This is a genomic window from Phaeobacter italicus (assembly GCF_019801785.1).
GTDB classification, from domain to species: domain Bacteria; phylum Pseudomonadota; class Alphaproteobacteria; order Rhodobacterales; family Rhodobacteraceae; genus Phaeobacter; species Phaeobacter italicus.
On the sequence record NZ_JAHVIJ010000002.1, the window covers coordinates 57,672 to 169,320 of the forward strand.

Below are 111,649 nucleotides of genomic sequence, written 5' to 3' on the forward strand. Positions count from 1 at the left end.
GGGGGCGATGCCGGGCATCTCCAGCGCGGTGCGCAGTTGATCGTTGTGGCGCAGACAGTGGTCAAGCAGATCCGACGTGACCGTCAGAACCCAGCCATTTGTGTCGCTTTCAAATTGAAACCCATGAACAACGCCTCGCGGCAGATTGAGAAGGCAAGGCGGGGCGAGGGAGTGGTTTGTTCCGTCAATATTTGCGGTTCCACCACCTTCTGTCAGGATCAGGATCTGGTGTAGCCGATCATGGCGATGTGGGGTTAGTGACCAGTCATGCAAGGCTGATCTGGCTTCAATAGTCTCTATATGAAGCAGATCCGATAGTTCTCCGGTTTCTCCAAACAGACTGAATGTGTCGATATGTGCGGCTGCTGACATGTGCGAAATATACAAGAAATGGGCGGTTGGGTCTATTCGCAAACCGTCGGCTACAGGGCAGGGTAGGAGGGCGAACAGGAGATACCCATGCAGACAGAAAGCACCCAGGTAGCCATCATCGGCGGCGGGCCGTCGGGCCTGTTGTTGTCTCAGCTTCTCCACAAAGCCGGGATCGACACGATCGTGCTGGAGCGCCAGACCCGCGATTACGTGCTGGGTCGCATCCGGGCCGGGGTGCTGGAGACGGGGTTTGTCGAACTGCTGCGCAAATCCGGTGCGGGCGCGCGGATGGACCGCGAGGGAGAGATCCATCATGGGTTCCACATCGCCCATCAGGGGCGTCTGGACCGGATTGATCTTGCCCGCCACGCACAGGGCCAGACGGTGATGGTCTATGGTCAGACCGAAGTCACCCGCGACCTGTATGAGGCGCGTGATGCGATGGGCGGGCGCGTCCTGCATGAGGTGCAGGATGTGGTTCTGCACGATCTCAAGGGGGCGCAGCCTCATGTGACGTTCATTCACGACGGCGCCGAACGACGGATCGATGCCAGCTTCATCGTTGGGGCAGACGGTTTCCACGGTGTCAGCCGTAAATCGATCCCCGCTGATGTCTTGCGGGAATATGAAAAGGTCTATCCTTTTGGCTGGCTCGGCATTCTGTCAGAGACCGCACCGGCCGCGCCTGAATTGATCTATGCCCGCCATGATCGCGGGTTTGCGCTTTGCTCCATGCGCAATTCCCGCCTCAGCCGGTATTACATCCAGGTCCCACTGAGCGACAAAGCGGAGGATTGGAGCGATGATGCGTTCTGGCAGGAGCTGAAACGCCGTCTGCCGGAGTCTGTCGCAGAGCAGATGGAAACCGGCCCCTCCATCGAAAAATCCATCGCGCCCTTGCGTAGTTTCGTGGCAGAGCCGATGCGCTATGGCGCATTGTTTCTGGCTGGCGACGCCGCTCATATCGTTCCGCCAACCGGTGCGAAGGGGCTGAATCTCGCGGCGTCGGATATTCACTACCTTTACGAAGGGTTTGCGGACTATTTCCTGCGCGGAGAGGCTAGCGGGCTCGACTCCTATTCTGCCAAAGCGCTCGCCCGGGTGTGGAAGGCAGAGCGCTTCAGCTGGTGGATGACCAGCCTGCTGCACCGCTTTCCGGATATGTCCCCGGCAGATCTGCGGTTGCAACAGGCCGATCTGGATTATCTATTTTCCTCTGAGGCGGCGCAGACCTCGCTTGCGGAAAACTACGTCGGATTGCCGTACTGACGCTTCAGGCTGCCATGCCCCAGGCGACGGTCAGACGCCGATTGGGTCTGCTGCTCTGTTCTGCCAGATCAATCAACGCACTGCCAAAGTCGGCAAAGGAAATTTCTGACTGGCCCTCGCTGTCGATGACAAGTGTATCCAGCCCCCAAGTGTAGCGCCCTTTGCGCGGACCATCGTGCAGCATTGCTGGCGGGCGCAGGCAGGTCCAGGCAACATCGGGGCGTGTGTCCAGCAGCGCGTCCTGTGCGGCGCAGGCTTCGGCAATGGGGCGGACGCTGTCGGGCAGGAAATCAGGCGCGCTCAGGACGGTGTGGCCACTTCCATCTGCCAGCTTGAGCAGCGCAGCCCCTCCGGTCACAAGGATCGGAATATCTGCGGCTGATGCGGCCCCCAGTGCGGTGCGGGTCATGGGGACCAGCAGGGGTTCCTGCCCCTCGATTGGGCGCAATGCGCTGATGATCACATCGTGATTGCGCGCCAGATCTGCAAGATCTTCCTGCATTTCCAGCACATCCAGCGCCACCTGTGTGATCTGGTTGGGTGCGCCAGCGACCAACGCATCAGGGCGGCGGGCTACAGCCGTGATCACGTGGCCTCGTTGAACAGCCTGGTCAAGGGTGGCACGACCCACATCACCAGTTGCGCCGAGCAGCAAAATCTTCATTGGAAACCTCTTGTCTTGATGTCAAGATAATACGTGGCGAGTAATTGTCTTTATGTCGAGATAAATTGACCTGCACGACTGCACAGTGCAATGCGCGTCTGTACACAGGGTTGCGCCAATCCAGACTGGTCGCCAACTGATGTTGGCGCTACCTTGCGCCGACGCGACACACATACGGAAAGGGGCCAGCATGGCAGCCATCCTGTCGATCAAAGATCTGCAAAAAACTTATGAAGGCGGGTTTCAGGCCCTCAAAGGCGTGAACCTGGATATCGAAGAGGGCGAGATTCTCGCTCTGCTGGGCCCCAATGGTGCCGGCAAAACCACATTGATCTCAACCATCTGCGGTATCACAACGCCCAGCTCCGGCTCGGTGACCGTGGGTGGACATGACATTCTCGAAGATTTCCGCGCCGCGCGCAGCCTGATTGGTCTGGTGCCGCAGGAGATCAATCTGGAACCCTTTGAAACCGTTTGGAACTCTGTCAGGTTTTCCCGTGGGCTCTTTGGCAAGCCTCGCAATGACGCGCTCATCGAAGAGATCCTGCGCAAGCTGTCCCTCTGGGACAAACGCAAGAGCCAGATCAAGGAACTGTCTGGTGGCATGAAGCGCCGGGTTCTTATCGCCAAGGCCCTGAGCCACGACCCGCGCATCCTGTTTCTCGACGAGCCGACCGCAGGGGTCGATGTCGAGCTGCGCAAGGACATGTGGGATGTGGTGGCTGAGTTGAAGCGCGATGGCGTGACGATCATTCTCACGACCCACTACATCGAAGAGGCGGAGGCGATCGCGGATCGAGTTGGCGTCATTACCAGCGGCGAAATCCTTCTTGTGCAGGAAAAAGAACAGCTGATGCGCCAGCTTGGGCAAAAACAGCTGGAAGTGCAGTTGGTGGAAACCCTGAGCGAGGTGCCAGACCCCTTGCGCACCTATGGTGTCAGCCTGCGTGAAGACGGGCGCGCCCTCATCTACACTTATGACACCAACGCCGAACGTACAGGGATCACCGCCTTGCTGAACGAAGTCGCCGCAGCTGGGCTGACACTTGCGGATGTGCAGACGCGCCAATCCAGTCTTGAAGATATCTTTGTTGGACTGGTTTCAGGAGACAACACATGAACTGGACAGCAATAGCCGCAATCTACCGATTTGAAATGGCGCGCTTTTTCCGCACCCTGATGCAAAGCTTCCTGTCGCCTGTCTTGTCCACCTCACTTTATTTCGTGGTGTTCGGCGCGGCCATTGGCAGCCGCATCGATCAGGTGGAAGGCGTCGCCTACGGAGCCTTTATTGTGCCGGGGCTCATCATGCTGAGCGTGATGACCCAAGCGATATCAAACGCGTCTTTCGGGATCTATTTCCCAAAGTTCATCGGCACGATCTATGAACTTCTCTCGGCACCGGTGAACTTTCTCGAAATCGTGTTGGGCTATGTCGGCGCCGCCGCAACCAAGGCGCTGTTCATTGGCGTGGTGATCCTGATTACAGCATCGTTGTTTGTCGATCTGACCATCGCCCACCCATTCGCGATGATGCTGTTCCTGGTGCTGACCTGCGTGAGCTTTGCCCTGCTGGGGTTTATCATCGGGGTCTGGGCGAAGAACTTTGAACAGCTGCAGCTGGTGCCGCTTTTGATTGTCACGCCGCTGGTTTTCCTGGGGGGCTCTTTCTACTCGATCTCGATGTTGCCGACGATCTGGCAGAAAATCACCCTGTTCAATCCCGTGGTCTACCTGATCTCAGGTTTCCGCTGGTCCTTCTTTGGCACTTCGGATGTTCCGGTCGGCTTTAGCCTGTTGGCTATCGGGGGCTTTACCCTGCTGTGTCTGGGGGCAATCTGGTGGATCTTCAAAACCGGATGGCGCATCCGCGCCTGACCACGCTAGGCACCAAAAATCAGACGATCTTGCAGGTTTGCGCGCAATGCGCCCGTCAGCGTTGCAAATTTGCCGGATCATAGTGGCTTTTTTGCTGATGGCCCCGGTTCGTTCCGGGGCCATCCCTTGTTTCAGGGCAGTCGGCATTCTACATCGGCGCCATGAAGCTAACTCTGCCCTTTTTGAAAAAACCGCCGCTTGTCGCTGTCGTGCGCCTTCAGGGTGCCATTGGCATGGCCGGACGCGGCGCGTTGAATGATGTGACGCTGGCCCCGGTTTTGGAGCGCGCGTTCCGCAAGGGCAAACCTGCGGCGGTCGCATTTGAGATCAATTCTCCCGGTGGGTCGCCGGTGCAGAGCGCGCTGATCGGCGCACGTATTCGCCGCCTCTCACAAGAGCTGAAAGTACCAACTCTCGCTTTTGTCGAGGATGTGGCGGCATCGGGCGGCTACTGGTTGGCGGCATCGGCAGACGAAATCTATGCGGATGACAGCTCTGTTGTGGGCTCTATCGGGGTAATCTCCGCAGGCTTTGGGGCACATGTCCTGCTGGCCCGTCAAGGCGTGGAGCGACGCGTCTACACCGCGGGTAAGAGCAAATCCATGCTGGACCCGTTCCGCCCGGAAAACCCCGAGGATGTGGCCCGCCTCAAGGAGCTGCTGGGCGACATCCACGAGAACTTCATCACCCACGTCAAAGATCGTCGCGGCGACAAGCTGGTTCATGATCAGGATCTCTTTACCGGCGAGATCTGGCTCGGGCGTCGTGCCGTCTCCCTCGGTTTGATCGACGGGATCGATCACCTGCGACCAAAACTGCAGGCACGGTTCGGCGACAAGGTCCGCTTGCGCCGCTACGGGGTCAAGAAGCCGCTTCTGGGGCGGCTTGGCATGCAGGTGGCACAGGATGCCCTGTCCAGCATGGAGGAACGCGCCGAGTTTGCGCGGTTTGGCCTCTGACGTGATTTTTAAGATTGTTTCCCTGTTCCTTGTTGTGATGGCCGTGTTGGCCATGTTCGGCAAGTTGCGCTTGCCCGGCCAGAAACGACTGGCCTCCCGGCGGTGCAACAGCTGCGGCCGCTTCAAGATCGGAAAAGGCCCCTGTGCCTGCAAAAAGAATGGAGGGCCTCGGCAATGATGCCATGGCTTTTTTCTGCCCTCGGATTGGTGATCCTGCTCTTGGCAGGGGACGCGTTGGTGCGTGGCGCGGTGAACCTCAGCCTGCGGTTGGGTGTACCTGCGCTGATCGTCAGTCTGACCATCGTTGCCTTTGGCACCTCAGCGCCTGAACTGCTGATCGCGATCAGTGCGGTCGGGGACAACGCCGACGGCATCGCGCTTGGCAATGTTGTTGGCTCTAACACGGCGAATATTCTGCTGGTGCTGGGCATTCCCGCGCTGATGCGGGCCCTGCACACAAGCGAATGCGACACGCGCAAGAACTATGTCTTCATGCTGATGGCTTCGGTTCTGTTCATCGCGCTTGCTTTCCTAGGCGAGTTTACTGTGACGTCCGGCCTGATCCTGCTTGCCGCGCTGGCCTTTGTGCTGGGCGTTGCCTTTCGCGAGGCCCGCGCGCATCGCAAGAATGGCAAGGACAGCGACCTTGATGACATCGAAGAGGCCGATCCGGACATGCCGTATTGGCGGATCGGGATATATCTGCTCCTCGGTCTGATTGGCCTGCCACTTGGTGCGGATCTTCTGGTCGACAACGCCTCGATCATTGCCCGCATGTACGGCGTCACCGACACGGTGATCGGCCTGACGCTTGTCGCTATCGGAACCTCTCTGCCGGAACTCGCCACCACCGTTATGGCAGCGCTGCGCCGACAGGCCGATGTCGCGCTTGGCAATGTCATCGGGTCCAACATGTTCAACCTGCTTGCGATCATTGGCATCGCGACTTTTGTGGGTCCGATCACCGTGGATCCGGCATTCCTGCGCGTGGATCTGTGGGTGATGCTTGGGGCGTCTCTCGTGCTGGTGCCGTTTGTCTTTTTCAAAAAGGACATTACCCGCACCTGGGGGATCATTTTGTCGGCCATTTATGTGGTCTACCTGGTGCAGCTGTTCTAGCTTTTAGGTCCGGGGCCAACCCCGGACTGAAAAAGAGGAGAGCAGGATGCGGGCATTGGTTACAGGCGCAGGCAAACGCCTTGGGCGTGCCATGGCGCTGGAACTGGCACGGCGGGGCTATGACGTGGCCGTGCATTACGCCAGTTCGCAGGAGCCGGCAGAACAAACTGCCGCAGATGTTCGGGATCTGGGCTGCAATGCGCAAACTCTTCGCGCGGATCTGCTGAAAGAGGCAGAGACCAACACCCTGCTGCCCGCAGCAGCCGAGGCACTGGGCGGCCCGATCACCTGCCTCATCAACAACGCGTCCATCTTTGAATTCGACGATATCCAAACCGCCAGCCGCGATAGCTGGGACCGGCACATGGAAAGCAACCTTCGCGCGCCGTTCATCCTGACCCAGCAGCTTGCTGCTCAGGATCTCCCTTTGCAATACAGTGCGGATGGACGTCCGCTGGCCTCCGCTCTCGTTGTGAACATGATTGATCAGCGGGTGCGCAAACTCACGCCCGAGTTCATGACCTACACACTCGCCAAGTCAGCGCTTTGGACCCTGACGCAAACCAGCGCTCAGGCGCTCGCGCCCCGGATAAGGGTAAATGCAATTGGCCCCGGCCCAACCCTGCGTGGCCCCCGCCAGAGCGAGGAACAGTTCGCCAAGCAATGCGCCAGCACGCTCTTGCAACGTGGTGCCGACCCGGATGAGATCACCACAGCCTTGGCTTATCTGCTGGATGCCAAAGCTGTGACTGGACAGATGATCTGCGTCGATAGCGGTCAGCATCTGAGCTGGCAAACCCCCGATGTGGTTGGGTTGGAGTGACCAGAATACAGGGCGGTTCAAAAGTGGTAGCGCCGAAGTTGTGCACGTCGGATTAAGCAGTCGCAAAACCGTTACAGAAACTTATTTGAAATCATAAACTTGTCCGATGTCCACAAAAGTTTCCTTTTAAAACAGCTGGTTATACTTCTGCCTATTTTTTGTGCAAACGATGGAAACCGGCCAAAAATAAGGAAAAATGGCGGATAGCCATAAGATATTACCAGACTTATCCACAGCTTTGGTGGATTTGTTCACGGTTGATCCTGCCGCCCGAACATTGCAGACCGACAAGGGGAATCATACATCTGCGGCCATGACAGAACAGCACTCTGACACAGCACCCGAACCCGAGCGCAAAGCACCGCGAACCGGCTATGGCGTGATCCAGGATTATCTCAAGACTCTGGACAACTCGCCTGGCGTGTATCGCATGCTGGATAGCGAGAGCCGGGTTCTTTATGTGGGCAAAGCCCGCAACCTGCGGGCGCGGGTGTCAAACTATTCCCGGCCTGGCCATTCTCCGCGGATCGAGAAAATGATCTCGCTGACCGCCTCCATGATGTTCCTGACCACGCGGACAGAAACAGAGGCGCTGCTGCTGGAACAGAACCTGATCAAGCAGCTCAAGCCCAAGTACAACGTGCTGCTGCGCGACGATAAGAGCTTTCCCAATATTCTGGTGGCCAAGGATCACGCCTTTCCCCAGATCAAGAAACATCGCGGAACGCGACGGGAAAAAGGCAGCTATTTTGGCCCCTTCGCCAGCGCCGGGGCGGTGAACCGAACGCTCAATCAGCTGCAAAAGGCGTTTCTTTTGCGCAACTGCAGCAATGCGATGTTTGAAAGTCGCACCCGGCCGTGCCTGCAGTATCAGATCAAACGCTGCACCGCGCCTTGTACCGGCGAAATCTCGGCAGAGGACTACGCAGCCTCTGTCCGCGATGCAGAACGCTTTCTTTCCGGGCGCTCAACCAAGATCCAGGAAGAGCTGGCCGAGCAGATGGCCGAGGCCTCCGAAGCCATGGAATTCGAGCGCGCCGCCGCGCTGCGCGATAGGATCAAGGCCCTGACCCAAGTGCAGACCTCGCAGGGCATCAACCCTCGCGGCGTGGCAGAGGCTGATGTGATCGGCCTGCATATAGACAGCGGCCAGGCCTGCGTTCAGGTCTTCTTCATTCGGGCCAATCAAAACTGGGGCAACCAGGATTTCTACCCGCGCCTCAGCGGTGATGTCGCCGCGGCCGAGGTGATGGAGGCCTTTCTGGGCCAGTTCTACGACAACAAGGAACCACCACGGCAATTGATCCTGTCGGATGAGATCGAAAACTGTGACCTGATGGAGCAGGCCCTCAGTGAAAAGGCCGGCCGCAAAGTCGAGATCCTTGTGCCTCAGCGCGGTGAAAAAACCGAACTGGTGGCAGGTGCCGTGCGCAATGCACGGGAATCGCTGGCTCGCCGGATGGCGGAAAGCGCGACGCAGGCCAAACTGCTGCGCGGCGTTGCGGATGCCTTTGGACTGGAGGGGCCGCCTCAGCGGATCGAAGTCTACGACAACTCGCACATTCAGGGCAGCCATGCGGTTGGGGCGATGATCGTCTCTGGCCCCGAAGGTTTCATGAAAAACGCCTACCGCAAATTCAACATCAAGGGGGATGAGCTGACGCCGGGCGATGACTTTGGCATGATGAAAGAGGTGCTGAACCGTCGTTTCTCCCGCTTGCTCAAGGAAGACCCCGACAAGGAAAAAGGCCTCTGGCCGGACCTGCTGCTGATCGACGGTGGGGCTGGGCAGGTCTCTGCTGTGGCAGAGATCATGGCAGAGCACGGCGTTGACGACATTCCCATGGTTGGCGTTGCCAAGGGGGTGGATCGCGATCACGGCAAGGAAGAATTCCATCGCCTCGGAGAGCGGCCTTTCGCGCTGCAACGCAATGATCCGGTGCTCTATTTCGTGCAGCGCCTGCGCGACGAGGCCCACAGATTCGCGATCGGCACGCATCGGGCGAAACGGGCCAAGGCCATGGGCGCGAACCCGCTGGATGAGGTGCCGGGAGTAGGGGCCGCGCGCAAACGGGCGCTTCTTGCGCATTTCGGCAGCGCTAAGGCCGTGAGCCGCGCCAACCTTGCGGATCTCACCGCGGTAGAGGGGGTCTCGGCTGCGTTGGCCCAGCGTATTTACGATTTCTTCCACACGCAGGGCTGAGCAGATGGGCAGGCACTGCCACATGGCATGGGCTCCTTGGGCGGCGCCTGTATCAGTCCGGTGCAAGACCCTGACTTTCTGGTCAAAAGATCGCTTTGCGTCAGGATGTCCATCTCGCGCAGATTTTGATTTGTTGCGCTTTCCACCTGCATCGCAGCGGGCTAGTGTGCAGCCATGAAATGGACTGTCCCGAATATCCTGACCCTGATGCGGCTGCTTGCGGCCCCCGGTCTTGCGATCATGTTCCTGTATTTCTCGCGGCCTTATGCGGATTGGTTTGCCCTGATCCTGTTCGTGAGCGCTGCGATTACGGATTGGTTTGACGGCTACCTGGCACGTGCCTGGAAGCAGGAAACCAAATTGGGGGCGATGTTGGATCCGATTGCGGACAAGGCGATGGTTGTCATTGCTCTGATGATCCTTGTCGGGTTTTCGGCTGAACACTGGACGCCCTGGCTGGTGCTGCCTGCCACGATCATCCTGTTCCGCGAGGTCTTTGTGTCCGGCCTGCGAGAATATCTGGGCGACACAGCGGGGACGCTCAAGGTCACCAACCTCGCCAAATGGAAGACAACCGCCCAGATGGTCGCGATTGCGACCCTGTTTTCACAGGGCATATTCGAGCACTATCTGGTGATGTCGTCCTTTGGGATGGATGATCTGTTGATCGACCAAATTCTGCGTGGGCAGGTCAGTGATGAACTTGGATTGCGCTGGAAGCTGGAAGGCATGGTCTGGACCGGACGTGTCGGACTTGTCCTGCTGACAATCGCCGCCGCGCTCACCCTCATCACCGGCGCAGACTATCTGCGCAAGGCTATGCCGCATCTGAAGGAGACCCGTTGATGGATATTCTCTATTTCGCTTGGGTGCGTGAACGCATTGGTCTCCCCAAAGAACGGGTGGAAACCTCTGCCGCCACTGTACGGGAACTGGTGGCGGAACTGAGCGCGCGTGAAGACCGCTATGCCGTGGCCTTTTCTGATCTGTCCGCACTACGGGTGGCGCTCGATCAGGATCTCTCTGATTTTGACGCTCCGCTTGATGGCGTCCGCGAAGTGGCTTTCTTCCCGCCGATGACCGGGGGCTGATCCATGCGCATTGCCGTTCAGGATGGTCTTTTCGACATCGGAGAGGAAAGCAACCGCTTTGCGGCGGGGCTCTCGGACAGTGGCGCCAATGCCGGTGCCATCGTGACCTTCACTGGCGTGGTGCGAGGATCGGACAACGGCGATATGGTCGCGATGGAGATCGAGCATTATCCGGGTATGACGGAACGTGCGATCCGCAAGATTGCGGATGAGGCGATGGCTCGTTGGTCGCTTGCGGATGTGCTGGTCATTCACCGTCATGGCCGTCTCGTGCCCGGCGAACAGATCATGATGGTCGCCACAGCATCGCGCCACCGGCTGCACGCCTTTGAGGCGGCTGAATTCCTGATGGACTACCTGAAGTCCCGCGCGCCTTTCTGGAAAAAAGAGCTGTTGCAGGATGGGGCAGGGAACTGGGTCGAGGCAAAGGACAGCGACGAAGAGGCGCTGGACCGCTGGGCCTAGGCCCAGCTGCGCGCGTCGTTTCCATCTCGTCAGATCAGATCGCCGTCAGCTGTGCAGCTGGGCGCGCAGTTCTTCCGCTTCGCGTCGCGCATCACGCAAACCGTCCATCGCAGCGCGCAGCTCTGCTTCGGTCTGTGCCAGTTGGTTGGACAACTCCGATTCCCGCTGTTGCAGATAGGTGATCGCCTGATCGCGGGTTTCCTCTGCTTCATGCAGTTCCTGGCTCATCCGGTCCAGATCGGCGACATCGCTTTGCTTCACCCGGGTGAAACGATGGACCAGCCAGTTGGCAAACCAACCCATCGCAAAAGCAACAAACAGGATGATGGCAGTGGTGATGATGAACTCGGTTCTGTTCATTGGGCCAAGTCTCTCCTATTCGCTGTCGTCAGCCGATTCCGGCGCTGAGGCCGCGGCATCAAGGGTGGTTTCGCTGGTCGGGTCCGTCGCCGCCGGGCGGATCAGGCGGAATTCGATACGACGGTTGGCTTCGCGACCTTCTTCAGTGTCGTTTGTGGCAATTGGGGTGCTTTCGCCATAGCCCTTGGCGGAAAAGCTGGACGTGACGATGCGTCGATCCCGCAACTCGTTCAGAACCGACTGCGCGCGCGCCTGGCTGAGATTCTGGTTCATCTCTTCGCGCCCCTGGCTGTCGGTGTGTCCCTGGATTTCCAGTCGCACGCCGTCACAGCGCGCCAAGATGTCGGCGATCTGGTCAAGGGTATCACGGCTGCCGGCGGCCACCGTGGCGGAACCGGGCTCAAAGGTGATCTTGGAAACCGTCTGTACCGCTGCCAGTTCAGCCTCGCACAGCTCTGGCGACATCGGTTTGTCGGCAGGTTCAGGAGGCTCTTCATAGGTGACGTTCAGATCATAGCTTTCGGCTTCGCCCAGTTTTTCGGACAACAGCTTGGCGATTTCCGTGGGGGCATCTTCGCGGTGGCTCATGCCGGTCAGCTGCAGACTGTCTGGCATGACTGACACGGCGCCCCGCTCAAGAAAGGACAGCGCCTCTAGGCCGGCCAATACCCGCACCGGCCAGTCCACAGGCAAGTCATCGACAACCCGCGTGGCGCTGTAGACGTTGCCGCTGCCAAACCGCGCCTTTGCATAGCTTGTGGAAATCTCGCGCAGGGCCTCGTCAGAAATCCGTCCGCGCAGCTGAACCTGCCCTTCCGGGCTGAGGGTGGCAACAAACTCAGAGGGGCCTTGGGCCGTATCCGTTTCCGGCTCGGGCAGAACTGCATGCACGGCAAAAACCTGTGGCAGCGCGCTTTCCAGCTCGCCCACCACGGTATCAAACAACGCAGGCGCCGTACCCTCGGCGGCGACCAGCGTCATGTCTGCATTGGCAATCGTCACCGATCCGCCACCCAGTTCCGCCAGTGCGCCGATGCCCAGCTCTGCTGCACGTGCCCAATTGGGAGAGGGCACACCCATGCCGATCACACAGTCGAAACTGCCGTCATATCCCGCCTTTTTCGCGGCCCGCAGAATACGGTCGCGGCTCAGTTCGCTCTCGGCAGAGCAGGCGTCAAACTGTCCGCCGTTCTCGTCAATGCTATAGCGCAGGGTGAAGGGCGTGATGACCGGACGCGGGGCCGCAATATCCAGCGAGAGCCGCAGACCGGCAGGTGCCATGCGGTTGAGGCGTTTTTCGATCTGCTCCTTTGCCTCGGCGCTGTCGGAAATCGCGGTGACCGAAACCTCCTGCGCTTCAACCGAGATCTTGGAACGCGGCAGCAGGCTCAGCGCATCCAGAGCGAATTCAACTGCATCCATCCAACCGGTAGGGGCCGTGTAGTTTGCCGTTTCCAAAAGATCCGCGACCTGATCGGCACCGGCAATGGTGTTCAGCCGTTCGATCACGTCGTCACGGTTGGTTGCCCGCGGGATCAGGCCGATGATCGACACGCCGCTGTCATTGCGCAGGATCTCAACCGAAAAACGGGGCGGTGCGATGCCTTTGGAGGGGGTGACCTCCATGTCGTCAATGATGCGGGCCGCATCCACCACACCACCGACAAGCGAGATCACCCCAAAGCGGGTGGCTTCGTCCGGGGCGGTGCCGTTCAAAATAACCCGCAGGCCATCGGCGGTGACTTCGGCCCAGGTGTACCCGCCCTTGTCCAGCTCGCGCCTTACGGCTGTTTCACTGCCTGCTTCGATCCCCGTGACGGCAAACCCGGCCACAACCAGGCTCAGAGCCGCAGCTCCGGTGAAGGTCAGGCCAGATATAAGAAGCGAGGATAGACGCATGTGTCAGCGGGTCTCCGTTTGGCGGCCGCAGAAACGGCTTTCAGAAGTCTTACAGGGGCAATGTGGCAGGTTCAATCACGCGAACAAGGCTGCAGCAAAGAAGATGAGCGGAATCAAGCCGGTATCGCGGTTGAGCCGGAACAGTTGCAAAAGCCTGTCACCATTTTCGGCATCAAAGGCACGCAGCTGCCACGTCATGTGCCATCCCATCGCCCACGGACCAACCAGCGCAAGGACCAAGGCAAGCACAGAGCCGTTGGGCTGCACGGCCATGATGACCGCCAGCGCCATCAGGCTTACGGTTGCGACAATAAAGCGGCGCAGCCACATTGGCGTATCGGTGCCAAACAGGCGCGCCGTGGATTTGACGCCAATCAGCGCATCATCTTCGGTGTCCTGATGGGCATAGATCGTGTCATAAAACAGCGTCCAGGCAATGCCTGCCAAATACAGAACCACGGCAGGCCAGTTCAGCGTTCCGGTATGGGCAACCCACGCCAGCATGGCGCCCCAGTTGAATGCCAGCCCCAGAAACACTTGGGGCCACCAGGTAAAGCGTTTGGCAAATGGGTAGATCGCAACCGGGAACAGGGCAAGAATACCCATCGCGACCGTCGCCTGATTAAAGCTCAGCAAGATGGCGAAAGAAATCAGCGCCTGTAGCCCCATCCAGATCACGGCACCTTTGACCGTGACCTGACCGGATGGGATCGGGCGCGAGCGCGTGCGCTCCACCTGACCGTCGAAATTGCGGTCGGTGATGTCATTCCACGTGCAGCCAGCGCCGCGCATCAGCCAGGATCCAGCCGCGCAGGCGACAAAGATCCAGAGATCTTCCCAACGCGGGCTTTGGTCCCACAGGATCGCCAGTGCCAAACCCCACCAGCAGGGGATCAGCAAAAGCCATGTGCCGATTGGCCGGTCTGCCCTGCTCAGCCGCAGGTAGGGGCGGCTCCAGGCGGGTGCGCGTCGGTCGACCCAATTGTCTTTGACAGCATCTGCGACCTGTCCATCTGGTGTTGGCGTCCCGCCTTGCATATGTATGCCTCATGAGTGCAAAGATCAGACTGTATGTAGAGCACCCACTGGGGGCAGGGCAATCGGTTCCTCTGGACCGCGATCAGGCGCATTATCTCTTTGGGGTCATGCGGCAGGCGGTTGGGGGACAGGTGTCTCTGTTCAATGGGCGCGATGGAGAGTGGCGGGCCGAGATCGCCGAAGCGGGCAAGCGCAACGGGCTGCTCGTCTGTCAGGAGCAATCGCGGCCTTTGATGCTGCCGCCGGATCTGTGGCTTCTGTTTGCTCCGATCAAAAAGGCGCGCACCGATTTCATCGTGGAAAAAGCCGCTGAAATGGGGGCCGCACGGATCCTGCCGGTCCAGACCGATTTCACCAACTCTGACCGCATCCGCCAGGACAGGTTGCAAGCCCACGCCGTAGAGGCCGCAGAACAATGTGGCGGCACCTATGTGCCGGAGGTGGCAGAGCTGCAGAAACTGTCACGCGTGCTGGACCAATGGCCGCAGGAGCGACAGCTGATGTTCTGTGACGAGGCAGAGGTCGGCACTGCCCTGACCCTTGCTGCCGCAGATCACGCCAAGGCCCCGTGGGCCATCGTCATCGGACCAGAGGGCGGTTTTTCCGAGGCAGAGCGCAAACGCCTTCATGGTCTGCCCCAATCCCATGTGGTGAGCCTGGGGCCGCGGATCTTGCGGGCGGATACAGCAGCGGTTGCAGCGCTGACGATCTGGCAGCAAGCCTATGGTGACTGGGGATGACATGGCGTCTGGCGCAGCCGGACGAGCAGCGCGCGATTGAGGCGTTTCTCTCCCGCCATGTGGCCAGCTCCATGTTCCTGCTCACCAACCTTCGCGATCACGGCCTTTCTGGAACCGCGCCCAAGGCCATGAAGGTCTGGCTGCGTGGTGCGCCGAACAATGGTGTCGCTGGGCTGACCAATGATGGTACGCTGCTTATTCAGGCGCCAATGGCCACGGACGCGGACTGGCGGTCAATGCAGGCCCTTGTCGAGGCACAGCTGGCAGGCCGGCCGCAGACAGGGGTTCTTGGCGCGACCGAACAGCTACGCCGCTATCTTGCCGCCACCGGGCTCGCAGCCCGCGCAACGCGACTGAACCGCGATGAACCCGGATTGGCGCTGGACCTTGGGGATCTTGACCTGACGTGCCTTACCCGACCGGCGCTGGCGGGTGCGGTCCTTATGCCAATTTCGGCAGCACCGCGACCCATGCTGGTGCAATGGCGCGCGGCGTATCATCAGGAAGTTCTGGGCACCCCCGCAGCAGAGGCGGTGGCGATGGCGTCTGCGGATATCGACAGCTATCTTCTGCGCGACAGTCATCGCATTTTGTCGGTCGGGCCGAAATGGGCTGCGATGACGGGATTTAACGCACAACTTCCCGGGGTGGTTCAGATCGGTGGTGTCTACACGCCCCCGGACATGCGCGGTCGCGGCTACGCGCGGGCAGCCCTTGCTCTCCACCTGCAGGACGCCGCCCGCAAAGGCACCGAAAAAGCGGTGCTATTTGCAGCAGGCGACGCCGCTGTCAGGGCCTATCAGGCAATTGGCTTTCGCCAGATTGAGGGCTACTCTCTGGTCTTGTTTGACCCGTCCAACGCCACAACGGCAAAGGAGCCATCAACATGAGCTTCATCCGTCCCGAGGCCCGCGCCGCCCTATGGCGTTGGCGTGAATTGCTTCTTGCGGGCTCCACGGGCCTCCTGGGCCTGACCTGGGCGCTGGGGTCGTACGGGGTTCTGGCGCTGACGGGTTGGGCCCTGATCGTGATCGCTTTCATCATCGCAGTGATTGGCGCGCAGCGGCTGCGTTTTCGTTTGGGGGCGGGGGGGCCTGGCGTTGTTCAGGTGGATGAAGGTCAGGTTGCTTATTTCGGTCCTCTGACGGGCGGCGGCATTGCCCTGTCCGAGCTGGAGCGTTTGACATTGGATCACACCGCCAAACCCGCACATTGGCTGCTGGAGCAACCGGGACATGGCACCTTGGCCATCCCGGTCAACGCAACCAACAGCGATGCGCTCTTTGATGCTTTTGCGTCGCTGCCTGGTTTGCGAGTAGAGCGAATGCTGGCAGAATTGCACGGCAAAGGCACTCACCAGGTCGTGATCTGGGAGCGCGCTTCAACCAGACCTGCCCAGCACAGGTTGCATTGACACCGCGCGAAATTGCGACCACGACTGGCACCTCAATACGGATAACCTCACGGAGAGCCCCAGATGTCTATCCCTCAATCCGGCGGCGGGCCGATCGAACGGCACGAGCAATTGGCGGAATATCTCGCATCGGGATGCAAACCGCGCGATCAATGGCGCATCGGCACCGAACATGAGAAATTCGGCTACTGCAAGGACACGCTGAAGCCGCTCCCGTTTGAGGGAACCCGCTCTATCGTGGCCGTTCTCGAAGGTCTGCGGGATCGTCACGGCTGGTCCGAGATTCGCGAAGCGGGCAAGCTGATCGGTCTGGAAAAAGACGGTGCAAATGTCTCGCTTGAGCCGGGTGGCGCGCTGGAGTTGTCGGGTGCCCCGCTAGAGACGATTCACGAAACCTGCGACGAGGTGAACACCCACCTGCGCGAGGTAAAGGATATCGCGGATGAAATCGGCGTCGGCTTTATCGGCCTTGGCGCCGCGCCGATCTGGTCGCACGACGAAATGCCGTTGATGCCCAAGGGGCGCTATAAGCTGATGGATGCCTATATGGGCAAAGTCGGCACCATGGGACGCACCATGATGCGCCGTACCTGTACCGTTCAGGTGAATCTTGATTTTGGTTCTGAGGCGGACATGGTGCAGAAAATGCGCGTGGCCATCGCACTGCAGCCTGTCGCCACGGCGCTTTTTGCCAACTCCCCCTTCCTTGAAGGCAAACCGAACAATCACAAATCCTGGCGCTCGCGCGTCTGGCGCGATCTGGATGCAGACCGCACCGGCATGGTGCCTTTCGTGTTCGAAGAGGGCTTCGGCTTTGAACGCTGGGTGCAATATGCCCTCGATGTGCCGATGTATTTTGTCTACCGCGATGGCGAATACATTGATGCACTTGGCATGTCCTTCCGCGATTTCCTCAAGGGAGAGCTGCCCGCCCTTCCCGGTGAAACCCCGACACTCAGTGACTGGGCCGACCACCTGACCACGGCCTTCCCCGAGGCGCGGATCAAGAAATACATGGAAATGCGCGGTGCTGATGGCGGCCCCTGGCGTCGTCTTTGTGCTCTGCCTGCATTCTGGGTGGGCATGATGTATGATCAGTCCAGCCTCGATGCGGCCTGGGATCTGGTCAAGGGCTGGGACGCCGAGACCCGCGAGGCGCTGCGGGTTGCTGCCTCAGAGCAGGGCTTGCAGGCGCAGGTCGGTGCCATCAACATGCACGACCTCGCCCGCGAAGTGGTTGCCATCTCCGAGGCCGGTCTGAAGGCCCGTGGCCGCGCCGGCGCAGGGGGCTTGGTGCCGGATGAGACCCATTTCCTCAACGCGCTGAAAGACAGCATTGAAACTGGAAAGGTGCCCGCAGACGAGCTGCTTGATCGCTATAACGGCGATTGGAATGGCGATCTGAGCCGGATTTATGCGGACTACAGCTACTGATCTGTCGACCGCAAGAAAACGTACAAAGGGCGCCCTCATGGGCGCCTTTTTCTTTGCTGTGATTGGTGCAGAACCCCTGCTTTTCCCCGCAACCGGAGTCTTGCCTGCCAGAAGTGGGAGCCATAGAGGAGCGGTCTGTCTATGGTTTGAAAGATATTGATATGGGAAATTTCTTCATCTCAGCGTTTGAGAAACTGGTCGGCGTTGTTGTCGTTCTCTTACTGATCGCGGTGCTTGGCGGCGCCGTTCTGGCAGCGATGCAGCCTGGCGGTGGCGGTATGCTCGCAGCGCTTGGCGTTCTGGTGATCGGGACACTCTATGTGATCTTGATTGCAGGCTCGCTCTATCTGGCGCTTGGGATCTACAACAACACCAAACGCACCGCTGAGGCGATCGAGCGACTGGCGTCCAAATAATCGGGCTTGCAACAACGCCAGCCCGGTTGGGAAAAGAAAACGGCGGCAGGGTATCCTGCCGCCGTAAGACATGCGTGAGTGGGGCCATTCAGCCTTGGCTTACTGCTCCAGCAGTTCTGCGGGAGATTTGTCTTCGATGTTGTCCCAGTTCACGTCTGCTTTCTCGATGAAACCGGGGATGTCCTGCGCCCAGCGTTCCTGGATGTCCTTGGACAGGTTCAGGTACAGAACGTCGTCGACGATTTTCCACTGGTTCGGGTCGCCGTCGAATTTGAAGCCCATCGCCGCACCAAAGGCACAGTAGCCGCCGTATGCCGGGATGTAGGCTTCGGGGTTGGCTTCGAACAGGGCCTTGTTTTCTTCGGTTGCGAACCAGTAGGTCGCATCGTCAAAAGACGAGGTCACCTTGTAGGAGCCTTTGGTGGGCTCACCTGCGTTGAAGTAGGCAACCGGGTCATAGCCCTGCATTGCGAGGCCGGTCGAGGAGGCGTTGATATCCACGCCAGCAGCCAGTGCGGAGGTTGCCAGTGCGACGGAGAGAGCGATACCACCCAGGAAAGATTTTGCTTTGGTCATCGGTTTGAGCCTTTCGATGTGTCGGGCGATCAGGGCGCCCTATGTTGGAATGGGTAAGTTTGTGCGTACTGAAATTCTGGTCTTCGAAATGCGGCCTGTTTGGCCATGAATTGCAGTTGGGGATTTTCCTGCTCACATTCAAAACAACTGATTTTGAATGCGCACAGATGCACAGAACCCTTGCGCCCCTGCGGAGGCACATCTGCGTGAACAAAAAAGCCCCTTCCGGTTGGAAAGGGGCTTTATCTATATAATTCAGATGGTTGTTTGGGGTTGGCGGGCTACTTCTGCCCGATCTTCGGCTCTGTGCCGTTGCGCAAACGTGCGATGTTTTCCTTGTGGCGCCACAAAATAATAATTGCCAGAAACGCGGCGAGAACGGTTGCCATCGGCGCACCAAGCAGCAGACACCACACAGGCGCCGCAACGGCAGACACCAGCGCCCCCATTGAAGAGATCTTGCTCAGATAGGCTGCGGCCAGCCATGTCAGGCAGCAGGCGATGCCGACAGGCCAGGCAAGCGCCAGCATCAGCCCAAGAAACGTAGCGACGCCCTTGCCGCCCTTGAAGCCGAGCCAAACCGGGAAACAATGCCCAGCAAATGCGGCAAGCCCGGCCAGCTGTGCCGCGTCTTCGCTCGCCAAGGCACGGGCCAGCAGAACGGCAACGGCCCCCTTGCCCCCGTCCAGCAGCAGGGTCAGCGCCGCCGCCTTCTTGGAGCCGGTGCGCAACACATTGGTGGTGCCGATGTTGCCGGAGCCGATCTGGCGCAGGTTGCCAAGGCCCATGATCCGGGTCAGCACCATGCCGAAGGGGATAGAGCCCAGGCCATATCCGACAACGGCCCACAACATCAGTGTCGCAAAAGTGGAATCGATAGGTGGCATCAGTTTCTCCGGTAGACGGGTTCACCCGCCACGTAGGTTTCCAGCACCCTACCTTGCATCCGCTGCCCGTCAAACGGGGTGTTCTGTGACTTCGACTTCAGCGCGAAGCGATCCATGACAAACGGGCTGTCGGGATCAAACAGCACCAGATCCGCAGGCGCCCCCTCGGCCAGACGACCGCAGGCGAGGCCCAGACGTTTGGCAGGGTTCAGTGACATGGCGCGGAACAGCGTTGGCAGGTCTAGCTGGTCGTTGTGATAAAGCCTCAGCGCAGCGGGCAACAGCGTTTCCATCGCCACGGCCCCGGCGGCCGCCTCCTCGAAGGGCAGGCGTTTGCTCTCTTCATCCTGCGGGGTATGCATGGAGGAGATCACGTCGATCAGCCCCTCACGCACCGCTTCGATCACGGCCAGCCTGTCCTCTTCGGACCGCAGGGGGGGCTTTACCTTAAAGAAGGTGCGGTAGTCCGCGACGTCCAGCTCATTCAATGTCAGATGGTGGATCGACGTGCCCGCGGTGATGTCCAGTCCATTTGCCTTGGCCCGTTCCAGCGCAGGCAGGGCGCGGGCTGTGGTGATCTGATCCGCGTGATATTTCGCACCGGTCATTTCCAGCAGGGCAATGTCGCGGTCCAGTCCCATCCGCTCTGCCATCGGAGTGACCGACGGCAGGCCGCGCAGGGCCGCGAATTTGCCGGCGGTTGCGGCTGCGCCCTTGCTCAGGCCCGGCTCTTGCGGGTGGGCGATAACCAGCGCGCCGCAGCTGCGGGCATAGGTCAGAGCGCGAGAGAACACTTTGGTATCGGCCACCACATGATCGCAATCGGTAAAGGCCACGGCACCTGCATCCATCAGGAACCCGATTTCTGTCATCTCCCGACCTTCGCGCCCCTTGGTGAGCGCGGCCATTGCCAGCACGTTGACAGGCGCATCGGCCTGCGCGCGACGGGTGACGAACTCAAGCGTTTCGGGGCTGTCAATGGCAGGGGTGGTGTCCGGGCGCGTGATCATTGTTGTCACGCCGCCAGCCGCCGCGGCGAGACCGGCTGATTTATAGCTTTCCTTGTGACGCTCGCCGGGTTCGCAAACCTTGACGCCGATGTCGACGATACCGGGCGCAAGGCATTTGCCCCCGCAATCAACAAGGGTCACATCTTCTGCCCCAATGTTTCGCGTGCGAAACAATTGGTCAGGGTTTGTGTCGTTCTTTTCCACCGCCGCAATGCGCCCGTTCTGCACCAGAACCGCGCCGATGCTGTCGGTTCCGGCTTCTGGGTCGATCAGGCGGGCGTTGGTAAAAAGCAGGGTCATGCGCGGGATCTCTCGGGCAGGGTGGACATGGCGTTTTGCAGGGTTGCAATGGTGGCGGCGGGATCAGGCTGGTACTTGATCAGGTATTTGTGCCCTGCGTGAGTGACGATCTGCACGGTGCTGGCAAGGCGGTTCAATTCAGCCACATCGGCAAGCGGGATGGCTTGCTGATCCGGACCTTTGATTGTTGTGCCATCCAGCGCCCAGACGCGGGACATTTCGTCAGAGACGAGATAACCGCCGCGCAGGCCGATGGCCGCCAGACCACCGATGGCACCGGTCCAGACATGTGGGTTGCCCATGAACCATAGAATGCCCATCGCGCCCACCATGGCAATCACGGCCAGCCAGGCATGGCTGCGCCAATAGGCCATCCGGTCGGGGGTGAATACGGTTTCCGACATCAGCGCACCATCAGCAGAACAACAAGAACAATCAGCGCCATCACCACAGAGAACAAGGCCGCACCAATTCGTCGTGCCCGCGACCGGGCCTCCCGCGGGGAGGGGCGGGGCGCGGAGAACGGCTTGGCGCTTTCCGGGGTTTCTGCGGGGCTGGCCGGGCGCGCGGCCCAATCTGCCCCGGCTTCGCGATAATCGCCGATATGGTGGATCTGTTCGGCCGGGGTGAGATGGGTTTCCTCTCCGCGCAGCGCCCGCGAACGGATCAGCAGCACATAGCCGTCGATGGCTTCAAGTTTGGCGCGATCGGGCCGCAGCGCGTCTTCGGGGATGCCGCAGCCGACACGCAGGTAGCCTTCCAGCCCCAGCTCTTCGAGATCGCTGACAGGAAAGACCTCTACGTGATCGAGGTCGATGTCATCAATGCCCAGAACCTGGGCCAACGCGCCGGGCTCTCGCAGGAACCGGGCCTGTTCAGCGCGCATGTCGAGGTCAAAAAGATGGATGACCCGCTGTTCGCCAGCCGGGATCAAGAGAGATTTTGCGTGCTCACCTGTCATGGCTCAGGCCGCGCCGTGTTGGTCAGCCTGGCGGCTTGCCCGGAGATTGCGGGCCAGCAGGTCCATCGCGGCCATGCGTACGGCGACCCCCATCTCTACCTGTTCCTGGATGACAGAGCGGTTGATGTCATCGGCGATGGTGCCGTCGATTTCCACACCTCGGTTCATCGGGCCGGGGTGCATGACGATGGCGTCGGGTTTGGCCAGCGCCAGCTTATCGGCGTCCAGACCATAGCGGTGGTAGTACTCGCGCTCAGAGGGGATGAAACCACCGTCCATCCTTTCTTTCTGAAGGCGCAGCATCATGACCACGTCCACATCCTTCAGACCTTCGCGCATGTCGTCATAGATCTCGGCACCAAATTCGGCGAACTGGCTGGGCACCAGCGTCGGTGGACCGATCAGCCGGATGCGGTTTTCCATTTTGCCAAGCAGGATCAGATTTGATCGAGCCACACGGGAATGGGCAACGTCGCCGCAGATGGCAATGTTCAGCCGGTGCAGTCGCCCCTTGGCCCGCCGGATGGTCAACGCATCCAGCAGCGCCTGGGTCGGGTGCTCGTGCCGCCCGTCGCCTGCATTCAATACCGCGCAGTTCACCTTTTGCGCCAAAAGGTCGACGGCGCCGGAATGGGGGTGACGCACGACGAGAAGATCGGGGTGCATCGCATTGAGGGTCATCGCCGTGTCGATCAGGGTTTCCCCCTTTTTGATCGAGGACGCCTGCATTGCCATGTTCATCACGTCAGCACCCAACCGTTTGCCTGCGAGCTCAAACGAGGCCTGCGTGCGGGTCGAGTTTTCGAAGAACATGTTGATCTGAGTGAGACCATGCAAAGCCTCGGCGTGTTTTTCCGCGCGGCGGTTCAGATCAACATAGCTGTCCGCAAGGTCGAGAATGGCTGTGATTTCATGTGGCCTGAGTGGCTCAATGCCCAAGAGATGCCGTTGGTTGAAGGACATCGGATCAATCGACGTGGGGGCATTGGGCATGGGCTGGCTCCGCGCTGTTTGGCGTCCTTATAGGCAGGGCTTTGATCTGCGGCAAGCGGCGTGGCGTGGCGCATTGCTGCGGCATGCACGGCAGGTATTTTGATCTGTCGCCGGGCGGGGTAGCTTGGGGCATGGAATCGGCATTGGATTATCACAGCGCGCGGGCGCTTTTGGCTTGGCAGATTGAGCTGGGGGCAACGGACGCGATCTGTGACGCGCCGGTCAACCGCTATGAGCTTGAGGCACGCCAGCCCAAACCGACCGCCCGCCAGGCAGAGGCGCCGCCGCCCAAACCCAAGGAAGTCGATCCGGTTGAGGTTGCACGCGACATCGCGCGCGGGGTGCGGGACTTGGCCGGTCTCAAGGCTGCGCTGGCCCAGTTCGAGCACTGCGACCTGAGGAAGGGCGCGCGCAATCTGGTATTCAGCGACGGCAAGCCCGGTGCACGGGTCATGGTGATCGGAGAGGCGCCGGGGCGCGACGAGGATCTGGAAGGGCGTCCCTTCGTGGGGCGGGCAGGGCAGCTGTTGGACCGCATGCTGGCAGCCATCGGCCTGTCGCGGCAGGACAACGTCTATATCACCAATGTATTGCCTTGGCGGCCGCCGCAGAACCGCGACCCGCTGCCTGCAGAGATTGCGATGATGACCCCGTTCCTGGAACGCCATGTGGCGCTGGCCAATCCGGACATCCTGATTGCCATGGGAAACATCAGCTGTGATGCCTTGATGGGGAAACGCGGCATTACCCGTCTGCGCGGCACATGGGGCGAGGCCTGGGGCAAGCCGGTCATGCCGATGTTCCACCCCGCGTACCTGCTGCGCCAGCCGCTGCAGAAACGGGCTGCGTGGTCTGATCTTCTTGATATCAAATCCCGGCTTGATGCTGGCTGACCCTGCCTGTGCGCAGGTGCATAAAATCATGACGAAAAAGCAGTGAGAGAGGCCTGACAGAATGGCACAAATCGACGACGGAAAAGCGTTCATTCCAGTGCGTATCGCGGTGTTGACCGTGTCTGACAGTCGCTCCCTCTCCGAAGACCGGTCCGGCCAGGTGCTGGTCGACCGGCTGGAGGCCGCAGGTCATGTGCTGGCCGATCGCAAGATCCTGCCGGATGAGCGCGACCAGATTGCAGATCAGCTGCGTGCGTGGGTGGCGGATCCCGACGTGGATGTGGTGATCTCAACGGGCGGGACCGGGCTGACCGGGCGGGATGTGACCGTTGAGGCCCATCGCGATGTCTATGAGAAAGAGATCGATGCCTTTGGCACCGTCTTTACCATCGTGTCGATGCAGAAAATCGGCACGTCGTCGATCCAGTCGCGGGCAACCGGCGGTGTGGCGGGAGGCACCTATCTGTTTGCGCTGCCGGGCAGTCCCGGCGCCTGCAAGGATGCCTGGGATGAAATTCTGGTCAAACAGCTCGACTATCGGCACCGCCCCTGCAATTTCGTCGAGATCATGCCCCGCCTTGACGAACATTTGCGCAGGAAGTGAGACGGAAATGATCCGCGGCGGCGTGTAACCTCGTATAGCTTTGGACAAGCTGATAAACTCGGCGCCTGAAATCTGGTGCTTTGCCGGGTTTGTCGGCCTGAAAAGGATGAGAGATGCGCTTTTTGCGGCACACGGTGTTCGGAGTTTTCCTGGCGGCGCTGACGGCGGCGTTGCTGCTGTTTGCGGTGCAGATCGTGGCCTCCGCAATCCAGAGCCGTCTGTCAGACGAGCGCAAAGCCCCACCCGCACGTGAACGGGTGTTTGCCGTCAATGTCGTCAAAGCAGAGTTGGGCGCGGTCACCCCGCAGCTCACGGCCTTTGGTCGGGTTGAAAGCCGTCGACGGCTGGAATTGCGCACGGCGGCTGCTGGTCGTGTCGTGGCGCTGGCGCCTGGCTTTGAAGATGGCGGCGATGTGACCGCTGGAACAGTGCTGGTGCAGATTGATCCCGCAGACGCGCAGGCCGCCCTTGAGAGGGCAGAGGCCGACATGCTGGACGCAGAGGCGGAAGACCGCGAGGCACGTCGCGGCCTGACCCTGGCGCAGGATGAACTGGCCGCTGCGCAGGACCAGGCTGCGTTGCGCGCGCGCGCACTGGAGCGGCAGCAGAACCTGCAGGAACGCGGGGTGGGCTCGGCTGCAACCGCAGAGGTTGCTGAGCTGGCCGCAGCTCAGGCACGTCAGGCGGTAATTTCGCGCAGACAGGCGGTTTCCCTTGCCGAGGCGCGCATCGATCAGGCCGCCACGCGGCTTGCGCGGGCCCGCATTGCCCTAGAGGATGCGCAGCGCACTTTGGATGACACCACCATCACCGCGGCTTTTGACGGAACCCTGCAGTCGGTGAATCTGGTTGAGGGACGGCTGGTTTCGACCAATGAAAAGCTGGCGGATCTGGTGGATCCGGCCCAGCTGGAGGTCGCCTTTCGTGTGTCCACGGTGCAGTTCGCCCGACTGCTGGATCAATCGGGCAAGCTGATAGAGGCGCCGGTTCGGGTGACGCTGGATGCAACTGGTGCGGCATTGACGGCGACGGGGGTTGCCGTCCGCGACAGTGGCGCTGCAGGTGAGGGCTTGGCCGGGCGGCTGATCTATGCCCGCCTCGACACTGCGCCGGGCTTCAAACCCGGTGACTTTGTCACAGTCCATGTCGAAGAGCCTGTGGTTGAAAACGTAGCCCGCTTGCCAGCCTCGGCTCTGGGGTCGGATGGGACGGTCCTGGTGATTGGCGCAGATGACCGTTTGGAGACGCTGGCGGTCACATTGGTGCGCAGGCAGGGCGATGATGTCTTGCTGCGTGGCGAAGGGCTTGCGGGCCGCGAGGTCGTGACGGGGCGCACACCGCTATTGGGGGCCGGTATCAAGGTGCGCCCATTGCGCCAAGGGGCTGAGGCCGCTGCCACAGAGACAACAACACGCGCGGCCGAGGCAGAGATGATTGAGCTGAGCGATGACCACCGGGCCCGGTTGGTTGCATTGGTCGAGCAAAACAGCCGCATGCCGCAAGAGGCCAAGGCACGGGTGCTGGCGCAACTGGCTGAAGCAAAGGTTCCAGCGCAGCTGGTCAACCGGATCGAAACCCGGATGGGAGGCTAAGGCGCCATGCTGCGCAATTTGCCCCAATCCGCCGGAGGCCTGCTGAGCTACTTCACCCGTCACCGCACGCTGGCCAATCTTCTTCTTGTTCTGCTGCTGGTTCTGGGGGCTGCTGCGATCCCGAACATGCGGGCGCAGTTCTTTCCCGATGTGATCGTAGAGAGCGTTTCTGTCTCGGTTGAATGGGAAGGTGCAGGCCCCGAAGATATCGACAGCGCCATTGTGCAGCTGATGGAGCCGGCGCTTCTTGCGGTGGATGGGGTGGAAAGCACCAGTTCCACCTCTCGTGAAGGGCGGGCAAATATCTCGCTTGATTTCGAACCGGGCTGGGACATGGCCCGTGCTGCCGATGATGTGCAAAGCGCAGTGGATGGCATCACGTCCCTTCCCGAAGAGGCAGAAGAGCCCAGCGTGCGTCGGGGTGCCTGGCGCGACCGGGTGACGGATATCGTACTGACCGGTCCGATCGCGCCGCGCCAGCTTGGGCTGTTTGCTGACGAACTGGTCAATCGTCTGTTCGAGGCGGGCGTCACCCGCACCACCATCCGCGGCGTCGCGGCACCACGGACATTGGTTGAGGTGCCTTCGGCCAGCCTGATTGCGCATGACATCGCGATGGCAGACATCGCGTCGGCTATTGCGGCAGAAGTCGATGCCAACCCGGCGGGCGATGTAAGCGGGGCCAATGCCCGCATCCGCACCGGCAGCGAAAAACGGACGCCTGAAGAGCTCGCAGGGATCGTGTTGCGCACGAACCCGGACGGTTCGGCGTTGACGGTGGGGGATGTCGCAACAATCCGCATCGAAGGTGTCGATCGCAATCGGTCCTATTTTGTCGGCGAGAACCCGGCGATGTCGATCCGGGTGGACCGCTCTGACCAAGGCGATGCGATCGGCATTCAGGCCCAGGTCGAGGATGTGGTCGAGGAAATGCAGGCAAGCCTGCCCGAAGGGGTAAGCGCCAGCCTGATCCGGACCCGTGCAGAGGCCATCACGGGGCGGCTTGATATTCTGATCGACAATGGGCTGATGGGCCTTGGTCTGGTGCTGGCCTTGTTGTTCCTGTTTCTTAATGCCCGCATCGCGTTCTGGGTGGCTGCGGGCATTCCGGCGGCCATGTTTGCCGCGATTGCGCTGATGTACCTTGGTGGGCTGACCATCAACATGATCAGTCTCTTCGGTCTCATCATTACGCTGGGTATCGTGGTGGATGACGCCATCGTCGTGGGGGAACATGCCGATTTCAGGGCGCGGCGTCTGGGCGAACACCCTGTCTCTGCCGCCGAGAACGCCGCGCGGCGCATGGCGATGCCGGTTTTTGCGGCGACGCTGACCACGGTGATTGCCTTTTTCGGGCTTGTGTCGATCGGCGGTCGCTTTGGAGAGCTGATCCGCGACATCCCATTGACGGTGATCGCTGTTCTGGCGGGGTCGCTGGTTGAGTGTTTTCTTATCTTGCCCAACCACCTTGCGCATGCGCTGGCGCATAGTGCCAAGGAACACTGGTATGATTTGCCCAGCCGGGTGGTGAACCGTGGCTTTCGAAAGGTGCGCGACCGGGCATTTCGCCCGCTGATGGCGCTGGTGGTGCGGGCCCGCTACGTGGTGTTGGCCGGTGCTTTGGTGATCCTTGCGAGCCAGCTGGCGCTGTTTATCGGCGGGGATGTCAAATGGCGCTTTTTCAATGCGCCGGAGCGGGGCTCGGTCACCGGTAATTTTGCCATGGTCGAGGGGGCAAGCCGCGAGGATACGCTGGCCATGATGCGCGAGATGCAGCGCGCGGTAGAGGCGTTGGGCGCCGAGTATGAACAGCGCCATGGCCGCAATCCGGTCGATTTCGTCATGGCAGAAATTGGTGGAAACGCCGGACGTGGGCTCGCTGGAGTGGATGCCAAGGATACGGATCTGTTGGGCGGGATTTCGATCGAGCTGATTGATGCGGATCTGCGCCCCTATTCCAGCTTTGCCTTTGTCGCCGAATTGCAGGACAGCGTACGCAGGCATCCGCTGACGGAAACGGTCTCATTTCGGGGGTGGCGGTCTGGTCCGGGCGGGGATGCGCTGGATGTTGAGTTCAGTGGCGCCGCGGTCGACGTGCTGAAGGCGGCATCTGAGGATCTGAAGACCGCGCTCCTGCGCTATCCAGAAGTCTCTGCGGTGCAGGATAATCTTGCATACGACAAGGAAGAGCTGGTTCTGGAGCTGACGCCGCAGGGGCGGGCGCTTGAATTCACGGTTGAGACCTTGGGGCGGGCGCTGCGCGGGCGGCTGAATGGTATTGAAGCAGCAACCTATCCGGACGGTCCCCGCAGCGCCGAGATCCGGGTGGAACTGCCCGACGGCGAGCTGACGGCGGATTTCCTGGAACGCACGCTGATGCGGAGCCCGGCAGGGATCTATCTGCCGCTGGCCGACATCGTCTCGGTCAGCCAGCGCACCGGGTTTTCCACGGTGCGGCGGGAAAACGGCGTGCGGGTGATTTCAGTGACCGGTGACATTTCCGAAGATGACCCCGCCCGTGCCCAAGAAATCGTCACCGCGCTAGAGGAAGAGATTCTACCCAAAATCGCAAGTGAGCGGCAGGTAGACTGGCGGCTGGCTGGGTTGAGCGAACAGGAAAGCGATTTTCTCAATGACGCGCGCACCGGCCTTATTCTCTGCCTGACGGGAATTTATCTGGTTTTGTCGTGGATTTTTGCCAGCTGGACCCGTCCGCTGGTGGTCATGGCAATCATTCCATTTGGCTTGGTCGGCACGATTTGGGGCCATTACCTCTGGGAGGTGCCGCTGTCGATGTTCACTGTGGTCGGTCTGTTGGGGATGACGGGGATCATCATCAACGACTCGATTGTTCTGGTGACAACGATCGACGAATACGCCGAAGAGCGCGGTTTGATCCCTTCGATCATAGATGGGGCAGCGGATCGTCTGCGACCGGTCATGCTGACCACATTGACGACGGTGCTGGGGCTGGCCCCGCTGATGTATGAGGGTTCACAACAGGCGCAGTTCCTGAAGCCGACGGTGATTACGCTGGTCTACGGGCTGGGGTTTGGCATGTTCCTTGTGCTCTTGGTGGTGCCAGCACTGGTGGCCGTTCAGGCAGATGTCGCACGTCCCTTTACCGCGCTGCGCCGCGGACTGCAGGGCCGGGCAGGGTGTTTGCGTTGGCTCACCTTTGGGTTGGCTGGTGCACAGCTTGCCTGGTTGGCGCTGAGCCTTGGCTACGCAATGGCCGCTGGGGCGCTGCATCCTGCGTTGCGGATCGGCGTTCCGGCGCTGGTTGAAATGGATCCGGTCCGCGCTGGCGGTGCCTTGTTCCTGGTGGGGGCTGTTGTGATCAGCCTTGCGGGCTACGGGCTGGGACGACTGTCGCGCGCGCGCGGCCAGAGGGCCTAAGGGGGCACCTGTGGCGCCCTAACCGTTGCGCTATTCCGCCAGCTGTTGTTCCGCCTGTGCCAGCAGGGCGACCTCGGCCACCTGATCGATCAGCAGCCGGGCGGGAGTGGACGACGATGGCGTGCTCGTCAGCGCAAGGTCTGAAACGGGCACCCAGCTGGCCTGCAGGGCATCATCGTCGGGGTGCGGTGAGCCGCTGACATAGTCACAGAGCACGGCCACCAGAAGATACTGCCGTTGCACAGCACCGGCGTCATCCCGCAGCATGACATCCACATGTGTCAGGATCTTGCGCGGAGTGGCGATCACGCCCGTTTCTTCCAGCAGCTCGCGGGCTGCGGCCTCAGAGGCGGTTTCGCCCAATTCAACGTGACCGCCGGGAAACCCCCACCAGCCTGCGTTGGGCGGTTGCTTGCGTTGGACCAGGATGACGTGATCCTGTCCCCCTTGTGGGTGACAGACAACCGCCAGTGCCCCGAGCACGGGACGTTTTACTGGGTCAGGAGAGCTGGACATGACGGTTCCGACATTGGGGCAGGGTTGCCGGAATTAGTGGCGAGTGCAGCCCCGGATGTCCACTGCATGATTACGCCCCAGCACCGTGAACCGCAGCTGCGAACGGTCCATGGCAAAGATGCCCCCGTCCGCCGACACGATTTCGGTCTGCGCAACCAGCTGGTCGCCGCTGCGCGTGGTGGTGGTTTCCGTGGTGGCCAGATTGGGCGCGCCCGGTTCGATGACCACGACCTCCTCACCGCCAGCGGAGGGCATGGCGATGCGGGCCGTCAGCTGCATGCCGTAGCGGCTTGGGACAATGTCGCAGGAGGCACGGCGCACACCGGCTTCCCGCGCGGAAAGCGGTTGATCGGCAAGGGCTGCGACAATGGCGGGGTTTTTGCTGCTCTTCGGGTTCAGGGCTTGCTCGAAGGTGAGTTCGGATGGAATGCAAACATCCTTGCAGATCCCCAACTCCATCCGACCTTTCAGCTTGATGGGCGCGCCGGCCTTTGCAGGGGTGATCTCAACCGGAAGAACCAGCTGATCGTGATAGCCGATGGTCCGGAAACCTGAGGTCAGAAACACGTCAGGCGTTGGCCATTTGATCGATACAGCGCCGACGTTTTGTGATCCCGCCCAGGTGAATTGCGGTGGAATTCCGGCGTCACCGGGCGCGCGCCAGTATGTTTTCCACCCCTCTGACAGTGTCAGACGGATCGCGCCCATATGGGTGCCACTGCGGGTGATGCCGCCATCCAGGATCTCCAGCTGGACGATATCCTCCATCCGCTCCGCCAGAGCAGCGGCGGGAAGGGCTGTCAGCGGTACAATCGCCACGGAGAGCGCGGCGCGCAGCCAACGGCGCCCAGCAGAAGCCACAGCCGAAACGACCCGGTGGGGTGCGGATGATTTTAACGGCATATTTGATGGGGCAGGGTGAAACTGTGTCATAAGGAATAGATGCGCGTTCAGAAGGTAAAAGCCAAGTCACGATACGGTCAGGGGCGGGTGATCGCGACACAGAAACAGACTTGGCCTTGAACACGCAAAGGCTGCGCGCCATCTTATTATAAAGAGCAAAGGGAGCTGGCGTTACGCCAACCCACCTCCACAACAAGGAATACAGGTGCAGATGGATCTTTCCGGACAACTACTGATAGCGATGCCAGGCATCGGGGATCCCCGGTTTGAACATTCACTGATTCTTTTGTGTTCTCATGACGATACCGGGGCGATGGGTCTGATTGTGAACAAACCTGCGGCGGGTGTTGCCGTGTCCAATCTTCTGGAGCAGCTCGACATCAGCGTCGCGGATGAAACCGACGGCAATCAGCCGGTCAGATTTGGTGGCCCGGTTGAGACACAGCGGGGATTTGTACTGCACTCGCCCGAGTATCAATCAAACGTCAGTTCTCTGCGGGTGTCGGATGGGTTTTCGATGACTGCAACAGTTGATGTTCTTGAAGATATCGGCGCCGGGCAGGGGCCTGCGCAAAAGCTGGTCATGCTTGGCTATGCGGGCTGGGGGCCAGGGCAGCTCGAATCGGAGATCGCGCTTAATGGCTGGCTGAACGCGCCAGCAACGCCGGATCTTGTGTTTGAGCTGGCGGACCACGAAAAATGGGAAGCGGCGCTACGGGAGATCGGTGTGGATCCCCTGACGTTGTCCACAAGCGCGGGCCACGCCTGATAATCTGCCCAATGCGGTCGATTGGGGTCAGCAATGCGGTCGACTGGGGTCAGCGCGGTGCGGCGGCGCGGCGCAGGCGGTCGTTGATTGCCGCGCCCAGTCCGTGCTCGGGGATCGGGGCCACGGCGATCGGTTTGTCCATCGCATCTAGCTGATGCAGGTGGCCAAACAGATTGGCGGCCGCCTCTACCAGATCAGCGCTGTCAGACAGGTTCAGGTCACAGGACATCGTGCCAAACCCAAGGTACAGCTCTGCCGGATCCGGTGTGGTGACATTCAGCCGGACTTTGGCGCGTGGGGCGTAATGTGACAGCAACTGCCCCGGCGCGGTCAGAGGATCCGACGCATCGCGCAGCTGCAGCGGGTGACCCAGCACCGCCTCGATGTCTTCCTGAGCGAGCCCGCCGGGGCGCAGCAGAATGGGTGTCTCACCCGACAGCCCGACGATGGTGGATTCCACGCCTACGCCGCAGGGGCCGTCATCGACAATGGCCGCAATACGCCCGTCCAGACCGGCGACAACATGTGCCGCTGTTGTCGGGCTGATCCGTCCGGATGGGTTGGCCGAAGGGGCCGCAACGGGGCCGTCCAAAACCGACAGAAGGGCGCGGGCGGCTGGGTGGGCGGGAATGCGCACGCCAAGAGTTTCAAGACCCGCGGTCACAAGATGCGAAATGTCATGCCCGTCTCGCAGGGGCAGCACCAGTGTCAGCGGGCCGGGCCAGAACGCTTCTGCCAGCTTGTTGGCGGTCTCTGTCCAGATGACGTGACGTTTCGCGGCCTCAATCGAATGGACATGCGCAATCAGCGGGTTGAAGCTGGGTCGTCCCTTCGCGGCATAAAGCGCGGCGACGGCCTCTCCCTGACGGGCATCCGCGCCAAGCCCGTATACCGTTTCGGTGGGAAACGCGACCAGCTGTCCGGCCTGCAAGAGCGCTGCAGCCTGACGAATATCCTGCGGCTGAGCGGTCAGGACGCGGGTGGGAGAGTTGGACATGGCTGGTGACGCGGCGTTTTGGTTGCTTGAAAAAAGGGCCCGGTTAGGTAATCGGACAAGACGTTCAACATAAAGGCTCGGGGCAATGATGCCAAGCTGCCCCGAACAGCTCTCTCTGAAAGAGGCCAGACATGACCTTCCGTGCCCCCGTTCCCGAGTATCAGTTTCTATTGAATCACATCATTGGCTACAGCGAGATTTCCGCGACCGAGCGGTTCAGCGAAGCGAGCGACGATGTCGTGACCGCAATCCTGACCGAAGCGGGCAAGTTCTGTGATGAGGTTATGGCCCCGCTGAACAGGGGCGGGGATTTGCAGCCAGCCTATCTGGAGAACGGCGTTTTGCGCACCTCTCCGGGATATGCAGAAGGCTGGCAGGCGATCTCTGAAGGGGGTTGGATCGGCATGAGTGCGGCAGAGGATTTCGGCGGCATGGGCCTGCCGATGACCCTGACCACGGCCGTGAACGAAATGATGTCGGGTGCGTGCCTTTCGCTGCAGCTGGCTCCGCTGATGAGCCAGGGCCAGATCGAGGCGCTGGAGCATCACGCCAGTGACACCCTGAAAGAACTGTATCTGCCCAAGCTGATCTCGGGCGAGTGGTCTGGCACCATGAATCTGACCGAGCCTCAGGCAGGCTCTGATGTGGGGGCGCTCAGCTCCAAGGCGGAGCCACTGGACGATGGCACCTATGCCATCAGCGGGCAGAAGATCTATATCTCCTGGGGTGACAATGATTTCACCCAGAACGTCTGCCATCTGGTGCTGGCGCGTCTGCCCGATGCGGTGCCGGGGACCAAGGGGATTTCTCTCTTCCTGGTGCCCAAATTCCTGCCGGACGCCGAGGGCAACCCCGGCAAAGCCAATTCGCTGAAAGTCGTGAGCCTGGAACACAAGATGGGTCTGCATGGTTCGCCGACCTGTGTGATGCAGTATGATGGCGCCATCGGCTGGATGGTTGGCAAGCCGGGTGGTGGTCTCGCGGCGATGTTCACCATGATGAACAACGCCCGTCTGGGTGTCGGCGGTCAGGGCGTGGGCGTCGCAGGCGCGGCCTATCAGAAGGCACTGGCCTACGCACTGGAGCGCAAACAGGGCAAGTCTGCTTCTGGCACCATCGTGGATCATGCCGATGTGCGCCGGATGCTGATGGAGATGAAAGCCGATCTGTTCGCTGCACGCGCGATCCTGCTGGCGTGTTCGCAGGCTATCGACATGCAGACGGCAACCGGTGCGCAGGACTGGGCTGCACGGGCGGCTTTCCTCACGCCGATTGCCAAGGCTTTTGGCACCGAAACCGGGATGCGCGTGTCAGAAACCGGGGTGCAGGTGCACGGTGGCATGGGCTTTATTGAAGAGACCGGCGCAGCGCAGTTCTACCGCGACGTCCGTGTGACCGCGATCTACGAAGGCACCAACGGCATTCAGGCGATGGATCTGGTGGGGCGCAAGATGATGGACGGCGGTGACATGGCGCACCGTCTGATCGATGAGATCGAAGAGCAGGCCGAACGGGCCCGCACCACCCATCCAAATATGGCCGAAGCGGTCTGGCAGGCCTGCGAGTCGCTGCGCGAGGCGACAGAGTGGCTTACGGCGCAGGGCAATATGGACGAACGTTTCGCGGGGGCGGTTCCGTACCTGCATGCTTTTGCCCGCGTCTTGGGCGGGCATTATCATCTGGCGGCTGCGATGGCAGATGTCGGTGGCCCACGCGAGAAATTGGCCCGCTTCTACATCAACCGGATGCTGCCAGAGCACGCAGCCCTGCTGACTCATGCGCAGGCGGGTGCAGATGGCGCGCGCGCATTGACCTTGGATGAACTGGCTGACGGATGAGCAGCGAACGCCCCGACGGCCCGTGGAGCGAACCGCCCGCTGAGGGCGAGGCCATTGAGGTGGCCGAAGGCGTTCTGTGGATGCGTCTGCCTCTGCCGATGAAGCTGGACCATGTGAACGTCTACGCGCTGGACGATGGTGATGGCTGGACCATTGTTGACACCGGCATGTCGTCCAACAAAACCCGTCGCATCTGGGAGCGGCTGATGGCTGGTCCGCTTGGCGGCAAGCCCGTGAGGCGGGTTGTGGTCACGCATCACCACCCCGATCATGTCGGCAATGCTGGCTGGTTTCAGTCTGAACATGGTGCAGAACTGGTGACGACGCGCACTGCCTGGCTGTTTGCGCGGATGCTGACGCTTGATGTGCAGGAAAGCTGGCCGGAAGAGACGCTGGAGTTCTACCGCAGCGCGGGTATGGATCCCGCGATCTATGATGCACGGGTGGCAGAGCGGCCGTTCAATTTTGCCGATACGGTCTATCCGATGCCACTAGGGTTTACCCGCATCAAACAGGGCGACGTGTTGCGTATGGCTGGTCGCGACTGGGACATCCACATGGGCAACGGCCACGCACCAGAGCACGCAACATTCTGGAGTCGCGATGACAATCTGGTGATCACAGGTGATCAGATCCTGTCTTCGATCAGCCCCAATATCGGGGTCTACGCGACCGAACCAATGGCTGACCCGGTGGCTGAATGGCTGGAAGCCTGCGAACGGCTTGCTCCGCTTGCGCGACCCGATCACCTTGCGCTGGGCGGGCACAAGCTGCCCTTTCTTGGTCTGCCACACCGCATGGCGCAGCTGATCGACAATCACCACGGAGCCCTTGCGCGGCTTCTTGACCATCTGGACGAGCCCCGCAGCGCGGCAGAGTGTTTTGCGCCTCTGTTCAAGCGCAAGATTGGTGCGGGGGAATATGGTCTTGCCTTGGTAGAGGCGGTGGCCCATGTAAATCATCTGTATCATATCGGTCAGGTGGATCGCGTCCGACGGGATGACGGGGCCTGGCTTTATCAGCGTAAGGGGTGATCTGCCCCGTCACCGGGGGAGACACCATGTCCGATGAAATCGCAACCAGCGCAGAAGCGGCAGAAGATGCGATCCTGCCATGTGTTCACGAGGTCCATTCAGACCCAGAAGCCTGCCATCCGCTGAAGCCCCTGCCAGAGCAGCTGAAAAAGCCGGTTGAAAGCAAGAGCCCGGCTCGCTGGGCCTATGAACGGCTGATCCTATACATTCAGAATTTCGAAGAGCAGCTGGACAGCGAACACGAGGTCGCGATGGGTTTTGCTGGTGGCGACGCCGGTGTGATGCGGATCGAAGGCATGGGCTATTTTGATCCCGACATGATCACCTACTACGGCTCTGACACCAGCGGCGCGCGCACCCAGTTGGTGCAACACGTGAGCCAACTGAATGTGATGCTGCGCGCCTTGCCAAAGCAAAACGAAGCCGCGCCTGCCAACCGGATCGGGTTCCGGCTTGTTTCTGATCTGGAGAGCGATGCGCCTGAGAGCTGAGCGTGTCATACGGGTGAAGGCAGCTGTGCTGGTCGCGGGGGTCTGTGGTTTCCTGGCAGATGTCGCCTGGGCACAGGACAGTTGGCTGGGCCAGTTGGAGGCCCCGGCGTATCAGCTGCTGGACGATCTGATGGCGGCGCAGGGGTACGAACCCTCGCCATTCACGACCGATGGTTGCAGCGGCGGGTTGTCCCTGTTGTGGCGACAGCTGTCACGGTCTGGCAACGGCCCTCCGTTTGAGCATTGCTGCATCCGTCACGATCGCAGCTATCACGCTGCCGGACAGGCCAGGGACTCCGTCCAAAGCTATCAGGCGCGCCTTGAAGCCGATCAGAGCCTGCGCCGCTGTGTAGAGACGCAATTGCAGGACAATCCATCGCTTGCCCGGACTGTCAGCAAAGCCGTCTACGGCGCTGTTCGATTCGCAGGTGGGCCCTGCAGCGGGCTCTCGTGGCGCTGGGGGTATGGGTATCCCACCTGTGCAGGCCAAAACCGCGACAGTTTTGGCAGGGATGCGCCCGATTGACGTGGTGACAGTGGCGGCGAAATCCAGTATCCAGCAAGCAAACATACGCGAATAGGAATGGACACATGGCTGAACACAAGCACGGTTCGATGGACATCACTGTTCAGGAAAAGACCTATGAAGGCTTCCTGAAATTCACCACGCGCTTCTGCATTGCAGTGGCGATCTTTACCGTTTTCCTGGCGATCTTCGCGACCTGATCGCGTGGCCGGTTCGGATCGCCTGGGGCGTCTGGGTGCCCGGTCTGTGGCTGGCCTGACGCGCACCACTGCAGCGGTGCTGCTGTGTGGTGCGCTGGTGGCCTGCGCCGCGCCGCAACAGCCCAACGCAGATGATGCCACGTTGCAGAGAGTGGCCTATCGTCACGACGGCCCGCCGTCGCTGACGCTTTATACCATGATCAACAACCGCACGGGTCAGGGCGCGCATACCTCCCTGATGGTGAATGCCTCTGAGCGGGTGATTTTCGATCCTGCCGGATCCTTCTATGCTGATGTGGTGCCGGAGCGTGATGATGTCCTTTACGGGATCACGCCTGCGGTTGAACGTGCCTATCGCGGGTCACATGCGCGCAGCACGCACCACGTCGTTGTTCAAACCGTTGAGGTCAGCCCGGAGCAAGCGCAGCTCGCCTATCAACTGGTGACGCGCAACGGCCGTGTTGCGGGGGCGTTCTGTTCGAATGCGACCTCGTCTGTTCTGGCGCAAATTCCGGGGTTCGAGTCGATCGAGACCACGTTTTATCCCGGCAAGCTATCCGAACAGTTTGCAGCCCTTCCGGGTGTTTCCACCCAGGTTTACCGCGAAAATGACAGCGCGGACTTGAAAGAAGGGTTGGAAAAGAACAATGCGCTTTTGAATGCAGGCGCTGGCAGCTGACTGTCCCGCCCGAAGGGGCATGATTGTGAGATGCTTGAAATGACAAAGCCGCAGGTCGTCCTGCGGCTTTTGTTTTGCGTTATGTGTCGCAACGTCAATGCAACAGGAACAACAGCAGAAACCCACAGGCGCCCGCCCCCATCGCGATCAGGACATTGCGGGTCAGAAAGCCGAGCGCAAAAACCGCCACTGCGACCGCGACATGCGGCAGGCTGGGGGTGCCACCAGTGGGGGTGGGCCAGGCAACGAGCGGGGCGACCAATGCGGGAATGATCGCAACCGCCGTATAGCGCAGATGTCGCATCAGCCAGGCAGGCATCGTGCGCCCGCCCATGAGCCCGATGAATGCAAAACGCAGGGCAAAGCTGCCGACAGCCAGTCCGATGATGATGGTCCACAGCAGCGTGGGGTCAGGGGCCTGTGTCATGCTGCGTCCTTTCCTGTCTTGCGCTGTTCAATCCAGAGTTCGGCCTGTGCCCCTGCCATCATGCCGACCATACCCGCAACGATCAGGCCGAGATTGTAGGGCAGGGCGGTCGCGGGCAATGCGGTTGCGACGGCGGCAAAGCAGGCGACCACATGCGCAGGTGTGCGCAGCATCGGGCCGACCATCGCCAGAAACGCCAGTGGCAGCACAAAGTCGAGGCCCCAGCTGTCAGGCACCTGTGCGCCCAGAAGCGCGCCGATGAATGTTGCCGCCATCCAGCCAGGCGCGACGCAGCCGTTGGTGCCGAAGAAATACGCCAGCCGCTGTGACAGGGTCATCTGCGGGTTGTTTTCGAACTGAACAATCGACAGGGCATAGGATTGGTCAACCGTCAGATAGGCGGCGCAGGCACGTTGCCAAAGCGGGGCCTCTCCCAAATAGGGGGTGAGGGATGCGGAATACATCGCCACCCGCAGGTTCACCGCGAGCGCTGAGACCAGAATAATGAGTGTCGGCGTGTTTTCCTGCATCAGCTGGAGGGCCGTGAACTGGGCCGAACCGGCAAAGACAGAGAGCGAAAAGACCAGCGCCTCGGGGACAATCAGTCCTGCTTCGGCGGCCAGAACGCCAAACAGGAGCCCAAATGGTCCCGACACCAACAGGAAGGGCGCGCCGTCGCGAAACCCCTTCCAAAATGCCGATTTCGTGGTGGTGATTGCCATGATCTGGTCCTAGGTTGTTCCCAATTGGCATAGGCCTGTGGGTGGAGGTTTGCAATTGGCGATGATGGATGAAAACGCAGATCAGGCTGCGGTTGTGGCCGAGTATCTGATCGCGCCGAACCCAATAAACGCGCGGCTGACCCGGCGGGTCAAAGGTCTTGATCACACCGGTGCGGTGGCTGAAATTTCCGTGGTCGAAGAGCGCCCGCTGACCATCTATCTGAACCGGCAGGAAATCGTCACGGCGATGACGATTGGGGATTATCCGGAGTATCTTGCTCTTGGCTTTCTGCGCAATCAGGGCATGCTGCGCGCTGACGACGTGATCACCGGTATCGACTATGACGAAGAGCTGGAAACGGTGGTGGTGCGCACCGAGATCGAAACGTCCTATGAAGAGAAGCTCCAGAAAAAGACGCGGACGTCGGGCTGCGCGGTCGGCACTGTCTTTGGCGACATGATGGAAGGGCTGGAGGATGTGCGCCTGCCTGAGGTGGAGGTGAAGACCTCCTGGCTTTATGCGCTGGCGCACAAGATCAACCGCACGCCGTCGCTGTACCTGGAGGCGGGCGCCATTCATGGCACCGTGCTGTGTCAGCAAGATCGACCGCTGGTCTACATGGAGGACGTGGGCCGCCACAATGCGGTGGACAAGATTGCAGGCTGGATCCAGAGCACCGGCGCGGATGTGTCGGATAAAATCCTCTACACGACGGGGCGGCTTACATCCGAAATGGTGATCAAGACCGCGATGATGGGGATCCCGGTTCTGGCGTCCCGTTCAGGCTTTACCGCGTGGGGCGTGGAAATCGCGCAGGAAGTGGGCCTGACGCTCATCGGGCGGATGCGCGGCCAGCGTTTCGTCTGTCTGGCGGGGGAGGAACGGCTGGTGCGCGACATGGACCCCAAGGACGCGCCGGTTGAGGACAAGAAACATCGGCGGAAGAGTGCGGGAACATGACTGGTTCAATAGACCAAAGGGCAGAGCCGGTCCGCGGGCGGAAGCGAAGCGCCCGCCCATGGGGGCGGACGGGCGCTGCCCGGCATGTTGCCGGGCGCAGGGGCATTGAATGAGCGGACACGCACGCAGCCCGCTGGACCTGGCGCTTATGGTCTTTGGATCATTCTTCGTCCTGAGTGCTCTGGCCTTCTGGGCCATGTTCCGCTTTGGGCGACCGGTCGCGGCGGACTTCGGGATTTCTGTCATGGGCAGATCGGTATCACGGAAAGTTATCTCGAGCGGGGTGTCCGACGTCTCTGATGCGCTGCAAAGAATAGTGCAGCGATGCAGATGGCTGTTCGCTGGAGCCTATGCCTGTGAAGGAGGCCACAAATGACCCAACCCCTCGGCGTAATCCTCGCAGGCGGTCTCGCCACCCGGATGGGCGGCGGCGATAAGGGGCGGCTTCAGGTTGGGGGCGAAAGCCTGCTGGCCCGTGTGGTCGCCCGGATCGCACCCCAGGTCGCAGGTCTCGCCTTAAACGCCAATGGCGACCCACAGCGATTTGATGATCTTGGCCTGCCGGTCATTGCCGATACGATTGACGGATTTGCTGGTCCTCTGGCGGGGGTTCTTGCCGGGCTTGACTGGGCCGCAGAGCAGGGGGCGTCGTCTATCGTTACCGTTGCGGCTGACACGCCATTCTTTCCGCGGGATCTGGCAGAGCGGCTGCTGGCTGCGGCTGAGGGGCAGCGTTATCCGTTGGTGCTGGCGACCACTCCGCGCACAAGCGAAGAGGCACTGAAATCGGGCGGGGGGCGTCGTGTAAATCGGCACCCGACGTTCGGGCTTTGGCCTGTGGAGCTGCGTGAGGATCTGCGGGGCGCGCTGCAGAACGGCTTGCGCAAGGTGGTGCTATGGACCGATCAGCACGGTGGTCGCGAGGCGCTGTTTGAGGCAGAGCCGTTTGATCCGTTTTTCAATGTGAACACGCCAGAGGATCTGGCCCGTGCCGAGGCATTGCTGAAATGAAGATTTACGGTGTCACCGGCTGGAAAAACTGCGGCAAGACCGGATTGATGGAGCGGCTCGTCGCCGAGTTCTGCGAGCGGGGCCTGTCGGTGTCGACGTTGAAACATGCCCACCACAGCACTGACGTCGACCACCCCGGAACCGACAGTTTTCGCCATCGCACGGCGGGGGCGTCCGAGGTGATATTGGCCTCTCCCAACAGGGTTGCGATCATGCAAGAGCTGCGTGGCGCGCCCGAGCCATCGTTTGAGGCGTTGCTGGCGCGACTGCGACCTGTGGATCTGGTGCTGGTCGAGGGGTTCAAGCGAGAGGCCCACCCCAAGATCGAAGCACACCGGCAAGAAGCAGGTCAGCCGCTCATTGCGCCAAAGGACACCAGTATCCGTGCCGTCGCGAGCGATAGCCCGCTGGAGCTGGACCGGCCGGTTTTTGATCTGGACGATACGGCGGCAATTGCGGATTTCATCGCGCAGGAACTGGAGCTTTGACAGTGTTTGATACGGTCCTCATCGCCGATTGGTCTGCGGCGACGCGAAAGCCTGTGAAGGAAAGCAAAGATGCGATCTGGCTTGGCGTTGCGCGTGCGGGCCTTGCGGTGGAGCAAGTCTACTGTCGTACCCGGCTTGAAGCCGAGGCCTGGTTGGAGACGTTCTTTGCATCTGAACGTTCTGCGGGCAGAAAGGTTCTGGCGGGGTTTGATTTCCCCTTTGGCTACCCCAAGGGATTTGCAAGGCAGCTGACGGGACAGGATGACCCATTTGCGGTTTGGCAGTGGGTGTCGCAGCGCATCACAGATGACGAGAAGGGGCAGAACAACCGCTTTGCCGTGGCATCCGAAATCAACCGCGCCTTTCCGGGTGCGGGGCCTCTTTGGGGGAAGCCGAGCGAAGACTCCTGGCCTGAAATTCCCTATCGCAAGTCCGGGATCAGCTATGACCTCGTGGCAGAGCGGCGCAAAACGGATCTCGTTGCCAAGGCCGCGTCTTCCTGTTTTCAGTTGTTCTTCAACCCGACGGTTGGAAGCCAGCTCCTGATGGGGTTGCCGACGCTTGAGCGGTTGCGCAAGCGCCATCAGGCCGCCGTCTGGCCGTTTCAGGACATTGACGGCGCGCAACTGGTTTTTGCCGAGGTTTGGCCGGGATTGATCGAGGGGGCGGTAAAGCAGGCGCTTGCGAACGGTGCGGCGGAAGAAATCCGCGACAAGGTGCAGGTCAGGCTTTTGTCGCAGGCCTTGTCGGGCTTGGATGAACGGGCGTTTTCCACCCTTTTCGACGCGCCCAGTTCCGAGGCCAAGGAAGAAGCATGGATCCTTGGCGCTGGGTGTGGTCAGCTCCTGGATCGGCAGGCCCGTCTGGCAACAACAGAGGCAGACATGACCCTGGCACCGCCGCCCTTGCGAAATGATTGTTTCGCCCTGCCTGCGGGTGTGGATTGGACGCCTGTGGATGACGCGCTCGCTCATCTCAGGGATCGGTTGCATCCTGTCACAGCGGTTGAAACCCTGCCGCTTTCCTTGGCTTTGGGGCGGGTGCTGGCGGAAGATGTCGTCGCGCGGCGGTCCAATCCACCGCAACCGAATACCGCGGTGGATGGATATGGATTTGCCGGGCCTGCCGCGGACGGGGCGCAGGTCTTGCCGCTGGTTGCTGGCCGCGCGGCTGCTGGGCAAACCTACGATCATCCTGTGCCTGCGGGATATGCGATCCGCATTCTGACGGGGGCTGCCCTGCCAGAAGGGGTGGACACGGTCATCCTCGAAGAAGATGTGACCTGTGATGGTGCGAAAATTGCGTTCAACGGGCCGCTGAAACAGGGGGCCAATACGCGCAAGGCCGGTGAGGACGCAGCAGAGGGCGATGTGATCCTGAGCAAGGGCCGCGTTGTCACCCCTGCGGATCTGGCGCTGGCCTCGGCGACGGGTGTCTCACATCTTGCGGTCCGCAAACCCCTGCGCGTTGGTGTGCTGTCGACGGGTGATGAGCTGGTCGAGCCGGGAGAGCCTGCCGCTGCCGGGCAGATCTTTGACGCGAACCGGCCCATGCTGCTGGCCTTGTTGGCGACAATGGGATTCGAGCCCATTGATCTCGGCAAAGCAGAGGACGACCGGGCAGTGTTGCGGGGGCATCTGGACGCTGCGGCAGAACGTGTTGATGTGATCCTCACCAGCGGCGGGGCTTCTGCGGGGGATGAAGACCACATGTCGGCCATCCTGCGCGAGCATGGCGCGATGGAGCAGTGGCGTATCGCGCTGAAACCGGGGCGGCCTCTGGCCCTTGGGATGTGGCAGGGAACGCCGGTCTTTGGCCTGCCTGGCAATCCGGTTGCGGCTATGGTTTGCACGCTGATCTTTGCGCGTCCCGCAATGGGGCTCATGGCTGGGGCGGACTGGCAGGTGCCACAAGGATTTGAGCTGCCAGCCGCGTTCAGCAAGCGCAAGAAACCGGGGCGGCGCGAATATCTGCGGGCGCGCCTGCGCAACGGTCAGGTCGAGGTGTTCAAATCCGAAGGATCGGGCCGCGTCAGTTCGCTCAGCTGGGCCGAAGGGCTGGTCGAGTTGCCTGATGGGGCGGTTGATATCACGCCAGGAACACCCGTTCGGTTTATTCCCTATGCGAGCTTTGGCATGTAGCGCAGCAGCAGGCTAGTCAAAGGTTCCGGCAACCCGGCCCAGAAGCATGAACGCACGTGCTGTACGTGTTTCGCCCAAAGCCGAGATGTCGGCATCTGTTGCCTCTTCCTCGAAATTGGCAAGCATCTGGTCAAACCGTCGCAGGAAATGATGCGCGGCATCGCGGAAAATCGGATCCTGTTTCATGCGCGCATTGGTCAGCGCCAGAGAGCTGCGATCACGCACGCCGCCAAGAGCCGCCACGGCGCGTCCACGGGTGCCTTGGGCAAACTGGCGCCAGATTTCCGGGCGAGCCATGTCAGGACGCAGATCATCCATATAGATGCCGTCTTGGCTGAGCAGGGTCAGAACATCCTGTGCCGCTTGGATGACCTGTGCGGCCTTTCGGTCCTGAAGTGCGAGGCGCAGGGCTGCAAAGCCCTCTTCGTCCTCGGCTGTTTCAGGGAAGTTCAGAGCGCGGATCAGCTGGGCAGAGGGCAGCGGGGCCGCTATATCCTCTGCCGTGGTGCCGAGCGCCAACAGCCCCTGATCGGTTGCTTCGCTGCTGTCGTTGGGGCGCATCGCCATGCCCGGGATCGGACGGTCGCGTCGGCTGGTTTGGAATGTGGCGAGCGCGGTTTCCGTCTTGCGGGTCGCGGCAGCGATTTCCTCCAGCTTTTGGGTGACAGAAGGTTCGGCGACAGAGGCCGCTTGCTGGGCGTGGGTGATATAGGTTTTTCGCATCCCGTCGATTGCGGCATGCAGGCGCTGGGATTCATCGCGCATCACCTGAGATGAGCGTAGCGCCACAGCGCCGACCCAGATCAGCAAGGCGGGCAGCAGGATGGCAGAGGCCAGAAGCACATGATCCGACCAGCTGGCCGGTTCCTGCGCAGGCGTCTGGCTATCGCCGCCAAGCACGTAGATCGCAACAACCACCAGGAACCAGATCGCGCTGATGCCGATGGCAGCCGCCTCGATCCCGCCGATAACCGGCCGATCCGGTGGGCTCTCAAGAGCACTGGTTGGCGGCGGTGCAGAGGTGGCGTTGGAACGGGTCATAACGGTTGCTCGGAAACGGGCCAGATGAAATGTGCTGATGCCCGATGCTGGTGTCGGGCATCAACGGGTGTAGACGCCTTAGGCGTAGACGATCGTCAGGATCTCGTAAGAACGTTCCCCGCCCGGGGTGCGGACCTCGACGCTGTCGCCTTCTTCCTTGCCGATCAGGGCGCGGGCGATAGGGGATTTGATGTTGAGAAGACCGGCTTCGATGTTGGCTTCATGCTCGCCAACAATCTGCCAGGTTTTTTCTTCGTCGGTATCTTCGTCAACCACAGTCACCTTGGCGCCGAATTTGATCGATCCGCTCAGTTTTGCCGGGTTGATGACATCTGCGAGCGACAGGATGCCTTCCAGCTCCTTGATGCGGCCTTCGATGAAGGACTGCTTTTCGCGCGCAGAATGGTATTCAGCGTTCTCGGACAAATCGCCCAGCTCTCGGGCTTCGGCGATGGCCTGGATGATGGCGGGGCGTTCCACCGACTTCAGGTTTTTCAGCTCTGCTTCAAGGGCGGCGTGACCCGTGGGGGTCATCGGGATCTTTTCCATGTCTGTGTCCAGAATAGCGTGTCAGGTTTTGCCAGCATCCCTGGCGGTTCGCGTCTATAGGAAAACCGGTTGTCCCACCGCCGTGACGGCAGCAGGACAAACCGGTTGTGTCCCAAATACCTGACCTAATCTGGCGGTCGATTGCAAGGGGGCCAGAGGCACTGTCCACAGCGTTTTCGCTCAGGCCGGCGGAAATCGCCTCATTTCTGCACCGACTTACGGTCTGCCCCCAGCTGTCGGGCATGGTGTCAGCCGTGGTTGTGGCAGGGCGAAAACCTGCCGCCCTGACCGTTGGTGTGGGCTGGGTGTCGTGGGCCTAGCCATGCGGTGGGACGGGTCTGCGGCCCGTCCAGCCGTGGCGCGACACCCGTGGTCGCGGATCAAACCGACGTAGCGTGGCAAACATCTTGCCAAGCGATATTGCAATCGGCTGCCGGACGCGAAGCGCCTTGATATGGCTGTTGGACTGCAGATGCGTGTCGGACTGGGTCTGTTCGATGCGAAAGGGCAGAACGCGGCGGGGGCGACTGCTGTGCCAGAGAAGATCAAGCATCATATTCCACCACCTCAAATTCGATGTTGTCGCGGTCGCGGAAATAGAACCGGCGACCCGGCTCATAATCGTGATGCTCACCGGGGGTGAAACCGGCCGCGCGCACACGTGTCTCGACCGCATCCAGATCATCCACCACAACGGCAATGTGATTGAGCCCACCGTTTACACCATAGCTGGTTGGGGCCTTTGCCAGTGGCTCTGGCGGGCAGTAGAGGGCCAGGTAGCTGTCGGCTTCGCCCACGTGCAGGCTGTAGCCGCCGTTGATTGCCTCCCCCTGCCAGCGGATGGTCCAGCCGAACACATCCTGCATCCAGGCTGCGGTGGCTTTTGGCGAGGTCACAGTGATGTTTGCGTGTTCAAGACGTACAGTCATATCAGGCTCCGATGCTTGTCAGTTTGGATCGATTGCCTGTAGGCTAATTTCTCAACCTAACTTGAGATCAAGCATTTTCTTGAGCGTCAAGTGAATAGGGAATAGACGTTATATTACAGATCTTTAATAGAGCGGGAGGCTGTCATGGCGAAATCAGCAGGTGTGTCGATCGGCTATCTGGCAGAGCGAACCGGGCTCGCAGTGTCGGCAATTCGCTACTACGAGGCACAGGGACTGGTTGAGCCCTGGCGCAATGCAGGTGGACAGCGGAGGTTCCATCGTGCCGACCTGCGGCGGCTGAGCTTTGTCATGGTTGCGCAAAAGTTTGGCTTCTCGCTGCCAGAGATCCACGGTTTTCTCAAAAGTCTGCCGGGTGGGCGGACACCGACAAAGGCCGATTGGGCACGCCTGTCTGCGCAGTTTCGCGATCATCTGAATGCCCGAATCGAGACGCTGGAGCGTCTGCGGGACAATCTTGATGGCTGCATCGGATGCGGTTGCCTGTCTCTGCCCAATTGCAAGTTGTACAATCCCGACGATGCGGCAGCCCAAAACGGGCAGGGGCCACGCTATTTGATGGGGGATCGGCCGTCGGATTTGACCAAAGACGGGAACAGAACGCCAAATGACGATATTTGACGCACCATTTGTCGCAATTGAGGTTTCTAGATCACCGTAACGTAGAGTTTGGATTGACCAGAACCTCTGCCACCCGCTAAGCAACCGCGAAAGAAAATTACGCCAAGGACGCACAGCCCGCATGGGTTGGTCCTGAGCCACAGCCTAAGGAGCCTTCTATGGCCGAGATTGAACGCGAAGCAATGGAATACGACGTTGTGATCGTTGGGGCAGGCCCGGCTGGTCTGTCTGCTGCGATCCGACTGAAGCAACTGGACAGCGACCTGCAGGTTGTGGTGCTGGAAAAAGGGTCCGAAGTGGGCGCGCACATCCTGTCAGGCGCAGTGCTCGACCCATGTGGTCTGGATGCGCTGATCCCTGACTGGAAGGAAAAAGGCGCACCGCTGAACGTGCCGGTCAAGGACGACAATTTCTACATGCTGGGTGAAGCGGGTCAGATCCGCATCCCGAACTTCCCCATGCCACCGCTGATGAACAACCACGGCAACTATATTGTCTCCATGGGCAATGTCTGCCGTTGGATGGCAGAGCAGGCAGAAGAGCTGGGTGTCGAGATCTTCCCGGGCATGGCCTGTTCCGAGCTGGTTTACGGCGACAACGGTGAAGTCAAAGGCGTGGTTGCCGGTGTCTTCGGCTTGGAGGCTGATGGCTCCTACGGTCCCAACACCGAGCCGGGGATGGAGCTGCATGGCAAATACGTGTTCCTCTCCGAGGGGGTGCGCGGTTCGCTGTCCAAGGAAGTGATCGCCAAATACGGCCTGTCTGATGGCAAGGAGCCGCAGAAATACGGCGTTGGCATGAAAGAGATCTGGGAGATCGATCCAGCCAAGCACAAAGAGGGGTCTGTTACCCACACCATGGGCTGGCCGCTTGGCTCCAATGCTGGCGGTGGCTCGTTCATCTACCACCTGGACAACAATCAGGTTTATGTCGGCTTTGTGGTTCACCTGAACTACAAGAACCCGCATCTCTATCCCTACATGGAGTTCCAGCGCTTCAAGCATCACCCGATGGTGGCAGAGCTGCTGAAGGGTGGCAAACGCGTCGCTTATGGTGCCCGTGCGATCACCGAAGGCGGTTATCAGTCCATGCCCAAGCTGGTGGCGCCAGGCGTCGCGCTTCTGGGGTGTTCTGCGGGTATGGTCAACGTGCCGCGCATCAAGGGCAACCATAACGCCATGCTGTCCGGCAAAGCCGCCGCCGAAGCGGCCTATGACGCCATCAAGGCAGAGCGTTCGGGCGACGAGCTGGCCGCCTACGAAGTCAGCGTGCGTGACGGTGCGATTGGCGCGGACCTCAAGAAGGTGCGCAATGTCAAACCGATGTGGTCCAAGTGGGGGCTGACTGCGTCCCTGATGCTGGGTGGTCTGGATATGTGGACCAACACATTTGGTTTTTCCCTGTTCGGAACGATTGGTCACGGCAAGAACGATGCTGAGGCGACCGAGCCTGCAGATCAGCACAAACCGATCGACTACCCCAAGCCCGATGGCGTCCTGTCCTTTGACCGCCTGACCAACGTGGCATTTGCGGCCACCAACCACGAGGAAAGCCAGCCCTGCCACCTGCGCCTTGGCAATCAGGATACACCGATTCAGGTGAACCTGCCGAAATACGCGGAACCGGCGCAGCGCTATTGCCCGGCGGGTGTGTATGAAGTGGTCGAAAAAGACGGCAAACCAGAGTTTGTGGTCAACTTCCAGAACTGCGTTCACTGCAAGACCTGCGACATCAAGGATCCGTCGCAGAACATCACCTGGACGACGCCCCAAGGTGGTGACGGGCCAAACTACCCGAACATGTGATCGCCGCGCGAATGGTTTCGGCAAGGAATTGCCGGTAATATGGGGGCAGCCTTCGGGCTGCCCCATTGCGTGTCAGGGGGTGGCGTTCTACGCTTTGGGCCGAGGCAGAAATTGACCAGTCACCAAGAAGGAGGCCCCGCGTGCCCGTCCCAGTTCTTCGCAGCCTGACCTGTGCCGCCGCGCTTGCGGCCGCTTTGCCCCTGCCATCCATCGCGCAGGCGGATGGTCTTGCGGGGTCATATCTGGCCGCACGGGCGGCAACGCTCGACAGTGATTTCGAGGCATCGGCAGATTACTACAACCGGGCTTTGGTCAGGGATCCGCAAAATCCGTTGCTGATGGAGCACGTGGTATTTGCCCGACTGGCTCTTGGTGATGTTGCAGGTGCTGCGCCCGTTGCCGCGCGCCTGTGGGAATTGGGCGCCCGCAGCCAGGTCGCCAATATCGTGATGGCCGCCGATACAGTCCTGAAAGAGGATTTTCAGGCCATCATCGACCGCAAAGGCGCGCAATACGAGATCAACGGTTTGGTCGATGGCCTGATTTTGGGGTGGGCGCATCTTGGGGCTGGGTCCGTCAGCGCGGCGCTCGCACAGTTTGATGAACTGGGCAAGAAAGACGGTCTTGGCCTCTTTGCCCGATATCACCGTGCCTTGGCGCTTGCCTCTGTCGGGGATTACGAAGGCGCTGAGGCGCTGTTTGCAGCTGACGATGGTCAATTGACCAATACCTCCCGCCGGGCTGTCATCGCGCGACTGGAAATCCTGTCTCAGCTTGGCCGAAACGAGCAGGCGCTGCAGGTCATGGCGGATGCTTTTGACGGGCAGCTGGACCCTGGTTTGACGGCTCTGTCGGACCGTCTGCACGCGGGAGAGACGCTGCCCTTCACCCTGGCTGCCACACCTCGCGACGGTATCGCAGAGGTTTTCTTTACCATGGGGGCTGCGCTGAATGGGGAGATGGCTGACGACTACGTGCTGATGTATGCCCGTGTTGCGGCTGCACTGCGCGAAGATCACGTTGATGCGATCCTTTTGGCGGCTGAACTGTTCGACAAGCTGGGCCGCTATGCCTTGTCGATTGATCTCTACAAGATGGTGCCCCGTGGCCACCCGGACTATCACGCCGCTGAACTGGGCCGGGCAGAGGCGCTGCGCCGTGCAGCGAAGCCGGATGCCGCCGCAGAAGTGCTTCAGCAACTTGCCCGCGACTTCCCCAATGAGGCACCGGTTTACACCAACCTTGGCGATCTGCTGCGCCAGCAAGAGGACTATGCCGGTGCGGTGAAGGCCTATGACACAGCCCTTGGCCTGATTGACGAGGCACAGGATGGCCGCTGGTTCCTGCTTTATGCCCGTGGCATCTGTCATGAGCGGCTCAAGAATTGGGACCAGGCAGAGGCCGATTTCCGCGCAGCTCTTGCAATCCGTCCAGACCAGCCGCAGGTGCTGAACTATCTTGGTTACTCTCTGGTGGAAAAGCAGATCAAGCTGGATGAGGCGCTCTCGATGATCGAGCGGGCCGTCGACGCCCGTCCAGATGCAGGCTACATCGTTGATAGCCTCGGTTGGGTGCTTTACCGCCTTGGCCGGTACGAGGATGCGGTGGGGCATATGGAAACCGCGGTTGAACTGATGCCGGTGGATCCGGTGGTGAATGACCATCTGGGCGATGTCTACTGGGCTGTCGGGCGGGCCCGCGAAGCGGAATTCCAGTGGAAACGCGCGCTTTCCTTTATCGACCCTGAAGATACAGACGGCGAGGCCGACCCCGAACGCATTCGCAGAAAGCTTGAGATCGGTCTGGATGCGGTTCTCCTGGAAGAAGGCGCCGAGCCGCTGAAGGTTGCGAATGACGGTTGAGGCCTTTGCCCCCGCCAAGATCAATCTAACCCTTCATGTCACCGGCCAGCGTGCAGATGGATATCATCTGCTGGATTCGCTGGTTGGCTTTGCTGACATCGGAGACTGGATTTCTGCCTCTCCCGCTGATGGGCTGAGCCTGCAGGTGGCTGGCCCGATGGCGGCAGGGGTGCCGACGGACGGCAGCAACCTGATGATGAAGGCCGCTGAACTGCTTGCTGCTGGCCGGGGTGCGGCGCTGACGTTGGAAAAACACCTGCCGCCGGCTTCGGGCATTGGCGGGGGGTCCTCCGATGCGGCGGCAACCCTTCGGGCTTTGTGTGAGGTGTGGGATCTGCCGCTGCCGGAAACCGCAGATGTGCTTTCGCTTGGGGCGGACCTGCCGGTTTGCATGACACCGCGAACACAGCGGATGCGGGGGATCGGGGAAGAGTTGCACGCGCTACCGCCCTTGCCTGATTGCGCGATTGTACTGGTCAATCCCGGTGTGTCTGTCGCGACGCCTGCGATTTTTCGGGCGATGGAGAACCGTCACAATCCTGCGATGGCAGATGTGCTGCCAGTTTGGCAAACCGCAGAGGCGCTGGCTGATTGGTTGCGTGCACAACGCAATGATCTTCAAGGTCCCGCCGTCGCCCTGGAGCCGATAATCGGCGAGGCGCTGGCGACGTTGGCTGCAACGCCTGCACTGTTTCACGCAATGTCGGGTTCGGGGGCGACCTGCTATGGTCTCTATGCCGACGATGCAACGGCAAATGCGGCACGTGCTGCCGTGCTTGCTGATCATCCCGAATGGTGGGCGCGGGCAGGCCGGTTGCTGCGCTGAGCGACCACAGTTTCAAATGAAAAAGCCAGCGCAGATGCGCTGGCTTTTTTGATTTCTGTGCCTGTCACAGGGACTGGGTCAGGCGAGCCGAGCCACCACATAGTCGGCCAGATCATGCAGCATCTGACGGATGGGATCCTCTGGCAGCGCAGTCAGCGCATCCTGCGCGTTGGCCACCCAAGCCATTGCATCACGGCGAGTTGCGCCAAGCGTGTCGTATTTGTCCATCAGTGCCAGCGCGTGATCCAGATCACCCTCGTCTTGCCGTCCCTTTTCGATGGTGCGAACCCAAAAAGCGCGTTCTTCGGCTGTGGCCTGTGCAACTGCCTTGATGACCGGCAGCGTCAGCTTGCGCTCGCGGAAATCGTCACCAACGTTTTTGCCGGTTGCAGAGCTGTCGCCTTGATAGTCGAGAAGATCGTCCGCGATCTGAAACGCAATCCCGAGCGCATCCCCGTAAGCATAAAGCGCATCAACTTCGGCTTCGCTGGCCTCGGCGATGACGCCACCTGCCTGGGTTGCGGCGGAAAACAGCGCTGCGGTCTTCCCGCGGACAACTTGCAGGTAGATGTCTTCATCCGTGGCGAGGTCACTTGCGGCTGTCATTTGCAGCACTTCACCTTCCGCAATGGTGGCGGAGGCGTTCGCCAGAATGTCCAGAACCCGCAAAGAACCGGTTTCGACCATCAACTGAAAACTGCGGGCGAACAGATAGTCACCCACCAGAACCGAGCTTTTGTTGTCCCACAGCAGGTTTGCGGTCGGACGGCCACGTCGTTGGCCGCTTTCGTCTACCACGTCATCATGAAGCAGGGTCGCGGTGTGGATGAACTCCACCGTTGCCGCCAGCTTGACGTGGTTGTCGCCGCTGTAGCCACACAGGCGGGCAGCGGCGAGGGTCAGCATCGGGCGCAGGCGTTTGCCGCCGGCCTCGACCAGATGGGCTGTCACCTCGGGAATGCGAGGCGCGTGTTTTGACGCCATGCGCGTCCGGATCAGCGTGTTAACCGCTGCCATTTCTTCGCTGAGTGTCGCGGCCAGCATATCGTGCGGCTTTTGCGTCAGGATTTGATTCATCGTTTTCCCGCTTGCAAGGCTCGACAAGGCGCGGGCCTTGCCCTTAGATCCATCCCTATGAAGGAACTTTTGCGCAGCACCGACCCAACCATCATGGCCTTTGCCACCGCCCTTCTTGAGGGAGAGGATATAGACTGCTTTCAAATGGACGTAAATATGAGCATCCTTGAAGGTGGTATCGGTATTTTCCCGCGAAGATTGATGGTGCGGGAGGAAGATCATGCACAGGCTGAGCGCGTGATGCGTGATAATGAAATCCCATTGCGGTGATGGCCGGATTTTCTGCTGAAGAGCTGAGCCAGGACGACTTCCTCGGCGGGCGGGTTCGCCTATTGCAGCCGCGCCAGGGATACCGTGCCGGGGTTGATCCGGTGTTGTTGGCGGCGGCTGTGCCTGCGCGGTCGGGTATGCGGGTGTTGGAACTGGGCTGCGGGGGCGGGCAGGCGCTGCTGTGCCTCGCGGCGCGGGTGCCGGGGTTGGCGCTCAGCGGTCTGGAGCTGCAGGCCAACTACGCCGATCTGGCGCGACGCAATGCCGCGCTGAATGCAGCAGATCTGTCAGTGTTTGAGGGCGACCTGTCCGCGTTGCCCGTTGATTTGCGACACCAGCAGTTCGATCACGTGATTGCCAATCCGCCCTATTATCGGGCAGGCGCGCATAGTCCGGCTCAGGATGCGGGTCGGCAGATTGCTTTGGGTGGCGATACCCCGCTTGAGTTGTGGTTCGATGCTGCGGCCCGACGGCTGGGGCACAAGGGCTATCTGCATATGATCCAGAGGGCCGATCGCCTGCCGGAAATGCTTGCAGCCTGTCTGGGTCGATTGGGGTCAGTCGAGGTGCTGCCGCTTTCCCCGCGGGTTGGCCGTGGTGCGGAGCTGGTGCTTTTGCGGGCGCGCAAAGGCGGGCGGGCCAACTTTCGCTTGCATGCGCCGCTTGTCCTGCACGAAGGGGCCCGGCACACCGATGATCGTGAAAGCTATGTTCCTGAAATCCGGGCTGTTCTGAGAGAGGGGGCCGCGCTGCCTTGGCCGAAGTGATGCGACGAGCGCGCCCCTCTGTATGGATGTGATTTCAGGGCAGATCGGCGAGGACACGCCTATTTGACGGTTTTGCGACAAAATATATGCGCCTGCAGCGTGACAGCGCAATTTTCTTGTGATCCACTCGTTCCGTACGCAACACGCTCACAAGGAGGAATGACATGAGCCTCAGCTCGCATCTGACCGAACTCAAGAAAAAACACGAGCACCTGAGCATGGTAGTCGAAGACGCCCAACGATCGCCCTCGACGGATCGATTGGAAATCGCATCAATGAAAAAGCAGAAGTTGAAGCTGAAGGAAGAGATCGAGCGTCTCACAGCGTCCTAAGGCGCGGGCTTTGACAATCTGTCGGGGTGGCTGATCCGCAAGGCTGTGCACCCTGAAAACAGACGAAGGATAGGTGAAGGGTCATCAGCGCGGCTGATGGCCCTTTTGCATGGGACAGATAGCAGGGTCAGGCAGGTTTGGCCGCACTGGCCCGAGCGGCGAGGAGCGCACCGCCGGTAATGAGGCAGGCGGCAATCGCGAGCGTCCATGAGGGGCTGGCAATGCCAACCAGAACCAACACCAGAGTCGACAACAAGGGCGCAGCATATGAGCTGGTTCCGAGCATTTGAATGTCGCCTTGTTTGACGCCGATGTCCCAGACGTAAAATGCCAGGCCAACAGGCCCCAGTCCGAGCGCCAGGGTCGAGCCCCATCCGAGTGCGCCCTGCGGCCACAGTGTTTCCTCAAGCGCGAAGTGCATGATCCATGAGGCCAGGGCGGTCACAACGCAGAATACGGCAACCGTGCTGGTTGGTGCAGAGCCAAGCCTGCGAGCCAGAACCGAGTATCCTGACCAGGTTAGCGCGCAAAGCAGTGCAAGCCCATAACCGGGCAGAGCGGCAGGATCGAAGCTCGCGCCGCCTCCGGTGATGATCGTCGCCGCGCCAGCAAAGCCGAGAGCTGCTCCCAATAGATGCCCCGCCCGCAGCGTCTCTCCAGGCAGTAGTCCTGAAAACAATACGATCAGCAGTGGCCAGAGGTACGCAATGAGACCGGCTTCGGCTGCGGGCGCAAGGCGGAGCGCGGAGAAATAGAGCGCGTGATAACCAAACAACCCGATGCTGCCAAAGGCATAGACACGCCACGGGACATATTTCAGCTGGCTCAACCCACCGCTTCGCCAGCACCAGATCAGACCAAGCCCGCCGCCAAGGGTAAAGCACATGGCATTGAGCAACAGTGGCGGAACCGGGGCGGTCCCAACAGTCAACACTGCAAGCAGCGCCCAAAGGAGGACGGCGATAAAGCCGATGGCTGTTGCGCGTTGGCGGGTCATTCTTCGGTCACCACAGGCACGATGTTCAACCCCTCGGAAACGGCGGCAGTCTTTTCGATTTCGGCCAGGATCCAGTCGCGGAATGCCACGATTTGCGGGCGGTTTTCTGACCCCTTCTGGCAGAGAAAGCTGAAATGCGCCTTGCCCGTCAAGGCTGTTTTGAACGGTGCAACCAGGCGCCCCTCTGCCAGATCCTTGACCACCAGGGCCCTTCGGCCAAGAACAACGCCGGCCCCTGCGAGGGCTGCATCAACCGCATGATCCGCGTTTGAAAAGCGCGCGCCATGCGCGGGCTCAAAACTCTCTCCGACGGCGCGGAACCACGCGGGCCAATCCAGTCGCGGATTCATGAAATTGAGCGAATCGTCATGGATGAACGGCGCGCTCTTCAATGCCTCGATGGTGCCATACTGGCGTGCCATGTCCGGTGTCATGACCGGCATGACCCACTCCTCTGGCAGGCGCATCGAGTAGACATCCGGATAGGGGCCATATCCAAAGCGGATCGCAACATCCACCTCATCCCGGGCCAAGTCAACGCGTCGCAGGCTGGCGGAGAACCGAAGGTCGATTTCTGGGTGGGCGCGGGCAAATTCATAAAACCGTGGCGCCAGCCATTTGGCGGTAAAGGCAGGCCCCGCGGTCACGGTCAGCGCGCCTTCGTCCTGAAGCCGCAATGCTGCGCGCCAGGCTGTGCTGAGCGCCTGAAAGGCATCTGAAGTGCCGGGGGCCAGAACCTGCCCTGCCTCTGTCAGCTCGACTGCCCGGTTCAGCCGACGAAAAACAGGGGTGCCGAGGTGTTCCTCCAGAGATTTGATCTGAAACGAAAGGGCGGCAGGGGTGACATTCAGCTCCTCTGCCGCACGGGCAAAGGACATGTGGCGGGCCGCTGCTTCAAAAGCGCGAAGGGCGGTGAGAGGGGGAAGACGATCAGACATATCACATAAGTAATACTTAACTGACCTTCTGAAAAGTCTCGTTTGTCAGCCTGTGTGTAGGGGATCATATTGAGGTCAAGTTAATGATGTTGATCTGAATGGAGGCCGAAGAAATGGAATATACAGCCACTGCTGCCGTGAAACAGGCCATGGAACGCGCACATGAAGAGCGCGGCCGCGCGATGCGGGCGTTCTGGGCCAGGTTGTTTGCCCCCCGCCGTGCGGGTGTTCTGCAGACTGGAATTTCCCGCTGGGCATAGCGCGCATGTCCTTACGGGATTGGAAAAGGGCCGACCCGCCGGGTCGGCCCTTGCCGTTTTCGGGGGTTGTCGCGATCAGACGAAGAATTGGCCACCATTGGCCGAAATGGTCGAACCGTTGATGAACTGCGCGTCATCCGACACAAGGAATGCCACGCAGCGGGCGATTTCTTCAGGTTCGCCAAGACGGCCGGCCGGGATCTGACCGATGATCGAGTCCCGAACTTTTTCGGGGACAGCCATCACCATTTCAGTAGCTATATAGCCGGGGCAGATCGCATTGGCAGTGATGCCCTTGGCGGCGCCTTCCTGAGCCAGCGACTTAACGATGCCGAGATCGCCCGCCTTGGTTGCCGCATAGTTCACCTGGGCAAACTGACCCTTTTGGCCGTTGATGGAGCTGATAACGACGATGCGGCCAAAACCGCGTTCGCGCATGCCGGGCCAGACCGGGTGAACGGTGTTGAATACGCCGGTCAGGTTGGTGTCGATCACCTGCTGCCATTGCTCTGGTGTCATTTTGTGGAACGGTGCGTCGCGGGTGATGCCTGCATTGGCAACCACAATGTCGATCGGGCCGAGATCGGCCTCGACTTGTTCGATGCCGGCCTTGCTTTCCTCATAGCTGGCGACGTTCCACTTGTAGGTTTTGATGCCGGTTTCTTCGGTGAATTTCGCTGCGGCTTCGTCATTGCCGGCATAGGTCGCCGCCACGGTATAACCTTCGGCCTTCAGCGCCTGAGAAATTGCTGCGCCGATGCCGCGGGAGCCGCCGGTGACGAGTGCGATACGTGCCATGTGGGTAGTCCTCCGTAATTACCTTGGTAATCTTGCTACTATTTTGACGTCAAATGCACAATTATATTGCGCGGTGAAATTCGATATTTGATTGCACCTGCGACTCTATGCCCATCTACTATGCATCGCCTCTTCGCGTGACGTCATCGTGAAACTGGGGCGCATCAAAGAAAAGGGCGCCACGAAGGCGCCCTTTGGTATTCCGACAGTGCCGCGCCTTACGGGCGCTCCACGCACATGGCGACGCCCATGCCGCCACCGATGCAAAGCGTGGCGAGGCCTTTCTTGGCGCCCCGGCGCTTCATCTCGAACAGAAGCGTGTTCAGAACGCGGCAGCCAGAGGCGCCGATGGGGTGGCCGATGGCGATTGCGCCACCGTTGACGTTCACGATGGCCGGATCCCAGCCCATGTCCTTGTTCACGGCACAGGCCTGCGCGGCAAAGGCTTCGTTGGCTTCCACCAGATCCAGATCACCAACGGACCAACCTGCCTTGTCGAGCGCTTTGCGCGACGCGTAGATCGGGCCGACGCCCATGATCGACGGGTCCAGACCTGCTGTCGCATAAGAGGCAATGCGCGCCAGTGGCTCAATACCGCGGCGTTCGGCTTCGTCTGCGCTCATCAAAAGGGTGGCGGCCGCGCCGTCGTTCAAGCCAGAGGCATTGGCTGCGGTGACAGAGCCATCCTTGGTGAACGCGGGGCGCAGTTTCTGCATCGCCTCGATGGTTGCACCGTGACGGATGTATTCATCCTGATCGACGATGATGTCGCCTTTGCGGGTTTTGACGGTAAAGGGGGTGATTTCATCCGCAAAGCGGCCAGCCTTTTGGGCGGCTTCGGCCTTGTTCTGGCTGGCGACGGCGAATTCGTCCTGCATATCGCGGCTGATCTGCCATTTGTTGGCAACATTTTCAGCCGTCTGGCCCATGTGGTAGCCGTTGAACGCATCCCACAAACCGTCGCGGATCATGGTGTCGATGTAGCTCATGTCACCCATCTTGTGACCGGCCCGCAAATTGGCGGCATGGGGGGACAGGGTCATGTTTTCCTGACCGCCAGCACAGACGATAGAGGCGTCGCCAAGTTGGATGTGCTGGGCACCGAGTGCGACAGCGCGCAGACCCGAACCGCACACCTGATTGATGCCCCAGGCAGAGGCCTCTTGCGGGAAGCCCGCGTTGATATGGGCCTGACGCGCAGGGTTCTGGCCCTGGGCCGCGGTCAGAACCTGACCCATGATGGTCTCAGACACCTCGCTTTTGTCGACGCCTGCGCGTGCGACCACGGCTTCCAGCACGGCGGTGCCCAGATCGTGGGCGGGGGTTTTGGCGAATGAGCCGCCAAAACTGCCGACGGCGGTGCGCGCGGCGGATGCAATTACAACATTGGTCATCTTCTTGGATCCTCTGTCAGTCTTCCTCCGGGGGCACGAGGGCGCAGCGCTTTGCAGCTGCAGCAGTCCGGATCCCCCTGCCTTTTTGAAAAAGGCGCTAAACTTTGCTGCAGTTGCAGCACACGCAACGTGTCCCGAAGGCAGAGCGTCTGTCAACTCTCCTTTGGTCAGTTTCACGGCAGTTGGCATCGCAATTGCGTCAGCTGCGTACAGGTCATCCGCCCCCGAACGGCGCGGTGGGCTGGACGGAATCGACGGTAGGATAGGGTTGGAAAGTCCTTGGTGGGGTAGGGGTTGGCCGCGTCAGGCGCGGCTGCGTTCGCGTAGTTCTTCCAACCACGGCGGATTCACCGACGGGGCGCCAAACAGATACCCCTGAAGGCAATCAACCCCGATCGAAATTAGAAACTCCGCATCTGCCGGGGTCTCGACCGATTCGGCGACGACCAGCATGTCAAACTGCTTGGCTATGCCAACAAGGGCGCGAACCACCGCTTGGTTGTCATAGCTGGTGTGGACATTGCGGACGAATTGCCCATCGATCTTGACGGCATCAAAAAAGAAATTGCGGAATTTGCTGATCGCTGTTGCCGCGGCACCAAAGTTGTCGAGCGCAAAGGCAATCCCGTGCTTTTGCATCCGATCCATAAAGTCGATCACCAGTTCCGGCGCGGCCATGGCCGAGGCTTCAGTGATCTCCAGAACCAGCCGTTCCCCCAAGGTTGCGTCCCGTTTGAGGTGACGTTCCAGGACCTGCATCCAACGACGATAGCCGATGGAGCGAGCGGACATATTGATGGAGAGGCGGATGCCGGGGCTGCGGGACAGCGCCTTCAGCCCGTGTTCCAACGCCAGACAATCCAGTTCACGCCCCAGCTCGGTCTCTTCGACATGCGGCATGAATTCCCGTGCGGGGATCACGCGACCAGTGGCATCCAGCACCCGGATGTACCCCTCGTAGAAGGCGACGGACTGAGATCCGACAGCCTGCATGACGGGTTGGTAGGCCAGCATGGTCTGGTCGTGTTTGATCGCCTCGCCCACCATGTCGAGCGTGGAGCGATCTCGCGTAACAACGGCAGAGGACAGAGGGTTCTCTCCCCCCTCTGGCATATCGGCCATGACCTTGTGCTTTTTCTTCACTGCGGTGTCCCTTGGCGCTGGGGTGATGGGGTTACTATGGCTTAGGCCAGCACTCTCGCGCAAAAGGGTTGCTCAGGGATTAAGGTTACAATTTTAGCCAAATTCACTTGGCGCTCTTTGTGGTCCGGGCCATGCCTGTCGAACTGGCCAATCCAGCAGGCGTTGCAGGCAGGTCTGATCGCCCTGATCAGCGTCGGTCAAACCCTGCCGTGCCCTGATCCTCCGGGTGGCGTTTAAGATGCTTGGCCCGGATGGTGGCCGAATCGTCCCGGCTGCCATCATGGCTGTAACCGGGTGGGGCAACCGCATATAGAAACCGCTGCTTCAGAGAGAGGCCCGGCTGGGTCATGTCTTTGAAAATACTGACCCATTCATGAAATGCGACCCTGATGGGATTGAACGTGCCAATGTTGTGCACCAGCCCATAATCCGGGCGATCATGCGCCTGCTCTGGGACAAAGGTGCCAAACAGCCGATCCCAGATGATAAAGACACCGGCATAATTGCAGTCCAGATATCTGGGGTTGCGCCCGTGATGAACGCGATGATGGCTTGGCGTGTTCATCACCCCCTCAAACCAACGCGGCATTTTGCCGATGGCTTCGGTGTGAATCCAGAATTGATAGACCAGATTGATGCCGCCCACGAACAGCACCATTGCCGGATGAAACCCCAGCAGGATCAGCGGCGCACGGACGATCATGATAAAGGAGAATGTGCCGGTCCAGGTCTGTCGGAGGGCGGTGGTCAGATTGTAGTGCTGGCTTGAATGGTGGTTGACGTGACTGGCCCAGACCCAGCGGACCCGGTGACCCAGGCGATGCACCCAGTAGTACCGCAAGTCATCAAGGACAAAGCATAGCAGGATCACCCAAACCGATGTGCCCAGATCCAGTGGTGTGATCTGCCAGAGGATCATGAAAAAGCCCCACGCGATCACGCCAAGCGCCAGACCCGATGCGACGCTGCCTGCCCCCATGATCAAAGAGGTGACAGCATCGCGGGTTTCATAGCGGCCACCGCGCCCCTTGATGGCGATCCAAAGAAACTCTGCCAGAATAGCTGCGATGAAAAACGGCACGGCCCATTGTGTGACATCGGGATAATTCAGCGTGTCTGACATTGGCTCAACCTGTCTTTTGCGAAAGGGCGGTGGGGGAGGGCGCAGCGGTGATGGCATCCTTCCAGACAGCGCGTTCTTCGCTGCTGAGGATAACGGTTACGGAGGGTGTGGAGAAATCCGCAAACCGCAGGCAAAGCCCCTTGGGGTGGGGTTCAATCTTGGCAGTATCTAGGGGTCGGGCAATTGTGTCTGCGCCAAAGCACCAGACGATTCCCATACCCTGCTCTGTCGTGATCAGGGCAGCGTGTCCGGTTGCTGCAGGTCGTGCAGATTGCACGGCACTGTCAGGCGAATGGCGCAGCCACGCGCGGGTCGCGCTGTCCTCGGTCAGCGGGACAACCGCGGATCGTCCGGACATGTGCAAGATGATGGCGATGGCAACGACGCCGCATACGACCATCGTCACCAGTATCTCCAGCGGCATGGCGCTCCTCCCTGTTGTGAGTGTGAAGAGTGCGACCACCCGCTGTCAAAGGTGGCGTAGGGTCAACAGAGTGGCAAAAGAAAAGGCCGCGACGCGTGGCGCCGCAGCCTGCAATCATGGTCGGGCAGCTATGTCTTACTTGGCGTCGATCAGGGCCTGCAGGATCGCCTTGGCACTGTCGGAGTTCCATTCCGCGTCGCCACGCAGACGGCCGATTTCATTGCCATCGCGATCCAAAATCATCGTCATCGGTAGGCCGAACACGGCCATTTCCTTGGCCAGCGCGCCCTTTGGATCCTGATGGCGGGGCAGGTTTGTGATGCCGGTGTCATCAAAGAACTTCTGGATGCCGCCGGGGGAATTCCGTCCAGTGGCCAGGGTCAGAACCTCAAAGTCATCTCCGCCGAATTCGCTTTGCAGTTCGGAAAGCATCGGCATTTCCTTGCGGCACGGGGCACACCAGGTCGCCCAGAAGTTCAACAGAACGATTTTCCCTTCGTAATCGGCAAGCGATGCGCTGCCCTTGCCGTCTTCCAGCTCAAAGCTGTTGGTAGAGGTTGGTTTGGCTTCGGAATGCAGGATCAGGCGGCGCATGTCGCCTTCGCGGAGCTCGGACAAGGCCGCTGTGTCCGCGGCAAAGGCGGCATTTGCACCGAGGGCAAGGGCCATATAAAGGGTAAGCTGACGAAACAGACGCATAGTATCTCCAGGGTTGGGCCATGACAGACAAGACCTCGAACCAGATGTGGGGCGGCCGCTTTGCCGCCGGACCGGACGCGATCATGGAGGCGATCAATGCCTCTATCGGGTTCGACCAGCGCATGGCAGCGCAGGATATTGCTGGCTCTCGGGCTCATGCGGCGATGCTCGCCGCGACCGGTGTCATTACGGATAGTGACGCCGAGGCCATTCGTGAAGGTCTGCTCACCGTTTTGTCAGAGATCGAGGGCGGGACTTTCGAATTTTCGACGGCCCTCGAAGACATTCACATGAACGTCGAGGCCCGCCTGAAAGAGATCATCGGTGAACCTGCGGGCCGCCTGCACACGGGCCGGTCGCGCAATGACCAAGTGGCGACAGATTTCAAACTCTGGGTCCGCGATCAGTTTGATGCAGCGGAAAGTGGCCTTTTGGCACTGATCCGTGCCCTGCTGGCACAGGCAGAGGCGGGGGCAGACTGGGTGATGCCGGGCTTTACCCACCTTCAGACCGCGCAGCCGGTGACCTGGGGCCACCACATGATGGCCTATGTGGAAATGTTTGGCCGTGATCTCAGCCGCGTGCGTGACGCCCGCGCGCGGATGAACGAATCGCCGCTGGGCGCTGCGGCGCTGGCCGGCACCTCCTTCCCGATCGACCGTGAGATGACGGCTAAGGCGCTGGGCTTTGACCGCCCTGCCGCCAACTCGCTGGATGCAGTGTCTGACCGTGACTTCGCGTTGGAGTTCCTCAGCACCGCCTCGATTTGTGCCGTGCACCTTTCCCGCTTTGCCGAAGAGCTAGTGATCTGGTCCTCTGCTCAGTTCCGTTTCGTGACACTGTCCGACCGCTTCTCTACCGGCTCGTCGATCATGCCGCAGAAGAAGAACCCGGACGCCGCAGAGCTGATCCGTGCCAAAGTGGGCCGGATCTATGGTGCCAATACCGCGCTGATGATGGTGATGAAGGGCCTGCCACTCGCCTATTCCAAGGACATGCAGGAAGACAAGGAACAGGTCTTTGACGCTGCCGACAACTGGATGCTGGCGCTGGCGGCAATGGAGGGCATGGTCAAGGACATGACCGGCAACCGCGAGGCGCTGGCCGCTGCTGCGGGCTCCGGCTTCTCCACCGCCACCGATCTGGCCGACTGGCTGGTGCGGGTTCTGAAGGTGCCGTTCCGCGACGCCCACCACGTCACTGGCACGCTGGTGGCCATGGCCGAAAGCCGCGGTTGCGACCTGCCGGATCTCAGCCTCGAAGACATGCAGGGCGTTCACGCAGGCATCACCGAGGATATCTTCTCTGTGCTGGGTGTCGAAAATTCGGTAAACTCGCGGATGTCTTATGGCGGCACCGCGCCCGCGCAGGTGCGTGCACAGGTGGCCCGCTGGACCGAGCTGCTGGGCTGAGCCTTTTCAGGAGATGACAACATGACCCGCATTCTGTTCGCCCTTGGATTGACCCTTGTAGTTGCCGCCTGCGGTGTGGACGGCGAACCGGTACGTCCCAGCCTGAATGCGGGCATTGGTGTTTCCAGCAGCGGCGTTCATGCTGGCGGGTCTGTCGGGCTCAGCAAAGGGCCACTGAGCGTTTCGCTCGGTCTTTGACCCGAACGGCAAAACCTCGGCTGGCCTTCTTGAAACCGGGAGGCTCGAACGCCATCCTAAAAGCGCACGCATCCGCGGGCGCTTTTTCTTTTTTAGGAACGCGACATGAAGAAAGTGATTTGCCTGCTGGTGACATTTGTAGGGCTGGCTGCTTGTGAACCGGTCCGACAGGCAGAAACCCCGCCAGAACAGCCGCCCGCTCAGAAAAGCGGGATATCCGTGTCAGGCGAGGTGCGTGTCGGTGTTTCGACAACCTTCTGAAGTTGCGACCCCCGAGGCTGCGCAAATTCATTGATCCTCGGGGGGCTTTTGCCTTAGGTGCGAACGCATGGATCATTTTCTCTACCGCGACGGCGCGCTTTTCGCCGAGGACGTTCCGGTGGCCGAGATTGCGGCTGCCGTTGGCACCCCTTTCTACGTCTATTCCACTGCAACGTTGTTGCGGCATTTCCAGCTATTTGACGATGCGCTGGCGGGAATGGACCACCTTGTTTGCTACGCGATGAAAGCGGCGTCAAACCAGGCGATCCTCAAAACCCTCGCGCAGGCCGGGGCGGGAATGGATGTTGTCAGCCAAGGGGAATATCTACGTGCCAAGGCCGCAGGTGTTCCCGGTGACAAGATCGTATTTTCGGGTGTAGGCAAGACCGCTGAGGAAATCCGCACTGCGCTCAGCGGTGGTATTCGCCAGTTCAACGTCGAAAGCGAACCGGAGATGGAAGTGATCAATGCGGTCGCTCTTGATCTGGGGGTGGTTGCGCCGATCACCGTGCGGGTCAACCCGGACGTAGATGCCAAAACCCATGCCAAGATCGCGACGGGCAAATCCGAAAACAAGTTTGGCATCCCCATTGCCAAGGCGCGCGAGGTCTATGCGCATGCCGCCACGCTGAAGGGGCTGGATGTTATCGGGATCGACGTGCACATCGGCTCCCAGCTGACTGAACTGGAACCATTCCGCCTTGCTTATCAGAAGGTGGCTGAGCTGACAGAGACCCTGCGAGCTGACGGCCATGATATCCGCCGTCTTGATCTGGGCGGTGGTTTGGGCATTCCCTACACCCGCTCCAACGAGGCACCGCCTCTGCCTGTCGAATATGGTCAGCTCATCAAGGATACGCTTGGGCATCTGAACGTCGAGATCGAGATCGAGCCGGGACGTCTGATTGCGGGCAACGCCGGGCTGATGGTGTCAAAGGTCATCTATGTGAAAGAGGGGGAAGGGCGTGACTTCCTTATTCTGGATGGCGCAATGAACGACCTGATCCGCCCGGCGATGTACGAAGCGCACCACGACATTGTTCCGGTTGTCGAACCAGAACCCGGTTTAGAGCCGCGCCCCTATGATATCGTCGGGCCAGTTTGTGAAACGGGTGATACCTTTGCAAAGGCTCGCCTGATGCCGCCCCTGTCGGCCAATGATCTGGTGGCGTTTCGCAGTGCCGGGGCCTATGGCGCGGTGATGGCGAGCGAATACAACTCTCGCCCCCTGATCCCGGAAGTTCTGGTTCACGGCGATCAATTCGCGGTTATCCGCCGACGCCCGGACTTTGACGAAATGATAAACCGCGATACCATCCCCGAGTGGCTCTGAGGTATTTCGCGGCAGCTGACGCGGCACAGGGCTTATCGGAGGCGCCGCCGCAATGGCCAATGATGCAGAGTTCCGCCGCAAGGCCGAAACGGAGATGACATCGACATCCGGGCACCCTAAGGTGTCCGGTCCGTCAGGCTCTGGGCGCATCCGGCTTTCTGATCCGCGTCTTGCTTCGTTAAAGTGGCCTTTGCGGCTCACTTGGCTGGGGCTTTTGGCAGAGCGGCTGGTGCACGCGTTCTGGCCCCTTGTTTCTATCGTGATGCTTGCCCTTGCGACCCTCATGCTGGGGTTGCACGAACAGTTGCCTGTTGAGCTGGTCTGGACCGGTGCTGTTCTGACGGTTCTGGCTGGATTGGGCGCCGCAGGCTACGGGATGTGGCAATTCAGCTTGCCAAATTCAGGCGATGCGCTTGCCCGCCTGGATGCGACGCTTCCGGGGCATCCTATTGCTGCAATTCTTGATACCCAGGGCATCGGTGGGGATGATCCGGCGTCACAGGCCCTCTGGTCGGCGCATCAGCGCAGGATGCAGGCGCGTGCGGCAACAGCGGTTGCTCCGGTCCCGGATCTTTCTGTCCGCCGGGCCGACCCATTTGCATTGCGCTATGTTGCTCTTCTTATGTTGACGGCCGCCCTGCTGTTCGGATCCATCTGGCGGGCGGGGAGCATTGGTGAGATGGCGCCAGGTGCCGCTGCGGCTGCTGCAGGTCCGACCTGGGAGGGCTGGGTCGAACCCCCTCGCTACACCGGCCTGCCGGTGCTGTACCTGAACGATCAGAGCGACCCCGCGCTGTCCGTTCCGGAGGGAAGCCGCATCACGTTGCGGTTTTACGGTGAGGTCGGGGATCTGACGCTGGATGAAACCGTATCTGGTCGCACAGGCGATCTGCCGTCTGCAGCCGAGCCGGAGCAGAGTTTTGAAGTCACCCAGTCGGGAGACATGGCGATCAACGGACCCGGCGGGCGCGCATGGGCCGTGTCTGTTATCGACGATCGTCCGCCCGCTGTGACGATAACCGGAACTCCGCAGTTGGAAGGTGATGACACCACTTCTCTCAGCTTCGAGGCCAGCGACGATTATGGCGTAGCAGGTGGTCGGGTTGAGATCACGCTTGATCAGGCGGCATTGGAAAGGCAGCACGGGTTTGCAGTTGCTCCCGACCCGCGAGAGCCCATCTTGCTCGACCTGCCCCTGCCGCTGACTGGTGATCGCACCGCGTTTGAAGAGCAGATGATTGATGCCTTTGCCAAGCATCCGTGGGCCAACCTGCCTGTCACATACAACATGACGGTAGAGGATGCCGCGGGGCAAACAGCCCTCGCTGAGGTGCTGAAGGCGCCGCTGGTGACGCGACGGTTCTTTGATCCGATGGCTGCCGCCATTGCAGAGCAACGCCGAGATCTTCTGTGGGCGCGGGCCAATGCACCGAGGGTTGCGCAGATCCTTCGCACGCTGTCGACCTATCCAGCAGAGGTTTTCCGTGATCATGGCGACTACCTGCGTCTGCGCACAATCCTGCGTCGGCTGGAACGGGCCACGGCAGAAGACGCCCTGACGTCAGAGCGTCAGGAAGAACTGGCCGAGGCGCTGTGGGAACTCGCCATTCATCTGGAAGAAGGCGATGTTGGGGATGCGCTTGCGCGGATGCAGCGTGCACAGGAACAGCTGAGCCAGGCGATGCGTGACGGGGCCAGTGACGAAGAAATCGCGCGCCTTATGCAACAGCTGCGCGATGCGACCCAGGACTACCTGCGTCAGCTGCAGCGCCAGGCCCAGCAGGAGGGCGACGGGACAGACAGGCCGGACACCGGCCAGAACGAAAACGCCATGACCCTGAGCCAGCAGGATCTGCAATCCATGATGGATCGCATCCAGGAGCTGATGGAACAGGGCCGAATGGCGGAGGCGGAACAGGCTCTGCGTGAATTTCAGCAGATGATGGAAAATATGCAGGTCACCCAAGGCCAGCAGGGCGAGGGCGGAGAGCCGGGCCAACAAAGCATGGAAGACTTGGCAGAAACCTTGCGTGAACAGCAAGGTTTGTCCGATCAGGCCTTTCGCGACTTGCAGGAGCAATTCAACCCCGGTGCCCGCCGCGGCGAGAGCCAGGGCAATGAGGGGCGGAATGGCGGGCTTGGTCGGGGGCAATCCCATGAGGGTGGTCAGGGCAATCAGGGCGGTCAGGGAGATCGGCCCGGTTCTGGCAATTCCGAAGGTCCGCGACAACCCGGCGAGAACGGCGGGACACGCGGTGAAAGCGGTGGCGCAGAAGGCGGCGGTCAGTCAGGCCAGCCGGGTGACCGCCAACAAGGGGGCGGATCACTTGCCGACCGCCAGCAGGCGCTGCGCGACCAGTTGCGCTCTCAGCAGCAAGGCCTTCCGGAGGGCGGTGGCGCGGCAGGGCAGGCCGCTGAGGACGCGCTTGATCAGGCAGGTCGCGCCATGGAAGGCGCTGAAGAAGCGCTGAGGGAGGGAGATCTGGCAGAGGCGATCGATCGCCAGTCCGAGGCAATGGAAGCCCTGCGTGAAGGCATGCGCGCCTTGGGGGATGCGCTGGCGAACCAACAGCAACCTGGCCAACAGCAGGGGCAGGGGCGCGCAGCAACTTCCAGTCAGGGCAATGGCCTTGATCCGCTGGGTCGGCGCAATGGCGAAAACGGCGATGGCGGATCGGCGGATGGGGCCTTTAGTGAAGGTCAGGCCTATCGCCGGGCCTGGGATCTGCTTGAGGAAATTCGCAGGCGCGCAGGAGAGCGCGAGCGCAGTGACACCGAACGCAGCTATCTGGAGCGCCTGCTGGACAGGTTCTGAAGCCGGTTTAGGCCCGCAGGCCTGTCAGCGCATCACTGTTGGACCGTGAAGGCCCGCACCTGCGTATCCAGCCACAATCTGGCGGCATCCACTTTGGCCACATAGCTGGACAGATACGGGTCGGCCTGTGGCACCTTTTGCGCAATCAACGGGGCGTTGTCATAGGCCATTGCCAATGCAAGAGCGACGAGGATCGCCAATGCAAAACCGCGAGTAAAGCTGCGCTTTTTCCTTGGTGCGGGGGCGTCAACGGGCGGTGCGATGGCGGCTGTGCTGGTCTCGCCAGAGCGCAGTGTGGAGTTGATTTCGTCGATATTCGGCAGGAGGCCCCGCCGCGATTCCGTGTCCTCATTGGCGAGCTGTTGCGGATCTTCGCCGCGCATGCGGGCCATCTGCTCTCGTGCCTCTCTGGCCCGGCGGGCAGAGGCTTCTTCCGGCAGGGAATCGAGACCGAGGTCAGGTTGGCTTTGCAGGCTGTTGGCCTCTGCCGCGCGCAGGTTGGCTTCGCGCTCGGCCTCTTCGCGCAGAATATCGCTGATCGCAGGATCCAACCCACGCGGAGCGGGAGCGGTGGTCTCTGTCTCCTCTGGACCGGGCTCATCTACGTCATCGGCATGCTCTTCGGTCGTGGCTGTATCAGCAACGTCCGCCTCATGATCCAGCCCGGGATCCGTTTCCACAGTATCTTCGTCTGCGGATGCGCTTGTAGCAGTGGCGGCGCGTTCTGTCTGGATCTCTTCAGACGGGAGATCAGCGCGCTGTTCATCGTCCTCAACCCAAGCCTGCTGATCCGCCAGCGGGGGAGACGCGATCGCAGCCCCTTGGGTGTTCGCGCCTGCCTGAAACCAGGTCTGTCCGCAGTTCGAACATTGCACATCCCGCCCCTCGTCCGGGATCACGTCATCGGGCACCTCATACTGGGCGGCACAATTCGGACATGTCAGTCGCATGGGTCACTCCTTGGGACCTGGGTGGCTCCGGGGGGGGTCCGGGCGGCTGTCGGCGGATGATTGTTTAATAATCATAGGCAGTTCCGGGCTTTCAAGGAAGAGCCAATCGCGCAGGGTCGCATCGGCGTGATGCAACCGCTGTGTGCTGGCAACAGCGCAGGCATTGAAACTGTCGGCACAGTCGGGCAAAACAGCCAAGACCAAGAGGGGGCCGCCGTGATCGAGCTGGACAATGTGGGGTATAACTACGGCGGCGGTGAACTGCTGAGCAACGTGTCAGTCAAACTGGCACCGGGATCGTTTCATTTCCTGACAGGGCCATCTGGCGCAGGCAAGACCACATTGCTTAAGCTGTGCTACGGTGCGCTGACACCCACATCTGGGCGTGCCCGTGCATTCAACATGGATATCAATGGCTTGGACCGCGATCAGATGGCATTCCTGCGCCGCCGTGTCGGGGTTGTCCATCAGGACTGTCGCTTTCTGGATCACCTGTCTGTGCTGGAGAACATCGCCTTGCCACTGACGGTTTCCGGCCGTGACATAACGCAGGAAGAGGCCAATCTGCGGGAACTTCTGACTTGGGTTGGCCTGTCAGAACGCGCCCATGCGACGCCCCCCGAACTGTCCGGCGGCGAGCGCCAGCGCGCGGCTTTGGCGCGGTCGGTGATCCTGTCGCCGGACGTCATTATCGCGGATGAACCGACGGGGAATGTGGACTGGGAAATGTCCCAGCGGCTTCTCCAGTTGCTGGTCGAGCTGAACCATATGGGCAAGACAGTGCTGGTCGCGACCCATGATCTATCGCTGATCCGTGCGGCCAAGAAGCAGGTCCAGGCACGGGTTTTGCGGATTTCAAACCGTCAGTTGCAGCAGGCAGGAGCAGATCTATGAGCCTGAGCCGTTTGCGTAATCTGATCATCGGGGATGCCCAGGCCGACCGGGTTGTGCCGCCCAGCGGATTTACCGCGCAGCTCACTCTCTTTGTGTCTGGTGCGATGGCTTTCCTCGCGGTTTTCGCCCTAGCCCTGTCGCTTGCCTCTGGCCGTCTCGCCGACCGCTGGGCGGATGAATTGGCCCGCGCCGCAACCCTGCGGATCAACGCTCCGGCAGAACAGCGCGCGGCACAAACCGAAGCAGCCCTGGCTATTCTGGACCAGACACCGGGCGTGGCCTCTGCTCGTGCGCTCAGCCGGGAAGAGCAGGCGGCTTTGCTGGCGCCCTGGTTCGGGGCTGAACTGCCGTTGGACAACCTGCCGGTTCCTCAACTGATCGAAGTCATCGAGGGCGAGCCAGGGTATGACGCAACCGGTCTGCGGCTGCGCTTGCAGGCCGAGGTGCCGGGCGCGATCCTGGATGACCACACGCGTTGGCGTGCGCCGCTTGTCGACGCTGCGCAGGCGCTGCGCCGTCTCGCGTGGGTGTCCATCCTGCTGATTGGTGGGGCAACTGCCGCGATGATTACCCTTGCCGCCAACGCGGCGCTTGCGGCCAATGCGCAGGTGATCGAGGTCCTTCGTCTGGTCGGCGCACTGGACAGCTATATTGCGCAGGCATTCATTCGCCGCTTCACCCTTCGGGCTCTGGTGGGGGCGTCTGTTGGGATTGCGCTTGGCATGGTCGGCGTCTGGCTGATGCCCGAAGCCTCACGCGAGGGCGGTTTCCTGACGGGTCTGGGCTTTCAGGGCTGGACCTGGTTGCTGCCGTTGCTCATTCCGCTACTTGGCGCCATCGTCGCCTTTGCCGCAACCACTCGTGCGGCCAACAAACGTCTTGGAGATTTGGCGTGAAGACTGCATTTCGCTGGCTGATTTCGGCCATTTTTGTTTTTCAGATCTATCTGATGATGCCGATCTTTGGCCTGGTCTTCGCACCTTGGGCGATTTTCAGCAAACGGGGCGCACGGGTCTGCTGCAAAAGCTATTCCCGCTATGTGTTCTGGACTGCCCGCCTGATGGTCGGCATCCGCTGCGAAGTCCGTGGACCGGTCCCGCAGGGAGAGGTGCTGATTGCCGCAAAACACCAGTCTTTTCTTGATATCATGATGATCTTTACCGCGCTTCCGACCGCAAAGTTCATCATGAAAAAGGAAATCCTGCGGACGCCGGTGATTGGCCAATATGCCAAACTTCTGGACTGCGTGGCGGTTGATCGCGGCAAGCGTGGGGCGGCCATTCAGAAAATGGTGCAGGAGGTCGAAGCCGGACGGCAGGATGCAGGCCAGCTGGTCATCTACCCCCAAGGCACACGCGTCGCCCCCGGCGCGCAAAAGGAATACAAGGTTGGCACCGCCATTCTCTATGAACAGCTGAATCAGCCCTGTGTGCCGGTAGCCACAAATGTCGGCGTTCTGTGGCCGCGCAAGGGTATCATGCGCAAACCGGGTGTGGCGGTGGTGGAGTTCCTGGAACCGATTGAACCGGGGCTTGAGCGCGACACCTTCATGACGACATTGGAAGAGCGCGTAGAGACGCGGTCTGATGCTTTGATGCAGGAAGCGGGGTTCGTGCGCGATGGAGTTTCTGACAACCGTTGAAGACCTGGAGGCGCTCTACGGGACACCGGGGGCGCCTTCGCTGCGCAAAGTTGCGGGCCAGATGACGCCGCTTTATCGTAAGTGGATCATGGCCTCGCGACTGTGCATGTTAGCCACTGTCGGCCCTGAAGGCACAGACGACAGCCCCCGCGGCGATGATGGTCCCGTGGTGCTTGAACTTGATCCGGGCACGCTGGCTCTGCCGGATTGGCGAGGCAACAACCGTATCGACAGTTTGCGCAATATCGTCCGTGATGGGCGGGTATCTTTGATGTTTCTGGTGCCCGGATCCAACAATGTCGTGCGGGTCAACGGGATGGCGCAGGTGACTGCGGACCCGGATTTGCTGGCTCGGTTTGAAAAGGCAGGCAAGCAGCCGCGAACGGTGATTGTCATCAAAATCCGCGAGATCTACAGCCAATGCGCCCGCGCCCTTATGCGCGCCCGCACCTGGACGTCGGGCGACGAGAGCGAAGGCCTGCCCTCGATGGGCGACATCCTCGCCGAGCAAACCGCAGGTGAAGAAGGCGGCCAGGCCTACGATGAGGCATGGGCACCGCGTGCCGCCAAAACCATGTGGTGAGCAGGCAGGAACAAGGCACCATCTCAGAAACGGTGCCTTATCCAAATCACATCAGCTCATCAGCACGTCACCGATAAGGATCTGTGGGCGGATGTTGGTGAAATTCGCGACATCATCGATGATTGGTCCACCCTTTTCCGCCATCGCAGTGTCGAGCGTTTCCATATCCGGAAAGGTGATTGTTGCGATCAGCAGAAATGCTGGCGGTACGTCCGGACCGCTGGCAATCCCGCGCGACGCTTCGACCGTGTCCATCAGATCGCCCCAGTGTTCCTCCACAAGGGGAAGATGGGTCTTCTCGTAGTAGTCAAAGTCAAATGTCGCATCTTCGGATGCAGGGTAGATCACTTGCAGGCTGACGGTCATCGCGGGGCTTCCTCCTCATGAGAAAGCGGCCCACCAATGGGGGCCGCTTTGGTGTTGTTGCTGTCTAGCAGGAGATCAAGGCGCAAGGCACCCTATTTCCTGCCAGATCATCAGCTGTGGATCGCGCCGTCACCGCAGGCAAGGGCGGCTTCGCGGACGGCCTCGGAATAGGTCGGGTGGGCATGGCAGGTGAGGGCCAGATCCTCGGCGGAGGCCCCGAATTCCATCGCGACACAGATCTCATGGATGAGGTCGCCGGCTGCCGGGCCAATGATCGACGCGCCGAGAATACGGTCGGTTTCGCCATCAACGATCAGCTTCACAAAGCCATCGCCCTGATGCACCGCTTTGGCGCGGCCATTGCCCATGAAGTTGAACTTGCCAACCTTGATCTTGCGACCTTCGGCCTTGAGCGCGTCTTCGGTCGCGCCGACATTCGCAACCTCGGGAGTGGTGTAGACCACGCCGGGAATGACGCCGTAGTTCACATGGCCATGCTTGCCTGCGATGACCTCGGCAACGGCCATGCCTTCATCCTCGGCTTTGTGCGCCAGCATCGGACCTTCGATGACATCGCCGATTGCATAGATGCCTTTGACGTTGGTCGCCCAATGTGCGTCGGTGGCGATCTGGCCGCGCTCGGTCATTTTGATGCCAAGTGCATCAAGACCCAGACCTTCGGCATAGGGTTTGCGCCCTGTTGCCACCAGCACCACATCCGCGTCGAGTGTCTGCTCTTCATCAGGCTTCTTCTTCAGCGCGTATTTGACCTTGCCCTTGGTTTTGGTGGTCTCCACACCCTGAACAGCCGCCCCCATAATGAAGTTCAGCCCCTGCTTTTCAAGGATCCGCTTAAAGGTGCGCTGTACGTCCTTGTCCATGCCCGGGCAGACGGCATCCATGTATTCAACGACCGTCACCTCAGAGCCGAGGCGTGCATAGACCGAACCCAGTTCGAGCCCGATCACGCCAGCGCCGATCACGACCATTTTCTTTGGAATCTTCGGCAGCTCCAGCGCGCCGGTGCTGTCCACGACGATGCCCTTGTCGTTGTCGACCTCAACGCCCGGCAGGGCAGACGGAACAGAACCCGATGCGATCACGATGTTCTTTGTCTCGTGGACATCATCGCCGACCTTGACCTTGCCTGCTTCGGGGATGGAGGCCCAGCCTTTCAGCCAGTCGATCTTGTTCTTTTTCATCAGGAACTCGACGCCGCCGGTGTTCTGGCCGATGACATCATCCTTGTAGGCCTTCATCTGGTCCCAATCGACCGACGGAGATTTCCCCTTCAGGCCCATCTTGGCAAAGTTGTGCTCTGCCTCGTGCAGGGAGTGAGTCGCGTGCAAGAGCGCCTTGGAGGGGATGCAACCCACGTTCAGGCAGGTCCCGCCGAGGGTTTCGCGGCCCTCGACGATCGCGGTTTTCAGGCCCAGCTGGGCGCAGCGGATGGCGCTGACATAGCCGCCGGGGCCCGCGCCGATGATGATCACGTCATAGGATGCCATTTGGATGTGCTCCTTTTGGGTTGAACGGGAGAGGGGGCGCTGCCCCCGGCGCCATGCGCCTCCCCCGGAGTATTTCGGGAAAGATGACGGCTCATGTCAGGGCCGCAATCAACATGAGGGTGGTGGCCAGATAACCGACGGCCCAGATCAGAGACCGCCAGGGAACCCAGCCAAAAGCGTAGGCCGGAATGTAGAGGACCCGTGCGGCCAGATATGCATAGGCACAGGCCGTGGTCAGGGCAGAGGATTTGTCTGCAATGGCGAGAACCACGCAGGCGACGGCAAAGAGGATCAGCCCCTCGAAATGGTTCGACATTGCCCGGTGCAGACGCGCAGTGCGGGTAGAGAGCTGATCGCGCAGATCACCGCCCAGCCTGTCCCGGTCGCGCGGACCGAGCGTCTTTCCTTGGCCCAGCTCCAAGTTTGCAGGCACGGCCATCAGAGCGATCTGAAACACCTGCAAGAGCGCGGCGAGGGTGAGGGCGGTGAGTTCTGGGGTCATTTGGTCAAAACAAATTCTGCCAATTTGGTGCCCTTGCGACGCGCGTCGCAAAAGGAAGGGGTTCGCCCGGTAGGTCGGGCGAACCCAGTGCTTTTACAGATCCATCAGCAGGCGGCGGGGGTCTTCCAGCGCTTCCTTAACGCGCACGAGGAAGGTCACGGCGCCTTTGCCGTCGACGATGCGGTGGTCATAGGACAGCGCCAGATACATCATCGGGCGGATTTCCACCTTGCCATTGATCGCCATTGGGCGGTCCTGGATCTTGTGCATGCCCAGGATACCGGATTGCGGCGGGTTCAGGATCGGCGAGGACATCAGCGAGCCGTAGACGCCGCCGTTGGAGATGGTGAAGGTGCCGCCCTGCATTTCAGCCATCGACAGTTTTCCGTCACGGGCGCGGGCGCCTTTTTCGGCAATCGCTTTTTCGATGTCAGCGAACGACATTGCATCTGCGTCGCGGATGACCGGAACCACCAGACCCGTGGGCGTGCCTGCGGCGATGCCCATGTGAACGAAGTTCTTGTAGACGATGTCGGTGCCGTCGATCTCGGCGTTGACCTCGGGCACTTCCTTCAGCGCGTGGCAGCAGGCCTTGGTGAAGAAGGACATGAAGCCCAGTTTCACGCCGTGCTTCTTCAGGAACAGGTCCTTGTACTCGTTGCGCAGCGCCATCACCTCGGTCATGTCGACCTCGTTGTAGGTGGTGAGCATGGCAGCGGTGTTCTGGCTGTCCTTCAGGCGCTTGGCGATGGTCTGGCGAAGGCGGGTCATTTTCACCCGCTCTTCGCGGGCTGCGTCGTCTGCGGCGACAGGTGCGCGCACTGGCGCGGCGGCGGCCGGTGCAGATGTGCTCGCAGCTGGGGCGGCAGCGGCTGCGGCCACGGCGCGGGCGACGTCATCTTTCATGATGCGACCATCTCGGCCGGTGCCCTGAACCTGATCAGCGGACAGACCGGCCTCTGCCATTGCCTTTTCAGCAGAGGGCGCATTTGCAACGTCCTTGGCCGGGCCACCCTGACCTGCGGGGGGCGTGGTGTACTGGGCACCACCTGCGGTCTCATCCTTGGTGGGTGTCGGGGTCACGGCACCAGAGGCACCGCCGGAGATCACGCCAAGCTTGGCAGAGGCATCTACGGTGCTGCCCTCTGCAGCGGTGATTTCGGTCAGAACGCCCGCAACTGGCGAGGGGACTTCAACCGAGACCTTATCGGTTTCCAGTTCGCAGAGCATTTCGTCCTGTGCGACGCTGTCACCGACCTTCTTGAACCATGTGGAGACCGTGGCCTCGCTCACGGATTCGCCGAGGGTGGGAACCATGACATCGGTGGCGGCGCCGGCATCGCCTGCGGGGGCGTCGCTGGTCGCTGCCGGGGCAGACGCCGCAGGTGCGGAGGCGGCGGCTGAGCCGCCTTCGGTGATGGTCGCCAGAAGCGCGTCAACACCTACGGTTTCGCCTTCACCTGCAACGATCTCGCCCAGAGTACCGGCAGCAGGGGCCGGAACTTCAACGGTGACCTTATCGGTTTCCAGCTCGCAGAGCATTTCGTCTGCGGCAACGGCATCGCCGGGTTTCTTGAACCAGGTGGCGACGGTGGCTTCGGTCACGGATTCGCCCAGGGTGGGCACGCGAACTTCGGTGGTCATGGGGTGTTATCCTTCGATGCTCAGCGCTTCGTTCACGAGCGCAGCTTGTTGGGCTTTGTGTTCGCTGGCCAGGCCCGTTGCGGGCGAAGCCGAAGTGGCACGACCGACATAGGTCGGGCGGCTGTGCTTGGCGCCGATGCGCGTCAGCACCCATTCGATGTTTGGTTCGATGAAGCTCCAGGCGCCCTGGTTCTTGGGCTCTTCCTGACACCAGACCATCTCGGCGCCTTTGAAGCGCTCAAGCTCCTTGACCAGAGAGATGGCCGGGAACGGGTAATATTGTTCGATCCGCATCAGATAGACATCATCGATGCCGCGCGCGTCGCGTTCTTCCAGCAGGTCGTAATAGACCTTGCCCGAGCAGAGCACCACGCGCTTGATTTTGTCATCCGCGACCAGCTTGGTGTCGGAGTTGCCATGCTGGGCATCATCCCACAGAACACGGTGGAAGGACGAGCCAGTGGTGAACTCCTCGGCCTTGCTGACGGCCAGTTTGTGGCGCAGCAGGGATTTCGGCGTGACCAGGATCAGCGGCTTGCGGAAGGTGCGGTGCAGCTGGCGGCGCAGGATGTGGAAGTAGTTGGCCGGTGTCGTGCAGTTCGCCACGATCCAGTTGTCCTGACCACACATCTGCAGGAAGCGTTCGAGACGCGCAGAGGAGTGCTCTGGTCCTTGGCCCTCAAAACCGTGCGGCAGCAGGCAGACCAGACCGGACATCCGCAACCATTTGCTTTCGCCGGAGGAGATGAACTGATCGAACATGATCTGCGCACCGTTGGCGAAGTCGCCAAACTGCGCTTCCCAGAGGGTCAAGGCGTTCGGCTCAGCGAGTGAGTAGCCGTATTCGAAGCCGAGCACAGCATATTCGGAGAGCGCGGAGTCGATCACCTCATACTGGGACTGACCGCTGCGGATGTTGTTCAGCGGATAGAACCGTTCCTCGGTGTCCTGATTGACGATGCCGGAATGGCGCTGCGAGAAGGTGCCGCGGGTTGCGTCCTGACCGGCCAGGCGCACGGGGTAGCCTTCGGTGAGCAACGAACCATAGGCCAGTGCCTCGCCGGTTGCCCAATCGATGCCTTCGCCGTTCTCGATCATCTTGGCACGGGAATCGAGGAAGCGGCCGATGGTTTTATGGACGGCGAATCCCTCTGGTACGCGCGTCAGCGCGGTGCCGACTTCCTTGAAGGTTTCAGGAGTGATGGCGGTTTGACCGCGCTGATAGTCCTCTTCCTTCTTGTCGAGGTGAGACCAGCGGCCATCCAGCCAGTCGGCTTTGTTCGGTTTGTATTCCTTGCCGGCTTCGAATTCTTCGTTCAGGCGCGCCTGGAATGCGGCCTTCATGTCTTCGATTTCGCCTTCCGGGATCAGACCGTCCTTGACCAGGCGCTCGGTGTACAGCGACAGGGTGGTCTTGTGACCCTTGATCTTCTTGTACATGAGCGGGTTGGTGAACATGGGCTCATCGCCCTCGTTGTGACCAAACCGGCGGTAGCAGAAGATGTCGATCACGACATCCTTGTGGAATTTCTGACGGAATTCGGTGGCCACCTTGGCGGCATGAACCACGGCTTCCGGATCGTCACCGTTCACGTGGAAGATCGGCGCCTCTACCACCAGCGCGTTGTCGGTGGGATAGGGCGAGGAGCGCGAGAAATGCGGCGCTGTGGTAAAGCCGATCTGGTTGTTCACGACGATATGGATGGTGCCGCCGGCCTTGTGACCGCGAAGACCGGACAGGGCAAAGCATTCGGCCACAACGCCCTGACCCGCAAAGGCAGCATCGCCGTGCAGCAGGATTGGCAGGACCTTGCTGCGGTCTGCATCGTTCAGCTGATCCTGTTTGGCACGCACCTTGCCCAGGACAACCGGGTTCACCGCCTCAAGGTGCGAGGGGTTGGCTGTCAGCGACAGGTGGACGGAGTTGCCATCAAATTCACGATCGGAGGAGGCGCCGAGGTGGTATTTCACGTCGCCGGAACCATCCACGTCTTCTGGTTTGAAGCTGCCGCCCTGGAATTCGTTGAAGATCGCCCGATAGGGTTTCTGCATCACGTTGGCGAGCACCGACAGACGCCCCCGGTGGGGCATGCCGATGACGATTTCCTGAACACCGAGATTGCCACCGCGTTTGATGATCTGCTCCATCGCGGGGATCAGGCTTTCGCCCCCATCAAGGCCAAAGCGCTTGGTGCCCATGTATTTGACGTGTAGGAATTTCTCGAAACCCTCGGCCTCAACCATCTTGTTGAGGATCGCCTTGCGACCTTCGCGGGTGAACTGGATTTCCTTGCCGTAGCCTTCGATCCGCTCTTTCAGCCAGCTGGACTGTTCAGGGTCGGAAATATGCATGTACTGCAGGGCGAAGGTGCCGCAGTAGGTGCGTTTCACGATGTCGACGATCTGGCGCATGGACGCAACCTGCAGGCCCAGAACGTTGTCGATGAAGATCGGGCGGTCCATGTCGGATTCGCCAAAGCCATAGGTGCGTGGGTCCAGTTCCGGGTGCTGCGCATCTTCGCGCATGCCAAGCGGATCCAGATTGGCTGCCAGATGACCGCGGATCCGGTAGGCGCGGATCAGCATCAGGGCGCGGATCGAATCCAGAACAGCGCGCTGGACCTGATCGTCGGTTACTTCGACGCCTTTGGCCGCAGCCTGTTCCTTGATCTTCTTGCCTGCACCTTTGGCCTCTGCCGGGGCAGGCCATTCTCCTGTCAGCGCGGCCGTCAGATCGTCATTCGGGGCAGGTGGCCAGTCGGCGCGGGCCCAGGAGGGGCCGGCTGCTTCTGCCTTCACATCGAGCTCTGCGTCTCCCATCTGGCGGAAAAACTCGGCCCAGGCTGCATCGACCGCGTTGGGATCGTTGGCGTATTGGGCATAGAGCTGCTCCAGATACTCAGCGTTGTGCCCCTGCATGAAGGAGGAAGCATGGAAGAGTTCATTTGGGCTCTGGTCGGTCATGTATGTACCTCTTGCGGGTTGGGACCGGTTTTGGTGCGACCAAGGGTCAATGTGTTGCAGCCTGATCAGAAGGCGTTTCGGAAGAGTAAAACGCCTGCGGAATCCTGCAGCAGATAAGATCGGCCTCTGGAGGTAACAATCCTATCGACAAAAGGATCCCTGAAACGGGAAGAAGAGCGCCCGTTACAGGCGCTCATTTTCCGGACAGACGGTTCAGGCCCGTCCGGAAAGAGATCTTGGGTGCCGTATGGGGCAGCCTCTGGCATTATTTGCCGATGGCCTTCAGAACAGCTTCGCCCAGGGTGGCGGGGCTGTCGGCGACAACGATACCAGCGGACTTCATCGCTTCGATCTTGTCCTCGGCGCCACCTTTGCCGCCTGCGACGATCGCACCGGCATGGCCCATGCGACGGCCCGGAGGGGCGGTGCGGCCTGCGATGAAACCGGCAACCGGCTTCCAGCGACCTTTTTTCTTCTGCTCGGCGAGGAATTCTGCAGCTTCCTCTTCGGCAGAGCCGCCGATTTCACCGATCATGATGATGGATTCGGTTTCCGGATCGTCCAGGAACATGTCCAGCACGTCGATGTGCTCGGTGCCTTTGATCGGGTCGCCGCCGATGCCAACCGCAGTGGACTGGCCAAGACCGATGTCTGCAGTCTGCTTTACCGCCTCATAGGTCAGGGTGCCCGAGCGGGACACAACACCGACCGAGCCACGTTTGTGGATGTGGCCGGGCATAATGCCGATCTTGCAGGCATCCGGGGTAATCACACCGGGGCAGTTCGGGCCGATCAGGCGCGATTTGCTGTCTTCCAGCGCGCGCTTCACTTTCATCATGTCCAGCACCGGGATGCCTTCGGTGATGCAGACGATCAGCTCCATCTCGGCGTCGATCGCCTCGAGGATGGAGTCCGCAGCAAAGGGCGGCGGCACGTAGATCACAGAGGCATTGGCTTCGGTCACGTGCTTGGCTTCATGCACGGAGTTGAAGACCGGCAGGTTCAGGTGGGTCTGGCCACCCTTGCCGGGCGTGACGCCGCCGACCATTTTGGTGCCATAGGCAATGGCCTGTTCAGAGTGGAATGTGCCCTGCGAGCCGGTAAAGCCCTGACAGATGACCTTGGTGTTTTCGTCGATGAGGACTGCCATTTGGGGAGTCTCCTGTTACTTAAACGGTGTTGAGAACGTGGCAAACATTGTGCGGCTATTGCCGACCGATGAGATCGCGCGTTTGTAGCCAAGAATGCCTTCTCCGGTGAAGGAGAGCGCCAGTTCCACATTCGAATTTGAGCTCTTGGGGATGATGCAGGTCATCGCCAGCGTCATCGTTCCAAGTTGCGAATGAACTTCAATTTCGGGGTAAAGGAAGATCGTTGCGTCTGCGGTTTCTGGAGACCAGAAATTAGGGGCATCCAACACTTCAAGCGTCTGAGCTCCGTCTACATTCTCGGCAAAGAAAGTGGCGGCTGACGCAGGATTTGCCGCCGCAAGAAATGCCACTGAAAGCAGAGCAAAGCGCAACATTCCGATTTAACCCTTAACCGCTTTCACGATCTTCTCGGCGCCGTCGGACAGGTTGTCGGCTGCGATGACATCAAGACCGGAGTTGTTGATGATGTCTTTGCCGGCTTCCACGTTGGTGCCCTCGAGACGGACAACCAGCGGAACCTTCAGGCCGACCTCTTTCACCGCGGCAACCACGCCTTCGGCGATGACGTCGCAGCGCATGATGCCGCCGAAGATGTTGACCAGGATGCCTTTGACGTTGGGGTCAGAGGTGATGATCTTGAACGCCTCGGTCACTTTCTCCTTGGTGGCGCCGCCACCCACGTCGAGGAAGTTCGCAGGCTCAGCGCCGTAGAGTTTGATGATGTCCATGGTGGCCATCGCCAGACCCGCACCGTTCACCATGCAGCCGATCTCACCGTCGAGTGCGATGTAGTTCAGGTCGTATTTGGAGGCTTCCAGTTCCTTGGGATCTTCCTCGGTGGTGTCGCGCAGTTCGGAGATATCGGCGTGGCGGTAGACCGCGTTGCCGTCAAAGCCGACCTTGGCGTCCAGCACCTTGAGGTTGCCGTCATCGGCGATGATCAGCGGGTTGATCTCCAGCATTTCCATGTCTTTTTCGACAAATGCCTTGTAAAGCTGGCCCATCAGCTGAACGCATTGTTTGACCTGCGCGCCTTCAAGACCAAGCGAGAAGGCAATGCGGCGACCGTGGAACGCCTGGTAGCCAGTTGCCGGATCAACGGAGAACGACAGGATCTTTTCGGGGGTGGCTTCGGCCACTTCCTCGATGTCCATGCCGCCTTCGGTGGAGCACACAAAAGAGATGCGCGAGGTCTGGCGATCCACCAACAGAGCGAGGTACAGCTCGGTCTGGATGCCGGAGCCGGCTTCGATGTAGATGCGGTTCACCTGCTTGCCGGCCGGGCCGGTCTGGTGGGTCACAAGGGTGCGGCCCAGCATTTTCTTGGCTTCTTCGGCGGCTTCTTCGACCGATTTGGTCAGGCGCACACCGCCCTTTTCACCTGCGTCGGCTTCCTTGAAGGAGCCTTTGCCGCGGCCACCTGCGTGGATCTGGGCCTTGACCACCCAGAGGGGCCCGTCCAGTTCACCAGCTGCTGTTTTGGCGTCTTCCGCCTTGAGAACCACGCGCCCGTCGGAAACCGGCGCGCCGTAGCTGCGGAGGAGGGCCTTGGCCTGATATTCGTGGATGTTCATCTGAAACTGTCCCGTCTGGCTGCAATTGTCGTGACTAATACGCCGTTATCAGGCCAATGTTTAAAGGGTTTTCTGTGGGCTGGTAAAGAAATCCCGAAGATTTCTCTAATTTGTGATCACGGGTTTCCAGCGTGTGATCACAAATTTATCAATCGTGAACGGATTTGATTCGAGAACGGCTGAAGAACAAATTTCACCGTCTCAAACAGGTCAGTGCCGACAACCAAGCCGCCAAATGCGGCATCATATGCCCGGCGCTGAAATGACAAAGGCCCACCTCGAGAGGTGGGCCTTTGTACAGAGCTTGATCGTGTCAGGCCGATTAGGCCAGGGAACCGTCGATACCTTTGCAGGCTTCAACCAGGCCCTTCACCGCGTTGACAGAGTTGTCGAACATGGCCTGTTCGTCGGCGGTCATCTTGATGTCGATGATACGCTCAATGCCACCAGCGCCGATCACGGTCGGGACGCCGACATACATGCCGTTCAGACCCAGGGCGCCATCAACATAGGCCGCGCAGGGCAGAACGCGCTTCTGGTCTTTCAGGTAGGCTTCGGCCATTTCGATGGCAGAGGTCGCAGGTGCATAGAATGCAGAACCGGTCTTCAGCAGGCCAACGATCTCGGCGCCGCCATCACGGGTGCGCTGAACGATGGCGTCCAGCTTCTCCTGGCTGGTCCAGCCCATTTTCACCAGGTCGGGCAAAGGAATGCCTGCCACGGTGGAATAGCGGGTCAGCGGAACCATGGTGTCGCCGTGGCCGCCCAGAACAAAGGCGGTAACGTCCTTCATCGAGACGTTGAATTCTTCGGCCAGGAAGTGACGGAAGCGGGCGGAGTCCAGAACGCCTGCCATGCCGCAAACTTTCTCATGGGGCAGACCAGAGAATTCGCGCAGCGCCCAGACCATCGCATCCAGCGGGTTGGTGATGCAGATAACAAATGCGTTCGGCGCGTGGTCACGGATGCCTTCGCCAACGGATTTCATGACCTTGAGGTTGATACCCAGCAGGTCATCGCGGCTCATGCCGGGCTTGCGCGGTACACCGGCGGTGACGATGCAGACGTCTGCGCCTGCGATGTCCTCGTAGGACTGAGTGCCCTTGAGGCTTGCGTCAAAGCCTTCCGAAGGACCGGATTCTGCGATGTCCAGTGCCTTGCCTTCTGGGATGCCTTCGGCAATGTCGAACAGGACGACGTCGCCGAGTTCTTTCAGTGCTGCGAGGTGGGCAAGTGTGCCACCGATCTGACCTGCGCCAATCAGGGCGATTTTGGGTCGAGCCATTGGAATTTATCTCCGGTCCGGTTGTGATTGCCGCGAGGACTACGGCGTTCCGTCCCGTCGCGCAAGATCCATGCGGGGGCAGGGGGAATGTGCCGCAGGCTATTCGAATCCGACGATAAGCGCTAAAGAGGCGACATTTGAGGGGCTTAGAAGGTTTCTGCTGATGCCTGAAATCACGGTTATGTTTTTTGTCGTGGCTGTTTTGGCTGTCACTTTTGCGGGCATCTCAAAAGGTGGCTTTGGATCAGGTGCGGCCTTTGCCTCGTCTTCGATTCTTGCTCTGATTGTGGAGCCGGGGGTCGCGCTGGCGTTCATGCTGCCCCTGTTGATGTTGATTGATGTCGCATCACTGCGGCCCTACTGGGGGCGATGGCGGCTGAGAGAGTCGCTGTTGCTGATTGCCGGGGGATTGCCTGGGGTGGGTCTTGGCGCGGTGTTTTATCGCTCGGTTGATGCGGATGGAATGCGGGTGCTGATCGGCGTTCTATCCGTTGGATTTGTTGTCTGGCAGTTGTCAGAGGGGCTAAGGGCGCGATTGTCTCAGCCTCGCGACAGGGCAAATGCCGTCGGGCTGATTGCTGGCGTTGTTGCAGGCTTCACCAGCTTCGTGAGCCATGCAGGCGGCCCGCCTGCGGCTGTCTATTTGCTCGGTCGGCGGATGAGCAAAACCGAATATCAGGCCAGTACGGTTCTGGTCTTCGGGGTGCTGAATGCCGCGAAATTTCTGCCTTATGCGGCCTTTGGATTGGTGACGCCTGCATCCTTGACGCTGGATCTGATGCTTGCACCTTTTGCGCTGATCGGCACCTGGATCGGCGTGAAACTGCACCACCGTGTGCCCGAGCGGCTGTTTTTTGGGCTCACCTACGTGCTGCTGATGGTCACGGGGACCAAGCTGATCTGGGACGGGCTGACTTAGACGGCTGTGTAGAAGACTGTGCCTGCGGGCTCCCCTCCGCAAGGCGAAAAGTGCGTCTGCCACATCACACGTCGCTGTCGGTATTCGGCAGAGCCTCGGCCAGCATTTCGTAGGATTGTCCAGACGCCACGAGGCACGTCACACCAGAAGGGTTGGTTACAGTGATCGTCCAGCTGCCGGTATCCGCTGATGCAAAGGTTTCCATCACCATGCCACGTTGGCCGATGCCGATGCTTTGCCTGCTTTCGCCGTAGCGTTCGGCAAGCCGTTTGATCACCTGATCGCGCGGGGCGCAGCTGGAACTGGTTTGCCCGACCGCGGGCATGGCGGACATGAGCGGTACCGCGAGAGAGGCAATTACGGCCGCGCGCAACATGGTCTTCAACTTGAACGTCGTCTTCATCATGGGTTTTACCCTTTCCGGAAGCTCCGGCGCGGGCACCCTGACAGGTCATGTGGTCCGGACCTGTGCAGGCCTTGCATCGCACCAATTTCGCGTCATCGTCTGGCAGGCGATTTACCTGCGGTAGCGGGATCCGTTTTGGACCTGTTCGCTGCCCTGATAAGAGTGGCAAATCTTTCCTGATAAGCCATTAACGCAGCGTTCTGCCCCTTGTTTTGCTGGCTTTCCGGATGTTTCTCAGCGGTTTAGATGTTGCGCCACGGGCGTTCTTTCTGCTGTCGCATACATGATTTCTGCATTGCGGCATAATTTCACTTGATAGTTTAATTTCTATATTCTAGCTGTTCTTGAAACAAAATGACCCAGAGGAGATCGCATATGGATCCGCGCACACGTCCGTACCGTTCGGTTCTTTATATTCCCGGATCCAAACCACGTGCGCTGGAAAAGGCGCGCGGACTGCCGGTGGATGCGATCATCTTTGACCTGGAGGATGCGGTCTCTGCAGATGAAAAGGTCAACGCGCGCGACACGCTTGCGGCGGCCCTTGCAGAGGGTGGATATGGCGCCCGAATGAAGATTGTGCGCATCAATGGATTGGATACCACATGGGGCCGATCGGATGCAGAAGCTGTCACCAAGATGGCCTGTGATGCGGTCCTTTTGCCAAAGGTGTCATCGCCTGATGATCTCAATGCGCTTGCCGCCATTACCGGTGATCTGCCGATCTGGGCGATGATGGAAACGCCTCGGGGTATGCTGAACGCGGCGGCGATTGCGGCGCACCCGCTGCTGCAGGGGATGGTGATGGGCACCAATGATCTCGCTAAGGAGCTGCAGGTGCGGTTTCGTCCCGACCGGCTTCCTCTGATGGCGGGCTTGGGGCAATGTCTGCTCGCGGCCAAGGCGGAAGGCATCATCATCGTCGATGGTGTGTACAACGCTTTCAAAGACGCAGAGGGTTTGGCCGCAGAATGCGAACAGGGCCGAGACATGGGTTTTGATGGAAAGACGCTGATCCATCCCGCGCAGGTGGATGTGGCGAATGCGGCCTTTGCTCCGTCTGAGGCGGAAATCGACCTGTCCCGCCGCCAGATCGCGGCATTTGAGGAGGCAGAGGCCGCCGGTCAGGGGGTCGCTGTTGTGGATGGCAAGATTGTCGAGAACCTGCATGTGGCAACCGCCCGCGAGATCCTTGCGAAAGCTGATGCAATCGCGGCCGTTTCCGCCTAGGCGTTTAGTCAGTCAAATATCTGTAGGAGACTGACATGGCAGTATTGCTTTTAGGCATCCTGATCTGGTGGGGGGCACATTTCTTCAAACGCCTCATGCCTGAGCAGCGGGCGAGACTTGGGGAAAAGGGCAAGGGGCTGGTCGCACTGGCATTGGTTGCTGCGATCGTTTTGATGGTGCTCGGCTATCGCAGCATGGAGTTCATCTATGTTTGGGCGCCGCCATCTTTCATGGTGCACATCAACAACACGCTGGTTCTGATCGCCTTGTTCCTGATGTCGCCCGCGCCCAAGAAGGGGGCGCTCTTGAATGGGATGCGGCATCCGATGCTGACGGGGTTTGCGCTCTGGGCGATTGCGCACCTGCTGGTGAACGGTGATCTGGCGTCGATCATTCTGTTTGGTGGTCTGCTGGCCTATGTGCCGGTCCAGATCATGCTGATCAACCGGGCAGAGCCAACCTGGGCACCGGGCCCCAAAGGCAGCTATGCCAAGGACGGCATGTTCTTTGTCGCCTCGATCATTCTGATGGGTGTGATCGGCTATATCCACGGGCTCGTCGGCCCCTCGCCATTCGGAGGCTAACGCATGAAACTCTATCGTTTTTTGTCGGAAGACGACACATCGGCATTTTGCCACAAGGTGACTGACGCGCTCAACAAGGGCTGGGAGCTGTATGGTAGCCCCACCCAGACCTTTGATCCGGTGAAAGGGATCATGCGCTGCGGTCAATCCGTCGTGAAGGATGTGCCGGGCACCTACACCCCTGATACCAAGCTGGGAGAGCACTGATGGCCAAGACCAATCCGGGCCGGTTTTTTGAGGATTACGCTGTGGGGGATGTGCTGCGGCACGCGGTCCCTCGCACGGTGTCGGGGGGAGAGCGAGCCTTGTATCACGCGCTCTACCCGGCGCGACACGCCCTGTATTCCTCGGATGAATTCGCGCGCGGATGTGGTCTGCCCGAGGCGCCGCTGGACGATCTGGCGGCGTTTCATCTGGTCTTTGGAAAGACCGTGCCGGATGTGTCGCTGAACGCAGTGGCTAATCTTGGCTATGCAGAGGGACGGTGGCATCGACCGGTTTACGCCGGGGACACCCTGCGCGCCGAGAGTGAGGTGATCGGGGTCAAGCAGAACTCCAACGGGAAATCCGGTGTTGTGTATGTCCGGACCCGTGGGTTGAACCAGCGTGATGATCTGGTGCTGGACTACGTGCGCTGGGTCATGGTGCGCAAAGGTGATCTGGATGCGCCTGCCCCGCAGACGGTCATCCCGGAGCTCCAAAATGTGATCCGAGCCGAAGATCTGGTGGTTCGTGCAGGCCTGCAGTTTGACAGCTACGACTTTGTGCAGGCCGGTGAAGCCCACCGTTTGGCGGACTATGAAATTGGCGAGCAGATCGATCACGTGGATGGCGTGACGGTCGAAGAGGCCGAGCACATGCTGGCAACGCGCCTGTGGCAGAATACGGCAAAGGTCCATTTCGACACCACAGCCCGGCCTGATGGATCGCGGCTGATCTATGGGGGCCATGTGATCTCGATGGCGAGGGCTCTGTCGTTCAATGGTCTCGCAAATGCACAGATGATCGTTGGTCTGAACGGGGGCGCCCATGCGAACCCCTGTACGTCGGGCATGACGATCCGGGCGTGGTCTGAGGTTTTGGACAAGGCCGAAACCGGCGTGCCGGGTGTTGGTGCGATCCGCCTGCGTCTGGTTGCGACCAGCGGCGGCGAGCCGTTCGCGCTGCGGGGCGATGACGGCAAATATCTGCCGGAGGTGTTGCTTGATCTGGACTATTGGGCGCTGATGCCGGTCTGATTGATCGGCGGATTACGGGAGGATCACCTTGGCCACGCTCAGCCCTGACATGGTGATCTACCTGACCCATCCGCAGGTTTTGATTGACCCGGATGTGCCGGTTCCCAACTGGCAGCTGTCTGTGGAAGGGCGGCAAAGGGTTGATGCGTTGGCTGACCACATTTCGGCAGCGGATCTGGGCGGCGCTGTGGCTGTTGTCGCCAGCGCGGAACGCAAGGCGGTCGAAACCGCTGCGCCACTTGCCGCCGCACTTGGTACGCGCGTCGACGTCCGGCCTGGTACCCATGAGAATGATCGCTCCAGCACCGGGTTTCTGGCTCCACCGCTGTTTGAGGCGCAGGCGGACGCGTTCTTTGCCAATCCCGATAGATCAATGCGCGGATGGGAGGCGGCGAGCGATGCTCAGGCGCGCATCCTGCGAGAAGTAATGGCAGCCGAAGCTGATCATGACGGCCATGCGCTGATCATTTGTGGCCACGGTGCAGTTGGAACACTCCTTTATTGTGCGTTGGCGGGGCTCCCGATCAGCCGACAATGGGACCAGCTCGCAGGTGGCGGATGCTGGTTTGCCTACAGCCGCAAGGCACGCCGCCCGCTCGCCCGTTGGGCAGTCATGGAGCGTCTCTTTGCAGGAGAAGAGATCGCGCGGTAGCGGCCTCACGGGAAAAAGAGTAGGGCGGATCAAGCCGGGCCGCTAGGCTGGGCCTATGCAGATGACGCGCCTTTTTCTTGTTCTGACCTGCCTGCACCTTGTTTTTGGCGCGCGTATGCTGCGTGCCTGTGATCTTGCGCTTGTGTTGGCTGTCGATGTTTCCGGCAGCGTCGACATCGACGAATACCGCATCCAGATGGACGGGCTTGCGGCAGCGCTTCGAGATGGGATCATCGCCGAGGCACTGGTGCGGGGTGAGGCGCGCGTGGCGGTCATCCAGTGGTCAGGAAGCGGTCGCCAGGAGCTGTCTCTCCCTTGGGTCGCCATCTCGGACTTCAGCGATGTGGATCGATTGTCCAACGAGATCTCGGGCCTGCCGCGTCCTTGGCGGAACTTTGCAACAGGTATCGGAGAGGCGCTCGAACTGGCTTTGGCTCAGTTTTCTGCCGTGCCGGATTGTCGCAGGCGTCTGATCGATGTTTCGGGCGATGGGTTTTCGAACGAAGGGGTGGCCCCCGGTGATGTGCATCCAGCGTTGCGCGCGGCTGGCGTGACGGTCAATGCGCTGGCGATTGAAGACAGCGAGCCCGCCCTGACGGACTACTTCTTTGAAAAAGTGATCACAGGCGAAGGGGCCTTCGTGCAAACCGCTGCAACCTTTGAAGAATATCCGGATGCAATTCGCCAGAAACTCCTGCGGGAAGTGGCAGAGCAGACTGCTGGACTGCTAGGGGAGGATCTGCGTCGCAACTGAAAAACCGAACCCTGTCTGATTCTGTAAGAAATTAAGGGAAAAATAATTTGTGATCACGCGCTTGATCTAAGTGATCACAAAATGTGGTTTTCCTGGCATTTGCAGGAATAACTGCGCATTTTTACCCCTCGTTTGCGTGACACGACGCAAAAAACCGCTAAAACGTCGTCAGCCAACCGGAAAGGAGCCAACATGGCCGATGTAAATCGGGGCAATCGCCCGCTTTCGCCACACTTGCAAATCTACCGCCCTCAGCTGACGTCTGCTTCGTCGATCTTTGTGCGGGCAACAGGTATCGCGATTTTCTTCCTCATGCTGCTTGCTGTCTGGTGGTTGCTTGCCGCCGCGACCTCCGAAGCGGCATTCGGGTTCATCGACGGCCTACTGCGCGGCTGGCTGGGCGATATCATCCTGCTCGGCGCGACATGGTCGATCTGGTACCTGATGCTTGGCCGTTTGCGCCACGTCATCTGGGATTTCGGTCACTGCCTTGATGTTGAGACATCTGAGAAGATGGGCCAGGGCATGTTCATCGCGGCGACGGCGCTGACCGTTTTCACCGCGATTGTGTTGTAAGGAGCAAGGGATGCAGTATCTGACAGACCGCAAACGCGCTCAGGGGCTTGGATCTGGCCGCACTGGCACGAAAACCCACTGGAACGCGATTGTCACCTCGACGCTCTTAGTGCCCGCTGTTCCGGTGTTCGTCTTTACCGTTGGCGCAGGGCTGGGCGGAACCTACGAAGAGGTTCTGGCCTATTTCTCCCGTCCGGTTCCCGCAATTCTCACTGCGCTGAGCATGATCGTGATCGTGCTGCACACACTGCACGAAGTGCGTGAGGCGATTGAGGACTACATGCACGGCGTGTCCGAGCGGATGGCAACGATCGCCGCGACCGCGTTTGCATATTCTTTGATTGCTGCGGGGCTGCTCGCCCTGATCAAGCTGGCCCTCTGAGCTCTGCGCGCAAAAGGAAACTGATGATGACAGCAGCATATGAATACGAAACCCACGACTACGACGTTGTTGTTGTAGGCGCAGGTGGCGCGGGTCTGCGCGCGACGCTGGGGATGGCGGAACAGGGTCTGCGCACGGCCTGTGTGACCAAGGTCTTCCCGACCCGTTCCCACACGGTTGCAGCGCAGGGCGGCATCGCCGCGTCGCTGGCCAACATGGGCCCCGACCACTGGCAGTGGCACATGTATGACACCGTCAAAGGCTCCGACTGGCTGGGCGACACCGACGCAATGGAATACCTCGCACGTGAGGCGCCCAAGGCAGTTTACGAGCTGGAGCACTACGGCGTGCCGTTCTCGCGTACCGAGGAAGGCAAGATCTATCAGCGCCCGTTCGGCGGCCACACCACCGAGTTCGGCGAAGGCCCCGCAGTGCAGCGCACCTGTGCCGCTGCTGACCGGACCGGCCACGCCATCCTGCACACGTTGTATGGCCAGTCGCTGAAGAACAACGCCGAGTTCTACATCGAGTATTTCGCCATCGACCTGATCATGTCCGAAGACGGGCAATGCCAGGGCGTTGTCTGCTGGAAGCTTGATGACGGCACCATGCATGTCTTCAACGCCAAGATGGTTGTGCTGGCGACCGGCGGCTACGGCCGCGCCTATTTCTCTGCCACATCGGCGCATACCTGCACCGGCGACGGCGGCGGCATGGTGGCGCGTGCGGGCCTGGCGCTTCAGGATATGGAATTCGTGCAGTTCCACCCAACTGGCATCTACGGCTCTGGCTGTCTGATCACGGAAGGTGCGCGTGGCGAGGGTGGCTACCTGACCAACTCTGAAGGCGAACGCTTCATGGAGCGCTATGCGCCCCAGTACAAGGATCTGGCGCCGCGCGATTACGTCAGCCGCTCCATGACAATGGAGATCCGCGAAGGTCGCGGCGTGGGCGAGCACGGGGACCATATCCACCTGAACCTGAGTCACCTGCCGGCCGAAGCACTAGCAGAGCGTCTGCCGGGTATTTCGGAAAGCGCCAAGATCTTTGCCGGTGTTGACGTGACCAAAGAACCGATCCCGGTTCTGCCCACCGTGCACTACAACATGGGCGGCATTCCGACCAACTATTGGGGCGAAGTGCTGAACCCGACGGCAGAGGATCCCAACGCAGTTGTTCCGGGTCTGATGGCCGTGGGTGAAGCAGGCTGTGCCTCGGTGCATGGCGCAAACCGCCTTGGCTCCAACTCGCTGATCGATCTCGTGGTGTTTGGCCGCGCGGCTGCGATCCGTGCGGGCAAGGTTGTTGATCCGAACACCCCCAACCCCGAGCTCAATCAGGCTCAGGTCGACAAGGCGTTTGACCGGTTCGACACACTGCGCCACGCCAAGGGTGGGATCCCGACTGCAGATCTGCGCTTGGAAATGCAGCGCACCATGCAGAGTGACGCTGCCGTCTTCCGGACCTCCGAAACCATGGCAGAGGGCGTAGAGAAGATGACCGCGATTGCGGCCAAGATGGATGATCTGGCCGTGACCGACCGGTCTCTGGTCTGGAACTCTGACCTGATGGAAACGCTGGAGCTGACCAACCTGATGCCCAATGCGCTGGCCACGATCGTTGGCGCTGAGGCACGCAAGGAAAGCCGGGGTGCCCACGCGCATGAGGACTTCACCACCCGTGACGACGAAAACTGGCGCGTCCACACCGTCAGCCGGATTGAAGGCAACAAGGTTGATCTGACCTATCGCCCGGTGATCCTCGACCCGCTGACCACCGAAGCAGAAGGTGGCATCAGCGAGGCGAAGATCGCACCTAAGGCACGGACCTTCTAAGACCGTGCTGCGATGTGCCCCGGCATACCCTTACTGCATCAGCTCCCGTTTTCGGGGGCTGATCGCGCACGGGCGGGGCGTCGCATGATGACGGTTGCGGATAGTCCGACCCGCATGGTTTCACCTGCACAGTGGCCGCTTGGCAGCTGGCAGCCTGATACGGTGCTGCGGATGTTCGGCATGCGTCGATGCGGAAACCACGCGGTTGCGAACTGGCTGCAGCGCAATGCCCCCAAGGGGCAGGCGTTGTTTTTCAACAACTGCAAGGCAGCGCGCACGCCGTTTGCGCACCATCATGGCGTGGAAAAAAACGGGCAGCGGGTTTCGCGTCAGGACAGTAGCGATTTGTCCGTGCTTGGCGCCGGAATGGGGCAGGGCGGTTTGATGCTGTTGTCTTATGAGGATGTCGTTCCATCGGATCACTGTCTGTCGCGCCCTGTGTCCGGGGATCTGGATGAAACCCTGATTTCAGCAGATGTCATCCTGCTGCGCGGCTTTCTGAACTGGTCGGCGTCTCTGGTGAAGAAGTTGCAGCGCAACCCGGATTTCTCGCTAGCACATCGCAGTGGTGTGGTGATGCGTGCCATCGACAGTTACCGCAAGATGCTTGACCTCGCAGCCGAGGCCGATGCGCTCGCCCTTGTGGTCATCGACTACGACCAATGGGTCAAAGACGAGGCCTACCGCGCGGCGTGTCTTGGCCGACTGGGGCTGTTGGTAAGGGACAATTCGCTGGGGGTGGTCCAGAGCTACGGTGGCGGGTCATCTTTTGACGAACAGGCCTCTGGCAGTGCCTTTGGCCTTCGGACTGACCAGCGCTGGCAGCGCATGATGGATGACGGCGAATATCTGGCAATCCTGCACCTTGCCGCCCGTGACGAGGCGCTGATGCGGGGGCTTTCTCGCAGGTATCCCGATGACGCTGCGCGTCTCGCGGGGCTGACGCATCACAAGCTGACCCCGGCAGAGGGGCTGTTGCAATGACCTTCAGCACATATGCATTTTCGGACCTTCGGGCCGACACACTGACTGACCTTCGTTCCGGCTTGGCTGCCGGGGCGGGTACACCGATCTCCTGCCGTCGCAGCGCGTGCCGCCTGCGTCTGGTGGGCAGCTAAGCAAGGAGAACGATCTATGGTCGAATTCGCACTTCCGAAAAATTCCAAGATCACCACGGGTAAAACCTGGCCCAAGCCCGAAGGCGCAACCAATGTGCGCAAGTTCAGCATCTACCGCTGGAACCCGGACGATGGGAAAAACCCGCGTGTGGATACCTATTTCGTCGATATGGACAAATGCGGCCCGATGGTTCTGGACGCGCTGATCAAGATCAAGAACGAGATTGATCCGACCCTGACCTTCCGCCGGTCCTGTCGGGAAGGCATTTGTGGATCCTGTGCGATGAACATTGATGGGATCAACACGCTGGCCTGTATCTATGGTCTTGATGAGATCAAGGGCGATGTCAAAATCTACCCGCTGCCGCACATGCCGGTGGTGAAAGACCTGATCCCGGACCTCACCCATTTCTATGCGCAGCATGCCTCGATCATGCCGTGGCTGGAAACCAAGACCAACCGGCCCGCAAAAGAGTGGAAGCAGTCCATTGAAGACCGCAAAAAGCTTGATGGTCTGTATGAGTGCGTGATGTGTGCGTCCTGCTCTACCTCCTGCCCGTCCTACTGGTGGAATGGCGATCGCTATCTCGGGCCGGCCGCGCTGCTGCACGCCTATCGTTGGATCATCGACAGCCGCGATGAGGCGACGGGCGAACGTCTGGATGAGCTGGAAGATCCCTTCAAGCTGTATCGCTGCCATACCATCATGAACTGCGCCAAGACCTGCCCCAAAGGTTTGAACCCGGCGAAGGCGATTTCGCACATCAAGCAAATGATGGTTGATCGCGCGGTCTGATCAGATCTGCACAGAATGACAAAACGCCGCCTGTCGATCGCAGGCGGCGTTTTTGTTTGTGCCGGTTGCCACCGCGCTTTTGTCTGCTAACGTTCCGGAATGTCGCCACTTCTTACTGCTATTCTGCTGGCTGGTCTGGCCGGGCTTTCGATGCCACTTGGCGGGCTGCTTGCCCGGTGGGAGCATATTAGCGACGCACGTCTGCGCGATGGCATACTGCATGCAATTACAGCATTTGGCGGCGGTGCCCTGCTATCTGCTGTGGCACTGGTTTTGGTGCCTCACGGGGCAGAGGCCCTCTCACCACTGGTGGCTTTATCCCTTTTGGCAGCAGGCGGGCTGGTCTTTGCCTGGGTCGACACCACGCTGAACCGGATCGGTGGCAGTGGCGCCTTGCTTTTGGCGATGGTCCTGGATTTCCTCCCTGAGGCGATGGCCTTGGGGGCAATGCTGGTCAGTCAAAGCAGCACGGCAATATTGCTGGCGGTCATGATCTTTCTTCAGAACCTTCCAGAGGGCTTTGCGGCCTTTCGTGACATGTGGCAGCGGGACAGATCTGCGCTGCAGGTTTTGATGGTCTTTGTCGGCCTTGCAGCGCTGGGGCCTTTTTGTGCCATTGCAGGTCTGGTCTGGCTTGCGGACATGCCGGATGTGCTTGGTGGAATCATGATCTTTGCAGCCGGTGGAATTCTCTATCTGCTGTTTCAGGATGTCGCGCCCAAGGCCCATGCTGACCGTGCCAGCTGGCCAGCTCTTGGTGGTGTGGCGGGGTTTGCCCTTGGCCTCGCGGGAGAGTTGATGCTGGGCTAGGGGCTTGGGTTGCACCCTGCGCATGACGGTTTTGCCAAGGTGGCTGCTGCAGACGGGTGAAGGCGGGTCTAAATTGGGGGCAGGGAAGAGATAACCCCTGCATAGGACCGAACAGATGACCCAATCCCTCCTGCCGCAAGCCGCCAATTCGACCGAGGCTCCGAAGCCATCCGCTGCCGCCGAAGCGCTGGCTCATCTTGAGCAAGCCTGGGCTTATTACACCCCCGAAACCGTTGCGCCGGTCCGCGATGAAGACACAGATGGGGTGGTCGACTATTTCGCTGCCGCATAACAAAATAGGCTGGTTGCAGCTGATTTGGCCGCACTTTAGATAGGCGACATGCCCATCCTTATTCTCATTCTGCTTGTTGGCGTCATGGGGTATTTCCTTTGGCGCCACAATACGTCCTCCCTTAGTCGGGACTGCCGCTGGCGGCAGGAAAGGTCGGCCGGACAGTGGCGATGCGCGTCCTGTGGTGCGGTGCAGGCTGGTGACGACATTCCACGCGTGTGTTTGAAACCGCAGAAAAAAGCCTGAGCCCTGCAAAATGCGCATGGCTGAAATCTGATCAAATTCAGCCATAAAAATAAGGGGGTTCCGCGCAAAAAAAACACTTGATCGACTCGTGCGTTTGATGGATATGGCGCACAGACGCCAACGCACGCGCCTCTGTCCCAAGGGTTATCCCCCATGGTTACGTAGCGACGGTAACGTCTCTGATTGAAGTGAGCGGTCATAGATGGCCGGGTCTTTTGGAGATGACCATGAACGCAAACGTAACCGGGCAACTTGCCCGTCAAGATGCTATTGTCCCCGTTTCTCGCCACCTGTCTTACATCGCACAGACCGCGTTTGAACGCCCGACACTGGTTGTTGACAGCCAAGCTGTTGCCCGGCAATACGCCGCACTCGCGCAAGGCCTCGGCCGCGCCCGCATCCACTATGCCGTCAAGGCCAACCCGGCTCCGCAGATCCTGCGCCGGTTGACCCGCATGGGTGCCAATTTCGATGCCGCCAGCCGCGCCGAGATCGAGCTGTGTCTCGCGGCTGGTGCAAAACCTGCACAGATCACCTTTGGCAACACCATCAAGCGACCCGCTGATATTGCTTTTGCTCATGAGATCGGGATCACCCATTTTGCGGCCGATGCAACAGCCGAGCTGGAAAAGCTGGCTCAGCACGCCCCGGGCGCGCATGTGTGTATTCGTCTGCTGGTAGAGGCAACTGGCGCCGACTGGCCGCTGAGCCGGAAATTTGGCTGCTCCGCCGCAATGGCGCTGAGCCTGATGGACGAGGCACGTGATCTTGGACTGGAGGTCTCTGGCCTGTCCTTCCACGTGGGCTCGCAAACTCGCGAACCTCAGATGTGGGCTGATACGCTTGATCAGGTTGCCGCGGTTTGGAAAGCCGCAAAAGACGCTGGTCATGACCTGCGCCTGCTGAACATTGGTGGCGGTTTCCCGGCCAGCTATGGCACCGAGGTGATGGCACCCAACCAATATGCCCGGGAAGTGATGGAGCTGGTCAACGCTCGCTTTCCGGATGCGGCCGAGATCATGGCAGAGCCGGGTCGTGGCCTGGTTGCTGAGGCGGGCGCGATTGCTGCCGAAGTTTTGCTGGTGTCGCGCAAGGACGCGGATGACCTGCATCGTTGGGTCTATCTCGATATTGGCAAATTCTCTGGCCTTGCCGAAACCATGGACGAAGCGATCCGTTACAGGATCACCACTGACCATGGTGAGGCGCAGACTGGCCCCTGCATTTTGGCCGGACCGTCCTGCGACAGTGCCGATGTGCTGTACGAAAAACAGCTGTACCAACTGCCGCTGGCTCTGAAAGCTGGAGATCGTGTGGTGATCCACGCATGTGGCGCCTACACCAGCACCTATTCGACCGTTGGCTTCAACGGCTTCCCCCCGCTGGATGTTGTGGTCATCTGATTGTGACTGTTCCCGATGGTCGCTTTGGGAACAATCACTTGTCTCTGGTGGCATCTGAGGATTTGATGGGCGCAAACAACAGGAAGGTTTGCGCCCATGTCTCAACACACCCAGCCCGTCTCAGCGGCTGAGGCGCCAGCAGACGCGGCAGAGCGCCGCGCGGTTAAACCCGTGATCTGCTATCCCAACGAAACACTCCCGAAACCGGATCTGGACCTGTATCAGGCTGCCCGAAGCGGTGCGGTGAAAACCGGGGAAGTTCTGGTTCAGCCGCGTGATGCGGCATGTTTCACTGTCCCGGCAGGACATTTTTTCCGGATTTCATCCGTTGAGGGATCCCAAGTAGGTGATCTGAACCTCTGGAACCTGAATGACCTGAGTGAGCGGTTTTTCTCGGGCAAAACCCGTGCCCTGCATGGAACCCATGTGACACGTGGGGAGCGTCTGTGGAGCAGTCTTCCATATCTGCGCCCGATGGCCACGATTACTGAGGATACGCTGGGGTGGTACGGAATCGACAGCTATGGTGGATCTGTCCACGATGTGATCGGCACCCGGTGTGATCCCTACACTGGCAATCTGCTGTCCGGGGATGACTATCACTATTGCTGTCATTCAAATCTGACGCGGGCGCTGGCGGATCATCTGGGAATCCCCCTGGCCGAGGCAGAGCCCCATGTCCATGATGTGTTGAACGTTTTCATGTGTACCGGCTTTACCCGTGACACTGGCCAATATTTCATGAAGGCGAGCCCGGTCAGACCCGGCGATTATCTGGAATTCTTTGCAGAGATCGATCTGCTTGGCGCGCTGAGCGCCTGCCCTGGTGGCGACTGCGGGTCGGAGCACACAAGCGATACAGCCCCGTGCCACCCCCTGTTGGTTGAGACCTTTGCCCCCAAGGAAGGTGCGTTGGCGGGGTGGGAGCCCCCAGCCCAAAACGGATATGACCGTAGCCACGGGCGCGGGTGAACGAAAAAAGGCAGCGCTGGACGCTGCCTTTTTTGATTGCTGAGAGGTCAGCCTAATCAGGCAAAAGCCGCCTCAAGGGCGATTTCGACCATATCGCCAAAGCTGCGCTCGCGTTGATCAGAGGGCAGGGCCTCGCCCGTTTGCAGATGGTCCGAGACGGTCAGCACGGCCAGGGCGCGGCAGTCGTAACGGGCTGCGAGAGTGTAAAGCTCGGCTGCCTCCATTTCGACGCCCAGAATGCCATGACGCACCATCTGTTCATTCAGATCGGGGCGCTCGTCATAGAAAACATCGGAGGAGTAGATCCCGCCGACGTGCGGAGCCAAATCGCGACTGGCTGCAGCATTTGCAGCGGCCTGGAGAAGTGACCAGTCTGCACAGGGGGCGAAGTTCACCTCCTTGAAAATGCCACGGGACGGCGTGCTGAGGGTTGTGGCTGTCATCGCGAGGATGACATCCCTGATTTTGACCTTTTTCTGCATGCCACCACAGGATCCGATACGGATCAGTGTTTTGGCGCCATAGTCGCGGATCAGCTCATTCACATAGATGGAAAGCGACGGCATACCCATGCCGCTGCCCTGAATGGTTACAGGGTGGCCATTCCAGGTTCCGGTGAAACCCAGCATGCCGCGCACTTCATTGACGAGCCGGACATCTTTCAGAAAGGTTTCAGCAGCCCATTTCGCGCGATATGGGTCACCAGGAAGCAGGACAGTTTCCGCAATTTCGCCTTTTTCGGCACCAATATGGACGGTCATTTCGTAGCTCTCAGTATTCGAAATCAGATTTCGAGATCGGAAATATCGACACCTGCGGTCAGTGCGGCGTGCACCCAATGGGGTTTGCGGCCACGGCCAGTCCAGGTTTCTTCCGGGTTCTGTGGATTGCGGTATTTCGGCGCCGCTTTGTTCTTTTTGGTTGCCGCGCGACCGTTGCCAGCGATTTCTTCAAGCGAGAAACCATATTTCGCCGCAGCTTCCTCAGCCGCTTTCAGGGCTTCGATACGCTCACGTTGTTCAGCATCCTTGAGGGCCTTTTCAACAGCGCCTTGCAATTCCAATAGCTCTTTGCGCGACATCGCGGTCAAGTCAAAGGACATAATGTTTCTCCATAAATGATCACTCCTCGCCCAGAACGAGAAGTGATCGAATTATGGCTTTTTTTCCAGACCTGTTTCAGCCAGAAAATTGCATTGATTATTGCAATTTGCGGAAATTCGCTAAGCGGACACGGTTTTGGGTTGTTTTGCCAGCTGAACGATATCCCCCATGATTGCGTTCAGTTCGAAATCCTTGGGCGTGTAAATGCGCGCGACCCCCATTTTACGGAGCTTTTCTGCATCGTCATCAGGAATGATTCCCCCGACAATTACGGGAATATGGGTGAGCCCTGCCTTTTCCATCCGGATCATCAGATCTTCGACCAGGGGAATATGGCTCCCCGAGAGGATGGACAGGCCGACAACATGTGCATCGTCCGCCAAGGCCGAAGCGACCAGTTCCTCTGGGGTCATGCGTATTCCGTCATACGTTATATCCATTCCGCAATCGCGTGCCCGCGATGCGATCTGTTCTGCGCCGTTCGAATGACCGTCGAGACCGGGCTTGCCGATAAGGAATTTCAACCGCCGCCCCAGTTGGTCACTGACGGCGTTAACTTCGTTTCGCAGATCGTCCAGCCCGTCCGTCCGATTGGAGACTGATGTCGACACACCGGTTGGCCCGCGGTAGGTGCCATAGGCCTTTCGCATTTCTTCGGCCCATTCACCGGTGGTGACGCCGGCCTTCGCCGCGGCAATCGAAGGTTCCATGATGTTCGTGCCATCACGGGCCGCCGCGCGCAGAGCTGCGAGTGCTGACTGTACCGCGTCATTGTCACGCGCGCCGCGCCACGTGTTCAGCCGCGCGATCTGCTCCTGTTCCACCGCCGGATCGACCACCATGATGCCGCCATCCTCGGTCTGCAGTGGTGAGGGCTCGCCCTCTGTCCATTTGTTGACGCCGACCACCACTGTTTCGTTCTTCTCGATCCGGTTCAGGCGCTCGGCGTTGGAGTCAACCAAACGGCCTTTCATATATTCAATCGACGCGACTGCGCCGCCCATGGATTCCAGGTTGGCGAGCTCGGCGCGGGCGCCTTCCTTCAGCTCTTCCACCTTGGCGTCCACTGCCGGGTTGCCGTCGAACAGGTCACCGTATTCCAGCAGGTCGGTTTCATAGGCCAGGATCTGTTGCATTCGCATGGACCATTGCTGGTCCCAGGGGCGGGGCAGGCCAAGCGCCTCGTTCCAGGCGGGCAGCTGTACTGCCCGGGCGCGGGCCTTTTTCGACAGCGTCACCGCCAGCATCTCGATCAGGATGCGGTAGACGTTGTTTTCTGGCTGCTGTTCGGTCAGCCCCAGCGAGTTCACCTGCACGCCATAGCGGAAGCGACGGAACTTGGGGTCGGCAACGCCATAGCGTTTCTCACAGATTTCATCCCACAGATCGACAAAGGCGCGCATCTTGCACATTTCGGTCACGAACCGGATGCCTGCGTTCACGAAGAAGGAGATGCGGCCGACCATCGCCGGGAAGTCCTCTGGCGCGATGCGCGGCTTCAGCTCATCTAGCACCGCTTGCGCGGTCGCCAGGGCAAAGGCCAGTTCCTGCTCCGGCGTCGCGCCGGCCTCCTGCAGGTGGTAGGAGCAGACGTTCATCGGGTTCCACTTGGGCACGTTGGTGTAGCAGTACTCTGCCACATCCGCGATCATCTTGAGGCTGGGCTTGGGCGGGCAGACATAGGTGCCGCGGCTCAGATATTCTTTGATCAGGTCGTTCTGCACAGTGCCCTGCAGTTTCGAGACATCCGCGCCCTGTTCCTCAGCCACCGCAATGTACAGCGCCAGCAACCATGGGGCGGTGGCGTTGATGGTCATTGAGGTATTCATCTGCTCCAGCGGGATTTCATTGAACAGGGTCCGCATGTCGCCGAGATGGCAGACGGGCACGCCAACCTTGCCCACTTCGCCGCGCGCCAGCACGTGATCGCTGTCATAGCCGGTCTGGGTCGGCAGATCGAAGGCGACCGAAAGGCCGGTCTGCCCCTTGGCCAGGTTGGCGCGGTAAAGCGCGTTGGATGCGGCAGCTGTGGAGTGGCCGGCATAGGTGCGGATCAGCCAGGGGCGGTCTTTTTGCATCTGCGGCATGTTCAGGCTCCGTCAAACATATGGGTAATAATATTTCTCCGATCAGATCTAGATCGTAATTTTAGACCCTTGTCAATTCGCTGCGTTGCGGCATGGCGCGTCACAGCTTGTTTCCTGTTCCCATTTCTTGTGGTCACAAGTCGGGAAGCAGCTGGCGCGCAGTGCCGGGGCGCACGCAATTGCCTTGTGTTGCAGCCTAAGCTGGGCGACTGTCCTCGCATGACGCAGACGGTGGAACTTCCGCTTTGGCTTTTTGGGCTGATCTTGCTGTTTGCAGCGGTCACATTTGCGTCGCACTTCCTGTTCCCATCGGTGCGGTGGTTTTTTAGGCGTAGGCTGGAGCGGGCCGTGGTGCGGTTGAACCGGCGGTTGCAGCGGCCGATCCAGCCGTTCAAGTTGGCGCGCCGATACGACATGATCCAGCGGTTGATCTACGATCCGCAAGTGGCCCAAGCGATGGCAGACCATGCCAAGGCAAATGGCATCCCGGAAAATGTCGCCTTTGAAGAAGCCCGACGATATGCCCGTGAAATCGTCCCATCGTTTTCAGCCGTGGCTTATTTCAGCATCGCGATTCGCCTCGCGCGATTTCTGTCGAACGCCTTGTTTCGGGTGAGGCTGGCCCATCTGGACAAGCAGGCGGTGGATGGCATCGATCCAGAGGCGACAGTGGTCTATGTGATGAACCACAGGTCCAACATGGACTACGTGTTGATCACCTATCTTGCAGCGGATCACTCTGCGCTGTCCTATGCCGTGGGGGAATGGGCGCGTGTCTGGCCGCTGTCCCGGCTGATCCGAGCGATGGGCGCGTATTTCATTCGCAGGCGCTCGCGTAATGATCTCTACCGCAGGGTTTTGGCGACTTATGTTCGGCTGGCAACCCAGAACGGGGTCACCCAGGCCATGTTTCCGGAGGGCGGATTGAGCCTGGATGGCGCGCTGGCTGAACCGAAGGTGGGATTGCTTAAGTACATAGTCGACGGCCAGCTGGAAGAGGGAGAAGAGGGCCGTGATGTGGTTTTCGTTCCCGTCGCGCTCAACTACGACAGGGTTTTGGAGGACAAGATCCTGACGTCTGCGGCGCGTGCGGGGGACCGCCGGTTCAGAGCACGCATTCATGTTGTTGCGATCCGAATCCTGCGGCAGTTATGGTTGTGGATCACAGGCCGCTACAAGCGTTTTGGCTATGCTGCCGTGAGCTTTGGCCGTCCGCTGAGCATGCGTGACTTTGCCCTCGGGCGGGCGGAGGCGAACTCCCCGACAGATCTGGCGATTGAGTTGATGAACCGCATCGGAGAGGCGGTCCCAGTGTTGCCCGTACCTCTGGTGGCCTCGGCCATTGCGAACTTCGCGGACAAAGGCGAGGGCATGAGCAGGTCCGCGGTCGAACACGCAGTGAGCGATCTACTGGCTCGTATGCCCTCGGCCCATGTGCATACCCCCAGAGATAACCGCAGCTACGCTATAGAAGTTGGGCTGCGTCAGTTGGTGGATCATGGCGTTCTGGAAGAGCTGCGCGGGACCTACAAGGTCAAAGAGACGCAACGTGACATGCTGGCCTTCTATGCCAATTCCATTGCTCACCTCATCCGGGACGAGCAAGCATGACAGGCTGAAATGCTGCGTTTGCAAAATATCACGCTGCGTTCGCTCGGTTATAAAATTACCCAATTGGCATAATTTGTGTTGCAATGTTGCTTGGTGGATTTTATCCCCTAGGTAGCAGCTGCGATTCTGCATCGCGGCAACAGCGGATGAAAAGGAGGCCAGCATGGCTTTGGACACGCAAAACGGCGCTCTCACCTACGAGGCCCCTGAGAAAGAGCTTTACGAGATCGGTGAAATCCCCCCGATGGGATATGTGCCCAAGAAGATGTACGCCTGGGCAATCCGTCAAGAACGCCACGGCACACCAGACACTGCGATGGTTCAGGAAGTCGTCGATGTGCCGGAGCTGGACAGCCACGAAGTACTGGTTCTCGTGATGGCTGCCGGGGTCAACTACAACGGCGTTTGGGCGGCCTTGGGCAAACCGATTTCTCCGTTCGACGGCCACAAAGCCCCGTATCATATCGCTGGGTCTGATGCCTCTGGCATCGTCTGGGCCGTCGGGTCCAAAGTCACCCGCTGGAAAGTGGGCGATGAGGTGGTCATCCATTGCAACCAAGACGATGGCGACGACGAGGAATGCAATGGCGGCGACCCGATGTATTCCCCCAGCCAGCGGATCTGGGGGTACGAAACCCCCGATGGCTCCTTTGCGCAGTTCACCAATGTGCAGGCCCAGCAGCTGATGCCGCGCCCCAAGCACCTGACCTGGGAAGAAAGCGCCTGCTACACGCTGACGCTGGCCACCGCCTACCGGATGCTGTTCGGCCATGAGCCGCACGACCTGAAGCCGGGCCAGAACGTTCTGGTCTGGGGCGCCTCGGGTGGCCTTGGATCCTATGCGATCCAGCTGATCAACACGGCTGGCGCCAACGCCATCGGCGTGATCTCGGACGAAAGCAAGCGTGACTTTGTCATGGGGCTGGGTGCCAAGGGTGTTCTGAACCGCAAGGACTTCAACTGCTGGGGGCAGCTGCCGACAGTGAACACGCCGGAATATGCCGAGTGGTTCAAAGAGGCGCGCAAGTTCGGCAAGGCGATCTGGGACATCACCGGCAAGGGCAACAATGTCGACATGGTGTTCGAACACCCTGGCGAAAGCACCTTCCCCGTTTCGACCTTCGTGGTGAAAAAGGGTGGTATGGTCGTGATCTGCGCCGGGACCACCGGTTACAATCTGACCTTTGACGTGCGTTACATGTGGATGCACCAGAAACGCCTGCAGGGCTCGCATTTCGCCCACCTCAAGCAGGCCGCTGCAGCGAACAAACTTATGTGCGAGCGTCGTCTCGATCCCTGCATGTCCGAGGTGTTCACGTGGAAAGACCTGCCTGAGGCGCACATGAAGATGCTGCGCAACGAGCATCTCCCGGGCAACATGTCGGTGCTGGTTCAGGCCCCGAAAACGGGGCTGCGGACACTGGAAGACGTCCTGGAAAGCTAATCCCGGTTGAGGCGATCCCGTCGCCTCTCCCGCTTTGCAAACATTGTTGCCACGGGTTGCCATGCGCAATCTGTGGCATTTCCTTTCGGTGCGCCGAGAAATGCCGCTTTATTGCAGGCAGAATGACGTTTCTGACAAGAGATGGTACTTTGGTCGTAGGAGGGTGGCGCGGATTGGTATGTTTTGGTCTAAGTGTGCTGAAAGGCTCTGGTTTTTCATGCCAAAGCTGACCCGTTGCCGCCGCGGAAGGACTCCTGGCCCTACTTTAAGTCCCGCAACTCTTCTAGAATGAGGGTGTGAGATTCTACGCCGCTGATTGGTGGCCCAAAATGAGAACGCTGAAACCTGATGGCACCCAAAGTTAACCTGGATTTCATTCTTGAGATGCTGGACGCAGCCTCCACTGTGGATGGTCTGCGCGAGATTGTTGAGCGGGTCTGCGAGAGTTTTGGCGTGGATCATGCTATGTACCACTGGGTCGATAGTGCTGGCGATCACTATTACTTCGGCACCTACAAGGATGAGTGGGTGGCGCGGTATCAGGAAAAATCCTATGTCCGCGTCGATCCAGTCATCATCGGCTGCTACCAGAGATTTCACCCGGTGGATTGGCGGCGGCTTGATTGGTCTTCAAAACCCGCGCGCGAGTTCATGCAGGATGCCCGTGACCACGATGTCGGGAACCAAGGCTATTCTATCCCGATCCGTGGGCCAAAGGGTCAGTTTGCCCTGTTCACGGTCAGCAACAATTGTGATGACACGACTTGGGACAGTTTTATCGAACGCCACAGTCGTGACCTGATCCTGATGGGCCACTATCTGAACCGCAAGGTGCTGGAATTCGAACCAGACCGCGGGCCTGGTCAGGTTCAACCCCTGTCGCCGCGCGAAATTGATGCGTTGACCCTGCTGGCAATGGGATACAGCCGGGCGCAGGTGGCGCAGACGCTGTCGATTTCCGAGCATACATTGCGTGTCTATATCGAGAGCGCGCGTTTCAAACTTGGCGCAATCAACACCACACACGCGATTGCGCGGGCTCTGAGTCTGGGTCTGATCATCATCTAGGCCGGTGTGCTGGTTAACTTTTATTAGCCTTATAGTTGAAATCCCGTAATGGGCGTAACCTTGTCTCACTTTTCTATTAAAAGGGGACTAGTTATGCTTCGTTACGTCTATGCGCACGACCTGCCACGCCATCCGAAACTCGCTCAATCCATGTTTCAGGACCGCGCCGATCAGTTCAAAACCCGGTTGGGGTGGGATGTGGATGTCGATGACGCGGGAGAAGAGCGCGACTCTTATGATGCGCTCAACCCGCTTTATGTGATTTGGGAAAATTCGAACGGAACCCACGGTGGATCGATGCGGTTTTTGCCATCAACCGGCCCAATCATGGTAAACGATGTATTCCCACAGCTGACTGGCAATCAGCCGATCTGCAGTCCGTTGATCTGGGAATGTACCCGTTTTTGTCTATCGCGAGAGAGCAGCGGCAACGTGGCTGGTGCCTTGACGTTGGGCGGCCTTGAGATCATGCGCAATTTCAACATCGCCCATTTCGCTGGTGTTTTTGACCGACGAATGGTCCGCATCTACCGGTCGCTTGGGTTCAGCCCCGAGGTTGTCGGCACAATGGGGCAGGGCCGCGACAGAATTTGCCTGGGGCTTTGGGACTATTCGCTGGAGGCCTACCAACGTGTGGCTCTGCGTGCGGGATTGACAACCGAACTCTCGACCCTGTGGTTTGATCTGTCCTTTGGCGGGATCGGGATGCCGGGCCCGGTCGCGATGGTTGGCTAAGCGTAAAGAGCAGTGGTTGGGAGGCGTCAGCTCTGGTGCAGACGCCCCCGCAACTGTAGGGTCGCGCCATGAACGCGACACCCATTCAATTCTCCGACGATCAGGCCGTTGCCTTTGATCGGGTCAGTGCGCTCCTGCATGATGCAGGGGTCGATCTCGAAGACGACCTGCTTCATCCACCGCGCGGGGATGGCGGGGCCATGGCCGTGATCGGCAAGGCGGGCTCCGGTAAGACCCTGCTTTTGGCAGAACTGTACAAGGCGTTGGAAAATGCCGGGGTTGATGTCGTTTCGGGCGACTATGAAAGTCGCAAAAAAAGCGAAGACCGGCGCACCCTTGCCATCCTTGCACCAACCAACAAGGCCGCGAGCGTTCTGCGGCTCAGGGGAGTGCCCGCGACCACCATCCACCGCATTCTCTATACGCCGGTCTATGACCCGGAGTACGAAAAAATTGCGGAATGGCTGGCCGGAACCGGGGACCAGCCGGAGATAGAAGGTCTGACCGAGGAAGCACTGGAGCGGGCCAAGGCGTTCTATGAAAAGAACAAATCCATTCCGGGCGCGTTGGCGGCTGCGGGGTTGCGGGGCTCAGATTTTATCACGGGCTGGAAACGCAGGGACGAGCCGTTGGATATCGGCTTCATCGACGAAGCCTCGATGCTGGATGACCGGCAGTTTCAGGATTTGAAGGAGATCTTTCCGACACTGTTGTTGTTTGGCGATCCCGCGCAGCTCGCGCCGGTCAATCAATCCGGGGCTATGGTTTTTGAAACACTGCCGGACGACCGAAAGTTGGTTTTGAACCGCATCCATCGGCAGGAGGCGGGCAACCCCATTCTTGATCTCGCGCATGCGCTGGCTGACCCGCAGCTGGGCTTTGAGGATTTCGAACGCATGGTCGAGGATCTGTCGCGCCAGGATGAGCGTGTGGTCTGGGGGCAGCGGGTTGAGGTGGATCTGATGGCGCGGTCGCCTGTTCTGGTTTGGCGCAACAACACGCGGATCCGGCTGATCAATGCCTTTCGCGCAGTGCACGGCGCGCCAGAAGACAGCCTGTTGGCAGGTGAGCCGTTGATCTGCGACGGTATTGAGCTTCCAATGAAGCATCGCAAAAAACGTCTGGATCTTGAGGCTCGTGGCCTCATCAAAGGGGCGCAGGTGATCTATCTCGGCCCAGGTCGCAAACCGGGATTTTCTCGACTGCATGTGATGGGGGCCGAAGACCCGCAGGTCTCTGCGGCGTCCATCGTCAAGATTGAAAAACCGGACGAGGAAGAGCCCTTCATCCCATTTGCTGCCAGGATGGGCGCGGCCTTTCTGCACGGCGCTGCGGTCACGATCCACAAGGCGCAAGGCTCGCAGTGGCCGACCGCGCAGGTCTTTGCCCCCGATATCTACGCCGCGGCGCGGATGGGGCGGGTCGAGGCAGGTCAACCCTTGTGGAAGCGGCTCGCATATGTGGCGATCACACGCGCGCAGGAGCGGCTGATCTGGGTGGTCCGCAACCGTTTGGCAAAGCCCACCGGGCCGTTGCAGGTCGATGACCTGCGGGCGGTTCCGGCCGGTGCGCTGACGTTGGAGATGCAAGAGGAAAGCGCAGAATGACGACCGTATCGGGATCCAAGGGGAGCATTCTTGTCACCGGCGCAAGCTCAGGCATTGGCCGTGCGGTGGCAGAAGAGTTCCTGAACGAGGGATGGCAGGTCGGGCTGCTGGCCCGTAGAGCAGACAAACTGGAAGAGATTGCGGCAGGCCATTCCGGTGCGCATGTTCTGCCTGCGGACGTGACAGATGTTGCCGCTGTCGATGCGGCATTCGCCCGGTTCGTCGAAAAAACGGGACGGATCGACGTCTTGTTCAACAATGCGGGGATCTTCACACCTCCGGGCACGATTGATGAAATCCCGCTGGAGGATTGGTTCGCTTCTGTGAATGTGAACCTCAATGGAATGTTTCTGGCCGCTCGGGCCGCATTTCGTCAGATGCGTCAGCAATCACCTGGCGGCGGCCGGATCATCAACAACGGTTCTATCGCGGCCTATGTTCCGCGCCCCAACTCTGCGCCTTACGCAGCGACCAAGGCCGCCATCACCGGTCTGACCAGGAGCCTGTCTCTGGATGGTCGCCCGTTTGACATCGCTTGCGGACAGATTGACATCGGCAATGCCAGCACACCGATGGTGGACGATCTGGCGAGGCGCCATGCCGAGGCCAATCCGGACGCAGAGCCGATGCACAGTTTCGATGTTGCGGATGCTGCGCGGTCGGTCCTGCACATGGCCAAGCTGCCCCTGGAAGCCAACGTGCAGTTCATGACGGTGATGGCAACAAAGATGCCCTATATCGGGCGGGGCTGACGGTTCAGCTGTTGCGCAGCAATCTGAACGCGGCCGAAGCCCCCCAGCCGGCGGCGATTGCAATGGCCAGTGACATCAGACCGTAAAGAAACGGCTGTTCCCGCGACATGGAGTATAGAAAACGCTCCAGCCCGACCTTATCAACGTCAATGGTCGTCTCGTATTGCGCGACAACCTCGCCGCCACGCGTCAGGTAAATTCGCGTGCGATAGGCCCCTTCTGTCAGATTGGCAGGCATGTCGATTGCGGTGCGGAACAGGGTTTCTTCGTCCACTGCGACGGTGTTTTCCCGCAGCGAGTAGAGATCATCCTGGGTTCGGATACGGATGACCGCTTCGGCAAAATCCTGGGCGCCGCGAATATGCATGCCGGCCCCGACTGAGCGAATAGCCCGCTCGATCGAGACGCGATAGCGCAGATCCTCGGTATCTGTCAGGACATCCGAGAATGGCGCGCTTGTGGCGATGGCGTAAAAGCTGGGGGCCGAGTCCACCAGCACGCTGTCGGTGTTAACCCAGATGCCGAGCTTTTTTTCCTTGCGCCGAACCATGACAGGTGAGGCAGGGCCAGACACTGCCACGACGACTTGCAGCGGCGCGCCGGTCGGAATTGGCGTTTCACGTTTGACGGCGCCAAAGACGAGGATTTCGGAGCCATCAAAGGTTGCGGTGATCGCCACCCGGTCCTTGCTGAGACCAAGCACAACCTCTTCGCCGGTCGAGCCGGATTTGTTCTGAGCGGCCAGCGGCGCTGCAAGAGTGAAAGAGGCCAATGTCACCGCTGCAATCAGATGATGCTTTGCGTTGCTCAGAACATTGCAGAGACGGGAGCTGCGGGCCATTTCAGTGCCCCCCTTCGCTGCCGAGCGAGTACAGCTCGGATGGCATCAGCAATAGGTCGAGACCAAGTTTGATGCAAACGGCCAGAACCATGATCGCAAGCAGAATGCGCAGTTGTTCTGCCTTGAGATAAACGCCGATCCGCGTCCCGATTTGCGCGCCGATCACGCCCCCGATGAGCAGAAGGACCGCGAGAACGATATCAACCGTGTAGTTCGTGGTAGCGTGGAGCATCGTCGTAAAGGCAGTCACCAGGATGATCTGGAACAGCGACGTGCCGACGACAACTTTGGTCGGCATGCCGAGGATATAGATCATTGCGGGCACCATGATGAAACCGCCGCCTACACCCATGATCGCGGCAAGGATACCGACGCAGACCCCAACAAGGATCGGTGGAATCACAGAGATATAGAGCCCGGAGGTGCGGAACCGCATCTTGAACGGCAGCGCGTGAACCCAGCCCCGCTGACGACGCGCTACTGGTGCTGTGCCGCCCGCCTTCTTGGATTTGCGGATGGCGTTCAGGCTTTCGATGAACATCAAGGCGCCAACAACGCCGAGGAACACGACATAGCACAGTTTGACCAGCAGATCGACTTGGCCAAGCGCCTTGAGGTAGTTGAAGACCACCACGCCGAGCGCCGCGCCTATCAGGCCGCCCACCTGCAGGACTAACCCCATCTTGATGTCGACAGTTCGTCTTCGGAAATGTGCGAGGACACCGGAAAAGGACGACGCGACGATCTGGTTTGCCTCGGTTGCGACAGCGACCGCAGGGGGGATGCCGATAAAGAACAGAAGCGGTGTCATAAGAAAACCGCCGCCCACGCCAAACATGCCGGAGAGGATTCCGACCATGCCGCCAAGGCCCAAGAGCAAGAACGCGTTGACCGAAACTTCGGCGATGGGGAGATAGATCTGCATACCTGTGTTAGAGCGCAGGCCCAGACCAAAATCAACTGCCGATGCCGCTGCGCAGAAAACAGGACTGACTAACAGGAAAAAACTGGACCTATGTGCCGTCTCATCGCCTGCGTTGCAGGCAGGGAAGGCACGGATAGCTGGTGGTCAAAAGAAAACGCCCGGACGATGCCGGGCGTTTTGTCGCGATTGGAGACATGGGCTCGCACCCGGTCTCAGCGTTCCTTCACGTAGGGTTCGCCACCTGCCTTGGGTGGGATTGCCTTGCCGACAAAACCGGCGAGGATCACGACGGTCAGGATGTAGGGCAGGGCGTCCATGAACTGCACCGGGATCACGATCGAACCCAGCTCGATGTTCTGGAACCGCAGGGCCACGGCCTGCAACAGACCAAACAGCAGACAGGCACCAAGCGCGTGCCACGGGCGCCACTTGGCAAAGATCAGGGCAGCCAGTGCGATAAAGCCACGGCCAGCGGTCATGTCCTTCACGAACCCTGCCTGCAGCGCTGTGGCAAGATATGCGCCAGCGATACCGCAGAGCAGGCCGCAGATCATCACGGCTGCATAGCGCAGGCCCACCACGGAAACGCCTGCTGTATCGACCGCTGCGGGGTTTTCGCCCACGGCGCGCAGGCGCAGACCAAAGCGGGTGCCAAACAGGATCCAAGCAGTCGCAGGAACAGCGAGGAAAGCGAGATAGACCAGAATGGAATGCCCCGACAGCAGTTCGCTGTAGATCGGGCCAAGAACTGGAACCCCTTCGACAGCGTTGGCAAAGGGCAGGGTGATCGGTTCAAACCGCCCCCCTGAGATCAGCGAGGGTGTACGCCCGCCCTGCTGGAACCAGTCTTGTGCGATCAAGACTGTCATACCCGCAGCAAGGAAGTTGATCGCAACGCCCGAGATCAGCTGATTGCCTCGGAAGGTGATGGAGGCAAGCCCGTGCAGGCCAGCCAGAACCAGCGAAGAGGCAATGCCGGCCATAAGCCCAAGCCATACGTTGCCAGTCGTCGCGGCCACAGCGGCTGAGAAAAACGCAGCCATCAGCATTTTGCCTTCAAGGCCGATGTCAAAGATGCCGGCACGTTCAGAGAACAGACCAGCCAGACAGGCCAGAAGCAGCGGCGTTGCCAGACGGACGGTGCTGTCCAGCACTTGGATCAGAGTCAGAAAATCCATCATGCTTTCTCCCGACGCAGTGCAAGGAACGCCTTTTCAAGCGGTACGCGAACCATGTTGTCCAGCGCACCCGTGAACAGGATCACGAGAGCCTGAATGACGACGATGAGTTCGCGCGGAATGGAGGTCCACAGCGCGAGTTCGGCGCCACCCTGATAAAGGAAACCAAAGAGGATCGCGGCCAGGAACACGCCAAAGGGATGGCTGCGGCCCATCAAGGCAACCGCAATCCCGATAAAGCCCGCACCCTCGGTGGAATTCAGAACCAGGCGCTCTGCCTCACCCATCACGTTGTTGGTGGCCATCATGCCAGCGAGACCACCAGAGATGAGCATCGCAATCATGGTGATCTTGACCGGCGAGATCCCGGCATAAAGCGCGCCGGGTTCAGAGTTGCCGTAGGCGCGGATTTCGTAGCCGAGCTTGGTGCGCCAGATCAGCAGCCAAACTGCAAAGCAGGCAACGATCGCCAGCACAAAGCTGACGTTGGCTGGTGCAGATTTAGAGAATGCGATCCCAAGAGGGGCCAGAAGTTCATGCAGCGACGGCAGGTGCACCGCTTCGGGAAAGCGCGCAGTCGCCGGATCCATAGAGCCCACGGGACGCAGAAGGTTCACCAGCACATAGTTCAACACCGCAGCAGCGATGAAATTGAACATGATGGTAGTGATAACGATGTGGCTACCGCGCTTTGCTTGCAGATAGGCCGGAATGGCGGCCCATGCTGCACCGAACAGGGCTGCACCAAGGCTGGCAAAGATCAGCGCCAGCGACCAGTGGGGCCAGGGAATGTAGAGGCAGACGAGTGCCACACCCAGACCACCAAGCATCGCCTGACCTTCGCCACCGATGTTGAACAGGCGGGCGTGAAACGCGACAGAGACCGCAAGGCCCGTGAACAGGAAGTTTGTGGCATAATAGAGCGTGTAGCCCCAGCCATAGGTCGACCCCAGCGCGCCGGACACCATGAGTTTGACGGCGGCGATCGGGTCTTCGCCAATGCCCAGGATCACCAGGGCAGACAGAAGTGCGGCCAGGATGAGGCTGATCAGCGGGATCAGCACCACGTCGGCCCATTTAGGCATCTTATCCATTTACGCGGCCTCCCCCGCGACACCGGCCATCAACAGGCCGAGCTCTTTCTCATCGGTCTGATCGGCCGGGCGCTCGCCCATGATCATCCCGTCAAACATCACAGCAACCCGGTCGGACAGAGACAGGATCTCTTCCAGTTCCACAGACACCAGCAGGACAGCTTTGCCCTGGTCGCGGAGTTCCACGATTTGCTTGTGAATGAATTCAATCGCGCCGATGTCGACACCACGCGTTGGCTGACCAATCAGCAAAAGGTCAGGGTTGCGTTCGATCTCGCGCGCAACGACAATCTTTTGCTGGTTGCCACCAGAGAAGTTCTTGGCCGCCAACCACGGGTCTGGCGGGCGCACGTCGAATTTCTCCATCTTGGCCTCGGTGTCAGCGCGCAGGGCCGCGTTGTTCATCAACAGCCCGCTCTGGTATTCCGAAGCATGGTGATAGCCGAAGGCCACGTTTTCCCAGGCGTGGAAATCCATGATGAGACCTTCACGCTGGCGGTCTTCGGGGACGTGGGCCACATGAGAGGCCCGTCGCGCCCGTGCATCAGATCCTTTGCCGGACAGCGGGAGAGGGTTGCCATTCAGACGGATGGTTCCCTGGCCTTCACGCATGCCACCCAGAACCTCAAGCAGTTCAGACTGGCCGTTCCCGGCAACACCGGCAATACCAACAATTTCACCTGCCCGGACGGTCAGGTTCAGGTTCTTGACGCGGGCCACTCCGGCCTCGTCGACCACATTGAGGTTCTCGATCTCGAGGATAGGCTTGCCGGGGGCTGCGGGCACTTTGTCTACGCGCAGGAGAACCTTGCGGCCAACCATCAGCTCGGCGAGATGTTCGGGGTTGGTTTCGGCGGTTTTGACCGTCGCAGTCATCTGACCGCGGCGCATCACCGACACCGTGTCGGTGTATTCCATGATCTCACGCAGCTTGTGCGTGATCAGGATGATGGTTTTGCCTTCAGCCCGCAGAC

Annotated in this window: 115 protein-coding genes and 1 pseudogene (2 of these 116 only partly in view); 68 read left to right on the forward strand and 48 right to left on the reverse strand. The window is 60.0% G+C overall.

What is annotated here, in order from left to right:
• A protein-coding gene (locus tag KUV39_RS04650; RefSeq protein ID WP_222459089.1) for a helix-turn-helix domain-containing protein crosses the window boundary here: on the reverse strand, nt 1-372 show its 5' portion. 489 nt of this gene lie to the left of the window's left edge; the window shows 372 of its 861 coding nt (coding positions 1-372); it begins with the start codon at nt 370-372; its stop codon lies off the left edge, out of view.
• Nucleotides 373-459: 87 nt separating this feature from the next.
• On the opposite strand from KUV39_RS04650, the gene pobA reads away from it, so the two are divergent.
• Nucleotides 460-1,641, forward strand: a complete 1,182-nt coding sequence (pobA, locus tag KUV39_RS04655) for a 4-hydroxybenzoate 3-monooxygenase (protein WP_222459090.1) — start codon at nt 460-462, stop codon at nt 1,639-1,641.
• A gap of 4 nt (nt 1,642-1,645) precedes the next feature.
• Here pobA and KUV39_RS04660 read toward each other — a convergent pair whose 3' ends face one another.
• Nucleotides 1,646-2,305: an NAD(P)-dependent oxidoreductase gene (locus KUV39_RS04660; RefSeq protein ID WP_222459091.1), complete on the reverse strand. Its 660-nt coding sequence runs from the start codon at nt 2,303-2,305 to the stop codon at nt 1,646-1,648.
• A gap of 190 nt (nt 2,306-2,495) precedes the next feature.
• On the opposite strand from KUV39_RS04660, the gene KUV39_RS04665 reads away from it, so the two are divergent.
• The 9 genes and pseudogenes from KUV39_RS04665 (at nt 2,496) to KUV39_RS04705 (ending at nt 10,843) form a co-directional block, all read left to right on the forward strand.
• Nucleotides 2,496-3,425, forward strand: coding sequence for an ABC transporter ATP-binding protein (locus KUV39_RS04665; protein ID WP_008561676.1), 930 nt, complete (start codon nt 2,496-2,498; stop codon nt 3,423-3,425).
• Complete coding sequence (locus tag KUV39_RS04670) at nt 3,422-4,183, forward strand: ABC transporter permease (RefSeq protein ID WP_008561051.1); 762 nt, start codon at nt 3,422-3,424, stop codon at nt 4,181-4,183. Before KUV39_RS04665 ends, KUV39_RS04670 begins: the two co-directional genes overlap by 4 nt.
• 161 nt (nt 4,184-4,344) lie before the next feature.
• Nucleotides 4,345-5,142 carry a S49 family peptidase gene (locus KUV39_RS04675; RefSeq protein WP_222459092.1) on the forward strand — a complete coding sequence of 266 codons (798 nt, stop codon included), beginning with the start codon at nt 4,345-4,347 and terminating at the stop codon, nt 5,140-5,142.
• 174 nt (nt 5,143-5,316) lie between these two features.
• Nucleotides 5,317-6,261 (forward strand): calcium/sodium antiporter, encoded by a 945-nt coding sequence (locus KUV39_RS04680; RefSeq protein WP_008561879.1) that lies wholly within the window; start codon nt 5,317-5,319, stop codon nt 6,259-6,261.
• Between the two features lie 37 nt (nt 6,262-6,298).
• Nucleotides 6,299-7,084 (forward strand): annotated as a pseudogene (locus KUV39_RS04685) (SDR family oxidoreductase); the annotation flags it as partial.
• A 313-nt stretch (nt 7,085-7,397) separates the two neighbouring features.
• Entirely contained in the window at nt 7,398-9,287 is a 1,890-nt protein-coding gene (gene uvrC, locus KUV39_RS04690; protein ID WP_046210872.1) for an excinuclease ABC subunit UvrC, read from the forward strand.
• Between the two features lie 174 nt (nt 9,288-9,461).
• Entirely contained in the window at nt 9,462-10,133 is a 672-nt protein-coding gene (gene pgsA, locus KUV39_RS04695) for a CDP-diacylglycerol--glycerol-3-phosphate 3-phosphatidyltransferase (protein ID WP_008562034.1), read from the forward strand.
• Nucleotides 10,133-10,378 carry a molybdopterin converting factor subunit 1 gene (gene moaD, locus KUV39_RS04700; protein WP_008559796.1) on the forward strand — a complete coding sequence of 82 codons (246 nt, stop codon included), beginning with the start codon at nt 10,133-10,135 and terminating at the stop codon, nt 10,376-10,378. Before pgsA ends, moaD begins: the two co-directional genes overlap by 1 nt.
• Nucleotides 10,379-10,381: 3 nt before the next feature.
• Nucleotides 10,382-10,843 carry a molybdenum cofactor biosynthesis protein MoaE gene (locus KUV39_RS04705; protein ID WP_008560206.1) on the forward strand — a complete coding sequence of 154 codons (462 nt, stop codon included), beginning with the start codon at nt 10,382-10,384 and terminating at the stop codon, nt 10,841-10,843.
• A 45-nt stretch (nt 10,844-10,888) separates the two neighbouring features.
• Here the strand turns inward: KUV39_RS04705 and KUV39_RS04710 are convergent, their stop codons facing one another.
• From KUV39_RS04710 to ubiA, 3 genes are all read right to left on the reverse strand, one after another.
• On the reverse strand, nt 10,889-11,203 hold the full coding sequence (locus tag KUV39_RS04710) for a hypothetical protein (protein WP_008560517.1): 315 nt from the start codon (nt 11,201-11,203) through the stop codon (nt 10,889-10,891).
• Nucleotides 11,204-11,218: 15 nt separating this feature from the next.
• On the reverse strand, nt 11,219-13,102 hold the full coding sequence (locus tag KUV39_RS04715; protein WP_222459094.1) for an OmpA family protein: 1,884 nt from the start codon (nt 13,100-13,102) through the stop codon (nt 11,219-11,221).
• Between the two features lie 75 nt (nt 13,103-13,177).
• Nucleotides 13,178-14,140 carry a 4-hydroxybenzoate octaprenyltransferase gene (gene ubiA, locus KUV39_RS04720; RefSeq protein WP_008558773.1) on the reverse strand — a complete coding sequence of 321 codons (963 nt, stop codon included), beginning with the start codon at nt 14,138-14,140 and terminating at the stop codon, nt 13,178-13,180.
• Nucleotides 14,141-14,151: 11 nt separating this feature from the next.
• Here ubiA and KUV39_RS04725 point away from each other — a divergent pair, with 11 nt between their 5' ends.
• The 5 genes from KUV39_RS04725 to KUV39_RS04745 all read left to right on the forward strand — a co-directional run bounded on the left by KUV39_RS04725 (nt 14,152) and on the right by KUV39_RS04745 (nt 18,144).
• Nucleotides 14,152-14,880: a 16S rRNA (uracil(1498)-N(3))-methyltransferase gene (locus KUV39_RS04725; RefSeq protein ID WP_008560590.1), complete on the forward strand. Its 729-nt coding sequence runs from the start codon at nt 14,152-14,154 to the stop codon at nt 14,878-14,880.
• Nucleotides 14,877-15,770 (forward strand): GNAT family N-acetyltransferase, encoded by an 894-nt coding sequence (locus tag KUV39_RS04730; RefSeq protein ID WP_222459095.1) that lies wholly within the window; start codon nt 14,877-14,879, stop codon nt 15,768-15,770. The genes KUV39_RS04725 and KUV39_RS04730 overlap by 4 nt, the downstream gene beginning before the upstream one ends.
• Nucleotides 15,767-16,294, forward strand: coding sequence for a hypothetical protein (locus KUV39_RS04735; RefSeq protein ID WP_222459096.1), 528 nt, complete (start codon nt 15,767-15,769; stop codon nt 16,292-16,294). Before KUV39_RS04730 ends, KUV39_RS04735 begins: the two co-directional genes overlap by 4 nt.
• 63 nt (nt 16,295-16,357) lie before the next feature.
• The gene (locus KUV39_RS04740; protein WP_222459097.1) at nt 16,358-17,728 is read left to right on the forward strand and encodes a glutamate--cysteine ligase; all 1,371 of its coding nucleotides are present in this window, start codon (nt 16,358-16,360) and stop codon (nt 17,726-17,728) included.
• A gap of 161 nt (nt 17,729-17,889) precedes the next feature.
• A complete protein-coding gene (locus KUV39_RS04745) occupies nt 17,890-18,144 on the forward strand; it encodes a hypothetical protein (protein WP_222459098.1) in 255 nt (84 codons plus the stop codon).
• A 99-nt stretch (nt 18,145-18,243) separates the two neighbouring features.
• Here KUV39_RS04745 and KUV39_RS04750 read toward each other — a convergent pair whose 3' ends face one another.
• From KUV39_RS04750 to KUV39_RS04775, 6 genes are all read right to left on the reverse strand, one after another.
• Entirely contained in the window at nt 18,244-18,720 is a 477-nt protein-coding gene (locus KUV39_RS04750; RefSeq protein ID WP_008562461.1) for a YHS domain-containing (seleno)protein, read from the reverse strand.
• Between the two features lie 281 nt (nt 18,721-19,001).
• Nucleotides 19,002-19,607, reverse strand: a complete 606-nt coding sequence (gene plsY, locus KUV39_RS04755; protein ID WP_222459099.1) for a glycerol-3-phosphate 1-O-acyltransferase PlsY — start codon at nt 19,605-19,607, stop codon at nt 19,002-19,004.
• Complete coding sequence (pyrC, locus tag KUV39_RS04760; RefSeq protein WP_008560628.1) at nt 19,607-20,917, reverse strand: dihydroorotase; 1,311 nt, start codon at nt 20,915-20,917, stop codon at nt 19,607-19,609. Before pyrC ends, plsY begins: the two co-directional genes overlap by 1 nt.
• Nucleotides 20,914-21,321: a hypothetical protein gene (locus KUV39_RS04765; protein WP_209034634.1), complete on the reverse strand. Its 408-nt coding sequence runs from the start codon at nt 21,319-21,321 to the stop codon at nt 20,914-20,916. The genes pyrC and KUV39_RS04765 overlap by 4 nt, the downstream gene beginning before the upstream one ends.
• Complete coding sequence (locus tag KUV39_RS04770; protein WP_222459100.1) at nt 21,321-21,878, reverse strand: hypothetical protein; 558 nt, start codon at nt 21,876-21,878, stop codon at nt 21,321-21,323. The genes KUV39_RS04765 and KUV39_RS04770 overlap by 1 nt, the downstream gene beginning before the upstream one ends.
• 3 nt (nt 21,879-21,881) lie before the next feature.
• Nucleotides 21,882-22,871, reverse strand: coding sequence for an aspartate carbamoyltransferase catalytic subunit (locus tag KUV39_RS04775; protein ID WP_008559192.1), 990 nt, complete (start codon nt 22,869-22,871; stop codon nt 21,882-21,884).
• A gap of 131 nt (nt 22,872-23,002) precedes the next feature.
• Between KUV39_RS04775 and KUV39_RS04780 the strand changes: the two genes are divergently transcribed.
• From KUV39_RS04780 to KUV39_RS04795, 4 genes are all read left to right on the forward strand, one after another.
• A complete protein-coding gene (locus KUV39_RS04780; protein WP_037302581.1) occupies nt 23,003-23,764 on the forward strand; it encodes a uracil-DNA glycosylase in 762 nt (253 codons plus the stop codon).
• A 61-nt stretch (nt 23,765-23,825) separates the two neighbouring features.
• The gene (gene moaB / locus KUV39_RS04785; RefSeq protein WP_222459101.1) at nt 23,826-24,368 is read left to right on the forward strand and encodes a molybdenum cofactor biosynthesis protein B; all 543 of its coding nucleotides are present in this window, start codon (nt 23,826-23,828) and stop codon (nt 24,366-24,368) included.
• Nucleotides 24,369-24,481: 113 nt separating this feature from the next.
• Nucleotides 24,482-25,960, forward strand: coding sequence for an efflux RND transporter periplasmic adaptor subunit (locus KUV39_RS04790; protein WP_222459102.1), 1,479 nt, complete (start codon nt 24,482-24,484; stop codon nt 25,958-25,960).
• Nucleotides 25,961-25,966: 6 nt separating this feature from the next.
• A complete protein-coding gene (locus KUV39_RS04795) occupies nt 25,967-29,359 on the forward strand; it encodes an efflux RND transporter permease subunit (RefSeq protein ID WP_222459103.1) in 3,393 nt (1,130 codons plus the stop codon).
• Between the two features lie 30 nt (nt 29,360-29,389).
• Here the strand turns inward: KUV39_RS04795 and KUV39_RS04800 are convergent, their stop codons facing one another.
• Nucleotides 29,390-29,875, reverse strand: a complete 486-nt coding sequence (locus KUV39_RS04800) for an NUDIX hydrolase (protein ID WP_222459104.1) — start codon at nt 29,873-29,875, stop codon at nt 29,390-29,392.
• 33 nt (nt 29,876-29,908) lie between these two features.
• A complete protein-coding gene (locus tag KUV39_RS04805; RefSeq protein ID WP_222459105.1) occupies nt 29,909-30,808 on the reverse strand; it encodes a protein-disulfide reductase DsbD domain-containing protein in 900 nt (299 codons plus the stop codon).
• Nucleotides 30,809-30,989: 181 nt separating this feature from the next.
• On the opposite strand from KUV39_RS04805, the gene KUV39_RS04810 reads away from it, so the two are divergent.
• Entirely contained in the window at nt 30,990-31,547 is a 558-nt protein-coding gene (locus tag KUV39_RS04810) for a YqgE/AlgH family protein (protein ID WP_037302578.1), read from the forward strand.
• 49 nt (nt 31,548-31,596) lie between these two features.
• Here the strand turns inward: KUV39_RS04810 and KUV39_RS04815 are convergent, their stop codons facing one another.
• Entirely contained in the window at nt 31,597-32,544 is a 948-nt protein-coding gene (locus tag KUV39_RS04815) for an L-threonylcarbamoyladenylate synthase (RefSeq protein ID WP_222459106.1), read from the reverse strand.
• A gap of 131 nt (nt 32,545-32,675) precedes the next feature.
• On the opposite strand from KUV39_RS04815, the gene KUV39_RS04820 reads away from it, so the two are divergent.
• The 6 genes from KUV39_RS04820 to KUV39_RS04845 all read left to right on the forward strand — a co-directional run bounded on the left by KUV39_RS04820 (nt 32,676) and on the right by KUV39_RS04845 (nt 37,312).
• Nucleotides 32,676-34,382, forward strand: coding sequence for an acyl-CoA dehydrogenase family protein (locus KUV39_RS04820; protein ID WP_222459107.1), 1,707 nt, complete (start codon nt 32,676-32,678; stop codon nt 34,380-34,382).
• Nucleotides 34,379-35,416, forward strand: a complete 1,038-nt coding sequence (locus tag KUV39_RS04825) for an MBL fold metallo-hydrolase (protein ID WP_222459108.1) — start codon at nt 34,379-34,381, stop codon at nt 35,414-35,416. The genes KUV39_RS04820 and KUV39_RS04825 overlap by 4 nt, the downstream gene beginning before the upstream one ends.
• Before the next feature lie 26 nt (nt 35,417-35,442).
• Nucleotides 35,443-35,907 (forward strand): DUF6173 family protein, encoded by a 465-nt coding sequence (locus tag KUV39_RS04830; protein ID WP_008561494.1) that lies wholly within the window; start codon nt 35,443-35,445, stop codon nt 35,905-35,907.
• Complete coding sequence (locus tag KUV39_RS04835) at nt 35,891-36,433, forward strand: hypothetical protein (protein ID WP_244998244.1); 543 nt, start codon at nt 35,891-35,893, stop codon at nt 36,431-36,433. Before KUV39_RS04830 ends, KUV39_RS04835 begins: the two co-directional genes overlap by 17 nt.
• A gap of 65 nt (nt 36,434-36,498) precedes the next feature.
• Nucleotides 36,499-36,633 (forward strand): aa3-type cytochrome c oxidase subunit IV, encoded by a 135-nt coding sequence (locus KUV39_RS04840; protein WP_008562087.1) that lies wholly within the window; start codon nt 36,499-36,501, stop codon nt 36,631-36,633.
• A gap of 46 nt (nt 36,634-36,679) precedes the next feature.
• Nucleotides 36,680-37,312, forward strand: coding sequence for a hypothetical protein (locus KUV39_RS04845; RefSeq protein ID WP_008559722.1), 633 nt, complete (start codon nt 36,680-36,682; stop codon nt 37,310-37,312).
• 94 nt (nt 37,313-37,406) lie between these two features.
• On the opposite strand, the gene KUV39_RS04850 is transcribed toward KUV39_RS04845, so the two are convergent.
• Both KUV39_RS04850 and KUV39_RS04855 read right to left on the reverse strand, forming a co-directional pair.
• Nucleotides 37,407-37,739: an AzlD domain-containing protein gene (locus KUV39_RS04850; protein WP_222459109.1), complete on the reverse strand. Its 333-nt coding sequence runs from the start codon at nt 37,737-37,739 to the stop codon at nt 37,407-37,409.
• Nucleotides 37,736-38,461: an AzlC family ABC transporter permease gene (locus tag KUV39_RS04855; protein ID WP_008559956.1), complete on the reverse strand. Its 726-nt coding sequence runs from the start codon at nt 38,459-38,461 to the stop codon at nt 37,736-37,738. Before KUV39_RS04855 ends, KUV39_RS04850 begins: the two co-directional genes overlap by 4 nt.
• Before the next feature lie 64 nt (nt 38,462-38,525).
• Here KUV39_RS04855 and fdhD point away from each other — a divergent pair, with 64 nt between their 5' ends.
• The 4 genes from fdhD to KUV39_RS04875 all read left to right on the forward strand — a co-directional run bounded on the left by fdhD (nt 38,526) and on the right by KUV39_RS04875 (nt 43,062).
• Entirely contained in the window at nt 38,526-39,422 is an 897-nt protein-coding gene (fdhD, locus tag KUV39_RS04860; protein ID WP_222459403.1) for a formate dehydrogenase accessory sulfurtransferase FdhD, read from the forward strand.
• A gap of 372 nt (nt 39,423-39,794) precedes the next feature.
• Complete coding sequence (mobA, locus tag KUV39_RS04865; protein WP_222459110.1) at nt 39,795-40,433, forward strand: molybdenum cofactor guanylyltransferase MobA; 639 nt, start codon at nt 39,795-39,797, stop codon at nt 40,431-40,433.
• Nucleotides 40,430-40,921 carry a molybdopterin-guanine dinucleotide biosynthesis protein B gene (mobB, locus tag KUV39_RS04870; protein ID WP_050672800.1) on the forward strand — a complete coding sequence of 164 codons (492 nt, stop codon included), beginning with the start codon at nt 40,430-40,432 and terminating at the stop codon, nt 40,919-40,921. Before mobA ends, mobB begins: the two co-directional genes overlap by 4 nt.
• A complete protein-coding gene (locus KUV39_RS04875) occupies nt 40,918-43,062 on the forward strand; it encodes a molybdenum cofactor synthesis domain-containing protein (protein ID WP_222459111.1) in 2,145 nt (714 codons plus the stop codon). The genes mobB and KUV39_RS04875 overlap by 4 nt, the downstream gene beginning before the upstream one ends.
• A 12-nt stretch (nt 43,063-43,074) precedes the next feature.
• Here KUV39_RS04875 and KUV39_RS04880 read toward each other — a convergent pair whose 3' ends face one another.
• The 4 genes from KUV39_RS04880 to KUV39_RS04895 all read right to left on the reverse strand — a co-directional run bounded on the left by KUV39_RS04880 (nt 43,075) and on the right by KUV39_RS04895 (nt 45,581).
• Nucleotides 43,075-44,103 carry a hypothetical protein gene (locus KUV39_RS04880; protein WP_008559860.1) on the reverse strand — a complete coding sequence of 343 codons (1,029 nt, stop codon included), beginning with the start codon at nt 44,101-44,103 and terminating at the stop codon, nt 43,075-43,077.
• Nucleotides 44,104-44,181: 78 nt separating this feature from the next.
• Nucleotides 44,182-44,652 carry a transcription elongation factor GreA gene (gene greA, locus KUV39_RS04885; RefSeq protein WP_008561504.1) on the reverse strand — a complete coding sequence of 157 codons (471 nt, stop codon included), beginning with the start codon at nt 44,650-44,652 and terminating at the stop codon, nt 44,182-44,184.
• Nucleotides 44,653-44,968: 316 nt separating this feature from the next.
• On the reverse strand, nt 44,969-45,208 hold the full coding sequence (locus tag KUV39_RS04890) for a hypothetical protein (protein WP_222459112.1): 240 nt from the start codon (nt 45,206-45,208) through the stop codon (nt 44,969-44,971).
• Nucleotides 45,198-45,581 (reverse strand): VOC family protein, encoded by a 384-nt coding sequence (locus KUV39_RS04895; protein ID WP_008559832.1) that lies wholly within the window; start codon nt 45,579-45,581, stop codon nt 45,198-45,200. The genes KUV39_RS04890 and KUV39_RS04895 overlap by 11 nt, the downstream gene beginning before the upstream one ends.
• Before the next feature lie 144 nt (nt 45,582-45,725).
• Here KUV39_RS04895 and soxR point away from each other — a divergent pair, with 144 nt between their 5' ends.
• The 4 genes from soxR to KUV39_RS04915 all read left to right on the forward strand — a co-directional run bounded on the left by soxR (nt 45,726) and on the right by KUV39_RS04915 (nt 50,713).
• Nucleotides 45,726-46,220: a redox-sensitive transcriptional activator SoxR gene (soxR, locus tag KUV39_RS04900; RefSeq protein WP_046210576.1), complete on the forward strand. Its 495-nt coding sequence runs from the start codon at nt 45,726-45,728 to the stop codon at nt 46,218-46,220.
• A 158-nt stretch (nt 46,221-46,378) separates the two neighbouring features.
• Nucleotides 46,379-48,025: an electron transfer flavoprotein-ubiquinone oxidoreductase gene (locus KUV39_RS04905; RefSeq protein WP_046210577.1), complete on the forward strand. Its 1,647-nt coding sequence runs from the start codon at nt 46,379-46,381 to the stop codon at nt 48,023-48,025.
• Between the two features lie 140 nt (nt 48,026-48,165).
• On the forward strand, nt 48,166-49,887 hold the full coding sequence (locus KUV39_RS04910; RefSeq protein WP_050687190.1) for a tetratricopeptide repeat protein: 1,722 nt from the start codon (nt 48,166-48,168) through the stop codon (nt 49,885-49,887).
• Nucleotides 49,877-50,713, forward strand: coding sequence for a 4-(cytidine 5'-diphospho)-2-C-methyl-D-erythritol kinase (locus KUV39_RS04915; protein WP_222459113.1), 837 nt, complete (start codon nt 49,877-49,879; stop codon nt 50,711-50,713). The genes KUV39_RS04910 and KUV39_RS04915 overlap by 11 nt, the downstream gene beginning before the upstream one ends.
• A gap of 78 nt (nt 50,714-50,791) precedes the next feature.
• Here the strand turns inward: KUV39_RS04915 and KUV39_RS04920 are convergent, their stop codons facing one another.
• The gene (locus KUV39_RS04920) at nt 50,792-51,790 is read right to left on the reverse strand and encodes a polyprenyl synthetase family protein (RefSeq protein ID WP_222459114.1); all 999 of its coding nucleotides are present in this window, start codon (nt 51,788-51,790) and stop codon (nt 50,792-50,794) included.
• A gap of 57 nt (nt 51,791-51,847) precedes the next feature.
• On the opposite strand from KUV39_RS04920, the gene KUV39_RS04925 reads away from it, so the two are divergent.
• The 3 genes from KUV39_RS04925 (at nt 51,848) to KUV39_RS04935 (ending at nt 53,159) form a co-directional block, all read left to right on the forward strand.
• Nucleotides 51,848-52,060 carry a putative signal transducing protein gene (locus KUV39_RS04925; protein WP_082095530.1) on the forward strand — a complete coding sequence of 71 codons (213 nt, stop codon included), beginning with the start codon at nt 51,848-51,850 and terminating at the stop codon, nt 52,058-52,060.
• Nucleotides 52,060-52,827 (forward strand): tRNA1(Val) (adenine(37)-N6)-methyltransferase, encoded by a 768-nt coding sequence (locus KUV39_RS04930; RefSeq protein WP_222459115.1) that lies wholly within the window; start codon nt 52,060-52,062, stop codon nt 52,825-52,827. Before KUV39_RS04925 ends, KUV39_RS04930 begins: the two co-directional genes overlap by 1 nt.
• A 164-nt stretch (nt 52,828-52,991) precedes the next feature.
• Nucleotides 52,992-53,159, forward strand: coding sequence for a YdcH family protein (locus KUV39_RS04935; protein WP_008561393.1), 168 nt, complete (start codon nt 52,992-52,994; stop codon nt 53,157-53,159).
• Nucleotides 53,160-53,286: 127 nt separating this feature from the next.
• Here KUV39_RS04935 and yddG read toward each other — a convergent pair whose 3' ends face one another.
• Nucleotides 53,287-54,156, reverse strand: a complete 870-nt coding sequence (gene yddG, locus KUV39_RS04940) for an aromatic amino acid exporter YddG (RefSeq protein ID WP_222459116.1) — start codon at nt 54,154-54,156, stop codon at nt 53,287-53,289.
• On the reverse strand, nt 54,153-55,094 hold the full coding sequence (locus KUV39_RS04945) for a transcriptional regulator GcvA (protein WP_037302572.1): 942 nt from the start codon (nt 55,092-55,094) through the stop codon (nt 54,153-54,155). Before KUV39_RS04945 ends, yddG begins: the two co-directional genes overlap by 4 nt.
• A gap of 113 nt (nt 55,095-55,207) precedes the next feature.
• Here KUV39_RS04945 and KUV39_RS04950 point away from each other — a divergent pair, with 113 nt between their 5' ends.
• On the forward strand, nt 55,208-55,354 hold the full coding sequence (locus KUV39_RS04950; RefSeq protein ID WP_168578440.1) for a hypothetical protein: 147 nt from the start codon (nt 55,208-55,210) through the stop codon (nt 55,352-55,354).
• Between the two features lie 75 nt (nt 55,355-55,429).
• On the opposite strand, the gene phbB is transcribed toward KUV39_RS04950, so the two are convergent.
• The 6 genes from phbB to KUV39_RS04980 all read right to left on the reverse strand — a co-directional run bounded on the left by phbB (nt 55,430) and on the right by KUV39_RS04980 (nt 60,935).
• A complete protein-coding gene (gene phbB / locus KUV39_RS04955) occupies nt 55,430-56,152 on the reverse strand; it encodes an acetoacetyl-CoA reductase (RefSeq protein WP_008560328.1) in 723 nt (240 codons plus the stop codon).
• 218 nt (nt 56,153-56,370) lie between these two features.
• Nucleotides 56,371-57,546 (reverse strand): acetyl-CoA C-acetyltransferase, encoded by a 1,176-nt coding sequence (locus tag KUV39_RS04960; RefSeq protein ID WP_046210581.1) that lies wholly within the window; start codon nt 57,544-57,546, stop codon nt 56,371-56,373.
• Nucleotides 57,547-57,849: 303 nt separating this feature from the next.
• Complete coding sequence (locus tag KUV39_RS04965; protein WP_046210582.1) at nt 57,850-58,689, reverse strand: EAL domain-containing protein; 840 nt, start codon at nt 58,687-58,689, stop codon at nt 57,850-57,852.
• A gap of 187 nt (nt 58,690-58,876) precedes the next feature.
• Nucleotides 58,877-59,812 carry a sterol desaturase family protein gene (locus tag KUV39_RS04970; protein WP_222459117.1) on the reverse strand — a complete coding sequence of 312 codons (936 nt, stop codon included), beginning with the start codon at nt 59,810-59,812 and terminating at the stop codon, nt 58,877-58,879.
• Between the two features lie 4 nt (nt 59,813-59,816).
• Nucleotides 59,817-60,236, reverse strand: coding sequence for a hypothetical protein (locus KUV39_RS04975; RefSeq protein ID WP_222459118.1), 420 nt, complete (start codon nt 60,234-60,236; stop codon nt 59,817-59,819).
• 135 nt (nt 60,237-60,371) lie between these two features.
• A complete protein-coding gene (locus tag KUV39_RS04980) occupies nt 60,372-60,935 on the reverse strand; it encodes a TlpA disulfide reductase family protein (protein WP_222459119.1) in 564 nt (187 codons plus the stop codon).
• Between the two features lie 20 nt (nt 60,936-60,955).
• On the opposite strand from KUV39_RS04980, the gene argH reads away from it, so the two are divergent.
• The 4 genes from argH to KUV39_RS05000 all read left to right on the forward strand — a co-directional run bounded on the left by argH (nt 60,956) and on the right by KUV39_RS05000 (nt 66,954).
• The gene (gene argH / locus KUV39_RS04985) at nt 60,956-62,347 is read left to right on the forward strand and encodes an argininosuccinate lyase (RefSeq protein ID WP_008561779.1); all 1,392 of its coding nucleotides are present in this window, start codon (nt 60,956-60,958) and stop codon (nt 62,345-62,347) included.
• Nucleotides 62,348-62,368: 21 nt separating this feature from the next.
• Nucleotides 62,369-62,545: a hypothetical protein gene (locus tag KUV39_RS04990; protein ID WP_008562380.1), complete on the forward strand. Its 177-nt coding sequence runs from the start codon at nt 62,369-62,371 to the stop codon at nt 62,543-62,545.
• A gap of 328 nt (nt 62,546-62,873) precedes the next feature.
• The gene (gene lysA, locus KUV39_RS04995) at nt 62,874-64,139 is read left to right on the forward strand and encodes a diaminopimelate decarboxylase (RefSeq protein ID WP_008560076.1); all 1,266 of its coding nucleotides are present in this window, start codon (nt 62,874-62,876) and stop codon (nt 64,137-64,139) included.
• A gap of 52 nt (nt 64,140-64,191) precedes the next feature.
• Entirely contained in the window at nt 64,192-66,954 is a 2,763-nt protein-coding gene (locus KUV39_RS05000) for a TIGR02302 family protein (RefSeq protein ID WP_222459120.1), read from the forward strand.
• A gap of 32 nt (nt 66,955-66,986) precedes the next feature.
• On the opposite strand, the gene KUV39_RS05005 is transcribed toward KUV39_RS05000, so the two are convergent.
• Entirely contained in the window at nt 66,987-67,904 is a 918-nt protein-coding gene (locus tag KUV39_RS05005) for a zinc-ribbon domain-containing protein (protein WP_222459121.1), read from the reverse strand.
• Between the two features lie 216 nt (nt 67,905-68,120).
• On the opposite strand from KUV39_RS05005, the gene KUV39_RS05010 reads away from it, so the two are divergent.
• The 4 genes from KUV39_RS05010 to KUV39_RS05025 are packed head-to-tail and all read left to right on the forward strand — an operon-like array spanning nt 68,121 to nt 71,023.
• Entirely contained in the window at nt 68,121-68,798 is a 678-nt protein-coding gene (locus tag KUV39_RS05010; RefSeq protein WP_037302978.1) for a cell division ATP-binding protein FtsE, read from the forward strand.
• Nucleotides 68,795-69,694: a cell division protein FtsX gene (locus KUV39_RS05015; protein WP_222459122.1), complete on the forward strand. Its 900-nt coding sequence runs from the start codon at nt 68,795-68,797 to the stop codon at nt 69,692-69,694. Before KUV39_RS05010 ends, KUV39_RS05015 begins: the two co-directional genes overlap by 4 nt.
• Entirely contained in the window at nt 69,691-70,440 is a 750-nt protein-coding gene (locus tag KUV39_RS05020) for a lysophospholipid acyltransferase family protein (protein WP_046210586.1), read from the forward strand. The genes KUV39_RS05015 and KUV39_RS05020 overlap by 4 nt, the downstream gene beginning before the upstream one ends.
• The gene (locus KUV39_RS05025; protein ID WP_222459123.1) at nt 70,418-71,023 is read left to right on the forward strand and encodes a pyridoxamine 5'-phosphate oxidase family protein; all 606 of its coding nucleotides are present in this window, start codon (nt 70,418-70,420) and stop codon (nt 71,021-71,023) included. Before KUV39_RS05020 ends, KUV39_RS05025 begins: the two co-directional genes overlap by 23 nt.
• Nucleotides 71,024-71,074: 51 nt before the next feature.
• Here the strand turns inward: KUV39_RS05025 and KUV39_RS05030 are convergent, their stop codons facing one another.
• The 9 genes from KUV39_RS05030 to mdh form a co-directional block, all read right to left on the reverse strand.
• Complete coding sequence (locus tag KUV39_RS05030; RefSeq protein ID WP_008559254.1) at nt 71,075-71,389, reverse strand: EthD family reductase; 315 nt, start codon at nt 71,387-71,389, stop codon at nt 71,075-71,077.
• 110 nt (nt 71,390-71,499) lie between these two features.
• A complete protein-coding gene (gene lpdA, locus KUV39_RS05035; protein WP_008558888.1) occupies nt 71,500-72,897 on the reverse strand; it encodes a dihydrolipoyl dehydrogenase in 1,398 nt (465 codons plus the stop codon).
• Between the two features lie 91 nt (nt 72,898-72,988).
• Entirely contained in the window at nt 72,989-73,399 is a 411-nt protein-coding gene (locus tag KUV39_RS05040) for an MAPEG family protein (RefSeq protein ID WP_222459124.1), read from the reverse strand.
• A gap of 93 nt (nt 73,400-73,492) precedes the next feature.
• A complete protein-coding gene (odhB, locus tag KUV39_RS05045) occupies nt 73,493-75,043 on the reverse strand; it encodes a 2-oxoglutarate dehydrogenase complex dihydrolipoyllysine-residue succinyltransferase (protein WP_050672817.1) in 1,551 nt (516 codons plus the stop codon).
• A gap of 6 nt (nt 75,044-75,049) precedes the next feature.
• A complete protein-coding gene (locus tag KUV39_RS05050; RefSeq protein ID WP_008562243.1) occupies nt 75,050-78,007 on the reverse strand; it encodes a 2-oxoglutarate dehydrogenase E1 component in 2,958 nt (985 codons plus the stop codon).
• A 265-nt stretch (nt 78,008-78,272) separates the two neighbouring features.
• Nucleotides 78,273-79,157 carry a succinate--CoA ligase subunit alpha gene (gene sucD, locus KUV39_RS05055; protein ID WP_008559701.1) on the reverse strand — a complete coding sequence of 295 codons (885 nt, stop codon included), beginning with the start codon at nt 79,155-79,157 and terminating at the stop codon, nt 78,273-78,275.
• Nucleotides 79,158-79,172: 15 nt separating this feature from the next.
• Nucleotides 79,173-79,532 (reverse strand): hypothetical protein, encoded by a 360-nt coding sequence (locus KUV39_RS05060; protein ID WP_222459125.1) that lies wholly within the window; start codon nt 79,530-79,532, stop codon nt 79,173-79,175.
• 6 nt (nt 79,533-79,538) lie between these two features.
• Nucleotides 79,539-80,732 carry an ADP-forming succinate--CoA ligase subunit beta gene (gene sucC, locus KUV39_RS05065; protein WP_008561724.1) on the reverse strand — a complete coding sequence of 398 codons (1,194 nt, stop codon included), beginning with the start codon at nt 80,730-80,732 and terminating at the stop codon, nt 79,539-79,541.
• Nucleotides 80,733-81,054: 322 nt separating this feature from the next.
• Nucleotides 81,055-82,017, reverse strand: a complete 963-nt coding sequence (gene mdh / locus KUV39_RS05070; protein WP_008561518.1) for a malate dehydrogenase — start codon at nt 82,015-82,017, stop codon at nt 81,055-81,057.
• Between the two features lie 163 nt (nt 82,018-82,180).
• Here mdh and KUV39_RS05075 point away from each other — a divergent pair, with 163 nt between their 5' ends.
• Nucleotides 82,181-82,936 carry a sulfite exporter TauE/SafE family protein gene (locus KUV39_RS05075; RefSeq protein WP_046210593.1) on the forward strand — a complete coding sequence of 252 codons (756 nt, stop codon included), beginning with the start codon at nt 82,181-82,183 and terminating at the stop codon, nt 82,934-82,936.
• A gap of 64 nt (nt 82,937-83,000) precedes the next feature.
• On the opposite strand, the gene KUV39_RS05080 is transcribed toward KUV39_RS05075, so the two are convergent.
• A complete protein-coding gene (locus tag KUV39_RS05080) occupies nt 83,001-83,342 on the reverse strand; it encodes a hypothetical protein (protein ID WP_244998245.1) in 342 nt (113 codons plus the stop codon).
• Between the two features lie 375 nt (nt 83,343-83,717).
• Here KUV39_RS05080 and KUV39_RS05085 point away from each other — a divergent pair, with 375 nt between their 5' ends.
• The 15 genes from KUV39_RS05085 to KUV39_RS05155 all read left to right on the forward strand — a co-directional run bounded on the left by KUV39_RS05085 (nt 83,718) and on the right by KUV39_RS05155 (nt 96,230).
• Nucleotides 83,718-84,572: an HpcH/HpaI aldolase/citrate lyase family protein gene (locus KUV39_RS05085; RefSeq protein ID WP_222459126.1), complete on the forward strand. Its 855-nt coding sequence runs from the start codon at nt 83,718-83,720 to the stop codon at nt 84,570-84,572.
• 35 nt (nt 84,573-84,607) lie between these two features.
• Complete coding sequence (locus KUV39_RS05090; protein ID WP_222459127.1) at nt 84,608-85,156, forward strand: NnrU family protein; 549 nt, start codon at nt 84,608-84,610, stop codon at nt 85,154-85,156.
• Nucleotides 85,157-85,159: 3 nt separating this feature from the next.
• The gene (locus tag KUV39_RS05095) at nt 85,160-85,363 is read left to right on the forward strand and encodes a DUF1737 domain-containing protein (protein WP_037302570.1); all 204 of its coding nucleotides are present in this window, start codon (nt 85,160-85,162) and stop codon (nt 85,361-85,363) included.
• Nucleotides 85,363-86,394: a MaoC family dehydratase gene (locus KUV39_RS05100; RefSeq protein WP_222459128.1), complete on the forward strand. Its 1,032-nt coding sequence runs from the start codon at nt 85,363-85,365 to the stop codon at nt 86,392-86,394. Before KUV39_RS05095 ends, KUV39_RS05100 begins: the two co-directional genes overlap by 1 nt.
• Nucleotides 86,395-86,422: 28 nt before the next feature.
• Nucleotides 86,423-87,046: a histidine phosphatase family protein gene (locus tag KUV39_RS05105; RefSeq protein ID WP_224833862.1), complete on the forward strand. Its 624-nt coding sequence runs from the start codon at nt 86,423-86,425 to the stop codon at nt 87,044-87,046.
• 61 nt (nt 87,047-87,107) lie between these two features.
• Nucleotides 87,108-87,800: a DUF1194 domain-containing protein gene (locus tag KUV39_RS05110; protein WP_244998246.1), complete on the forward strand. Its 693-nt coding sequence runs from the start codon at nt 87,108-87,110 to the stop codon at nt 87,798-87,800.
• Between the two features lie 192 nt (nt 87,801-87,992).
• Nucleotides 87,993-88,376: a succinate dehydrogenase, cytochrome b556 subunit gene (sdhC, locus tag KUV39_RS05115; protein ID WP_008563151.1), complete on the forward strand. Its 384-nt coding sequence runs from the start codon at nt 87,993-87,995 to the stop codon at nt 88,374-88,376.
• Between the two features lie 10 nt (nt 88,377-88,386).
• Entirely contained in the window at nt 88,387-88,758 is a 372-nt protein-coding gene (gene sdhD / locus KUV39_RS05120; RefSeq protein ID WP_008560830.1) for a succinate dehydrogenase, hydrophobic membrane anchor protein, read from the forward strand.
• 26 nt (nt 88,759-88,784) lie between these two features.
• Nucleotides 88,785-90,593 carry a succinate dehydrogenase flavoprotein subunit gene (sdhA, locus tag KUV39_RS05125; RefSeq protein ID WP_222459129.1) on the forward strand — a complete coding sequence of 603 codons (1,809 nt, stop codon included), beginning with the start codon at nt 88,785-88,787 and terminating at the stop codon, nt 90,591-90,593.
• An 84-nt stretch (nt 90,594-90,677) separates the two neighbouring features.
• The gene (locus KUV39_RS05130; RefSeq protein WP_222459130.1) at nt 90,678-91,577 is read left to right on the forward strand and encodes a hypothetical protein; all 900 of its coding nucleotides are present in this window, start codon (nt 90,678-90,680) and stop codon (nt 91,575-91,577) included.
• Between the two features lie 150 nt (nt 91,578-91,727).
• Nucleotides 91,728-92,507: a succinate dehydrogenase iron-sulfur subunit gene (locus KUV39_RS05135; protein ID WP_008559389.1), complete on the forward strand. Its 780-nt coding sequence runs from the start codon at nt 91,728-91,730 to the stop codon at nt 92,505-92,507.
• 99 nt (nt 92,508-92,606) lie between these two features.
• Nucleotides 92,607-93,317: a ZIP family metal transporter gene (locus KUV39_RS05140; protein ID WP_222459131.1), complete on the forward strand. Its 711-nt coding sequence runs from the start codon at nt 92,607-92,609 to the stop codon at nt 93,315-93,317.
• Between the two features lie 115 nt (nt 93,318-93,432).
• Nucleotides 93,433-93,609 carry a hypothetical protein gene (locus KUV39_RS05145; RefSeq protein ID WP_222459132.1) on the forward strand — a complete coding sequence of 59 codons (177 nt, stop codon included), beginning with the start codon at nt 93,433-93,435 and terminating at the stop codon, nt 93,607-93,609.
• A 467-nt stretch (nt 93,610-94,076) separates the two neighbouring features.
• Nucleotides 94,077-95,258, forward strand: a complete 1,182-nt coding sequence (locus KUV39_RS05150; protein ID WP_222459133.1) for a type III PLP-dependent enzyme — start codon at nt 94,077-94,079, stop codon at nt 95,256-95,258.
• Nucleotides 95,259-95,354: 96 nt separating this feature from the next.
• A complete protein-coding gene (locus KUV39_RS05155) occupies nt 95,355-96,230 on the forward strand; it encodes an urea carboxylase-associated family protein (protein WP_050672827.1) in 876 nt (291 codons plus the stop codon).
• Nucleotides 96,231-96,286: 56 nt separating this feature from the next.
• On the opposite strand, the gene deoD is transcribed toward KUV39_RS05155, so the two are convergent.
• From deoD to KUV39_RS05170, 3 genes are all read right to left on the reverse strand, one after another.
• Nucleotides 96,287-96,991 carry a purine-nucleoside phosphorylase gene (deoD, locus tag KUV39_RS05160; protein WP_222459134.1) on the reverse strand — a complete coding sequence of 235 codons (705 nt, stop codon included), beginning with the start codon at nt 96,989-96,991 and terminating at the stop codon, nt 96,287-96,289.
• 23 nt (nt 96,992-97,014) lie between these two features.
• Complete coding sequence (locus tag KUV39_RS05165; RefSeq protein ID WP_008561338.1) at nt 97,015-97,332, reverse strand: H-NS histone family protein; 318 nt, start codon at nt 97,330-97,332, stop codon at nt 97,015-97,017.
• A 120-nt stretch (nt 97,333-97,452) separates the two neighbouring features.
• Complete coding sequence (locus tag KUV39_RS05170; RefSeq protein ID WP_222459135.1) at nt 97,453-99,420, reverse strand: protein meaA; 1,968 nt, start codon at nt 99,418-99,420, stop codon at nt 97,453-97,455.
• Nucleotides 99,421-99,639: 219 nt separating this feature from the next.
• Between KUV39_RS05170 and KUV39_RS05175 the strand changes: the two genes are divergently transcribed.
• From KUV39_RS05175 to KUV39_RS05200, 6 genes are all read left to right on the forward strand, one after another.
• A complete protein-coding gene (locus tag KUV39_RS05175) occupies nt 99,640-101,031 on the forward strand; it encodes a 1-acyl-sn-glycerol-3-phosphate acyltransferase (protein ID WP_222459136.1) in 1,392 nt (463 codons plus the stop codon).
• Between the two features lie 163 nt (nt 101,032-101,194).
• Nucleotides 101,195-102,475, forward strand: coding sequence for a crotonyl-CoA carboxylase/reductase (ccrA, locus tag KUV39_RS05180; RefSeq protein WP_008558906.1), 1,281 nt, complete (start codon nt 101,195-101,197; stop codon nt 102,473-102,475).
• A 348-nt stretch (nt 102,476-102,823) separates the two neighbouring features.
• Nucleotides 102,824-103,543, forward strand: coding sequence for a helix-turn-helix transcriptional regulator (locus tag KUV39_RS05185; protein WP_222459137.1), 720 nt, complete (start codon nt 102,824-102,826; stop codon nt 103,541-103,543).
• A gap of 93 nt (nt 103,544-103,636) precedes the next feature.
• Nucleotides 103,637-104,278, forward strand: a complete 642-nt coding sequence (locus tag KUV39_RS05190) for an acyl-homoserine-lactone synthase (protein ID WP_222459138.1) — start codon at nt 103,637-103,639, stop codon at nt 104,276-104,278.
• Between the two features lie 68 nt (nt 104,279-104,346).
• Nucleotides 104,347-105,885, forward strand: coding sequence for an ATP-dependent DNA helicase (locus KUV39_RS05195; RefSeq protein ID WP_008561392.1), 1,539 nt, complete (start codon nt 104,347-104,349; stop codon nt 105,883-105,885).
• A complete protein-coding gene (locus KUV39_RS05200) occupies nt 105,882-106,637 on the forward strand; it encodes an SDR family oxidoreductase (RefSeq protein ID WP_046210607.1) in 756 nt (251 codons plus the stop codon). Before KUV39_RS05195 ends, KUV39_RS05200 begins: the two co-directional genes overlap by 4 nt.
• A 4-nt stretch (nt 106,638-106,641) precedes the next feature.
• Here the strand turns inward: KUV39_RS05200 and KUV39_RS05205 are convergent, their stop codons facing one another.
• The 5 genes from KUV39_RS05205 to KUV39_RS05225 all read right to left on the reverse strand — a co-directional run.
• Entirely contained in the window at nt 106,642-107,478 is an 837-nt protein-coding gene (locus KUV39_RS05205) for a TIGR02186 family protein (RefSeq protein WP_222459139.1), read from the reverse strand.
• Nucleotide 107,479: 1 nt separating this feature from the next.
• Complete coding sequence (locus KUV39_RS05210; protein WP_222459140.1) at nt 107,480-108,403, reverse strand: sulfite exporter TauE/SafE family protein; 924 nt, start codon at nt 108,401-108,403, stop codon at nt 107,480-107,482.
• A gap of 212 nt (nt 108,404-108,615) precedes the next feature.
• Nucleotides 108,616-109,581 carry an ABC transporter permease gene (locus KUV39_RS05215; RefSeq protein ID WP_222459141.1) on the reverse strand — a complete coding sequence of 322 codons (966 nt, stop codon included), beginning with the start codon at nt 109,579-109,581 and terminating at the stop codon, nt 108,616-108,618.
• A complete protein-coding gene (locus tag KUV39_RS05220; RefSeq protein ID WP_037302566.1) occupies nt 109,581-110,675 on the reverse strand; it encodes an ABC transporter permease in 1,095 nt (364 codons plus the stop codon). Before KUV39_RS05220 ends, KUV39_RS05215 begins: the two co-directional genes overlap by 1 nt.
• Nucleotides 110,676-111,649: the 3' portion of an ABC transporter ATP-binding protein gene (locus KUV39_RS05225; RefSeq protein WP_222459142.1), read on the reverse strand. 556 nt of this gene lie beyond the right edge of the window; the window shows 974 of its 1,530 coding nt (coding positions 557-1,530); its start codon lies off the right edge, out of view; it ends in the stop codon at nt 110,676-110,678. It abuts the gene before it with no gap.

Bases quoted from the DNA above. Each gene is read 5' to 3' on its own strand.
- argH (WP_008561779.1), top strand. From the start codon at position 60,956: ATGACAGACAAGACCTCGAACCAGATGTGGGGCGGCCGCTTTGCCGCC.
- lysA (WP_008560076.1), top strand. From the start codon at position 62,874: ATGGATCATTTTCTCTACCGCGACGGCGCGCTTTTCGCCGAGGACGTT.
- KUV39_RS05130 (WP_222459130.1), top strand. From the start codon at position 90,678: ATGATGACGGTTGCGGATAGTCCGACCCGCATGGTTTCACCTGCACAG.
- KUV39_RS05215 (WP_222459141.1), bottom strand. From the start codon at position 109,581: ATGGATTTTCTGACTCTGATCCAAGTGCTGGACAGCACCGTCCGTCTG.
- KUV39_RS05210 (WP_222459140.1), bottom strand. From the start codon at position 108,403: ATGCAGATCTATCTCCCCATCGCCGAAGTTTCGGTCAACGCGTTCTTG.
- KUV39_RS05100 (WP_222459128.1), top strand. From the start codon at position 85,363: ATGGCCAAGACCAATCCGGGCCGGTTTTTTGAGGATTACGCTGTGGGG.
- KUV39_RS04990 (WP_008562380.1), top strand. From the start codon at position 62,369: ATGACCCGCATTCTGTTCGCCCTTGGATTGACCCTTGTAGTTGCCGCC.
- KUV39_RS04950 (WP_168578440.1), top strand. From the start codon at position 55,208: ATGGAATATACAGCCACTGCTGCCGTGAAACAGGCCATGGAACGCGCA.
- KUV39_RS04980 (WP_222459119.1), bottom strand. From the start codon at position 60,935: ATGCGTCTGTTTCGTCAGCTTACCCTTTATATGGCCCTTGCCCTCGGT.
- KUV39_RS04735 (WP_222459096.1), top strand. From the start codon at position 15,767: ATGAGCTTCATCCGTCCCGAGGCCCGCGCCGCCCTATGGCGTTGGCGT.
- ubiA (WP_008558773.1), bottom strand. From the start codon at position 14,140: ATGCAAGGCGGGACGCCAACACCAGATGGACAGGTCGCAGATGCTGTC.
- KUV39_RS05095 (WP_037302570.1), top strand. From the start codon at position 85,160: ATGAAACTCTATCGTTTTTTGTCGGAAGACGACACATCGGCATTTTGC.
- KUV39_RS04805 (WP_222459105.1), bottom strand. From the start codon at position 30,808: ATGACACAGTTTCACCCTGCCCCATCAAATATGCCGTTAAAATCATCC.
- KUV39_RS04895 (WP_008559832.1), bottom strand. From the start codon at position 45,581: ATGACTGTACGTCTTGAACACGCAAACATCACTGTGACCTCGCCAAAA.
- KUV39_RS04815 (WP_222459106.1), bottom strand. From the start codon at position 32,544: ATGTCCAACTCTCCCACCCGCGTCCTGACCGCTCAGCCGCAGGATATT.
- KUV39_RS04710 (WP_008560517.1), bottom strand. From the start codon at position 11,203: ATGAACAGAACCGAGTTCATCATCACCACTGCCATCATCCTGTTTGTT.
- KUV39_RS05000 (WP_222459120.1), top strand. From the start codon at position 64,192: ATGGCCAATGATGCAGAGTTCCGCCGCAAGGCCGAAACGGAGATGACA.
- KUV39_RS04740 (WP_222459097.1), top strand. From the start codon at position 16,358: ATGTCTATCCCTCAATCCGGCGGCGGGCCGATCGAACGGCACGAGCAA.
- KUV39_RS05185 (WP_222459137.1), top strand. From the start codon at position 102,824: ATGGCACCCAAAGTTAACCTGGATTTCATTCTTGAGATGCTGGACGCA.
- KUV39_RS04770 (WP_222459100.1), bottom strand. From the start codon at position 21,878: ATGACAGGTGAGCACGCAAAATCTCTCTTGATCCCGGCTGGCGAACAG.
- KUV39_RS05005 (WP_222459121.1), bottom strand. From the start codon at position 67,904: ATGCGACTGACATGTCCGAATTGTGCCGCCCAGTATGAGGTGCCCGAT.
- pobA (WP_222459090.1), top strand. From the start codon at position 460: ATGCAGACAGAAAGCACCCAGGTAGCCATCATCGGCGGCGGGCCGTCG.
- KUV39_RS05080 (WP_244998245.1), bottom strand. From the start codon at position 83,342: ATGATGAAGACGACGTTCAAGTTGAAGACCATGTTGCGCGCGGCCGTA.
- KUV39_RS04970 (WP_222459117.1), bottom strand. From the start codon at position 59,812: ATGTCAGACACGCTGAATTATCCCGATGTCACACAATGGGCCGTGCCG.
- KUV39_RS05205 (WP_222459139.1), bottom strand. From the start codon at position 107,478: ATGGCCCGCAGCTCCCGTCTCTGCAATGTTCTGAGCAACGCAAAGCAT.
- KUV39_RS04905 (WP_046210577.1), top strand. From the start codon at position 46,379: ATGGCCGAGATTGAACGCGAAGCAATGGAATACGACGTTGTGATCGTT.
- KUV39_RS05155 (WP_050672827.1), top strand. From the start codon at position 95,355: ATGTCTCAACACACCCAGCCCGTCTCAGCGGCTGAGGCGCCAGCAGAC.
- KUV39_RS04790 (WP_222459102.1), top strand. From the start codon at position 24,482: ATGCGCTTTTTGCGGCACACGGTGTTCGGAGTTTTCCTGGCGGCGCTG.
- KUV39_RS05075 (WP_046210593.1), top strand. From the start codon at position 82,181: ATGCCTGAAATCACGGTTATGTTTTTTGTCGTGGCTGTTTTGGCTGTC.
- sucD (WP_008559701.1), bottom strand. From the start codon at position 79,157: ATGGCAGTCCTCATCGACGAAAACACCAAGGTCATCTGTCAGGGCTTT.
- KUV39_RS04745 (WP_222459098.1), top strand. From the start codon at position 17,890: ATGGGAAATTTCTTCATCTCAGCGTTTGAGAAACTGGTCGGCGTTGTT.
- KUV39_RS04665 (WP_008561676.1), top strand. From the start codon at position 2,496: ATGGCAGCCATCCTGTCGATCAAAGATCTGCAAAAAACTTATGAAGGC.
- KUV39_RS05165 (WP_008561338.1), bottom strand. From the start codon at position 97,332: ATGTCCTTTGACTTGACCGCGATGTCGCGCAAAGAGCTATTGGAATTG.
- KUV39_RS04935 (WP_008561393.1), top strand. From the start codon at position 52,992: ATGAGCCTCAGCTCGCATCTGACCGAACTCAAGAAAAAACACGAGCAC.
- KUV39_RS05220 (WP_037302566.1), bottom strand. From the start codon at position 110,675: ATGGATAAGATGCCTAAATGGGCCGACGTGGTGCTGATCCCGCTGATC.
- KUV39_RS05040 (WP_222459124.1), bottom strand. From the start codon at position 73,399: ATGACCCCAGAACTCACCGCCCTCACCCTCGCCGCGCTCTTGCAGGTG.
- KUV39_RS04730 (WP_222459095.1), top strand. From the start codon at position 14,877: ATGACATGGCGTCTGGCGCAGCCGGACGAGCAGCGCGCGATTGAGGCG.
- mobB (WP_050672800.1), top strand. From the start codon at position 40,430: ATGAAGATTTACGGTGTCACCGGCTGGAAAAACTGCGGCAAGACCGGA.
- sdhD (WP_008560830.1), top strand. From the start codon at position 88,387: ATGCAGTATCTGACAGACCGCAAACGCGCTCAGGGGCTTGGATCTGGC.
- sdhC (WP_008563151.1), top strand. From the start codon at position 87,993: ATGGCCGATGTAAATCGGGGCAATCGCCCGCTTTCGCCACACTTGCAA.
- KUV39_RS04750 (WP_008562461.1), bottom strand. From the start codon at position 18,720: ATGACCAAAGCAAAATCTTTCCTGGGTGGTATCGCTCTCTCCGTCGCA.
- KUV39_RS04660 (WP_222459091.1), bottom strand. From the start codon at position 2,305: ATGAAGATTTTGCTGCTCGGCGCAACTGGTGATGTGGGTCGTGCCACC.
- KUV39_RS05090 (WP_222459127.1), top strand. From the start codon at position 84,608: ATGGCAGTATTGCTTTTAGGCATCCTGATCTGGTGGGGGGCACATTTC.
- moaD (WP_008559796.1), top strand. From the start codon at position 10,133: ATGGATATTCTCTATTTCGCTTGGGTGCGTGAACGCATTGGTCTCCCC.
- KUV39_RS04680 (WP_008561879.1), top strand. From the start codon at position 5,317: ATGATGCCATGGCTTTTTTCTGCCCTCGGATTGGTGATCCTGCTCTTG.
- mobA (WP_222459110.1), top strand. From the start codon at position 39,795: ATGACCCAACCCCTCGGCGTAATCCTCGCAGGCGGTCTCGCCACCCGG.
- KUV39_RS04835 (WP_244998244.1), top strand. From the start codon at position 35,891: ATGCGCCTGAGAGCTGAGCGTGTCATACGGGTGAAGGCAGCTGTGCTG.
- KUV39_RS05190 (WP_222459138.1), top strand. From the start codon at position 103,637: ATGCTTCGTTACGTCTATGCGCACGACCTGCCACGCCATCCGAAACTC.
- KUV39_RS04930 (WP_222459115.1), top strand. From the start codon at position 52,060: ATGGCCGGATTTTCTGCTGAAGAGCTGAGCCAGGACGACTTCCTCGGC.
- deoD (WP_222459134.1), bottom strand. From the start codon at position 96,991: ATGACCGTCCATATTGGTGCCGAAAAAGGCGAAATTGCGGAAACTGTC.
- KUV39_RS04920 (WP_222459114.1), bottom strand. From the start codon at position 51,790: ATGAATCAAATCCTGACGCAAAAGCCGCACGATATGCTGGCCGCGACA.
- KUV39_RS04830 (WP_008561494.1), top strand. From the start codon at position 35,443: ATGTCCGATGAAATCGCAACCAGCGCAGAAGCGGCAGAAGATGCGATC.
- moaB (WP_222459101.1), top strand. From the start codon at position 23,826: ATGGCACAAATCGACGACGGAAAAGCGTTCATTCCAGTGCGTATCGCG.
- yddG (WP_222459116.1), bottom strand. From the start codon at position 54,156: ATGACCCGCCAACGCGCAACAGCCATCGGCTTTATCGCCGTCCTCCTT.
- sucC (WP_008561724.1), bottom strand. From the start codon at position 80,732: ATGAACATCCACGAATATCAGGCCAAGGCCCTCCTCCGCAGCTACGGC.
- KUV39_RS04915 (WP_222459113.1), top strand. From the start codon at position 49,877: ATGACGGTTGAGGCCTTTGCCCCCGCCAAGATCAATCTAACCCTTCAT.
- KUV39_RS04675 (WP_222459092.1), top strand. From the start codon at position 4,345: ATGAAGCTAACTCTGCCCTTTTTGAAAAAACCGCCGCTTGTCGCTGTC.
- KUV39_RS05145 (WP_222459132.1), top strand. From the start codon at position 93,433: ATGACCCAATCCCTCCTGCCGCAAGCCGCCAATTCGACCGAGGCTCCG.
- KUV39_RS04925 (WP_082095530.1), top strand. From the start codon at position 51,848: ATGAAGGAACTTTTGCGCAGCACCGACCCAACCATCATGGCCTTTGCC.
- KUV39_RS04975 (WP_222459118.1), bottom strand. From the start codon at position 60,236: ATGCCGCTGGAGATACTGGTGACGATGGTCGTATGCGGCGTCGTTGCC.
- KUV39_RS04850 (WP_222459109.1), bottom strand. From the start codon at position 37,739: ATGACACAGGCCCCTGACCCCACGCTGCTGTGGACCATCATCATCGGA.
- KUV39_RS04880 (WP_008559860.1), bottom strand. From the start codon at position 44,103: ATGACCCGTTCCAACGCCACCTCTGCACCGCCGCCAACCAGTGCTCTT.
- KUV39_RS05150 (WP_222459133.1), top strand. From the start codon at position 94,077: ATGACCATGAACGCAAACGTAACCGGGCAACTTGCCCGTCAAGATGCT.
- KUV39_RS04705 (WP_008560206.1), top strand. From the start codon at position 10,382: ATGCGCATTGCCGTTCAGGATGGTCTTTTCGACATCGGAGAGGAAAGC.
- KUV39_RS05170 (WP_222459135.1), bottom strand. From the start codon at position 99,420: ATGCCGCAGATGCAAAAAGACCGCCCCTGGCTGATCCGCACCTATGCC.
- ccrA (WP_008558906.1), top strand. From the start codon at position 101,195: ATGGCTTTGGACACGCAAAACGGCGCTCTCACCTACGAGGCCCCTGAG.
- plsY (WP_222459099.1), bottom strand. From the start codon at position 19,607: ATGCCACCTATCGATTCCACTTTTGCGACACTGATGTTGTGGGCCGTT.
- KUV39_RS04670 (WP_008561051.1), top strand. From the start codon at position 3,422: ATGAACTGGACAGCAATAGCCGCAATCTACCGATTTGAAATGGCGCGC.
- KUV39_RS05200 (WP_046210607.1), top strand. From the start codon at position 105,882: ATGACGACCGTATCGGGATCCAAGGGGAGCATTCTTGTCACCGGCGCA.
- KUV39_RS04775 (WP_008559192.1), bottom strand. From the start codon at position 22,871: ATGCCCAATGCCCCCACGTCGATTGATCCGATGTCCTTCAACCAACGG.
- KUV39_RS05085 (WP_222459126.1), top strand. From the start codon at position 83,718: ATGGATCCGCGCACACGTCCGTACCGTTCGGTTCTTTATATTCCCGGA.
- greA (WP_008561504.1), bottom strand. From the start codon at position 44,652: ATGGAAAAGATCCCGATGACCCCCACGGGTCACGCCGCCCTTGAAGCA.
- lpdA (WP_008558888.1), bottom strand. From the start codon at position 72,897: ATGGCATCCTATGACGTGATCATCATCGGCGCGGGCCCCGGCGGCTAT.
- KUV39_RS05050 (WP_008562243.1), bottom strand. From the start codon at position 78,007: ATGACCGACCAGAGCCCAAATGAACTCTTCCATGCTTCCTCCTTCATG.
- KUV39_RS04820 (WP_222459107.1), top strand. From the start codon at position 32,676: ATGACCTTCCGTGCCCCCGTTCCCGAGTATCAGTTTCTATTGAATCAC.
- KUV39_RS04855 (WP_008559956.1), bottom strand. From the start codon at position 38,461: ATGGCAATCACCACCACGAAATCGGCATTTTGGAAGGGGTTTCGCGAC.
- KUV39_RS04960 (WP_046210581.1), bottom strand. From the start codon at position 57,546: ATGACCAATGTTGTAATTGCATCCGCCGCGCGCACCGCCGTCGGCAGT.
- KUV39_RS05025 (WP_222459123.1), top strand. From the start codon at position 70,418: ATGGAGTTTCTGACAACCGTTGAAGACCTGGAGGCGCTCTACGGGACA.
- KUV39_RS05015 (WP_222459122.1), top strand. From the start codon at position 68,795: ATGAGCCTGAGCCGTTTGCGTAATCTGATCATCGGGGATGCCCAGGCC.
- KUV39_RS05030 (WP_008559254.1), bottom strand. From the start codon at position 71,389: ATGACCGTCAGCCTGCAAGTGATCTACCCTGCATCCGAAGATGCGACA.
- KUV39_RS05135 (WP_008559389.1), top strand. From the start codon at position 91,728: ATGGTCGAATTCGCACTTCCGAAAAATTCCAAGATCACCACGGGTAAA.
- odhB (WP_050672817.1), bottom strand. From the start codon at position 75,043: ATGACCACCGAAGTTCGCGTGCCCACCCTGGGCGAATCCGTGACCGAA.
- phbB (WP_008560328.1), bottom strand. From the start codon at position 56,152: ATGGCACGTATCGCACTCGTCACCGGCGGCTCCCGCGGCATCGGCGCA.
- KUV39_RS04825 (WP_222459108.1), top strand. From the start codon at position 34,379: ATGAGCAGCGAACGCCCCGACGGCCCGTGGAGCGAACCGCCCGCTGAG.
- pgsA (WP_008562034.1), top strand. From the start codon at position 9,462: ATGAAATGGACTGTCCCGAATATCCTGACCCTGATGCGGCTGCTTGCG.
- KUV39_RS04795 (WP_222459103.1), top strand. From the start codon at position 25,967: ATGCTGCGCAATTTGCCCCAATCCGCCGGAGGCCTGCTGAGCTACTTC.
- KUV39_RS04765 (WP_209034634.1), bottom strand. From the start codon at position 21,321: ATGTCGGAAACCGTATTCACCCCCGACCGGATGGCCTATTGGCGCAGC.
- fdhD (WP_222459403.1), top strand. From the start codon at position 38,526: ATGGATGAAAACGCAGATCAGGCTGCGGTTGTGGCCGAGTATCTGATC.
- KUV39_RS05060 (WP_222459125.1), bottom strand. From the start codon at position 79,532: ATGTTGCGCTTTGCTCTGCTTTCAGTGGCATTTCTTGCGGCGGCAAAT.
- KUV39_RS04840 (WP_008562087.1), top strand. From the start codon at position 36,499: ATGGCTGAACACAAGCACGGTTCGATGGACATCACTGTTCAGGAAAAG.
- KUV39_RS04890 (WP_222459112.1), bottom strand. From the start codon at position 45,208: ATGATGCTTGATCTTCTCTGGCACAGCAGTCGCCCCCGCCGCGTTCTG.
- sdhA (WP_222459129.1), top strand. From the start codon at position 88,785: ATGACAGCAGCATATGAATACGAAACCCACGACTACGACGTTGTTGTT.
- KUV39_RS05175 (WP_222459136.1), top strand. From the start codon at position 99,640: ATGACGCAGACGGTGGAACTTCCGCTTTGGCTTTTTGGGCTGATCTTG.
- KUV39_RS04780 (WP_037302581.1), top strand. From the start codon at position 23,003: ATGGAATCGGCATTGGATTATCACAGCGCGCGGGCGCTTTTGGCTTGG.
- KUV39_RS04725 (WP_008560590.1), top strand. From the start codon at position 14,152: ATGAGTGCAAAGATCAGACTGTATGTAGAGCACCCACTGGGGGCAGGG.
- uvrC (WP_046210872.1), top strand. From the start codon at position 7,398: ATGACAGAACAGCACTCTGACACAGCACCCGAACCCGAGCGCAAAGCA.
- KUV39_RS04810 (WP_037302578.1), top strand. From the start codon at position 30,990: ATGGATCTTTCCGGACAACTACTGATAGCGATGCCAGGCATCGGGGAT.
- KUV39_RS05195 (WP_008561392.1), top strand. From the start codon at position 104,347: ATGAACGCGACACCCATTCAATTCTCCGACGATCAGGCCGTTGCCTTT.
- soxR (WP_046210576.1), top strand. From the start codon at position 45,726: ATGGCGAAATCAGCAGGTGTGTCGATCGGCTATCTGGCAGAGCGAACC.
- KUV39_RS04800 (WP_222459104.1), bottom strand. From the start codon at position 29,875: ATGTCCAGCTCTCCTGACCCAGTAAAACGTCCCGTGCTCGGGGCACTG.
- KUV39_RS04715 (WP_222459094.1), bottom strand. From the start codon at position 13,102: ATGCGTCTATCCTCGCTTCTTATATCTGGCCTGACCTTCACCGGAGCT.
- pyrC (WP_008560628.1), bottom strand. From the start codon at position 20,917: ATGACCCTGCTTTTTACCAACGCCCGCCTGATCGACCCAGAAGCCGGA.
- KUV39_RS05140 (WP_222459131.1), top strand. From the start codon at position 92,607: ATGTCGCCACTTCTTACTGCTATTCTGCTGGCTGGTCTGGCCGGGCTT.
- KUV39_RS04945 (WP_037302572.1), bottom strand. From the start codon at position 55,094: ATGTCTGATCGTCTTCCCCCTCTCACCGCCCTTCGCGCTTTTGAAGCA.
- KUV39_RS05110 (WP_244998246.1), top strand. From the start codon at position 87,108: ATGACGCGCCTTTTTCTTGTTCTGACCTGCCTGCACCTTGTTTTTGGC.
- mdh (WP_008561518.1), bottom strand. From the start codon at position 82,017: ATGGCTCGACCCAAAATCGCCCTGATTGGCGCAGGTCAGATCGGTGGC.